The organism is Tropicibacter sp. S64, from assembly GCF_049803835.1.
GTDB lineage: Bacteria > Pseudomonadota > Alphaproteobacteria > Rhodobacterales > Rhodobacteraceae > Pacificoceanicola.
Window position 1 is genome coordinate 1 of the sequence record NZ_JBNAGK010000005.1, and the last position, 82,092, is coordinate 82,092.

The 82,092-nt window shown below is 66.2% G+C and carries 82 protein-coding genes and 1 pseudogene; 36 read left to right on the forward strand and 47 right to left on the reverse strand.

Going from position 1 to position 82,092, the window contains the following annotated elements:
• Positions 1-720: 720 nt before the first annotated feature.
• The 11 genes from ACP159_RS09130 to ACP159_RS09180 all read right to left on the reverse strand — a co-directional run bounded on the left by ACP159_RS09130 (position 721) and on the right by ACP159_RS09180 (position 11,097).
• Positions 721-1,236: a DUF488 family protein gene (locus ACP159_RS09130; RefSeq protein WP_425099368.1), complete on the reverse strand. Its 516-nt coding sequence runs from the start codon at positions 1,234-1,236 to the stop codon at positions 721-723.
• A 198-nt stretch (positions 1,237-1,434) separates the two neighbouring features.
• Complete coding sequence (locus tag ACP159_RS09135; protein WP_425099369.1) at positions 1,435-1,845, reverse strand: hypothetical protein; 411 nt, start codon at positions 1,843-1,845, stop codon at positions 1,435-1,437.
• A gap of 470 nt (positions 1,846-2,315) precedes the next feature.
• Positions 2,316-3,941 carry a hypothetical protein gene (locus ACP159_RS09140; protein WP_425099370.1) on the reverse strand — a complete coding sequence of 542 codons (1,626 nt, stop codon included), beginning with the start codon at positions 3,939-3,941 and terminating at the stop codon, positions 2,316-2,318.
• The gene (locus ACP159_RS09145) at positions 3,938-5,041 is read right to left on the reverse strand and encodes a protein-glutamate methylesterase/protein-glutamine glutaminase (protein WP_425099371.1); all 1,104 of its coding nucleotides are present in this window, start codon (positions 5,039-5,041) and stop codon (positions 3,938-3,940) included. The genes ACP159_RS09140 and ACP159_RS09145 overlap by 4 nt, the downstream gene beginning before the upstream one ends.
• Positions 5,041-5,895, reverse strand: a complete 855-nt coding sequence (locus ACP159_RS09150) for a CheR family methyltransferase (RefSeq protein ID WP_425099372.1) — start codon at positions 5,893-5,895, stop codon at positions 5,041-5,043. Before ACP159_RS09150 ends, ACP159_RS09145 begins: the two co-directional genes overlap by 1 nt.
• A 1-nt stretch (position 5,896) precedes the next feature.
• Positions 5,897-6,367, reverse strand: a complete 471-nt coding sequence (locus tag ACP159_RS09155) for a chemotaxis protein CheW (RefSeq protein WP_425099373.1) — start codon at positions 6,365-6,367, stop codon at positions 5,897-5,899.
• Positions 6,368-6,402: 35 nt separating this feature from the next.
• Positions 6,403-8,046 (reverse strand): methyl-accepting chemotaxis protein, encoded by a 1,644-nt coding sequence (locus tag ACP159_RS09160; RefSeq protein WP_425099374.1) that lies wholly within the window; start codon positions 8,044-8,046, stop codon positions 6,403-6,405.
• Positions 8,037-8,579 (reverse strand): chemotaxis protein CheW, encoded by a 543-nt coding sequence (locus tag ACP159_RS09165; protein WP_425099375.1) that lies wholly within the window; start codon positions 8,577-8,579, stop codon positions 8,037-8,039. Before ACP159_RS09165 ends, ACP159_RS09160 begins: the two co-directional genes overlap by 10 nt.
• Complete coding sequence (locus tag ACP159_RS09170) at positions 8,576-10,465, reverse strand: chemotaxis protein CheA (RefSeq protein ID WP_425099376.1); 1,890 nt, start codon at positions 10,463-10,465, stop codon at positions 8,576-8,578. Before ACP159_RS09170 ends, ACP159_RS09165 begins: the two co-directional genes overlap by 4 nt.
• The gene (locus ACP159_RS09175) at positions 10,462-10,830 is read right to left on the reverse strand and encodes a response regulator (RefSeq protein ID WP_425099377.1); all 369 of its coding nucleotides are present in this window, start codon (positions 10,828-10,830) and stop codon (positions 10,462-10,464) included. The genes ACP159_RS09170 and ACP159_RS09175 overlap by 4 nt, the downstream gene beginning before the upstream one ends.
• 24 nt (positions 10,831-10,854) lie before the next feature.
• Entirely contained in the window at positions 10,855-11,097 is a 243-nt protein-coding gene (locus ACP159_RS09180; protein WP_425099378.1) for a hypothetical protein, read from the reverse strand.
• A 410-nt stretch (positions 11,098-11,507) separates the two neighbouring features.
• Here ACP159_RS09180 and ACP159_RS09185 point away from each other — a divergent pair, with 410 nt between their 5' ends.
• The 4 genes and pseudogenes from ACP159_RS09185 to ACP159_RS09200 all read left to right on the forward strand — a co-directional run bounded on the left by ACP159_RS09185 (position 11,508) and on the right by ACP159_RS09200 (position 12,787).
• Positions 11,508-11,705 (forward strand): transposase, encoded by a 198-nt coding sequence (locus ACP159_RS09185; RefSeq protein WP_425099379.1) that lies wholly within the window; start codon positions 11,508-11,510, stop codon positions 11,703-11,705.
• 59 nt (positions 11,706-11,764) lie between these two features.
• Positions 11,765-11,965 (forward strand): annotated as a pseudogene (locus ACP159_RS09190) (ABC transporter permease); the annotation flags it as partial.
• Between the two features lie 64 nt (positions 11,966-12,029).
• On the forward strand, positions 12,030-12,323 hold the full coding sequence (locus ACP159_RS09195; RefSeq protein WP_425099380.1) for a hypothetical protein: 294 nt from the start codon (positions 12,030-12,032) through the stop codon (positions 12,321-12,323).
• A gap of 83 nt (positions 12,324-12,406) precedes the next feature.
• Entirely contained in the window at positions 12,407-12,787 is a 381-nt protein-coding gene (locus ACP159_RS09200; protein WP_425099381.1) for a hypothetical protein, read from the forward strand.
• A gap of 6 nt (positions 12,788-12,793) precedes the next feature.
• Here the strand turns inward: ACP159_RS09200 and ACP159_RS09205 are convergent, their stop codons facing one another.
• The 5 genes from ACP159_RS09205 to ACP159_RS09225 form a co-directional block, all read right to left on the reverse strand.
• Positions 12,794-13,972 carry a geranylgeranyl diphosphate reductase gene (locus ACP159_RS09205; RefSeq protein ID WP_425099673.1) on the reverse strand — a complete coding sequence of 393 codons (1,179 nt, stop codon included), beginning with the start codon at positions 13,970-13,972 and terminating at the stop codon, positions 12,794-12,796.
• 9 nt (positions 13,973-13,981) lie between these two features.
• Positions 13,982-15,280, reverse strand: coding sequence for a BCD family MFS transporter (locus ACP159_RS09210; protein ID WP_425099382.1), 1,299 nt, complete (start codon positions 15,278-15,280; stop codon positions 13,982-13,984).
• Positions 15,277-16,188 carry a chlorophyll synthase ChlG gene (gene chlG / locus ACP159_RS09215; protein WP_425099383.1) on the reverse strand — a complete coding sequence of 304 codons (912 nt, stop codon included), beginning with the start codon at positions 16,186-16,188 and terminating at the stop codon, positions 15,277-15,279. Before chlG ends, ACP159_RS09210 begins: the two co-directional genes overlap by 4 nt.
• Positions 16,189-16,256: 68 nt before the next feature.
• Positions 16,257-17,687 carry a transcriptional regulator PpsR gene (gene ppsR, locus ACP159_RS09220; protein ID WP_425099384.1) on the reverse strand — a complete coding sequence of 477 codons (1,431 nt, stop codon included), beginning with the start codon at positions 17,685-17,687 and terminating at the stop codon, positions 16,257-16,259.
• Between the two features lie 23 nt (positions 17,688-17,710).
• Positions 17,711-18,433, reverse strand: a complete 723-nt coding sequence (locus ACP159_RS09225; RefSeq protein WP_425099385.1) for a cobalamin B12-binding domain-containing protein — start codon at positions 18,431-18,433, stop codon at positions 17,711-17,713.
• A 410-nt stretch (positions 18,434-18,843) separates the two neighbouring features.
• Here ACP159_RS09225 and bchF point away from each other — a divergent pair, with 410 nt between their 5' ends.
• The 15 genes from bchF (at position 18,844) to ACP159_RS09300 (ending at position 34,696) form a co-directional block, all read left to right on the forward strand.
• Complete coding sequence (gene bchF, locus ACP159_RS09230) at positions 18,844-19,332, forward strand: 2-vinyl bacteriochlorophyllide hydratase (RefSeq protein WP_425099386.1); 489 nt, start codon at positions 18,844-18,846, stop codon at positions 19,330-19,332.
• Positions 19,329-20,606, forward strand: coding sequence for a ferredoxin:protochlorophyllide reductase (ATP-dependent) subunit N (locus ACP159_RS09235; protein WP_425099387.1), 1,278 nt, complete (start codon positions 19,329-19,331; stop codon positions 20,604-20,606). Before bchF ends, ACP159_RS09235 begins: the two co-directional genes overlap by 4 nt.
• On the forward strand, positions 20,603-22,108 hold the full coding sequence (gene bchB / locus ACP159_RS09240; protein ID WP_425099388.1) for a ferredoxin:protochlorophyllide reductase (ATP-dependent) subunit B: 1,506 nt from the start codon (positions 20,603-20,605) through the stop codon (positions 22,106-22,108). The genes ACP159_RS09235 and bchB overlap by 4 nt, the downstream gene beginning before the upstream one ends.
• The gene (locus ACP159_RS09245) at positions 22,098-25,655 is read left to right on the forward strand and encodes a magnesium chelatase subunit H (protein WP_425099389.1); all 3,558 of its coding nucleotides are present in this window, start codon (positions 22,098-22,100) and stop codon (positions 25,653-25,655) included. The genes bchB and ACP159_RS09245 overlap by 11 nt, the downstream gene beginning before the upstream one ends.
• A 28-nt stretch (positions 25,656-25,683) precedes the next feature.
• Entirely contained in the window at positions 25,684-26,580 is an 897-nt protein-coding gene (bchL, locus tag ACP159_RS09250) for a ferredoxin:protochlorophyllide reductase (ATP-dependent) iron-sulfur ATP-binding protein (RefSeq protein ID WP_425099390.1), read from the forward strand.
• A gap of 79 nt (positions 26,581-26,659) precedes the next feature.
• Positions 26,660-27,331 carry a magnesium protoporphyrin IX methyltransferase gene (gene bchM / locus ACP159_RS09255; RefSeq protein WP_425099391.1) on the forward strand — a complete coding sequence of 224 codons (672 nt, stop codon included), beginning with the start codon at positions 26,660-26,662 and terminating at the stop codon, positions 27,329-27,331.
• Positions 27,328-28,752, forward strand: a complete 1,425-nt coding sequence (locus ACP159_RS09260; RefSeq protein ID WP_425099392.1) for a PucC family protein — start codon at positions 27,328-27,330, stop codon at positions 28,750-28,752. Before bchM ends, ACP159_RS09260 begins: the two co-directional genes overlap by 4 nt.
• Positions 28,753-28,780: 28 nt before the next feature.
• Positions 28,781-29,554 (forward strand): photosynthetic reaction center subunit H, encoded by a 774-nt coding sequence (gene puhA / locus ACP159_RS09265; protein ID WP_425099393.1) that lies wholly within the window; start codon positions 28,781-28,783, stop codon positions 29,552-29,554.
• A 22-nt stretch (positions 29,555-29,576) separates the two neighbouring features.
• Positions 29,577-30,203, forward strand: a complete 627-nt coding sequence (puhB, locus tag ACP159_RS09270; protein WP_425099395.1) for a photosynthetic complex putative assembly protein PuhB — start codon at positions 29,577-29,579, stop codon at positions 30,201-30,203.
• 13 nt (positions 30,204-30,216) lie between these two features.
• On the forward strand, positions 30,217-30,675 hold the full coding sequence (puhC, locus tag ACP159_RS09275; RefSeq protein WP_425099396.1) for a photosynthetic complex assembly protein PuhC: 459 nt from the start codon (positions 30,217-30,219) through the stop codon (positions 30,673-30,675).
• 13 nt (positions 30,676-30,688) lie between these two features.
• Positions 30,689-30,985: a hypothetical protein gene (locus ACP159_RS09280; protein WP_425099397.1), complete on the forward strand. Its 297-nt coding sequence runs from the start codon at positions 30,689-30,691 to the stop codon at positions 30,983-30,985.
• The gene (gene acsF / locus ACP159_RS09285; protein ID WP_425099398.1) at positions 30,982-32,106 is read left to right on the forward strand and encodes a magnesium-protoporphyrin IX monomethyl ester (oxidative) cyclase; all 1,125 of its coding nucleotides are present in this window, start codon (positions 30,982-30,984) and stop codon (positions 32,104-32,106) included. Before ACP159_RS09280 ends, acsF begins: the two co-directional genes overlap by 4 nt.
• A gap of 70 nt (positions 32,107-32,176) precedes the next feature.
• Positions 32,177-32,995 (forward strand): putative photosynthetic complex assembly protein PuhE, encoded by an 819-nt coding sequence (gene puhE, locus ACP159_RS09290; protein WP_425099674.1) that lies wholly within the window; start codon positions 32,177-32,179, stop codon positions 32,993-32,995.
• Complete coding sequence (gene hemA / locus ACP159_RS09295; protein WP_425099399.1) at positions 32,985-34,199, forward strand: 5-aminolevulinate synthase; 1,215 nt, start codon at positions 32,985-32,987, stop codon at positions 34,197-34,199. The genes puhE and hemA overlap by 11 nt, the downstream gene beginning before the upstream one ends.
• A gap of 53 nt (positions 34,200-34,252) precedes the next feature.
• Positions 34,253-34,696, forward strand: a complete 444-nt coding sequence (locus tag ACP159_RS09300; RefSeq protein ID WP_425099401.1) for a c-type cytochrome — start codon at positions 34,253-34,255, stop codon at positions 34,694-34,696.
• 72 nt (positions 34,697-34,768) lie between these two features.
• Here the strand turns inward: ACP159_RS09300 and dxs are convergent, their stop codons facing one another.
• The 13 genes from dxs to ACP159_RS09365 all read right to left on the reverse strand — a co-directional run bounded on the left by dxs (position 34,769) and on the right by ACP159_RS09365 (position 47,860).
• The gene (gene dxs, locus ACP159_RS09305) at positions 34,769-36,700 is read right to left on the reverse strand and encodes a 1-deoxy-D-xylulose-5-phosphate synthase (protein WP_425099402.1); all 1,932 of its coding nucleotides are present in this window, start codon (positions 36,698-36,700) and stop codon (positions 34,769-34,771) included.
• 188 nt (positions 36,701-36,888) lie between these two features.
• Positions 36,889-37,971: a photosynthetic reaction center cytochrome PufC gene (gene pufC / locus ACP159_RS09310; protein ID WP_425099403.1), complete on the reverse strand. Its 1,083-nt coding sequence runs from the start codon at positions 37,969-37,971 to the stop codon at positions 36,889-36,891.
• 3 nt (positions 37,972-37,974) lie between these two features.
• The gene (pufM, locus tag ACP159_RS09315) at positions 37,975-38,961 is read right to left on the reverse strand and encodes a photosynthetic reaction center subunit M (RefSeq protein WP_425099404.1); all 987 of its coding nucleotides are present in this window, start codon (positions 38,959-38,961) and stop codon (positions 37,975-37,977) included.
• A gap of 2 nt (positions 38,962-38,963) precedes the next feature.
• Positions 38,964-39,818: a photosynthetic reaction center subunit L gene (pufL, locus tag ACP159_RS09320; protein ID WP_425099405.1), complete on the reverse strand. Its 855-nt coding sequence runs from the start codon at positions 39,816-39,818 to the stop codon at positions 38,964-38,966.
• Positions 39,819-39,941: 123 nt separating this feature from the next.
• The gene (gene pufA / locus ACP159_RS09325) at positions 39,942-40,106 is read right to left on the reverse strand and encodes a light-harvesting antenna LH1, alpha subunit (protein WP_121633972.1); all 165 of its coding nucleotides are present in this window, start codon (positions 40,104-40,106) and stop codon (positions 39,942-39,944) included.
• 13 nt (positions 40,107-40,119) lie between these two features.
• A complete protein-coding gene (gene pufB / locus ACP159_RS09330) occupies positions 40,120-40,269 on the reverse strand; it encodes a light-harvesting antenna LH1, beta subunit (RefSeq protein ID WP_020042494.1) in 150 nt (49 codons plus the stop codon).
• Between the two features lie 139 nt (positions 40,270-40,408).
• Positions 40,409-40,633: a cytochrome PufQ gene (gene pufQ / locus ACP159_RS09335; protein ID WP_425099406.1), complete on the reverse strand. Its 225-nt coding sequence runs from the start codon at positions 40,631-40,633 to the stop codon at positions 40,409-40,411.
• Complete coding sequence (gene bchZ / locus ACP159_RS09340) at positions 40,630-42,114, reverse strand: chlorophyllide a reductase subunit Z (RefSeq protein WP_425099407.1); 1,485 nt, start codon at positions 42,112-42,114, stop codon at positions 40,630-40,632. Before bchZ ends, pufQ begins: the two co-directional genes overlap by 4 nt.
• A 118-nt stretch (positions 42,115-42,232) precedes the next feature.
• Entirely contained in the window at positions 42,233-43,792 is a 1,560-nt protein-coding gene (gene bchY, locus ACP159_RS09345) for a chlorophyllide a reductase subunit Y (protein ID WP_425099408.1), read from the reverse strand.
• Positions 43,793-43,798: 6 nt separating this feature from the next.
• Positions 43,799-44,800: a chlorophyllide a reductase iron protein subunit X gene (locus ACP159_RS09350; RefSeq protein ID WP_425099409.1), complete on the reverse strand. Its 1,002-nt coding sequence runs from the start codon at positions 44,798-44,800 to the stop codon at positions 43,799-43,801.
• Positions 44,797-45,738, reverse strand: coding sequence for a chlorophyll synthesis pathway protein BchC (bchC, locus tag ACP159_RS09355; RefSeq protein WP_425099410.1), 942 nt, complete (start codon positions 45,736-45,738; stop codon positions 44,797-44,799). Before bchC ends, ACP159_RS09350 begins: the two co-directional genes overlap by 4 nt.
• 122 nt (positions 45,739-45,860) lie before the next feature.
• Entirely contained in the window at positions 45,861-46,967 is a 1,107-nt protein-coding gene (locus ACP159_RS09360) for a methyltransferase (RefSeq protein ID WP_425099411.1), read from the reverse strand.
• Between the two features lie 23 nt (positions 46,968-46,990).
• Positions 46,991-47,860 (reverse strand): polyprenyl synthetase family protein, encoded by an 870-nt coding sequence (locus ACP159_RS09365; RefSeq protein ID WP_425099412.1) that lies wholly within the window; start codon positions 47,858-47,860, stop codon positions 46,991-46,993.
• A gap of 94 nt (positions 47,861-47,954) precedes the next feature.
• On the opposite strand from ACP159_RS09365, the gene crtD reads away from it, so the two are divergent.
• Together crtD and crtC are read left to right on the forward strand one after the other, a co-directional pair.
• Positions 47,955-49,493 (forward strand): 1-hydroxycarotenoid 3,4-desaturase CrtD, encoded by a 1,539-nt coding sequence (crtD, locus tag ACP159_RS09370; RefSeq protein ID WP_425099413.1) that lies wholly within the window; start codon positions 47,955-47,957, stop codon positions 49,491-49,493.
• The gene (gene crtC, locus ACP159_RS09375) at positions 49,490-50,371 is read left to right on the forward strand and encodes a carotenoid 1,2-hydratase (protein ID WP_425099675.1); all 882 of its coding nucleotides are present in this window, start codon (positions 49,490-49,492) and stop codon (positions 50,369-50,371) included. The genes crtD and crtC overlap by 4 nt, the downstream gene beginning before the upstream one ends.
• Here crtC and tspO read toward each other — a convergent pair.
• Genes tspO through ACP159_RS09390 form a run of 3 tightly spaced genes read right to left on the reverse strand, consistent with a single transcriptional unit; the run spans position 50,356 to position 53,425 of the window.
• A complete protein-coding gene (gene tspO / locus ACP159_RS09380; protein WP_425099414.1) occupies positions 50,356-50,829 on the reverse strand; it encodes a tryptophan-rich sensory protein TspO in 474 nt (157 codons plus the stop codon). The two genes, crtC and tspO, sit on opposite strands and share 16 nt — an antisense overlap.
• 2 nt (positions 50,830-50,831) lie before the next feature.
• Complete coding sequence (gene crtB / locus ACP159_RS09385; protein WP_425099415.1) at positions 50,832-51,875, reverse strand: 15-cis-phytoene synthase; 1,044 nt, start codon at positions 51,873-51,875, stop codon at positions 50,832-50,834.
• Positions 51,872-53,425: a phytoene desaturase gene (locus ACP159_RS09390; RefSeq protein WP_425099416.1), complete on the reverse strand. Its 1,554-nt coding sequence runs from the start codon at positions 53,423-53,425 to the stop codon at positions 51,872-51,874. Before ACP159_RS09390 ends, crtB begins: the two co-directional genes overlap by 4 nt.
• Before the next feature lie 103 nt (positions 53,426-53,528).
• Here ACP159_RS09390 and crtA point away from each other — a divergent pair, with 103 nt between their 5' ends.
• From crtA to bchO, 4 genes are read left to right on the forward strand one after another with little or no spacing between them, the layout of a single operon-like run.
• Positions 53,529-54,248 (forward strand): spheroidene monooxygenase, encoded by a 720-nt coding sequence (gene crtA / locus ACP159_RS09395; RefSeq protein ID WP_425099417.1) that lies wholly within the window; start codon positions 53,529-53,531, stop codon positions 54,246-54,248.
• A complete protein-coding gene (gene bchI, locus ACP159_RS09400; RefSeq protein ID WP_425099418.1) occupies positions 54,245-55,294 on the forward strand; it encodes a magnesium chelatase ATPase subunit I in 1,050 nt (349 codons plus the stop codon). The genes crtA and bchI overlap by 4 nt, the downstream gene beginning before the upstream one ends.
• Positions 55,291-56,961 (forward strand): magnesium chelatase subunit D, encoded by a 1,671-nt coding sequence (locus tag ACP159_RS09405; RefSeq protein ID WP_425099419.1) that lies wholly within the window; start codon positions 55,291-55,293, stop codon positions 56,959-56,961. Before bchI ends, ACP159_RS09405 begins: the two co-directional genes overlap by 4 nt.
• A gap of 4 nt (positions 56,962-56,965) precedes the next feature.
• Positions 56,966-57,865, forward strand: a complete 900-nt coding sequence (gene bchO / locus ACP159_RS09410; RefSeq protein WP_425099676.1) for an alpha/beta fold hydrolase BchO — start codon at positions 56,966-56,968, stop codon at positions 57,863-57,865.
• A 222-nt stretch (positions 57,866-58,087) separates the two neighbouring features.
• On the opposite strand, the gene ACP159_RS09415 is transcribed toward bchO, so the two are convergent.
• From ACP159_RS09415 to iolG, 6 genes are all read right to left on the reverse strand, one after another.
• Positions 58,088-58,318, reverse strand: a complete 231-nt coding sequence (locus tag ACP159_RS09415) for a hypothetical protein (RefSeq protein ID WP_425099420.1) — start codon at positions 58,316-58,318, stop codon at positions 58,088-58,090.
• Positions 58,319-58,560: 242 nt separating this feature from the next.
• A complete protein-coding gene (katG, locus tag ACP159_RS09420; protein WP_425099421.1) occupies positions 58,561-60,771 on the reverse strand; it encodes a catalase/peroxidase HPI in 2,211 nt (736 codons plus the stop codon).
• Positions 60,772-61,016: 245 nt separating this feature from the next.
• Complete coding sequence (locus ACP159_RS09425) at positions 61,017-62,141, reverse strand: Gfo/Idh/MocA family protein (protein WP_425099423.1); 1,125 nt, start codon at positions 62,139-62,141, stop codon at positions 61,017-61,019.
• Positions 62,125-63,096, reverse strand: coding sequence for a hydroxyacid dehydrogenase (locus ACP159_RS09430; protein WP_425099424.1), 972 nt, complete (start codon positions 63,094-63,096; stop codon positions 62,125-62,127). The genes ACP159_RS09425 and ACP159_RS09430 overlap by 17 nt, the downstream gene beginning before the upstream one ends.
• On the reverse strand, positions 63,096-63,905 hold the full coding sequence (locus ACP159_RS09435; protein WP_425099425.1) for an HpcH/HpaI aldolase family protein: 810 nt from the start codon (positions 63,903-63,905) through the stop codon (positions 63,096-63,098). Before ACP159_RS09435 ends, ACP159_RS09430 begins: the two co-directional genes overlap by 1 nt.
• Before the next feature lie 3 nt (positions 63,906-63,908).
• Complete coding sequence (iolG, locus tag ACP159_RS09440; protein ID WP_425099426.1) at positions 63,909-64,910, reverse strand: inositol 2-dehydrogenase; 1,002 nt, start codon at positions 64,908-64,910, stop codon at positions 63,909-63,911.
• Positions 64,911-65,165: 255 nt separating this feature from the next.
• Here iolG and iolE point away from each other — a divergent pair, with 255 nt between their 5' ends.
• The 8 genes from iolE (at position 65,166) to ACP159_RS09480 (ending at position 71,283) form a co-directional block, all read left to right on the forward strand.
• Positions 65,166-66,071, forward strand: a complete 906-nt coding sequence (iolE, locus tag ACP159_RS09445; RefSeq protein WP_425099427.1) for a myo-inosose-2 dehydratase — start codon at positions 65,166-65,168, stop codon at positions 66,069-66,071.
• Positions 66,068-66,883 carry an SDR family oxidoreductase gene (locus ACP159_RS09450; protein ID WP_425099428.1) on the forward strand — a complete coding sequence of 272 codons (816 nt, stop codon included), beginning with the start codon at positions 66,068-66,070 and terminating at the stop codon, positions 66,881-66,883. Before iolE ends, ACP159_RS09450 begins: the two co-directional genes overlap by 4 nt.
• 159 nt (positions 66,884-67,042) lie before the next feature.
• Positions 67,043-67,534 (forward strand): hypothetical protein, encoded by a 492-nt coding sequence (locus ACP159_RS09455; RefSeq protein WP_425099429.1) that lies wholly within the window; start codon positions 67,043-67,045, stop codon positions 67,532-67,534.
• Entirely contained in the window at positions 67,531-67,944 is a 414-nt protein-coding gene (locus tag ACP159_RS09460) for a phage holin family protein (RefSeq protein ID WP_425099430.1), read from the forward strand. The genes ACP159_RS09455 and ACP159_RS09460 overlap by 4 nt, the downstream gene beginning before the upstream one ends.
• On the forward strand, positions 67,937-68,617 hold the full coding sequence (locus tag ACP159_RS09465; protein ID WP_425099431.1) for a glycine zipper domain-containing protein: 681 nt from the start codon (positions 67,937-67,939) through the stop codon (positions 68,615-68,617). The genes ACP159_RS09460 and ACP159_RS09465 overlap by 8 nt, the downstream gene beginning before the upstream one ends.
• Entirely contained in the window at positions 68,610-69,626 is a 1,017-nt protein-coding gene (locus tag ACP159_RS09470) for an AI-2E family transporter (protein ID WP_425099432.1), read from the forward strand. The genes ACP159_RS09465 and ACP159_RS09470 overlap by 8 nt, the downstream gene beginning before the upstream one ends.
• A gap of 2 nt (positions 69,627-69,628) precedes the next feature.
• Complete coding sequence (locus tag ACP159_RS09475) at positions 69,629-70,579, forward strand: amidoligase family protein (protein ID WP_425099434.1); 951 nt, start codon at positions 69,629-69,631, stop codon at positions 70,577-70,579.
• Positions 70,576-71,283, forward strand: coding sequence for a gamma-glutamyl-gamma-aminobutyrate hydrolase family protein (locus ACP159_RS09480; protein ID WP_425099435.1), 708 nt, complete (start codon positions 70,576-70,578; stop codon positions 71,281-71,283). Before ACP159_RS09475 ends, ACP159_RS09480 begins: the two co-directional genes overlap by 4 nt.
• Positions 71,284-71,368: 85 nt before the next feature.
• Here the strand turns inward: ACP159_RS09480 and ACP159_RS09485 are convergent, their stop codons facing one another.
• From ACP159_RS09485 to ACP159_RS09495, 3 genes are all read right to left on the reverse strand, one after another.
• Positions 71,369-73,057, reverse strand: a complete 1,689-nt coding sequence (locus tag ACP159_RS09485) for a sensor histidine kinase (protein ID WP_425099436.1) — start codon at positions 73,055-73,057, stop codon at positions 71,369-71,371.
• 103 nt (positions 73,058-73,160) lie between these two features.
• Positions 73,161-73,712: an RNA polymerase sigma factor gene (locus ACP159_RS09490; protein WP_425099437.1), complete on the reverse strand. Its 552-nt coding sequence runs from the start codon at positions 73,710-73,712 to the stop codon at positions 73,161-73,163.
• Positions 73,702-73,878: a NepR family anti-sigma factor gene (locus tag ACP159_RS09495; protein ID WP_425099438.1), complete on the reverse strand. Its 177-nt coding sequence runs from the start codon at positions 73,876-73,878 to the stop codon at positions 73,702-73,704. The genes ACP159_RS09490 and ACP159_RS09495 overlap by 11 nt, the downstream gene beginning before the upstream one ends.
• A 101-nt stretch (positions 73,879-73,979) precedes the next feature.
• On the opposite strand from ACP159_RS09495, the gene ACP159_RS09500 reads away from it, so the two are divergent.
• A complete protein-coding gene (locus tag ACP159_RS09500; protein ID WP_425099439.1) occupies positions 73,980-74,789 on the forward strand; it encodes a response regulator in 810 nt (269 codons plus the stop codon).
• A gap of 61 nt (positions 74,790-74,850) precedes the next feature.
• On the opposite strand, the gene ACP159_RS09505 is transcribed toward ACP159_RS09500, so the two are convergent.
• Positions 74,851-75,351, reverse strand: coding sequence for a Dps family protein (locus ACP159_RS09505; RefSeq protein WP_425099440.1), 501 nt, complete (start codon positions 75,349-75,351; stop codon positions 74,851-74,853).
• Positions 75,352-75,521: 170 nt separating this feature from the next.
• Complete coding sequence (locus tag ACP159_RS09510) at positions 75,522-75,692, reverse strand: DUF1328 domain-containing protein (RefSeq protein ID WP_425099441.1); 171 nt, start codon at positions 75,690-75,692, stop codon at positions 75,522-75,524.
• Positions 75,693-75,856: 164 nt separating this feature from the next.
• Between ACP159_RS09510 and ACP159_RS09515 the strand changes: the two genes are divergently transcribed.
• Entirely contained in the window at positions 75,857-76,219 is a 363-nt protein-coding gene (locus ACP159_RS09515; RefSeq protein WP_425099442.1) for a DUF883 family protein, read from the forward strand.
• 175 nt (positions 76,220-76,394) lie between these two features.
• On the opposite strand, the gene ACP159_RS09520 is transcribed toward ACP159_RS09515, so the two are convergent.
• The 4 genes from ACP159_RS09520 to ACP159_RS09535 form a co-directional block, all read right to left on the reverse strand.
• The gene (locus ACP159_RS09520) at positions 76,395-77,345 is read right to left on the reverse strand and encodes a sensor histidine kinase (RefSeq protein ID WP_425099443.1); all 951 of its coding nucleotides are present in this window, start codon (positions 77,343-77,345) and stop codon (positions 76,395-76,397) included.
• On the reverse strand, positions 77,342-78,013 hold the full coding sequence (locus ACP159_RS09525) for a response regulator transcription factor (RefSeq protein WP_425099677.1): 672 nt from the start codon (positions 78,011-78,013) through the stop codon (positions 77,342-77,344). Before ACP159_RS09525 ends, ACP159_RS09520 begins: the two co-directional genes overlap by 4 nt.
• Before the next feature lie 21 nt (positions 78,014-78,034).
• Positions 78,035-79,549 (reverse strand): DUF4173 domain-containing protein, encoded by a 1,515-nt coding sequence (locus ACP159_RS09530; protein WP_425099444.1) that lies wholly within the window; start codon positions 79,547-79,549, stop codon positions 78,035-78,037.
• A gap of 96 nt (positions 79,550-79,645) precedes the next feature.
• On the reverse strand, positions 79,646-80,341 hold the full coding sequence (locus tag ACP159_RS09535) for a DUF1028 domain-containing protein (protein WP_425099445.1): 696 nt from the start codon (positions 80,339-80,341) through the stop codon (positions 79,646-79,648).
• A gap of 104 nt (positions 80,342-80,445) precedes the next feature.
• Here ACP159_RS09535 and ACP159_RS09540 point away from each other — a divergent pair, with 104 nt between their 5' ends.
• Positions 80,446-82,023 carry an ABC transporter substrate-binding protein gene (locus ACP159_RS09540; RefSeq protein WP_425099446.1) on the forward strand — a complete coding sequence of 526 codons (1,578 nt, stop codon included), beginning with the start codon at positions 80,446-80,448 and terminating at the stop codon, positions 82,021-82,023.
• Positions 82,024-82,092 lie beyond the last annotated feature (69 nt).

An 82,092-nucleotide genomic window follows, 5' to 3' on the forward strand; every position in this document is an offset into this window, starting at 1 on the left:
ACCAGCGGCCTCACGCCGCCCATGGCGGACAGCCGCCCGCCGTGGTCTACTTCAACCAGATCGAAACCGACCAGCAGGGGCAGAGAGTAGCTTAAACCACCCCGGAAACTGGCCAAAAGATGGGGAGGAGCTCAGTCCTCGCAATACGTTCTTTCCAAGTGCCGCAGTATATCGGTTTCCTCCATACTCCTACGATACTTGAAGAACGTCGCTGAAGTTTCCCAATCTGCGCAAGTCTTCTTGTGCAACCCTCCGCCGTCTCGATAGTGCAAAGTAAAACGATACGGACAAGGCTCATATACGGCCAATTCTTCTTCCAGCATCGATAGCTGCTGGGCTTGTTTCTCGAATAAGCTTCGGTCGTGTTCCAACTCACTGTTAGTTAGTTTTTGCCAAGTTAAGGAAACTTGTTCTGGTCGTATCACAGCGAGTGAGTGCCCAGCGGCCAGTGCCTCATTTTCCGAGTCAACCAATGCACGTTGAACCAAGCTGCTTTTCTCGGACTGCCGCTGAACTCTGCCTTTGACATCAATTGTATCTTCGTGCACACGGCAGCTTTCTTTCCGTGTGTCATCCCGAGGAGTTTCGTATTGAAACTCGACGATATCCCACCTGCTGAAAGCTTTTTCGCCTGATAGCCTCCGGAACCGGATCGGGAACAAGCGCTTCCAAGTACCGTCTTCTTGCAATCCCGCGCAGCAAACAGTCTCTTGGTGAGACTTACTCGGCTGCGGCGAGGCTTTCACGAGGATGGTAACGCGGGATTTTCCGATCATTCACAAGGTACTTTTCGGGCCTATCAGCAACAAGGTGATAAATCTCAAAACCTTCGGCGGCAGCAGAATCCGCGATATAAGAGCGATGGCAAACATGTGCACAGCGCTCAAAACACAGTATGCAAGTTTTCTTCTTTTGCGCAACCTTCAGCAGATCACGGAACGCAGCCTGAGCGCCATCTCCATTGAAGTGATCCAAGAACACTTTCTCAAACGTGGCCATATCACCGCTCTTGGCAGCATCGCGTCCCGTCTTGGGGTCGCCGAGCTCTCTGTAATGAAGGTACTGGATTTCCCGATCTGCGAGCGCGTCGGATAGCCCACGTTTTGAAAGGCCTTTCTTTCTGGAGAGCGGAAGCTCTCTGACATCCGCAAGCACTTCGATGCCAACGTTCGACAGCGTGTCCAACAGTTGCGAGACGTCCGCGCCTTCGTATCCGATCATATAAAGGTCTGCCATTTTTCCGCCTCGTATGCTTTGCGACTAGAATCACATGCATGTACCTTGCCGCTCAAGTCCTTTCCCGCGTCTTGAGATCATGTGCGACTTATTGGCGTCATTTTGCCTATCGTTTTGCCTCATGCCACCCGGGGCTCCGCCCGTTCGTAGCTTGAAGGCTCCCCCGGAGCCTTCATTCGCCTCCGGCGAAACCGCTACTCACCCCTTCCCCCACCGCAAATCCGGCCGATACCCTCCCGGCACGATCAGCACCGGATCGTCCCGCCAAGGGTCGCGCCCCTGTTCCAGCATCTTCCGCTTCTTCGCCGTCTCCGCCTCGCCGCCGACGCCTTTTCCGTCGAGCAGCCGCTGCGTCTCCTCCGCCGCCTGCACCGCCTTCGCCCTCCGCCAGCGGTGATAGTCGCGCTCCATCTTCATCGCGTGGTTCGTCATGTCCTCGTCGAGGATCGATTCCAGCACCCGCAGTTGGTAAAACGGGATCACCGCACCGACGAATTTGCCATGCCGCGTCAGCCATAGGTGGCCGCCGAATTTCTCGACATATTGCATGGATTTCCCGGCCTCCTCACGAAAGCGTGAGACCGGCATCTTGCGAAAGAAGTACTTCATCTGTCTGGCTCGTGACCCGCGTGGCAAATCTGTACGAAACTCGGCCAGAATCGTACCAAAGCCCAAATCCGGGGCCCCAAGGGGCGATTTCGGAGGGGGCAATCTGTACGAAAAAAGCGTGGTTTTGTACTGACTTTCTGCGTCGAAGCCTGCGCGGGCCAGCATTCGAAGCGGTCAACGCACCGTTCGGTCGTGAAAAACCGCGCCCGGGGCACCCCCTGCGCGGTGTCGCAGCTGTTCGCCCCAAGCACCCTTAACCCTCCGGCGAGCGCGGTCATCTCCGGCGCGGTGAGCGTCGGAAGCTGCGCCCCGTCGGGCATGAGCCTCGACCACGCGCCTGAAATCGGGGGAATTAAGCCCCTTCATGGGCTGAGGAGGATCAGCAAACAATCCGGGGACTGCTTCCCCGTCTTGCATATCGAGGCCGTCCCGCGGTCACCTTGTCCAAACCGGAACGCTGGCACGGTCTGTCAGAAGAAAATATCTTCGACGTCGGCAAGCTCTCTCGGTGCAATGGGACGTCGTGCACCAGACAGTTGGTCGTGCAGCGTACGCTCGTCTTCCATGGTGTAGGAGTCGCGGATTTCGTCGAGGATTGCCAGCGCGGCCGGACTGACAGGCCCGGAAACCAAGGATTGCGCCCCCCGCGCCTTGCCCACGGGTCCGATCTGTCGGACCAGACGGGACAAGTGCTGCCGGATCGGCCCGAGACCGGCAGTCTTGCTGAGTTGGGTCGTGGACTGGGTCTGCGCCAGCGAGGTCATGATCTCTTCGCACTCGACCCGCATGGCTTCCAGCCCGGCGCTGGTCTGCGGATCGGTGGCCTGTGCTGTCGGTGCGGAGAACAGGATCGCGTTCAGTTCCTGAAGCTGAGCAGCCCGCACGATGTCCGTGCTCAGATTCCCGATGGCTCCGGTACTGTCCCGCAGGTGATTTGCCACCTGGGTCATGGCCGCGCCATCGGTGCCGATCTTGCTGGATACCAGCATGGCATTTACCCCGAGAAGGTGCATGCGAGGTTGGAGGTCACCCATGGCGCGCGTCGTTTCCGCCGTCTCCGCATAGGCCTCAGACAGGCTCTCCATCGCAGGTATGATGTGTGTGCGGCGCGCGTCGAGATCTTCGAGACCGGCCATCATGCGGTGCGCCAGCTGCGCGAGGTCGTGGAACACCGCCGTTTCCCGCTGACCCGCAAGAGCATTGATTTCCACGAAGGCAGTCTGACTGGCGGTCGCGATTCTGTCGAGATGGGGCCGGACGCCGTCCAGTCCCGATTTGAGGGCGTCGAAGGCGGCCTGCATCTGCCTCTCTGCCAATGTGGCAATGATCCTGCCGGTCTCGGGTTCCCGGCTCGCCGGATGGTCCAGCATCGCAACCACATGGTCCAGGCGTTGCCGCACCGCGTCGCCACACTGCAGTTGCAGGATGGCGGCTTGCATGGCCTCGTCGAGTGTTCGACACGCCTGGTGCGAGCGGAAGATCGCGCTCTGAAGGTTTGGCAGGCTCGCCAGCAAGTCCAGCAGTTTCGGCAGTTCGGCGCGTTCCTTGTTCAACCGGTGGGCGGCTTCGGTCATGCCCCGGATGCGTCCCGAAACTCCACCGAGTGCCGTTTCCGCACGTGCCAGATCCGCAGCCACTAGTTCTGCGGACTCCTGCGCCTCCGAAATGATGCTCTTGACCCGCGACGCGAACCCGGAAAGCGATTCCGCCCGATTGGCGAGATTCTCGCTCACAACCTTGGCATTCGTGGCGACCATGCTAGCCATGAGCATATTCTGCTTTTGTTGCCGGGTCATGCTGCGCAGGGCGAGTGCATTCTTCTCCAGACGATGGGCCACCTTGTCCAGAAATCCAAACTGGCCTGCGACCGCATCCAGATGTTGCGAGGCCGCGGCGATTGCGGTGTTCAGCCGGGTTCGGCCTTCCGAACCGACCGCCGCCGCAAGGCGTGACATCAACGCCTCGATCCCGTGCACATGCTCCTGTTGGGCAAAGAGCAAAAGGATCGCCGGTTCGAGCACCTGTTCGATGGACAGCGATGCGTGCTGGCATCGCCGCCGCAATTCGGCGCGATCTGTCCGTGGATCCCGGGTCATGCGGGGCGCACCCTGCTCGCAAACCGCGCGATTTCCGATGGCAGCTTGTCCAGCGGCACCTGGCGTTGGGCGCCGCCAAGACGCACGGCTTCACCGGGCATCCCCCAGACGACGGAGCTGGTCTGATCCTGCGCCAGAGTCTCGGCCCCGGCGGTCCTCATCTCGAGCAGGCCCCGTGCGCCATCATCTCCCATCCCGGTCATGATGATCCCGAGCGCAGCCGGCCCCGCCGCCACGGCGGCGGAGCGGAACAGCACATCGACGGAAGGCCGGTGCCGGGCCACGTAGGGGCCGTCGACGATGGAAATGGAATAGCCGGACCCCTGCCGCCGGAGCACTGTGTGGTGATTGCCGGGCGCGATATACACAACGCCGGGCCGTGGCTTGTCGCCGTCGGCGGCCTCGACGACCTTGACAGCGCAGGACTGGTCCAGCCGCCGGGCGAAGGCAGCGGTGAACCGTTCCGGCATATGCTGAACGATCACGACGGGAGGCCCGTCGGCAGGTAGGCGCATCAGCACGGAGGCCAGCGCCTCTGTCCCGCCGGTCGATGCGCCGATCACGACTAGCGACATCAGATTCGGTGGGTAGACGCGTGATTTGCCGGGTGGCGGCAGGATTTCGTCGGCAGTGAATTTCGGCCCCGGGCTGATGGGGGCCGGCTTTGTCCGCGTGGCCATGCGGGACTTGGCAGGCCCCCTCACCTGCGCGGCCGCCCGCACGGCATCGCACAGCAGCATCTGCGCCTCCTGCCGTTCCTGCACCGTCGACAATCTCGGCTTGGCGATCACTTCCGCGGCTCCGATTTCCAGCGCCTTCATCGCGGACTGCGAGCCGGCTTCGGTATGGCTCGAACAAATGACGACCGGAACCGGATGTTGCGCCATGATCTTTGCCAGGAAGGTCAGCCCGTCCATGCGGGGCAACTCAAGATCGAGCAGGATTACGTCGGGGAGTTCCGCGCGCATCTTGGCCGCGGCCTCGAACGGATCCCCGGCTGTACCCATGATCGCGATCCCGTCATCTTCAAGCAGCAGGCGGGAAAAGGCTTGCCTGGCCGACACACTGTCATCGACGATAAGGACTTTGATCTTGGGCATCAGGATTCTCCCTGCTTTTGGAACACGCCCGGCGCCACCTGGTGCAGTCCGCCATGGCGCACCGTCATGGATTCCGAGTGTCCCACGATCAGATATCCGCCGGGGCGAAGATGCGCCGCCGTGGCGCGGATGACGCTTGCCTGCACAGGAGGATCGAAATAGATCAGCACGTTGCGCAAGAATACGGCATCCAGACCCGTTTCTACGGGGTACGGGGTTTCCATCAGGTTGAGATTTCCGAACCGTACACGGGCCCGCAATTCCGGTACGATGCGTCCGACCGGACGGCCATTGCGCTCGCCCGTCATGATGTAACGCTCGCGCAGCTCCTGCGGCACCGGGCGCAATTCCTCCATAGGGTAGACAGCCAGCGTGGCGCGCTCCACGACTCCGTGGGAAATGTCGGTGCCCAGAATCGCCCAATCCAGTTCGGGACGGGTCAGGGCGATGCGGGCCATCAACATGGCGGCTGTCCAGGCCTCCGCACCGGTTGAAGACGCGGCGCTCCACAAGCGGAACCGCGTCTGACGTCCGCGTGCGGCCCGCGCGAGGGCATCGGGCACGATCCGGTTCATCAAAAAGTCGAAATGCGCAGGCTCGCGGAAGAAATCCGTCTTGTTGGTGGTCAGCAGGTCGATGATCGGCACTGTTTCCTGTTCGAGGCCGCCATCCTCGAACAGCCAATGAAGGTAGCTGCGGAAGTCCGCGGCTCCGGCAGCGAGAACGCGCCGGCGCAGCCGCGATTCGATCATGAGATCCTTGGTGGCGGGCAGCTTTATCCCGGTGACGTCGTGCACGAACCGGCGCAACATCACCCGATGGCTGTCGCCGGGCCTTTGCGGTGCCGCATACATCTCAGGCGGCAGCGCGCGCTCGGACCAGCGCTGCCAGGTCTTCCGCGAAGAGACCGTCAACGTCGATCACTGTGACGAACGACTCGTGGCGGCGACCTATCCCCGCAACCATGCGTTCGTTCCAGTGTACCAGGTCGGCCTCCCGCAACGGTCCCTTGTCGGTCCGGTCAAGTTCGGTGACTTCGGTCACGTGATCCACCCGCAGACCCACCGTACGCGGCTCGCCCTCGTGGCTGAGGGCGAGAACGATCAGCCGGGTGTCCGGGCAATCGTCGCGCGCCGGTTGGCCGAGCAGCAGACGAAAATCGACGACCGGCACGGAAACACCCCGCCGGTCGATCAACCCAAGCAGATAGTCCGGAGAACGGGGCAACGGAGCCGCGTCCTGCGCTTCAAGGATTTCCACCACCGGGGCAACCGGCAAGGCAAAGAGAGCTCCGCCAATGCCGAAGGTTACGAAGGTTCCCTGCATGATCGTACCTTTCCGTATTTCCCCGCTGTCCAGCCTCAGGCTGCACCACGCGATTTACGCGAGAATTGGGCGTCCAGCTCGTCTTCGGACACGCTCATGTCGAAGTCGAAGCCAACCGGATTGCGCGGCTTTGTTGCTGGTCGCCTGGCCTGCGCGGACGGACGGTGCGTCGGCATGTCCAGAACAGTATCACCGGTGCGGAAGAACGCGATGGCGCCGCGCAGGGTTTCGGCTTGCGCTGCAAGCTCTTCGGCTGTCGAGGACAATTCTTCGGACGCCGAGGTGTTTTCCTGCGTGACCTTGTCAAGCTGCTGGATCGCGGTGTTCACCTGTGCCGCGCCGGTAGCCAGCTCCTGGCTGGCATTGCTGATCTGGGTGACCAGTTGCGCCGTGCGTTCGATATCCGGAACCAGCCCGTCGAGCATGCGACCCGCATCCTCGGCGGATTTCACTGTCTTGGTCGACAGGCCGGAAATTTCGCCCGCAGCAGTCTGGCTGCGTTCCGCCAGTTTCCTGACTTCAGAGGCGACCACGGCAAAACCGCGACCATGTTCGCCGGCCCGGGCGGCCTCGACTGCCGCATTGAGTGCGAGCAGGTCCGTTTGACGGGCGATTTCCTGAACCACCATGATGCGCTCCGCGATGATCTTCATCGCGTCGACGGCCTCGGTCACCGCCTTGCCACTGGTGCGGGCGTCTTCTGCGGATTTCTGCGCCATGCGTTCCGTTTCGGTCGCGTTTTCGGCGGTTTGACGGATGTTCGCGGTCATTTGCTCCATCGAACTGGAGGCCTCCTCCGTAGAGGAGGCCTGTTCGGTCGCGCCTTGGCTCAGTTGCTCGGATGTCGACGCCATTTCGCCGGCTCCGGCCGCCACGTTGGTCGCGCCTGTTGTAACCTCGCCGACGACACCGCGGAGTTTCTCGACCATGGTGTTGAGATTTCGGATGAGGTCCGTGACTTCGTCGTTTCCGCGAAGGACCTCGGCCTGGCTGACATCCCCTTCCGCGACGCGACGGGCAAGCGCAATCCCGCGGTTCAGCCCGCGCGAAATGCTGATCACGATCCAGGAAGCCGAGATGATTCCAACGAGCAACATGGTGCCGATCAGTGCGATCATCAGGTTTCGGGATGACGCGTAGTTCTCGTTCGAGCGGGCATCAGCGGCTTCCAGACTGTCCTGATTCAGTCTGGACAGGGCTTCGAGGTCTGCGTCCATGCCGGTCCAAATGTCCTGACCTTCCCTGCTGACCAGGCGGTATGCGGCCAGAGTGTCACCGCTATCAGCGATATTGGAGGCGCGATCGTTAATGTCGGAAATCTTGGTCCAGGCTCCATCAATCTCGTCAAGCAACGTTTTGCCCTGCTGTTCGGCCAGCGCGTAGAGCTCATCGTAGGTCTTGCAGGCATCACGCCGCTGCGTTTCCAGTCGTTGGCGGACCAATGTGCGCTGCGTGTCGCTTTGGGCCAGCAGCAATTCACGGATGTCTCGTTGAATGCGCAGCTGCGCTGCGGCGAAATTCTCGGCGAGGCGCACCTTGACCGCTTCGTTCCGGGCAATACCGGTCAGATTGTCGCTCATCGTCCGGAGCGAGGACAGACCCGTGAACATGCCGCCCATGGCAAGGGCGATCAGGACGATGAAGACCCCCGCCAGTTTGAGTTTTATGGTCAGTCGCATGTCTTGGCCTCCGTTTCGGTGGGCTTGCCGGCAATGCCGGGTGTTTCGGTATGGCCGTGTTGGCCTGAAAGGTAATCCGCGAAGATGACCGGCAGGTCCGGGATCGTGACAAACCCATCGCCCCATCTGCCGACCGCGGACACGAAACGCGGAGGCCAGCGGGTACCGACCGGCGGAATGTCCTCCAGCGCGTCGAGTTCGATCCGGGTCACCGCGTAAACGCTGTCGGCGAGGATGCCTACGATGGTGTCCTGCCCGGCCAAGGGCAGTTCGAGCACAAGGATGCGCGGGTCCTCAGCCGCCACGTCACGCGGCATGCGCAGAGGCACCCGGAGATCGGCCAGGGGCACCACGGCACCGCGGACGTTGAGAAGACCCGACACGAATTCGTCAGCTCCAGGCACGCGGGTAATGCGGCTGGGCTCGAGAACCTCGCGCAATTGCGCCGTCGGGACGGCCAGCACCTCGTTGCTGAGTTCGAAGGTCACCAGTTCCCCGTCCGCGATACTTGTTTGGCGAAGAGTTTGCGTCATGCGGCCTCCTTGCCGGTTTCGACGACGGTGCGGCCACGGGTGACCAGTTGCGGCACGTCGAGAATCAACGCAACCGAGCCGTCCCCGAGGATCGTCGCCCCGGAAAAGATCTTGAGGCCCGCATGCAGCGGGGACAGTTGCTTGATGACCGTCTGGTTCGAGCCGATGATCCGGTCGACCACCAGCCCGACGCGGCCATCGCTGCTCGTGACGACGATGACTTTCTGGTGGGGATCGGGCGCATTCTCGCTTTGCAGAAGCGTGCGCAACCGCAGAACCGGAACCAGGTTCTCGCGAATGTCAAGGAAGGCGTTGCCGCTGCGAACCGCCGCGTGGGCTGCGGGCAGTTCGACGATTTCATCGACGGCTGCCAGCGGAATGACGAACCGTTCGCCGCCCACCTCGATCAACAGCCCGTCAATGATTGCCAGCGTCAGCGGCAGGCGCAGGGTAACCGTCGTGCCGTGACCCGGCTCGCTTGCGACCTCGAGAGAGCCGCGCAGTGCCTCGATCGTGCGGTGAACGACATCCATGCCGACGCCCCGACCCGACAGTTCGGTTACGGCCTCAGCGGTCGAAAAGCCGGGCTCGAAGATCAGACGGGCGATCTCTTCCTCGGGGACGTCGGCCGCCGCTGCAATCAGTCCACGTTCCACCGCGCGCTTCAGGATTGCGTCGCGATTCAGGCCGCGGCCGTCGTCGGCAAGCGAAATCAGCACCTCGGCGCCCGAATAGCGTGCGGACAGTCGGATCTGGCCCTTGGCCGCCTTGCCCATGGCGACGCGGTCCTCCTCCGCCTCCAGACCGTGATCCACAACGTTTCGAATGATGTGCATGAGCGGGTCGGTCAGCTGTTCGACCACCGTCTTGTCCAACTCGGTTTCTTCGCCTTCGGTGATGAATTCGATCGGTTTGCCCAACTTGGTGGTCAGGTCGTGCACGAGCCTGCGGAACCGCCCGGTGATGGCTCCGATGGGGGTCATGCGGATCGACATCGTTGTGTCGCGCATGGCGGTGGTCAGGCGCTGGATGTCTTCGGCTACCGTGACGAGGTTCGGGTCTCCCGAATTCGCCGCCAGTTCCAGGAGGCGGGCCTCGGCAATGACCAGTTCACCGACACGGTTCATCATGTCATCCAGCCTCTCCGCCGGGACCCGCATCAACTGACGCTGCGTGTCCGCGGTGCGGCCGGGTACAGGCGTGTCGACTGACTCCGGATCCGCTTCGTGCTGTGCCGGGGGAGAAGCGCACTCGAGTTCCAGCCGCAAACCGTCCTCGTGGAACAGGAAAACTGCCCGGATCTGATCCTCGCTGATCTTCGGGTCGATCTCGCCCTCCCAGCCAAGGTAAAGCCGCATCGGGTCCATCTCGGACAGGGGCGGCAGCTCGTCCAGAACAGGCCGGATGTTGGTAGCGCCCAGTTTGCGAAGCTCGTCGAGGATAAACTCGGGTTTGCCACCCAGATCGAGAGTCCGGGGGTCCATCCAGAACCGGAACCGCAGCGGCACGCGGGCGGGTTCGGTGCCAGCCGTCTGCAACATCTCGGCCAGACGGCCCAGGAGCGCGTCGCCCGGCGCGGTCCCGCCCCCGGCGAGAAGGGCCGCAACGTGATCGGATGCCTCGAGGCTAAGGCCGATCAACGCCGCGTCCAGTTTCACGGAGCCCGCCCGAACCTGTTCGAACGCCGTTTCGAAATCATGCAGGAAGCTGGCGATGTCGTCGCGGCCGAACATCGCGCCGGACCCTTTGAGGGTGTGCAGGTCCCGAAAGACCTTGTTGATGAGCTCCGCGTTCCGAGGCGCATCGCGCAGGGCCAGCAGACCCGCCTCGAGGCTTTCGACCAGGCCCTCGGCCTCAACCCTGAAGACGGTTTCTTCTTCCATCATGCGCCAACGATCCTGCCGACCACGGACAGCAGCTGTTGCTGGTTGAACGGTTTGATGATCCAACCGATCGCCCCTGCCGAGCGGGCTTTCTCCTTGACGGCAGCCTCGCTTTCCGTGGACAGGAACACCACCGGCACCCCCCGGTTCTCCGGTCTGGCCCGGAAAGCCCTGCAAAAGCTGATCCCGTCCATGCGCGGCATGTTCTGATCCGTGATGACCGCGTTGAAACTTGCCCTCTGGCTGGCATCGAGCGCGCTTTGGCCGTCTTCGGCCGTGTCTACCTGATAACCGGCGGCCTTCAGCGTGTTGGAAACCATGAGACGAACTGAAGTCGAGTCGTCCACGACAAGGATGCGATGGGCCATTTGATGTATCCTGTTGGCTTGAAATCAGTTCGAAAGGGGCATGACGGTGTCGAGAGCCAGTGCCGCCCAAAGCCGGGCGACCTCCGGATCGTCGAGGAGCGGCTTCGGAGGGGTCTGACCGGCACGCATGGCTGCCAGCAGCAGCTGAGCTCCGATTACATCTGCCGCGCCTGGCTCCGGCCAGATGGGAGGCTGCGACAGCAGTCCGTCCCTGACCTTTTCGATGTCGGATATCGTCAAATGGAGCGATTGCTCGATCTCTGACATTTCGGTCCCCACAGTTCCGGAAGCGATAGCGACTCTGTCATAGGGGATCGCATTAACGGTGACCTAACAGAGCTCTCAAATATACAGGTGCGCAGCTTGCATGCGGGCTGTCCGCCGGTGCTGAGGATCTCGAATCATGTCCGCGTGACCGGACCACAGTCCGGAGCAACCCTGCGCTGACTGCATTGGAGTGGCGTGTCAGAATCATCAAAGCCTGCGACGACAGAGACGGCGGTGACGGCGCCGACACGTGGTGCCATCATTATAAGACATGGGGTCTCATTTATCTTGGCAACGGCCCCGATGCGGCTGACCAAAGCCGCTATTGCTGTCAGGATGTCTCGCCTTGCGCCTGCCGCGGTTTGATGCCGCTCCTCTGATGGCATTTACTGCAGCAAAGAAAACGCACTATGGGCGAGACGAAAACGTATGAATTCCGCAAACATGCGGTGCGAATGGCACTGACCAGCAGGCCAAAACGGCGGCAGGTTGCGGATGATTTGGGCGTCGAGCCGTCGCCTCTGACCAATTGGGAGAAAGCGCTGCGCCACAGGGATTTGGTATCATCCGACGATCGCGCGCTTGCGCGGAAAACCGAACGGCTTTGACGTGAGAACCACATTCTCCAGAAGGAGCGAGACATCCACCAATTCCGTACAGGGCTGCAGCCCACCTGTCCGCGGTGGTCTTCTCCCCGGAATCCGGTTCGGTGACCCCCGACGACCGCCAGCAGAACGCGCTTAGGGTCATCACGGCGTTGGTTCAGCGCGGGACGAAGATCACCGGCGGCGCCGGCGACGTGATCGGCACCTTCGGCAGCGTCATCACGATCCAGCTCCTGCGCAAGGCTCTGGGCCACATCGGGGCACGGGCAAAACCGCCGGGACAACATGACACTACCGCAGGTTGACGACCCGACCGGCGGACCTTGCATGGCAGAGAGCGCCAAAGTGGCGATCTTCGATCAGTACCGCGACCGGCTGGACATCCGCACGCCGGGCTGGAAGCAGAAGGTCGGCACCCTGTCGGGCGGCAAAAGGCAGAAGATCGTCATCGGCAAATGGCTGCCCACGCACCCCGAGGGACTGATCGTGGCGGAACCGACGCGCGGCACGGACGTGGGCTCGAAATCCGAGATCCTCAAACTGCCGCGGGACCAAGTGGCGGCCGGGCGGCCTGACATATGGGCCGCCCCACCTGATCGCGCACCCGTCATCGTGCCCTGATCCGCGAATCCGGGGAAGACCCATAGGTCGAAATCTGCTACGCTCCGGTTTCGTCTGCGACAGGAAACAGGGGGACTAGAACGATGTCCGGAACCAAGGGGCACAGCGGTTGCCAGGCCGTTTGCTGGATTTTGAGCGGGATGGTGGGGGTCGGACTGGCTGTCGTGGCCGGTCCGTTCATCGGCGGACTGTTTGCGGCGGCGCTTGGCGTGATCGTCGTCATCGCCTGCGGCGCATTCCTGCAGCGGCATATCTGCGGGCTGGCGCTGGATGACTGGGGACCGTTCGAGGGACTCAAGGGTGTACCCGGTTGGGACGCCAACCCGCCATTTGATCCTCCCGCCCGACGACCGGAACCGACGCCGACCAAAGAGCCGGAACCGTCGGTTGGCATCTCGTCCACCCTGCTGGCCGGAGAAGAGGCGCTGGCGGCAACGAAAGGCAGTTGGCGCTACGAGGGATAGACCGCCTCACACCCGCTCGGCAGAGACCAACCCGGTCAGATGCGCGAGGTTCTTCAGCCCGATGCGCAGATGCGCCATCGGGCGGGCGTGAACCAGCTTCTTGTTCATGTAGGCTTCGAAGGTCAGGCGCTGCACGTCGATGTCATGACAGAGCGAGACGAACCGTTCGCGGCGGTCGTCGGAGCGGTAATAGGCGTTCTGCATGGAGGCCAGCACCCGGAACACCGTCTTGTGCTCCCGCATGAACAACCGGCGGGCCAGCCGCAGGTCGCGCACCCGGCCCGAGGCAAGGCAGGCCGCCGCCGCCGTTGCCGCCACGCGGCCCCCGACCATGGCGTAATAGATGCCTTCGCCTGAACTCGGCGCAACCACCCCCGCCGCATCCCCGGCCAGCACCACGTCGCGACCATTGTCCCAACGGTCCAGCGGTTTCAGGGGGATGGGTGCCCCCTCGCGCCGGAACGTCTCGCACTCCGCCATGCCGCTGGACTGCCGCAGCGCCGCGGTGGCCTGTTTCAGATCGACCGCCCGGACCATGGAGCCCATGCCGACACTGGCGTGCCTGCCGTGGGGGAAGACCCAGCCGTAGAAATCCGGCGAAATGCGCCCGTCGTAAACCACATCGCAGCGGTCCGGATCATATGCGCCCCCCGCAGGCGGCGCGGCGACGATCTCGTGGTAGGCCATGACATAGGGAATGGTATCGCCACCCGGCACCTCGGCCCGGGCGACACCGGAACGGGCCCCGTCGGCACCGATGATGAGCCGTGTGCTTAGTGGGGTCTCGTCACCTGTTGCCTTGTCGCGGTAGATCACCCGTCTCCCGCTTCGACCCCGCTCCACCCGCAGGAAGGTGCCGGTCAGCCGCGTGGCCCCGGCGCTTTCGGCGCGCTCCCGCAGGAAAGCATCGAAAACCTCCCGGTCCACCATGCCGACGAAACCGTTCTCGATGGGGATGTCCACCTTGCGCCCGGTCGGCGAGATCATCCGTGCGGTGGTGATCCGCGCCACCAGCAGATCATCGGGAATGGCGAAATCCGCGATCAGCCGGGGCGGGATGGCCCCGCCGCAGGGCTTGATCCGGCCTTCCCGGTCGAGCAGCGCGACCTTGTGCCCGGACCGTGCCAGATCCTCTGCGGCCGTCGCTCCGGACGGCCCTCCCCCGACAACGACAACATCAAACATCCGCATTGCTCACTCCCCCGCCACCATGACTGACTGCGGCGCGATGCGGCGTGCACCGATCACGCGCAGCGCCATCAGTCCGGCCAAACCGAACAATCCCGCCTCGGCAACGAAGACCACCCCGAAGGCGGTCGCATCCGCCGCCACCACATGTCGCATCAGATCGACCGAGGCCGCGCCGAGGAGGCCGCCGAATCCCGCCGCCAAAGCCTGCGCAGCGCCCCAGAGCCCCATGCGCGTGCCTTCCCTGCGGGCCTGCCCCTCTCCGGCCAGCGCCATCATCGCACCGATGGCAGCGACGGCGAACATGCCGTTGCAGAACCCGAGCACGACCACGGCAGGCGTCAGCGCTTGCGGCGCGGTGCCGCTGAGCGCGGGCAGGCCGGCAATCATCATCAACGCGGCCGCCGAACCAAGACATCCGGCCACGACCCAACCCCGCAGGCTGCCGATCCGAAGCCCGGTCGCCGCACTGCCCACCGTCAGCATGCCAAGGAACACGCCGCCATTCTGCGCCCCGCTGAGCGCGGTCGACTGGCCCGGCGTCAGGCCGAAGACCAGGCCGGCGTAGGGTTCGAGGATCAATTCCTGCATGAAATAGGCGACCATCGAGAGCAGCACGAAAATCGTGAAATGCCGCGCATCCGCATCGGCCCAGACCTCGCGCAGCCCGTCGCGGAACCTCTGGCGCGTATCCGGCACGGCGACCGGTGACAGGCGGCGTTCGATGCCGAAAACCGCCAGCACCGTCAACAGTACCGCCCCGAGGCAGACCAACGCCACGATCCGCAGCAGGAGCGCCGGACTGTACGGGTCCAGCATCGCGCCGACGACACCGGCGGTTACCGCAATCCCGGCGATCATCATCAGCCAGGTGATCGTCGCCGCCGCCGCCCTCCGGCGCGGTTCGGTGGCGCTGGCCAGCAAGGCAAGCAGCGAGGTGCCAGACGCGCCCACCCCCAGACCGATCAGGGCGTAGGACAAGACGGACAGGAGCAGCGCCCCGGTCGCATGGCCCGGAAACAACGCGACGCCGACCGCCGCTCCCATCGCGCCCAGCCCCAGCATCACCATTCCGCCGATGATCCAGCGCGTGCGGTGCCCTCCGGTATCCGACAGGAAGCCCCACTTCGGGCGGCTGATCTGGATGCCGTAGTGCAGCGCTACCAGAAAGCCGGGCAGCACCGCGGGCAAGGCCAGTTCCACCACCATCAGCCGGTTCAGCGTCGAGGTGGTCAGCACGACAATCGCGCCAAGCGCCATCTGCACCAACCCCAGCCGGACAATCGAAACCCATCCCAACGTCATGGCAGTCCTCCCATCGTCCGCAGGGCGAAAGCCGTGACCATCATCCCTGCGACATACATCGTGACCCCGGTGGCGTTGTACCACGGGGCCCTGTCCTTCGGATTGCGCAGCAGCACCTGCATGGCCTTCACCTGTCCGGCCAGCAGCACGGCCACCGCAAGCGCATGAAACGGACGGTCCCAGAGGGCGAGGCAGCCGATCACCGCCACCTGCGGCACTGCCATCACAATACAGGCCACCCGCGCCGCGCGGTCCGGACCGAGGGTGACGGGCAACGAGTTCACGCCCGTCAGGCGATCCCCGTGCAATGCCTTGAAATCGTTGAGGGTCATGATCCCGTGCGCGCCCAGCGCATAGAGCAGGCCCAGCGCGATCACCGGCCAGGACGGCAGGCCGCCACTCAGCACCGCCGCGCCGGTGAACCAGGGCAGGCCCTCATAACACAGTCCGACCAGTCCCGGCCCCCAGATCCCGGAGCGTTTCAGCCGCACCGGCTCGGCGGAATAGGCCCAGGCGGCCAAGATGCCCACAACCGTCGCGCCAAAGCCCCAAGGTCCGAGCAACGCACCGAAGGCCAGCGCAAGCGCGCTCATGGCCAGTGCGATCCACAGGCCCCAGTAACCGGGAACCTGCCCGGAAGGGATCGGGCGGTGGGGTTCGTTGATGGCGTCGACGTGCCGGTCGCACCAGTCGTTGGCGGCCTGGCTCATGGCGCAGACGATCGGCCCCGCCAGAACCATGCCCGCAAGGACCAGCCACGGCGCCTCGGCAAACGATTCCCCGGACGCCACAGCACCGCAGAGATAGGCCCAGACCGGCGGAAACCATGTGATCGGTTTCAGCAGGGTCAACACGGCACGGGGGCGCGGCGTGCGTCGGGCAGACTGTATGTCTAACGTGACACTCATGATGTCAATTAAACTATACAATCATCCTTGCGCATAGTGCTATTTTCGGGAAACCGCCGTGTGGCGGGTCAATCGCTGTCGGACTCTTCGATGAACCCATGCTTGCGCAGCTTCACGTAAAGGCTCTGGCGGGACAGGCCGAGCATCTCCGCCGTCGCGACCCGGTTGTTCCCGGTCAGTTGCAGCGCGGTTTCGATGCACATCTTCTCGACCACATCGGATGTTGCCGAGACCAGTTCCTTGAGGGAGGTGGTTCCGACAAGGTCCATCATGTGCTTCATCGCGTCTTCGCTGATGACCACCGGACCGCCCTCCGCGTCCAGCGCCTCTCGCCGGGTCACGTCGCGGATGATCATGCCGTAGCCCTGCACGCCGCTGCCCTGCCGCAGACGCACGGCGGAGATGTCCACCGTTGTGCGGGTACCCACCGGGCTGATCATATTGGTGCCATAGCTGCGCAGGCGCGTGTCCTGATCGGCGGCTTCGCAGATCAGCTTCAGGTCGATAGCGCCGCGGGTCAGGAAGTCGGCGAAAGGCCGGTCCCGCACGTTGCGCAGCTGTGCCGCGTCCACCATGATCAGGAAGGCCTCGTTGGCCTCGCGGATCACGCCCTTCGTATCGGTCATGACGATGGCATCGGTGCTCTTGGCAAAGAGCTCCCCCATGAACCAGGTGGCGGCATCTTCCTCGCCGCCGGCCTCATCGTCGATGATGCGGCAAATGATGACCAATTCGCTGGCGGCCCTGAAGTATCGCGGGAACAGGGTCAGGCTGCGGCCATTGCGCCGACAGATGACGGCAACGCCGCGCCCGGCTTCGCTTGCTGCAGCGGCCTGCAGCGCATCGCCCAGTTCCTCGCGGCGCCGGCCTTCGAAACACTGTGCGAACACCGTCCCGCTCAGCGATTGCGCCAGCGTACCCAGAAGGGTCGAGGCCGCGCCGTTCAATTCGCGAATACGGCCCTGCTTGGGGTCGATCAGCACCAACGGCGTTTCCGAAGTGTCGAGGACAACGCGGAAATAGGCCTCCTCGGCCCGCAGTTTCTGATAATCCCGCTCTCGCGCCAATTGCTCGCTGACGAGGCTGCGCTGCAGTTCTGCAATCGCCTGCATGTCGCGCCCGAGAAGCAGGAAACCCCCATCCGGCAGCTTGTGCACCGAATAGGCCACGGGAAAGTCCCAGGTCGCATTGTCGACGTGATTGAGTTCCATGCGGGCCGGAAGACCGCTCGTGTCCTCACGCAGCACCGCAATTCGATCCTGGAACTTCTGACGGCTTTCATCGGCGAGAAACCCGGCAAACGGCCGCCCGGCCCAATGGTCGAGGCACCCGAGCGATCCTGCAGCGGGATTGACGGCGATGGCAAGGATCGTCAGATCCGTATCAAGCGACAGCGTAATGTCCGCCGCATGCTCGATGAGATCGGGCAGAACGGATGTGTCCGGGAAATTCCCCGTCCTGAGCCAGGCCGAATTTTCACCTTGCCTTGTCAATACCATCTCCTCGGCGGGCCAGGGGTTCCCTAGCAGATCTCAGGAGAACCCACCCGAGTTGAAAGGGTTGCAAGACCGCAATAGGAAACTGCCTCACGCGCCGTCGTGACGGCATAGTCCGCTCCGCACCGCTGCGCAACATTATTTGCAACGCTGACGATCCGGCCACCGACGACGATGGGCGGTAGAACCTCGATCGTTTCCCTCAAAGCGGCGATCAGTTCCGACGCCTTGTCCAGCGACTCGGCTGTCGCGATCGACAGTCCGATCATCGAAAACGGTGCGGCATGGATCGCCGCGCGCAACTCTTGCGCGTTGAGGCCGATGGCCATATGGACCCAGACCCCGTGCCGCCGAAGCTGATCCGCCGCAGCAAAGCCGCCGAGGGAATGGGTCTCGAAACTGGGCACGATCATGAGCGCCGACTGCCCCAGCGGAATGGAGCGCGTCGGCCATCCCTGCCCGCCGATCCCGGCATGATCGCGGTACAGACGTTGCAGCCGCGCAGCACCGACGGTGACGCCGACAAAACTCGCGCTATCGTTGAGCCAGAATTCACCAAGACGCTGCGCCGCTTCCGGGATGTAGGATTGCAGGATATCGTCCTGACGGATGCCATTGGAAACCATGGCGCTGATGACGGACTGGTGCGACGTCTCGGATTCCGAGACCAGCGCATCACAGAGCCGCCCGATCCATTCGTCCCGTGTACGGGGCTGCTGGCGGTTGCGGTCAGACGCAACTTTCCGCACGGCAGACTCCACCAACAGCCGAAGGGACAAATCCCGACCCCGCCCATTGGTGTTTGATAGTGGTCGCGTAGACATCTCCATGCTCCCCTCCCTCGGACGCGATGGATGCGGTCCTTGCTTGGACCAGATAGCTGACCGGCTCGATCCGTCCAGCCTGCGCCCACCATGGACCAATGTCAATTTTTATTGACATTCAAAGTCAAGAGTATGTCGCAACGCCATGATGTCGTTCACAAAGAATTTTGAAATAGAAGCATTAATTCAATCATGCTTTTCCGAGGCGGCTCACGCGGCCGCAAGGACAACATGAAGAAGCTGACACCCCTGACGGTCAAAGTGTAAATTATAGTTGACAGTTCAGCGAGCCGCGCCTTAGCATTTCCGGTATACACAGCGAATGCGAGGGGCTCATGATGCCCGCTGCAACCCAGTCTCAACCCGGTTTCAGGCTCTATACGGAAGACCAACGCGCCCGCCGCGATGCCACCGTGTGGACCCTGGTCCAGGGCGTCCTCGCACCGCTGCAATTTGCGGTGTTCCTGGTGTCTCTGGGGCTTGTCCTGCGCTACCTGACCACGGGTCTGGGGTATGATGCGGCCACGCTGTCGATCCTGGTCAAGACCGCGTTTCTGTTGCTCATCATGGTCACTGGCGCGATCTGGGAAAAGGTGGTTTTCGGCCAGTACCTGTTCGCGCCAGCCTTCTTCTGGGAAGATGTGTTCAGCTTCGCGGTCATCGCACTTCACACGGCATACGTGTGGGCTCTCGTCACCGCAAGTCTTGCACCCGGCGCGTTGATGGCGCTGGCCCTGACGGCTTATCTCGCCTACGTCATCAACGCCGGGCAATTCCTGCTCAAGCTGCGCATGGCGCGGTTGCAGGCCGTGGCCGAGACATGACCGCCGCCGCCCCCATGTCCGGCTGCGCGGGTCAGCCGATCCTGCGGGAGCGCGGCCAGCACGAGGTCTTCTGCGGGCTGACAGGCATCCTCTGGCTGCACCGCAAGATGCAGGACGCCTTCTTCCTCGTGGTTGGCAGCCGCACCTGCGCCCACCTTCTGCAAAGCGCTGCCGGAGTGATGATTTTCGCCGAACCGCGCTTCGGCACGGCGATTCTCGAAGAATCGGATCTGGCGGGCATGGCCGATCTGCACGAGGAACTCGACCGCGAAGTCGCTCGGTTGCTGGCCCGTCGCGCCGACATCCGGCAGATCTTCCTTGTCGGCAGCTGCCCGTCCGAGGTCATAAAGCTCGACCTCTCCCGCGCCGCCGAGCGCCTGACCGCCCGTCACGCACCGCACGTCCGGGTGCTCAGCTACTCGGGTTCGGGCATCGAGACCACCTTTACCGAAGGCGAGGATGCCTGCCTTGCGGCCATGGTGCCGGTCCTGCCCGAAACCGACGCGCGGCAGTTGATCGTCGCCGGGGCGCTACCGGACGTGGCGGAGGACCAGATGCGCGGCCTGCTGGCCGATCTCGGCATCGGACCCGTGCATGTCCTGCCCGCCCCCCGAAGCGCGAGCGAACTGGCGGTCGGGCCGAATACCCTGTTTGCCCTGACCCAGCCTTTCCTCGGGGCCACCCATGCGGCCCTCGAACGACGGGGTGCGACACACATCCCGGCCCCCCTGCCGTTCGGAACGGAGGGCACGACTCTCTGGCTCAAGGCGATTGCCGACGCCTTCGGGATCAGTGCCGCGCGTCTCGACGCCGTGACCGCTGCCCCGCGAGACCGCGCCCGCCGCGCGGTGGCAAAGGCGGCAGAGACGCTCAACGGCAAGTCGGTCTTCTTTTTCCCTGACAGCCAGCTGGAGATCCCGCTGGCTCGCTTCCTCACCCGCGAGTGCGGCATGACTGCCCTGGAAGTTGGCACGCCCTACCTGCATCGCGGCATCCTCGGTCCCGATCTGGCCCTTCTGCCTGCGGACACGGTGCTTTCCGAAGGCCAGGACGTGGAGCGCCAGCTGGACCGCTGCCGGCGCCTGATGCCCGATCTGACGGTTTGCGGCCTTGGCCTTGCCAACCCGCTGGAAGCCGAGGGCCTGCGCAGCAAGTGGTCCATCGAACTGGTGTTCTCGCCCGTGCATTTCTACGAACAGGCCGGGGACCTCGCCGCGCTCTTCGCCCGTCCGCTCCGCCGCAAGGCAGCCCTGCGTCTGGAGGCGGCGGAATGAAGCTGTCGGTCTGGACATACGAAGGGCCACCGCATGTGGGTGCCATGCGCGTCGCCACCGCCATGAAAGGACTGCATTACGTCCTGCACGCGCCCCAGGGCGACACCTACGCGGACCTTCTGTTTACCATGATCGAGCGGCGCAACCACCGCCCGCCCGTCACCTACACCACCTTTCAGGCGCGCGACCTCGGCTCCGACACCGCGCAACTGTTCAAGACTGCCTGTCTCGAAGCCTACGACCGTTTCCAGCCCGAAGCGCTGATCGTCGGTGCGTCCTGCACCGCCGAACTGATCCAGGACGACCCCGGAGGCATTGCCGAGGCGATGGGCCTTCCGGTGCCGGTGATCGGGCTGGAACTGCCGAGCTACCAGCGCAAGGAAAACTTCGGTGCCGACGAGACCTTCTTTCAGATCGTCCGAACGCTGGCCCGCCCCTGCGACCGGACGGCGCGTCCCTCCTGCAACCTGATCGGGCCGACCGCGCTCGGCTTTCGCCACCGCGACGACATCACCGAATTGACCGCCCTGCTGACCGACATGGGGATCGACGTCACCGTGACCGCTCCCTACGGCGCCCGTCCCTCGGACATCGCCCGGCTGGGGGCGGCCTGGGTCAATGTACTGATGTACCCGGAAACCGGAGAGAGCGCCTGCCGCTGGATGGAGCGGGAACTCGGCCTGCCGTTCACCAGGACCGTGCCGATCGGCGTCGGCGCGACCCGGGATTTCGTCGAGGAGATCGCGTCACTGACCGGCGTCCCGCCGCATCTCGACACGGGCCGTCTGCGCCTGCCGTGGTATTCCGCCTCCGTCGACAGCACCTACCTCACCGGCAAGCGCGTCTTCCTGTTCGGCGATGGCACGCATGTCTGCGCCGCCGCCCGCATCGCCCGGGACGAGATGGGCTTCGAGGTTGTCGGCCTTGGCTGCTACAACCGCGAGATGGCGCGCCCCGTGCGGGCCCTGGCCCGGGATTACGGCGTCGAGGCGCTTGTCACCGACGATTATCTCGACGTCGAGACACGCATCGCGGACCTCGCCCCCGAACTGATCCTCGGCACGCAGATGGAGCGTCACATCGGCAAGCGCCTCGGCATCCCCTGCGCCGTGATCAGCGCGCCGGTGCATGTACAGGACTTCCCCGCCCGCTACTCGCCCCAGATGGGAATCGAGGGTGCCAACGTGATCTTCGACACCTGGGTGCATCCGCTGGTGATGGGGCTGGAGGAGCATCTCCTCGCCATGTTCCGCGAGGACTTCGAGTTTCACGACGCCGCCGGGCCGAGCCATCACGGCAGCCACGCCGCCCTCCTGGAACAGGCTCCGCCTGTCTCTGCCGAGGTCATCTGGCTCGACGAGGCGGAGCGCGAGTTGCGCAAGGTGCCGTTTTTCGTCCGGGGCAAGGCGCGGCGCAACACCGAGACCTATGCCACGGACCGAGGCCTGCGGGAGATCGGCGTCGACACGCTTTACGAAGCGAAGGCTCATTATGCGCGATGACGGCTTCATATCCCGAGGCCCCGCGCCCTATCGCATCGTCATCCTGACGCTGGATTCGCACGCCTGCGGCCCATGTGCCCGAGTCGCCACGCGCCTGGCCGCCGAGTTTCCGGGGCTGGAGCTGACGCTTCTCGCCGCCGCCGAATGGGGCGAGTGTCCCGAGCAACTGGAACGCGCCAAGGCAGAGATCGCACAGGGCGACATCGTCGTGACCAGCCTGTTGTTCCTCGAGGAGCATATCCGCGCCATCCTGCCCGCCCTCGCCGCACGCCGCGATCACTGCGATGCCATGGCGGGCATCATCGCCGATACGCAGATCGTCAGGCTGACCCGCATGGGCACGCTCGACATGGCCGCGCCCGAAAGCAGCACGATGCGGTTCCTCAAGACCCTGCGCGGCTCCGGCAAACCCTCGGTCGAGAACGGCGCGCGCAAGATGCGGATGCTGCGCCGACTGCCGAAGATTCTCAAGCTGATCCCGGGCAAGGCGCAGGACCTGCGCGCGTGGTTCCTGACCATGCAATACTGGCTCGGCGCGTCGGACGACAACATCGAGGCGATGGTCCGTTTCCTGATCTCGCGCTACTGCCGCCGACCGGAATGGCGTGGCATCGCGGCAGCGGCGCCGCAGAAATATCCGGACTGCGGCCTGTATCACCCGGACCTGCCGGAGCGGATCACCACCGATCCCCGCGACCTGCCGCAAACCGTCGACACAGGCACCGTGGGCCTTCTGATGATGCGCAGCTATGTCCTCTCCGGCGACACCGCGCATTATGACGCCGTCATCCGGACGCTGGAGGCAAGGGGGCTGCGGGTGCTGCCCGCCTTTGCCGGGGGGCTCGACGGCCGGCCGGCGATTGACGGGTTCTTCCGGGACGAAACCGGGACGAAGATCGACGCGCTGGTGTCCCTCACCGGTTTTTCCCTCGTCGGCGGTCCGGCCTACAACGACAACGCCGCCGCCATCGGGGTTCTGAAGGACCTCGACATTCCCTACATCGCCGCGCATCCGCTGGAGTTCCAGACGCTGGGCCAATGGGCCGCCTCGCCGCAGGGTCTCGGGCCGATCGAGACGACCATGCTCATCGCCCTGCCGGAACTCGATGGCGCGACCAATCCCATGGTCTTTGCCGGGCGGCATGGCGAGGATAGCTGCACGGGCTGCGCGCATCGCTGCACCGCCGGGGAGCAGCCGAGGGCCATGGCCCCCTGCCCCGACCGCATCGCGGCGCTGGCGGATCGCGTGGTCCGGCAGGTGGCTTTGCGCCGCTCGCAGGTCGCCGAGCGCCGGGTCGGCATCGTGATCTTCGGCTTTCCGCCGAACGCGGGCGCGGCGGGAACGGCGGCCTATCTCGACGTGTTCCAGTCGCTCTACAACACTCTTCACACCATGGCCGCCCGCGGCTACGATCTGACCCCGCCCGAGAGCGTCGAGGCGCTGCGCGAGGCCGTGCTCAAGGGCAATGCCGAACGTTACGGGCAGGAGGCCAACGTCGCCGCCCGGGTGGACAGCGACACCATTGTGGCGCAAACCCCGTGGCTGCGCGAGGTCGAGGCGCAATGGGGACCGGCCCCGGGCAAGGTCCAGTCGGACGGGCGAAGCGTGTTTGTCCTTGGAGCCCGGTTCGGCAAGGTCTTCGTCGGGTTGCAGCCCGCTTTCGGCTACGAGGGCGATCCGATGCGCCTGCTTTTCGAGGGCAGCTTTGCCCCGACCCATGCCTTCACACAGTTCTATCTTTATCTGCGTCAGACCTTCCGCGCCGATGTGCTGCTGCATTTCGGCATGCACGGCGCGCTGGAATTCATGCCCGGAAAGCAGACCGGCCCCGGCCCGGATTGCTGGCCCGACCGGCTGATCGGCGATCTGCCGAACGTCTACCTCTACGCGGCAAACAACCCCTCCGAGGCGACGCTGGCCAAGCGGCGCAGCGGCGCGGTGACGGTCTCGCACCTGACGCCGCCGCTGGCTTCGGCGGGGCTGTATCGCGGCCTTCTGGAACTCAAGGACAGCCTGACCCGCTGGCGGGCGATGCCCCTTGACGCGCCGGAGCGCCCGGAACTGGAAACCCTGATCGCGGAACAGGCCGAGGCGGTTGACCTTGGCGGTCACGCCCCGGACGCGCTCTGGCTGCGCCTTCTGGAAACCGAGGACGCGCTGATCCCTGACGGGCTGCACATCGTCGGCCAGCGCATGAGCGATGCCGCCCGCGCCGGTCTGCTGGACCTTCTGCCCGAAGGCCAGCGCGCCGACGCCGACCGCCTGCTGCAACAGGACAACGAACTCCCGGCCCTGATGCGGGCCCTCGAAGGCCGCTTCACCCCGCCCGTCCCCGGCGGCGACCTGATCCGCTCGCCCGACATCCTGCCCACCGGGCGCAACATCCATGCCTTCGACCCGTTCCGCATGCCCTCCGCCTTTGCCTGCCGTGAAGGCGCGAAACAGGCGCAACTGCTGCTCGACACCCACAGGACCCTGCCGCGCAGCGTGGCGCTTGTGCTCTGGGGGTCCGACAACATCAAGTCCGACGGCTGCGCCATCGCGCAGGCCCTTGCCCTGATCGGGGCGAAACCGCGTTTCGACAATTTCGGACGGCTGAGCGGCGCCGACCTTGTGCCGCTCAAGGACCTCGGCCGCCCCCGGATCGACGTCATCATGACCCTCTCGGGCATCTTCCGTGACCTGCTGCCGCTGCAAACGAAGCTGCTCGCGGACGCCGCGCTGCAAGCCGCCCGTGCGGACGAGCCTTTGCACCTCAACCACATCCGCGCCCATGCGCTCGCACATGCCGAGGCCATCGGCTGCGATCTCGACACAGCCGCGCTGCGCGTCTTCTCCAATGCCGAGGGCGCCTACGGCTCCAACGTCAACCAGATGGTGGATGCCTCGGTGTTTGGCGAAGAGGACGAACTCGCGGACGCCTATCAGGCCCGCAAGAGCTTTGCCTACGGCACGAACGGCAAGCCCGTGCAGCAGGCGGACCTGCTGCAACAGGCGCTGACCACGGTGGACCTCGCGTATCAGAACCTCGAGTCCGTGGAACTCGGTGTCACCACCGTCGACCATTACTTCGACACGCTTGGCGGGATTTCCCGGGCCGTGCGCCGCGCCCGGCGCGGGCAGGAGGCGGCGGTCTACATCTCCGACACCACGCGCGGCACCGGCAAGGTGCGCACCTTGTCCGATCAGGTGGCGCTGGAAACCCGCTCCCGCTCGCTCAACCCGAAGTTCCACGAGGCGCTCCTGCGCCACGGTGCCGAGGGCGTGCGGCAGATCGAGAGCCATGTGACCAATACACTCGGCTGGTCCGCCACCACCGGACAGGTGCAGCCCTGGGTTTATCAACGGCTGTCGGAGACCTTTGTGCTCGACCCGGCGATGCGCGAGCGGATCTCGAAACTCAATCCCGCCGCCTCCCTGCGCATGGCGAACCGCCTCATCGAAGCCTCCGCCCGCGCCTATTGGGCCCCGGACGCAGACACCCTCGCGGCGCTGCAAAACGCCGCGATGGACATCGAAGACCGGCTCGAAGGAGTCGGCGAATGACACGCAACACCGAAAGGACAGGCCCGGCATGAGCCCCAGAGACGACATCCCACAACTGCGCGGACAGGATGGCGAAGGCTCTGTCCAGGTGCATCAGGACGCTGCGCTGAAGATCGAGGGCGCCAAGGTGTTCTCCGTCTATGGCAAGGGTGGCATCGGCAAGTCGACCACCTCCTCCAACCTCTCCGCCGCCTTTGCCAAGATGGGCAAGCGGGTGCTGCAGATCGGCTGCGATCCGAAGCACGACAGCACCTTCACCCTGACCGGGCGGCTGCAACCCACGGTGATCGACATCCTCAAGGAGGTCGATTTCCACCCCGAGGAACTGCGCCCCGAGGACTATGTCACGGAAGGCTGGGGAGGGGTGCGCTGTGTCGAGGCGGGCGGCCCGCCTGCGGGCACCGGCTGTGGCGGCTATGTGGTTGGCCAGACGGTCAAGCTTTTGAAACAGCATCACCTGCTGGAAGACACCGACGTGGTGATCTTCGACGTGCTGGGCGATGTGGTCTGCGGCGGCTTCGCCGCGCCGCTGCAACATGCCGACCGGGCGGTGATCGTCACCGCCAACGATTTCGACAGCATCTACGCGATGAACCGGATCATCGCCGCCGTTCAGGCCAAGTCCGCCAATTACAAGGTACGGCTGGCGGGTTGCGTCGCCAATCGCTCGAAGGACACCGACGAGGTGGACCGCTACTGCGCCAAGGTCGGCTTCAAGCGCATCGCGCATATGCCGGACGTCGACGCGATCCGCCGCTCGCGCTTGAAGAAGAAGACGCTGTTCGAGATGGACGGGGACGAAGACATCCTCGCCTGCCGGGCGGAATACCTGCGGCTGGCGCAAACGCTGCTTGCCGGAACCGATCCGCTGGCCCCCGCCCCGATGGAAGACCGCGACATCTTCGAGCTGCTGGGGTTCGATTGATGAGCAGGCTGTCACGATATCTCGCCGCAGTCCCGGGCTTGACCCGGGACCTCACCGCCCATCAGGTCAGGAGGCAGGATTGACCTACGCCCGCACCCTCGCCCGGGTCGAGACCTACTTCGATCAGACCGCCCATCGCACCTGGGAGCGGCTGACCAGCGACGCGCCGGTGAGCCGCATCCGCGAGACCGTGCGGCGCGGACGCGATGCGATGCGGGCGCAGCTGATCTCACGCCTGCCGCAGGATCTGCACGGCATGCGGGTTCTGGACGCGGGCTGCGGCACCGGACAACTCAGCGCCGACCTGGCGGCGCGGGGCGCGGAGGTGGTCGGCGTCGACGTCTCGCCCCGGTTGATCGACATCGCGCAGGCGCGGCTACCCGGGCACCTGTCGGGGCGGGTGACCTTCCGCGCCGGGGACATGCTGCACGCGGACATCGGCCCCGTCGATTTCACCATCGCCATGGACAGCCTGATCTATTACACGCGCCCCGATCTCGCCGACGCCCTGCACCGGCTTCAGGACCGCACCCGCCACGCGGTCGTCTTCACCCTCGCCCCGCGCACGCCGCTGCTGATGGCCATGTGGCGCGTCGGCAAGCTGTTCCCGCGTTCGGACCGCTCGCCGGTCATGGTCCCGCACGCCCATGCACCGCTGGCCCGCGCCTTGCAGGGCCGGGGCACGCTGACCGCGCTGGACCGCGTGACCTCCGGATTCTACATCTCCCAGGCGCTGGAGCTGCGGCCATGATCCTCGGCCGCCGTCATATCCGCCAGTTGGCCACGCGCTACCTGCCGTTTGCCGATGCGGCCAGCGAGGGCCTGCCGCTCGGCCAGCTGCTGCGGCTGTCGCTGTTTCAGGTCTCCGTCGGCATGGCGAGCGTCATGCTGCTTGGCACACTGAACCGCGTGATGATCGTCGAGCTGTCCGTGCCCGCCATCGTCGTGGCCCTGATGATCGCCTTGCCGGTGCTGATCGCACCGTTCCGGGCCTTGCTGGGCTTCCGCTCCGACACCCACCGCAGCGCGCTCGGCTGGAAGCGCATTCCCTACCTATGGTTCGGGTCGCTCTGGCAGATGGGCGGGCTGGCGGTGATGCCCTTCGCGCTGATCGTGCTGAGCGGCCAGCAGACCGTCGGCCCCGCTTGGGCGGGCGAGGTCCTTGCCGCGCTGGCGTTCCTCATGACCGGCCTCGGCCTGCACATGACCCAGACCGCCGGTCTGGCGCTTGCCTCCGACCGGGCCGACGACGACACCCGCCCGCGCGTCGTGGCGCTGCTCTATGTCATGCTGCTCCTTGGCATGGGGCTGTCCTCTGTCATCATCGGCTGGCTGCTGCGGGACTTTTCCGAGATCCGCCTGATCCGCGTGGTTCAGGGGGCCGCCGTCGCCGGGATCGCGCTGAACCTGATCGCCCTGTGGAAACAGGAGGCGCTACGTCCGATGAGCCGCGAGGAGCGCGAGACCCCGCGCCCGCGCTTCCGCGACGCATGGCGCGACCTGATGCAAGGCGGACAGGCGGGACGGCTGCTCGCCGTGGCCTTTGTCGGGACCATGGCGTTCAACATGCAGGATGTGTTGCTCGAACCCTACGGCGGCGAGATCCTCGGGCTTTCGGTTGGTGCCACCACGCTGCTCACCGCGCTCTGGGCCACCGGGGCACTGACCGGATTTGCCTTGGCCGGACGGCTGCTCGGCAAGGGGCAGGACCCCATGCGCCTCGCCGCTTATGGCGTCCTTGCCGGCGTCGCGGCGTTTTCCACGGTGATCTTCGCGGCCCCGATGCAGGCGGCACCGATCTTCTACGCCGGGGCCACGCTGATCGGGTTCGGCGGCGGGCTCTTCGCCGTCTCCACCCTGATCGCGGCCATGACCCTTCCCAGCCAGAGCACCGGCAGCGGCCTTGCCCTTGGCGCCTGGGGTGCGGCGCAGGCCACCGCCGCAGGCCTTGCCGTCGCGCTTGGCGGCGGGCTGCGTGACGGCGTCAACGTCCTGACCCGGTCCGGCGACTGGGGTGCGGCGCTCGCCACCCCCGCCACCGGCTATTCCTTCGTCTACCACCTCGAAATCGGCCTCTTGTTCCTGACCCTCGTTCTGCTCGGCCCGCTGACCCGGCGCAGGATGCCGCGCGGCGCGCCGCAGCGACTCGGGCTGGCCGATTTCCCAACATGACAGACCGTCCCTGAGAGGAGACCACCCCATGACACAGACATTCTTTGCACAGGTCGATCTTGCCAGCGTGGCGCTCTGGTTGTTCTGGATCTTCTTCGCCCTGCTGATCTTCTACATTCAGCGCGAGAACATGCGCGAAGGCTATCCGCTCGAAGACGATCATGGCAATCCGGCGGGCAATCAGGGCATGTTCCCGTTGCCTGACGACAAGACCTTCCGCCTGCCCTACGGGCGCGGCGTTGTCACCGTGCCGTCCGGTCAGAACCCGGAACGGGCGAACCTCGCCCTGTCGCGCGATCCGGCGGGCGGCGGCTTCCCGTTCACGCCGACCGGCGATCCGATGGCCGACGGCGTCGGCCCCGCCTCCTGGGCGGCGCGGCGCGACATGCCGGAACTCGACGGCAAGGGTCATCCGAAGATCGTGCCGATGGCGGGCAACACGCAATTCACCGTTTCCGCCGGACGCGACCCGCGCGGCCTGCCGGTTCAGGCCGGGGATGGGACCATCGTCGGAACCATCAGCGATATGTGGATCGACGAGCCGGAGCAGCTGGTGCGTTACCTGGAGATCAAGCTCGACGCCGCCCATGGCACAGGCACGCGGCTGGTGCCGCTGCCGATGGCGAAGATCAAGGCGGACCGGGTGAAGATCAAGGCGATCTTCGGCAAGCATTTCAACGGCGTGCCGCGCCATGCCTCGCCGCATCAGGTGACGCTGCTCGAGGAGGACAAGATCGCCGGCTACTACGCGGGCGGTCTGCTCTACGCCAGCGAGGCGCGTCTGGAGCCGCAGCTCGGCTGACCGCGCAAAGGGGGGAGAGACCATGAACCACGACGATTTCGCCACCGAGCCGGTCCGCGGCCTGCCGGAGCGCCCGCCCGAGGGGGAGCACATCCTCTGGCAGGGCCGCCCGGACGCCTGGGCTCTGTCGAAACAGGCACTGAGCCTGCCCTGGGTCATGGGATACTTTGCCGTGCTGGCGCTCTGGCGCTTTGGCGCGGTGGCCGATGCGCTGCCCTTCGGGGCGGCCCTTGCCGCCGCAAGCCCGTTCCTGATCCTCGGTGGCGCGGTCTGCGCGCTGCTTACCCTCGTCGGCTTCGTGCAGGCGCGGGCGACGGTCTACACCCTCACCAACCGCCGCGTGGCGATGCGCATCGGGGCGGCGCTGACGGTCACGCTGAACCTGCCGTTCAGCCAGATCCGCAATGCAGAGCTGGACCTGCGCGCGGATGGCACCGGGACGATTGCGTTCGACCTGATGGGCGAGACCCGCCTCTCCTACCTGGTCTGCTGGCCGCACGTCCGGCCTTGGCACATGCGCCGCACGGAGCCTGCGCTGCGCTGCATTCCGGATGCCGCCCGGGTCGCGCAAATCCTCTCCGACGCTGCGGAGGCCCGGGTGAGCACGCCACAGGTCGCCCGCACCGCCACCGCGCTGGCCGCCGAATAACCGGGAGAGAGCCATGACCAGCCAGACACAAAGCCACCTGCCCGACAAGGAAATGATCCCCCGCACCCTCGTGCGCGCGGTCGGGGCGCTGATGCTGACGGTGCTGGTGCTGGTCTCGCTGGCGCGGCTGACGGACCGCCCGCTGATCGCCACGCCACCGGACGATCCGGTGGTGGCCGAGCGGGAGCTCCGGCTCTCCGGCGACCTGTCCGGCGCCGCAACCGTGCGCGCGGCGAACGGAGACCTGATTGCCGACCTGACCCCGGAAGAGGGCGGCTTCGTCTCTGGCGTCTGGCGCGTCATCCTGCGCGAGCGCATCAAGGCCCGCGCCGCAGCGGACGGATCGGTGATCCTGCGCCGGGACGCGGGCGGACGGCTTTCCATTCACGACCCCAGCACCGGCTGGAGCGCCGACCTCATGGGGTTCGGCAAGGACAACGCCCGGGCCTTTGCCCGGCTTCTGACACAGTAGGGAGGAGACAATCATGGGATGGCTGACACGGGACATCGAACGCGCACCCTGCACGGTCGAGATTTCCCACAGGTTCGAAAGCCTGCACGCGCATCTGCGCTTCAACAACGGCGCGGTGATCTGGCCGGGTGACGAGGTGCAGGTCAAGGGCCCCGAGATCATGGCGCCCTTCGGCGAGATCGTCACCGAGGACCGCGAGGCGATCATCGTGCGGGCGTCGAAACTGGAACGGCTCTGGACCCGCCTCACCGGCGATTTCGAGGTCATGGAGCTCTGCGAATTCTCGTTCTCGGAGGAGGTCACGCTATGAACATGGCACTCAAGCACACCGCCGATGCCACCACCGTCGAAGAGGGGCTGGCGATCCAGGAAGAACAGGCGAAACTCGACAGTCAGTTCGCCACGAATGTCGCGATGCAGAACACGCTGCTGACGCCGCGCTTTTACACCACCGATTTCGACGAGCTCGACGCCATCGACGTCAGTTCCGTGCGCGGTGACTGGGACGCGCTGATTGCAGAGATGGAAAGCGACCCGAACAGGGGGCATTTTCGCAAGAACGAGGACTGGGATCACGTCGACTGGGACCGGATGGAGTCGAAGCTCAGGAAGGAGTTCATCGACTTCCTGATTTCCTCCTGCACCGCGGAATTCTCTGGCTGCGTGCTCTACAAGGAGATGAAGCGGCGCGGCGCAAACCGGGATGTCACCCAGCTGTTCCAGCTGATGGCCCGCGACGAGGCCCGCCACGCCGGGTTCATCAACGACGCCCTGCGTGAGGCGGGTGTTGCCGTCAACCTCGGCTTCCTGACGCAGAAGAAGAAGTACACCTACTTCCGGCCGAAGTTCATCTACTACGCCACCTATCTGTCGGAGAAGATCGGTTACGCCCGCTACATCACCATATTCCGCCATCTTCAGGCCAACCCGGACCATCGGTTCCACCCGATCTTCAAATGGTTCGAGGAATGGTGCAACGACGAGTTCCGCCATGGCGAGGCCTTCGCCCTGCTGATGAAGACCGACCCGAAGCTGACGGCGGGCGGCAATGTCTACTGGATCAAGTTTTTCCTCACGGCGGTCTATGCCACCATGTACGTCCGCGATCACCAGCGGCCCGCCTTCCACGAGGCGCTCGGGGTGGATACGGACTGGTACGGCCAGGAGGTGTTCCGCAAGACCTCCGAACTGTCGAAGCAGATCTTCCCGATCACCCTCGACATCGACCACCCGCGCTGGATGCCGGGGCTGAAGCGGTTGCAAAAGGCCAACGCCGATCTGGCCGCCGCGATGGAGCGCACCGGGCCTGCCGCTGTGGCCGCGCGTCTGTCGGCGCGGGCCCGGGCGGCCAGCGCCTTTGCCGGTCTCCTGACAATCCCGGCGGTGAAGCACCGGGTGCCCGCGAACACCCGGATGGAGCCGTGCTACTGATGCCCTGCCCCGCCGGATCGTCAAGCCATGAGGTCCCGGGTCAGGCCCGGGACTGCGGGCGGGCGGCATGATGGCCAGCCCGTGGATCGCCGCGCTTCTCGCGCTCTTTGCCTGGTGGTTCTCCACCGGGGTGATCCTCATGGTCGTCCGTCTGGCGGACCGTTTCGGCCCACGCGGGCGGCGCATCACGACGCTCTGCGGCCTGCCGCTGCTGGTCGCCGGAATCTTCGGCTACGAAGCCTCACTGAGCGCACACGGCACCGCTGCCGCCTATGCCGCCTTCGCCTCGGCGCTGGCGGTCTGGGGCTGGATCGAACTGTCCTTCCTGACCGGCGCAATCACCGGCCCGAACCACCACGACTGCCCGAAGGACGTGCCGGAATGGGAACGGTTCCTGCGGGCCTGGGGCACCGTCGCCTATCACGAGATGCTGCTCACCGCCGTGCTGATCCTGATGTGGCTCTACGGCGCAGGCGCGTTGAATACGGTCGGCCTCTGGACCTTCACGATCCTCTATTTCGCCCGCATTTCCGCCAAGCTGAACCTCTATTTCGGCGTACCCCGGATCAATGTCGAATTCCTGCCCCGCGCGCTGAGCCACCTTGCCAGCCATTTCCGCATTGCCGCGCTGAACTGGGTGTTCCCGGTTTCCGTCACCGCGCTCAGCTTTGCCACCGCCTGCTGGCTCGACCGGCTCGCCACCTCGGACGATCCGGCGGCCCGTATCGGCTTTGCCCTGGTCGCCTCGATCACCGCGCTGGCGCTGCTCGAACATTGGGTGATGGTCCTGCCCCTGCCCGATGCCAAACTCTGGCGCTGGATGCTGCCCGCGCCGAAACACCAAACCACGAGAAACAGAAGACGACCGGAGGGATTCCATGGACTTTGACGCGACATTCACCGCACAGCTGGACAACCTCAGGTCCGAGGGCAATTACCGTGTGTTCGCCGAACTCGAACGCCAGTGCGGCGCCTTCCCCCGGGCCCGCAGCCATGGCTCGGATGCCCCGGACGAAGTCACCGTCTGGTGCTCCAACGACTACCTCGGCATGGGCCAACACCCGGCGGTGCGGCAGGCCATGAAGGACGCCATCGACAGCTGCGGCACCGGTGCGGGCGGCACGCGAAACATCTCCGGCACCACCCGGCAGCATGTGGAACTGGAGGCGGAACTCGCCGACCTGCACGGCAAGGAGGCGGCGCTGCTGTTCACCTCTGGCTATGTCTCCAACTGGGCCGCGCTCTCGACGCTGGGCGGCCGCCTGCCCGACGCGGTCATTCTCTCGGACGCGGGCAATCATGCGTCGATGATCGAAGGCATCCGCCACTCCCGCGCCCACAAGGTGATCTGGAAACACAACGATCCCGAGGATCTGGACCGCAAGCTCTCCGCCCTGCCCGCCAACGCGCCCAAGATCGTGGCCTTTGAATCCGTCTACTCCATGGACGGCGACATCTGCCCCATGGCGGAGATCGTCGAGGTTGCGGAAAGACACGGTGCCATGACCTACCTCGACGAGGTGCACGCCGTCGGCCTCTACGGTCCGCGCGGCGGCGGCATTTCCGAACAGGAAGGATTGGCCGACCGGATCACCGTGATCGAGGGCACGTTGGGCAAGGCCTATGGCTGCATGGGCGGGTACATCACCGGCTCTGCGCCACTGTGCGATTTCATCCGCAGCTTTGCCAGCGGTTTCATCTTCACCACCGCCCTTCCACCGGCTGTCGCCGCTGGCGCCCGGGCGGCCATTTCCCATCTCAAGACATCGCAGATCGAGCGCATGCGCCAGCGCCGCCAGGTCGCCCGCCTGCGAGCCGGGCTCGATGCGCGCGGCATTCCGCATATGGACAACCCCAGCCACATCGTGCCGGTGATGATCAAGGATCCGGTGAAGTGCCGGATGCTCGCCGACATCCTGATGCGCGAGCATGGAATTTATGTCCAGCCGATCAACTACCCGACGGTGCCCAAGGGTACGGAAAGACTGCGCTTTACGCCCGGTCCGCTGCACTCCGACGCGGACATCGACAGGTTGATCACGGCATTGGGAGTGCTTTGGAAGCAATGCGCCCTATCTCACGCCGTAGCGTGACGCGGCAACGGCGCCGCGCAACCTTTGCAATACCAAGTTCCGGGAGGACGGACATGAAACTGCAAGCACTCAATACTCTGGCGGCCCTTGCCCTGCTGGCCGCATCCCCGCTGGCGGCGCAGGATGCGCCAACCGGTGACGCGGCCAAGGGCGAGAAGGAATTCAACAAGTGCAAGGCCTGCCACATGATCGAGGGCCCGGACGGCGCCATCGCGCGCGGCGGAAAGGTCGGCCCGAACCTCTATGGCGTCGTCGGACGGCAGGCGGGCACGATGGAAGGCTTCAGCTATTCCGACCTGATGGTCGCGGCGGGCGAGAAGGGCCTGATGTGGAACGAAGGCGACTTCAAGACCTACGTCAAGGACGCCACCGCCTTCCTGCGCGAGTACACCGGCGAAAGCTCAGGACGGGGCAAGATGACGTTCAAGCTGAACAACGAGGAAGCGGCGGCCGATATCTGGGCCTACCTCGCCTCGGTCGGTCCGGCAACCAACTGACGGTGTGACAGAACGGAAAGGCCCGGCAGGGGAGAGCTTGCCGGGCCTTTTTTCATGCTCTGTGACGCCGGTTCAGTGCCCGACTGCAAAAGGCACGACGCGCCCTTCACGGGCACCCAGCGCGGCCCGGGCCGTTGCAGCAATGTCGGCGGCACTCATACCCGCATCGGCATACATCTCGTCCGGGCTGGCCTGCTGGATGTAGCGATCCGGCAGCGTCACGGCACGCAGGGCCAGGCCCCGGTCGAACACCCCGTGTCTGGCCAGCAGGTGCATGACAGCCGCGCCAAAGCCACCGGCACAGCCCTGCTCCACCGTGACCAGCGCCGCGTGGCCTCGCGCCAGCCGAAGGATCAGGTCGCTGTCCAGCGGCTTGGCAAAGCGGGCATCGGCGAGTGTCACGCTGTGCCCCTCCGCTTCGAGCAGGGCCGCCGCGGCATTGCATTCAGCCAGATGCGCACCAAAGCACAGGAGCGCCACGTCCTCGCCTTCCTGCACCACGCGCCCCTTGCCGATGTCGAGCACCTGACCGCGCTCGGGCAGCGCCACGCCGGTCCCCGCGCCACGCGGATAGCGGAAGGCGATCGGTCCGGCGTCATGCGCGGCGGCGGTGGCCACCATGTGGACAAGCTCCGCCTCGTCACTCGCAGCCATGACCACCATGCCCGGCAAAGCGCCAAGATAGGCAATGTCGAAGGCTCCCGCGTGCGTCGGCCCATCAGCACCCACAAGCCCCGCCCGGTCGATGGCAAAGCGCACGGGCAACCCCTGCAAGGCGACGTCATGCACCACCTGATCATAAGCGCGTTGCAGGAAGGTCGAGTAGATCGCGCAGAACGGCTTGAGCCCCGCCGCCGCCATCCCGGCAGCAAAGGTCACACCGTGCTGTTCGGCAATGCCCACGTCGAACACCCGGTTGGGAAAGCGGTCCGCCATGATGTTGACCCCGGTCCCCGAAGGCATGGCGGCGGTCACGGCGACGATGTCGGGATCGCGGGCGGCCTCCTCGGTCAGGGCCTTGCCGAAGACGGAGGTGTAGCTGGGTGCGCTCGCCGCCTTCTTCGCCTGCGTGCCGGTCAGCACGTCGAATTTCGCCACGCCATGGCCCCGGTCCGCACTGCCCTCCGCCGGCGCATAGCCCTTGCCCTTCACCGTGCAACAATGGATCACGATAGGCCTTGTCGCCCGCGCCCGCGCGGCGCGCAGCACGGGCAGAAGCTGCGCCATGTCGTGGCCGTCGATGGGGCCAATGTAGTCGAAGCCCAGTTGCTCGAACAGCGTGCCGGTGCCGGTCATGCCCGTCACCAGCTGCCGTGCGCGGCGGGCACCGTCACGCATCGGGGGTGGCAAGGCGGCCTCGAACCCCTCGGCCAGCGCCTGCATCCCGGCAAAGGGTTTGCCCGCATAAAGCCCGCTCAGGTAACGCGACATCGCCCCCACCGGCGGTGCGATGCTCATCTCATTGTCGTTGAGGATCACGAACAGCCGCCGCCCCTCGGACCCGGCATTGTTCAGCGCCTCATAGGCCATGCCCGCGCTGATGCTGCCGTCGCCAATGACGGCGATGGCATCGCCCACCGGATGCCCCATGTCCCGCGCCACGGCAAAACCGAGCGCCGCGCTGATGGATGTGGAGGAATGTGCCGCGCCAAACGGATCGAACCGGCTCTCGCTGCGCTTGGTGAAGCCGGAAAGCCCGTCCTTCTGGCGCAAGGTACGGATGCGGTCGCGGCGTCCGGTCAGGATCTTGTGCGGGTAACACTGGTGCCCGACGTCCCAGATCAGCTTGTCCACCGGCGTATTGAACACCGCGTGGATCGCCACGCTGAGTTCGACCACGCCAAGCCCGGAGCCGAGATGGCCGCCAGTCTGCGAGACCGCGTCGATGGTCTCGGCCCTGAGCTCGTCCGCAAGCCGGGCGAGATCGCGGTCGCTCATCTGCCGCAGGTCGGACGGAGCGGAAACCCGGTCCAGAAGCGGTGTGTGTGGTGAAGACTTGTCCATGGCGCGCCTCCCTTCGGCGACTGGCGCCGACGGCAGGATGCGCGGTCGGCGCGGTCAGACGTTTCGGGAATCAGACCGGAGATGGATTGCAACTGTCCCGGGAACGCCGCAGGCGTGGCAGGGTATTTGCAATGCACCGGCTTTCCGAAACGGTCGTAACCCCGGACGCGGAGCGCCCGGGGCCTGGATCACTCGTACTGCACCTCGCCGCTGGTCGCGAGTTCCGGCCAGTCAGCGATCACGTTCAACCCTTGCAAGGGGCGCTGATAGCCCTTGTGGCAGGTCGCACAGGCGGCCTTCGGACCATCGCCCATCGGACCCATCCTTTCCGCAGGCAGCAGCCCTTCGAGCGAGACGAGGTAGTCGTTGTTCAGTTCCTGCACCATGGCAATGCCAAGCGAGGCCGTGGCCCACTGAGGCGTCACCTGCCCGCCGTCGTAGAAGGCCCGCGTGTTGTGACACAGAGTGCAGTTCACGTTCAGCGAGTTGGCGAAGTAGTTCATCAGGGCATAGGTCCGCTCGGCGTTCTGGATGCCCGGATAGCCATCCTGCCCCGGCACCCCGGCAACCCGGCTTTCGAGGTCATGCACGGCGATGGTGCCGTAATCGACCAGATAGGCGCGCAGCGCATCGGTGGGCAGGGAGGTGTAGGAGGTCAGCGGCGTCACATGGTTCTGCGTCGCCGCCCAGCCTTGCGCGGCCTTCAGCGGAGCGGCGTCGAACCAGACGTCGCTCGGCACCGGCTCACCGCGGTGGCAGGTGTAACAGGTCACACCCGCCGCGCCGTTGGCGTTGACATGGCCGTCCCAGTTCTCGTTGAGGTTCCGGGTCATGCCGATCATGATGGTGCCGACGGTGGTCTGGTAGCTGTCCGGGTTCTCGAAGAGATCGGGAATGCCGGTCCAGGCCCGCATCGCGGTCAGAAGGCGGTCATAGTTCTCCACCGTCAGCCCTTCGAGACCGGCGGGCACGGTCTCCCGCGCATCCCCGGCCAGCTGCGCCCCCGCCGCCGGCACGACCGGCGCTGAGGTGCTTTCCAGAAAGCCGGCAATGGTCGGGTCCGGCGTCGTTGCACTGGCGGCGAACTTCGTCACCATCATGCCGGTGCCGCGCGGCCCGGTTTGCAGGCTCTCCGTCCGGTAGGGTTGCCCCAGCATCACCAGCGCGACGACTGCGATCACCGCCACGCCGATGGTGCCGAAGATTATGGCGGGACGTTCGACATCGGTCGGATTGTCCCGGTTCCATTGGTTGAACCACTTGGGAAGCATGGCTTAGTCCCCCTGTCCGGTGAAGGCTTCGTAACTGCCGAAGCTGTCGTAGCCATAAGAGCCGTCATACATCGGTGCGAAGTGATGCTCCTGTGCCCAGATGAACCAGTTGTCGACCACCGTGCCGGTCAGCAGGATTCCGATGCCGCCGGTGATCGGCGTCAGGACGGCGAACCACCAGGCCCAGCGATGGATGCCCTCCATCGTGGCGTTGAACCCCATGGTCCAGCGCCAGAACAGCGCCGCGCGTTCACTCGCCGTGCCCCGGTCGACGATCTGTTCGAGTTCGCGGTCGCCGCCGAAACGCGTCACCGCGAGGATCGTTGCCCCATGCATGGCGAACAGCAGGACCGAGCCATAGAGGAAGACGATCGAGAGACAGTGGAACGGGTTGTAGTAGAGATTGCCGTAGCGAATGCTGAATGCCGTCGTCCAGTCGAGGTGCGGGAAGATGCCGTAGGGCACCGCCTCCGACCACGATCCCATCAGGATCGGACGGAACAAGCCGAGCACGAGGAACAGCCAGATCGCGGAAGCAAAGGCCCAGGCGACATGCTTGCCCATCTTGTGCTGCTCGGCGAGCAGGTACGTCCGGAGCCACCAGGTGCAGACACTGACCAGCAGCAGGAAACTGGCGATGATGTACCAGCCGCCTTCCTGCAAGGGCGGCATCTTGAGCCCGTACTCCGGGCTGGGCGGCTCCAGCGCCAGCCAGAACCCCTGCCGCAGGAACTCCGGAATGGACCAGTTGACCTGCGCCAGCATGTTGAGCCCGATGATGTTCAGGCACAGGATGAAGGTCGCCGCGCTGACCATCCCGGTCCAGCCGAGGTAGATCGGACCCAGCTGCGCATTGCCCACCCAGCCGATCAGGCGGCTGTAGAAGGGCGCACCGATGCGCTCGTCCATCATGTTGTTTTCATTGTCCATGCCCCACTCGGGCGGACCCTGAACTTGCACTTGCGTGAAAATGTTCTGATAGCTCGGCATGATCACATACCCCCCGTCGAAACCATCTGGGACTCGGGCCAGAAGGGCAGTTCGAGCCACCAGTTCCACCATTCCGGCCAGCCCTCGGTCCAGACCGGACCGGAGATGATGATGCAGACCGCCGAGAAGAAGACCGCGTTGATCGCCAGCAGGAAGCCCAGCCGGTGAATGCCCAGCGTGCCCACCGAATAGCCGATGAAGTCACGGAAGAACGTGTCCTCGTGATCGGGCGATTTCATCTCCTCGCCCTTTTCCGGATTGGCCGCCGACAGGATCAGACCGCCATGCAGCGCCAGCGCGAAGCAGGTCGCGAAGAACAGCGAAACCGCCAGCATGTGCGCCGGGTTGTAATGGAAATGCAGGTAAGCGTAGCCGGTGTTGCTGACCCAGTCGAGATGGCTGAAGATGCCATAGGGAAAGCCGTAACCCCACGCGCCCATGAGCAGCGGGCGGAATATCACCAGCGTCATGTAGGCGAGGATCGCGAAGCTGAAGGCGAAGGGCACATGATAGCCCATGCCCAGCTTGCGGCAGATTTCCACCTCGCGCAGCGCCCAGCTGATGAAGGCGCCGGTGGCGCACATGGTGATGATCTGCCACAGCCCGCCCTCCATCAGTGGCGCCATGCCGAGACCGTAGCGGATGTCAGGGGGTGCGATGTTGATCAGCCAGGGGTTCCATGTCCCCTGATGCGCCGCGCCCCACAGGATGAGGATCGTGCCGAGCGCCGCGAAGAAGATCGTCGTGACGCCGAAGAAGCCCACGTAGAACGGACCCACCCAGAAATCGAAGAGATCGCCTCCGATGAGCGTGCCGCCGCGGACCCGGTATTTTCTTTCAAAGCTGAGCAATGCCATGTGCGTCCTCCGCATTCAGGTGGCCGGTTCCGTCGGATGTCGCGGCGGGCCGTCGCTTGCCGATCGTTGGTCGCGGGCGGCGAACCGCCCGCAACCGGAAGCGTGAAGGTGAGCGGGGTGCGCTCACTCGCTCGCGGCACGGGACGCGGCAGCATTCTCGAACCAGTTGACGCCATTGGACAGAACCACCAGGTGGATCATCACGGCCAAAAGGAACAGGAAAACGCCTTGCGCCACGAACACGCGGCGGGGATCGAAAATGAGCCAGATCTTGTAGAACTTCGACATGATCGATCCTTCCTCAGAACCAGGGAGCCCAGATGTAGGTCGCCAGATGGGCGACCACTGCAACAGCCACGAACAGCCAGAGGCCGCTCATATAGACCGAATGCAGCTCCTGGGCCTGCTCGTCGGTGAGACCTGTGAATGACAGGTCGGTGTTATCAGCCATGAACTTTCCTCCGGAACGTTGCTGCTGACGCCGCATACCCTGCGGCCGGGACCCGAGGCCCCTTGCGGGGCCGGGGGACCTGTCCGCCCGTGTCCGGGCGGCCAGTGGCGGAACTCGGATCGGACGCGCCCCTCGCGCGTCAGACCGAGAAGATCAGGGGTGTCGTGCTCTCCGCCTCGACCCAGGCCCGGGCCAGCGGCCCTTGCACGTTGAGCGACTGCCGCCGCCCGACATCGCGCATCCAGCCAAGCATGCAGCCGGGCAGCGCGATCAGGAAGATTGCGGTGAAGTAGACATAGAATTCGGTGGTGCGGCGGCGGCCCGTGCGGTGCGCGCGCTGCGGGATGGAGGTGGCGTCGGTCATGGCTCTGTCTCCTCGGTTTTCTGTTTGGTGGCGTCTCCGGGGGCCAGCGCCCGCACGGTTTCCAGCACGACGCGCTCGGCGCCGCCGCGAAGCGCGGCCTCCTCCGCCGCGTCCCGCAAGGTCTTGGCCGCCGAGATCCGGGTCAGCACCGGATGGCTGGCAACGATCCTGTCCAGCTCTGCGCTGGCATCCGCATCCCAAGGGAAGTCGCGCCGCAGCGGCGTCGGCGTCGCCGCGCCCGCGTCCATCTCGCTGCCCAGCGGCAGGATGTGGAACAGCGCGTCGAAGAGCCCGTTGCAGACCTCCTGCAAAAGGTATGTCGCGCCCGCGTAGCCCATGAACGGTGTACCCGTGGCGCGGCGGATCGCGGCGCCCGGAAAGCTCGCCGGCAAGAACGCCGGACTTGGCCCATGCCCGCCTTTCAGCTCGGCGAGGTAGATCTTCTCGTTGATCGACCCCATCAGGATCAGCGGCCGGTGCCGGGCGATCAGCCCGCGCACTTGGTCGTTGTCCGTCTTCGTCCCCGCCTTGCGCGCCACCGCAAAGGCACAGGGCAACCCGAGATCGCCCTCCAGATAATGCCGCACGCCCCGCGCGTAGGTCTCGGACGCCACGATGCCGAAACTGGCGGTGGCGAAGAAATCCTGCGTTACGGACCGCCACAGGTCCCAGACCGGCTTGATCGTCGAATGCTTCTCGCGCGTGATGAACGGCTCCGGGTCCAGCCCGAGCAGGTCGCCCAGCGTGCGCAGGAACTTCGTCGTGCTCTCGACGCCGATGGGGGCTTGCAGGTAGGGCTTGTCCAGCACCTCCGCCAGACCCCGCCCGAATTCGCGGTAGAGGCAGATGTTGACATCGGCATTCACCAGATCGCGCATCTCGGCCAGATGTGCGCCCAGCGGCATCACCATGTTGACCTCCGCGCCGATCCCCTCGACCAGCCTGCGGATCTCCGCCAGATCGGACGGAATGTTGAACGTGCCGTACATCGGCCCGAGGATGTTGACGCGCGGCTTCGCGCCCGCCTCGCGCTTGCGTTCCTTCGGCATCCGGCCCTTGGTCATGCCGAACTCTGTGAACAGCCAGGTCATTGCGCGGTCGGCGGCCTGCCACTGGTCCTCGTCGATGGTGCGCGGCAGAAAGCGCTGGATGTTGGTGCCCTGCGGCGTGACCCCGCCGCCGATCATCTCGGCAATCGAGCCGGTGACGACCACCGCGGGCAAAGCCGGATCGAGCGTGCCCCAGGCCCGGCTCATCGCCTCCTCGGTGCCCTTGCGGCCCAGTTCCTCCTCGCCCAGACCCGTCACCACGATGGGCAACTCATGCGGCGGCAAGGCGTCGGTGTAGTGCAGCACGGAGGTCACCGGCAGGTTCTCGCAGCCCACGGGTCCGTCGATCACCACCTGAAGGCCCTTCACGGCACAGAAGGCATAGACAGCCCCCCAATATCCCCCGGCGCGGTCATGATCCTGAATCAGCATGCGCGCCCCCTCCCCGGCAGAGCCACCCGGTCCCGGGCCTGACCCGGGACCTCCTGGTTTGCGGTGAGGCCCCGGATCAGGTCCGGGGCTGCGTCGGCAAAGGGAGACGAACGGCGCATCAGATCATCTCCTCCGCCTTCGCCGCCCGTGCGCGTTTCTCCAGCTTCTTCAAATTCAGCGCCCGGTACTCAGGCCGCAGGTTCGGATCACCTTCCCAGATGCCCGCCGTCTCGCCGGTGCCCACCCCCTCGAAGAAGCCGCGCATCCGTTCCATGCGGTCCTTGCCCGCAATGGCGGCCCGCACCACCTCTGCGAGCGATCCCGCTCCGGCCACGCCCATCAGCGGACGCGCCGAAATCAGGTTGGTGAAATAGAGCGCGGGTATGGCCAGCGCCTTGGCCTTCTGCACAACCGGAGTCGTGCCGATGGAGAGGTCGGGACGGATCGCCTCCATCGCCGCGCAGTCGTCTTCCAGGGAGGCCCGGAACACGACCTTGGTGCCCTTTGCCGCCAGCCAGTCGGCATCGGCGGCGGACCACGGGGTTTTCGGACAGGCGGTGCCGACGTAAGGCACATCCGCGCCACTCTCGATCAGCAACCGCGCGACCAGGAGTTCGCTGCCCTCGTAGCCCGAGAGCGTGATGGTCCCGTCGATCCTTGCGCCGGACAAGGCGCCGGTGATCGCGGGCAACACCGCGTTCTGCGCCTCGGCCACCTTTCCGGCGGCAATCCCGAACGCATCCCCAATCGCCGCCAGCCAATTCGCCGTGCCGTCGCGGCCCACCGGCGCGGAGCCGATCACCGGACGGCCCGCCGCCTGAAACTCCCGGATGGCAGAGGTATAGAACGGATGGATCGCCGCCACCGCGCCACAGTCAAGCGCGGCGTACAGCTCCCGCCACTCCCGGCACGGCACGACCGGACCGGCGGCCAGCCCCATCGGCGCCAGCATCCGACCGATCATCACCGGATCGGCGGGAAACATCTCGCCCAGCAGCGTCACCGTCGGCCGGTCGGACACGCCGCCCACCGGAGCGGGCACCGGTCCGGCAGACGCTTCCGCCCGGGCATAGGCCAGCATCGCGCCGGCCAGCACGTCCTTTGCTTCCGCATGGGTCGGCACGCCAAACCCCGGCACGTCGATCCCGACGATCCGCACCCCGTTGATTTCCTTCGGCAACAGCCGCAGCGGCACACCCGAGGCAGTCGGCACGCACAGGTTCGTCACCACCACCGCGTCATAGCGGTCCGGGTCGGCGATCTCATGCACCGCGTCGCGGATGTCCTCGAACAGCTTGCCCGTCACCAGCGTTTCCGAGTTGAAAGGCACATAGCCCACGGACCGCCGCGCACCGTAGAAATGGCTGACGAAGGAGAGGCCATAGACGCAGCAGGCCGATCCGGAGAGCACCGTCGCCACCCGCTTCATCCGCAGACCAACGCGCAGCGAGCCGAACGCCGGACACATGCTCTGCGGCTTGTCATGTGGTCCCTGCGGGTAATCGCGGGCGAACTGGTCGAGCAGCTCCGATTGCCCTGCCGCCTCCGCCGCCTTGCGCAGGTCGCTCCCGGAATGACAGCCGAGCCCCGGATCGCCGGTCAGCTGCGGCGCGTCGGAGGCTGTGCCCGCCGTCACCGTCACCTCTGCGGCGCCGTCATATGTGACCTCGCCCGTCATGCCCGCTCACGCTTCGTCATAGATCACCTCCAGCGAGGCTTTCGGCGCGGCATTCTTGCCCCGCATGTCGGCGTCGGTGGCAGGTTCCAGCACGAAACCCGCGCCGGTCTCCGACCCGTCGAACAGCGCCAGCAGCGCGTCCTGCGACAAGGGGGTTGGCCGCACGGGCGGCGCCTCGGCCACGTTCAGGCCCAACTCCGCAAACAGCGGCCCCCAGACCGAGGCCTCCGTCCCGACGATCTGGTAACTGGCCGACTTCCTGCGCAGGTCGTCATCCTGCGGGATCGAGGCCAGCACCGGGATACCGGCGGCCTTGGCGAAGGCCTGCGCCTCGCCGGAATCATCGTCCTTGTTGACCACAAGCCCCGCGACCCCGACATTGCCACCGAGCTTGCGGAAATACTCCACCGCCGAACAGACGTTGTTGGCCACGTAGAGCGATTGCAAATCGTTCGAGCCGACGAGGATCACCTTCTGCGCCATGTCCCGCGCAATCGGCAGGCCGAAACCGCCGCAGACCACATCCCCGAGGAAATCCAGCAGCACGAAATCGAAGTCCCAATCGTGGAACCCCAGCTTTTCCAGCAGCTCGAAGCCATGGATGATGCCGCGCCCGCCGCAGCCGCGCCCGACCTCCGGCCCGCCAAGCTCCATGGCAAACACACCGCCCCGTTTGAAGCAGACATCGCCGATGGCGACCTGTTCACCCGCAAGGCTCTTGCGGGTCGAGGTCTCGATGATCGTCGGGCAGGCCTTTCCGCCAAACAGCAAGGAGGTCGTGTCGGACTTCGGATCGCAGCCGATCAGCAGCACGCGCTTGCCCTGCTCGGCCATCATGTGGCTGAGGTTGGCGAGGGTGAAGGACTTGCCGATTCCGCCCTTGCCGTAGATCGCGATGATCTGGGTCTTCTTCGTCGGCTCCGCCGTGGCGATGTCGGCCAGGTCTTCGCCAGCCTCGTCGCGCAGACGGGTCTGGAAATCCTTCAGGTTGGGAACATCATCCTTCACGCTGCGTCCTTCCAGTTCAGTATGGTTTTCAGGCAGGCCGGGTCCTCGAAGGCCCGGGCATAGGCATGCGGTGCGTCCTGGGCGGGCGCATGGTGCGTGATGAGCCCATCGAGAGAGAGCACCCCCGCATCGAGCAGCGCCCGAACCGCCGTCAGGTCCCCGCGCGTCCATTCGGCAGCCACGCGCAGCCGCGCCTCGCGCAGGAAGGCGGGCACGAAGGCCAGCCGCAAGTCGGTCGCATAGAACCCCGCCAGCACCAGTTCGCCACCTTTGGCCAGCCGTGCGATCAGGTCATTCAGCACCACGGCATTGCCGGAGGCGTCGTAGATGCTGTGATAATCCCGGCGCGGATCGTCTTCGGGCGTCACAACCGCATATCCCTCAGCCCCGGCCTGCCGGACCGGTTCGGTTTCCCAGACCACCGGCGCGGGCGCCCCTGCGGCGATGGTCAGCCGTGCCAACAACCGCCCCAGCACCCCGTGCCCGACGATCAGTTCGGGCGGCATTGCATCCAGCCCTGCCATTGCATGGCGCGCCGTTGCGGCAAGCGCCAGAAGCGCGCCTTCCGGGCCCATGCCGCCGTCTATGCGGCAGACCCGGGCCGGGTCCGTCACCAGCCGGGACGCCGCCCCGCCGAACAGCCCGTATGCGCCCTCGAAGCAGTTCGCGCCGGGCACAAAGACCGACTCGCCAATGCGAAAGCCGCTGTCCGGTCCCGCCTCGACGACGCGACCCGCCGCCTCGTAGCCCGGAACAAGCGGATACCCCATGCCGGGAAACGGCGGCATCTCCCCGGTCCAGAAGAGCTTTTCCGTGCCGGTGGAAATGCCGGACCAGTCGATGTCCACGACGATCTGGCCGTGTTCCGGCATATTGAGCGCCAGCGTCTCGACGTGCAGATCGCGCGGACCCGTCAGGAAAACAGCATTTGCTTGCATGGTTGCCTCCCTCCCCGCGCGGGGAAGCGGATCGCTTCACTTCGTCGCAGGCGGCTCACCATGTCAGTCTAAATTGACACACATCAATGTCAATGTTTATTTACACATTGGCAAGGATCCTGTCAGGCCAACCTGACGGCCACCACCGCGCGCGTGATGAACGGGCGGGGGGCACGCGGGACGCGGATCTGGCCAAAACCGGCCTCCTCGCAGAGCGCCGCGATCCGCGCGGGCGCACGCACACGCCCGGTGCCCATCGCCATGGTATAAAAGGCGAAATAGACATCTGTGGCGGGGTCCGGACGGGGTCCTCCGGACATCGGCTCGGAGACGATCAGCCGCCCGCCAACCGGCAGCGCCTCGCGCACCCGCGCCAGCAGGCCACGCACCGTGTCGTCGTCATGGTCATACAGCACCCGGACCAGCGAGACCGCATCGGCCCCTTGCGGCAACGCATCGGTTCGGAAATCGCCGGGGGCCAGCGTTACCCTGCCGCCGAGTCCCTGCCCGGCAAGCCGCGCCTTCGCCGATGGCATGACCTCCGGCAAATCGACCAGCGTCGCCCGCAATCTGCCCTGCGCGCGCAAGGCCGCGGCAAGGAACACGCCGGATCCGCCACCCACATCCATCAGATGCGACACGCCCCGCAGCGACACCATGCGCAAGGTGTCCCGCGCCACCAGCACCTGGCTTTGCGCCATCAGGTCGGAATAACTCTCCGCCTCCTCCGCCCCGATGGCCACCCCGGCGCCGAACACATAGGGCCAGAACCGTTGCAGATGCGTGTCGCCCTCGCCGCGCAGCACGGCGACCGGATCGGCCATATCCGCATAGAAGGCGCGGTTGTGGCGGATCATCGCGGGCAGACCCGGCACCCCGAGAATCGCCGCGCCCCGGCGTGCCAGCCCGTACCGCCCGCCCCGCCGCTGCCGCAGCAGCCCGAGCGCCACGCCCGCCTGCAACAGCTGCGCCATGCGATCCGGTGCGATACCCCGCGACAGGGCCAGCCCGTCGGCAGTCATCTCCTGCTCCAGCAGACGCTCGAGGATATGCAACTCGATCAACGCGGCGAGCACCTGCGCCGCGACGAAGCCTTGCATGAGGTCAAAGATCGCCGCCCCGTCACGCCGCGCCATGGCAGAGGCAATTGGCAGGCGTTCCGCGAGTGCCTGCAGCGACGGCCGCGCCACGAGACGGGCGAGCCAATGCGCGGGACGGGACAGAGCCATGCGCATGTCCCCGCCTCCGCCGCCTAAACGGTGAACCGGGCCGGAACGTCGGGCATGATCGCCTGCGCTTGCGCCCTGACAGCGCGTGCCAGCATCGCTTCGCCCGGACAGGACGGGATCGAGGCAATGGCCCCGGCAAGAATGTCCGAGAGCCGCGCCATCGCGCCCTTTATTCCCCATTCCGCCACCGCGCTCGGACGTCCGTGCCGGTCGTCCTGCCCTGCCGGTTTGCCCAGCGTGTCGATGTCCATCAACTCGTCCCGCAGATCGTCCGCCACCTGAAACGCTTCGCCGATCAGCGCACCCAGATCATGCCAGGCCTCCGGATCATGCCCGGCGGCAATCGCGCCCATCTCCGTCGCGGCGATGAACAGCGCGGCGGTCTTGGAGCGGTGATAGGCGACGAGGTCGATCTGCGCCTCGCTTTCCCAGCCCTGCCCGGCACAGATGCCATGCGGCATGCCGGTCCGCTTCGCCAGCGACAGGACCAGTTGCGCCGCGCGGTCCTTGTCCTGCGCCGCGCTGCGGCCAAGCACCTCGAAGGCCAGAATGATGAGGCTGTCTCCGGTCAGCACGGCCAGCGGTTCCGAATAGGCCACATGCACCGACGGTTTCCCCCGGCGCAGCGCCGCATCGTCGAAACACGGAAGATCGTCATGCACGAGGCTGGCGCAATGGATCAGCTCCAGCGCCACCGCCGCCGCCTCCGTGACCTCCGGCGCATCGTCGCCGCAGGCGGTGGCCACCGACATCAGGATGGTGGGACGGATGCGGGCGCCGCCGGGAAAGGTGGCGTAATGCAGGGCACTGGCCAGACGGGCCGGAGCAGGCTGGCCCTGCGCCGCCTCCAGCGCCCGCAGCATGGCGGCGTCAATTCTCGGCGCGAAAGTCATGGAAGCCTCCCGAATGGCGGACTGTCATCCCGTCATGACGGTCCATGTGTACATTATTCTGGACACTTCGCCTGTACGAGTCAACACTGGGACCATGCCGGACCCAATCTCCCTCCCAGAAAAGGCGGCCCCTGTTGTCATCATCGGCGCCGGGATCGGCGGGCTTGTGGCGGCGGCCTTGCTGGCCGGGGCGGGCAGGCGGGTGCGCGTGCTCGAGCGCCATGCCGGACCCGGCGGCAAGATGCGCACCCTGCCCTCCTCCGCCGGTCCGGTGGATGCGGGGCCGACGGTGCTAACCCTGCGCCGGGTCTTCGACGCGGTTTTCGAGGCGCTTGGGGAACGGCTGGACGATCACCTCACGCTGGTGCGCCAACCGCGTCTTGCGCGGCACTTCTGGCCGGACGGCGCAACGCTGGACCTGTTCGAGGACACGGACCGCAGCGCCGAGGCCATCCACGCCTTCGCCGGGTCCCGCGCCGCACGGCAGTTCCGCGCCTTCGACCGCCGCACCCGCGCGCTCTTTGACGCCTTTGATGCTCCGGTCATGTCGGCGGCCCGCCCCTCCCTTCCGCAGGTGATCCGCAAACTGCTCGCCGCGCCCCGCCTGATGCGTGACATGGCGCCGGGGCGCACCCTCGCCGGTCTGCTGGACGACGCCTTTGACGATCCCCGCCTCGCGCAGGTGTTCGGACGCTATGCCACCTATGTCGGCGGCTCGCCGTATCACAGTCCCGCCTTGCTTGCCCTGATCTGGCAGGCCGAGGCCAGCGGGGTCTGGGCCGTGCGGGGCGGCATGCATCGGCTCGCGCGGGCACTGGAAGCGCTGGCCAGGGCACGGGGGGCGCAGTTCGACTACGGCACCGAAGCCCGACGGATCGAAGTCCGGGAAAACCGCGTCACGGGCCTGACCTTTGACGGCGGAACCCGGATCGCTGCGGAGACCGTGCTCTTCAACGGCGATCCACGCGCCCTTGCAAGCGGGTTGCTCGGGCCGGACGTGGCATTGGTCGCGGCACGGACCAAAACCGCCCCGCGCAGCCTGTCCGCGGATGTCTGGACCTTCGCCGCCGCGCCGCAGGGTCCGGACCTTGCCTACCACAACGTCTTTTTCCGCGCTGACCCGAAGCCGGAATTCGACGCGCTCGACAGGGGCAGCCGCCTGCCTGACCCGACGCTATACGTCTGCGCCATGGACCGCGCGAGCGGCGCGGCGCCGCCGCTGGAACGCTTCGAAATCATCGCCAATGCGCCGCCGCTGACCCTCATGCCGCAGGAGCCTTCCCAATGTCCCGACCGCTGCTTCCCGACCCTGAGTCGCTTCGGCCTGCGCTTCGATCCACAGCAAGGCCCGGCGCGACCGACGACACCGCAGGGCTTCGAGACCCTCTTCCCGGGATCGGCCGGCTCCCTCTACGGGCAGAGCCCGCACGGGATGATGGCGGCGTTCCACCGTCCGACGGCGCACACGGCGATCAAGGGCCTGTTCCTCGCGGGGGGCGGCACGCATCCGGGAGCGGGGGTGCCGATGGCGGCACTCTCCGGACGGCACGCGGCCGAGGCGATCTTGCAGCGCCGAATTTCAACCTCGCCGTCCCGCCGGATGGCTACGCATGGTGGTACGTCGACGGCCTGAGCGAAGACGGCACACGCGCGGTCAGCGTCATCGCCTTCATCGGATCGGTGTTCTCGCCCTGGTACGCGTGGTCCGGACGCCGCGACCCGGAGAACCACGTCTGCATCAACGTCGCCACCTACGGCCCCGGCGGACGCTTTGCCATGACCGACCGGGGCCGCGCCGCCCTGCGCCAGAGCGCGGAGCGGTTCACCGTCGGCCCCTCGTCCCTGCACTGGCGCGGTGACCGGCTGGTGATCGACCTTGACGAGCGCGGCGCGGCACCGTTGTTCGGGCGGCTGCGCGGGCGGATCACCCTGACGCCGCAGGCACTGACGCACGTGGAACTGCCCCTGACCCCCGATGGCGCCCATGTCTGGCGACCCTTCGCGCCGTCCTGCACCATCGCGGTGGACCTCGACGCGCCGGGATGGCGCTGGCAGGGGCACGGCTATTTCGACGCGAATTTCGGCACGCGGGCGCTGGAGGCGGATTTCGCACAGTGGAGCTGGGGCCGGTTTCCCCTGCGCCAGGGCACCACCTGTTTTTACGACGCCATCCGACGAGACGGCAGCGTGATCGGCGCGGCGGTCCATGTTGACGGGAGAGGCCACGCCGAACCCATCCCCGCGCCGCCCGCCGCCGCCCTGCCCCGCTCGCTCTGGGCGGTTCGCCGGACGACCCGCGCCGACAGCGGCCACCGGCCAAGGCAGGACCTGCCAATGCTGGATGCGCCGTTCTACTGCCGGTCGGCGGTGGAGACCCGCATCCACGGCGAGGTGACGACCGGCGTGCATGAAGCCTTGGACCTGACGCGTTTCCGCCAGCCCTGGATGAAACCGATGCTGGCGCTCAGGGTGCCGCGCCGGGCGGGTTGGGATTTTCAGGCCGGGTCCTGAACAGCCACGTCCGGGTTCAGCCGGATCACCGACCAATTCAAAGCCCCGGCGATGCTGACCCAGACGAGGTACGGCACGAACAGCGCCCCCGCGCGCCAGTCGAGTGCCCAGAGCGCAACCACCGAGACCGCCACCGACAGCCACAGCAGGGCGAGTACCAAGAGCCCCAGCCGCATCTTCCGCAACCCGAAGAACACCGGCGTCCAGAGCCCGTTCAGGGCGATCTGCACCGACCAGAGCGCCATGGCGATGCCGTTCCCCGGCACCATTGCGGCGAGCGCCCCGGCGTAGGCCATGCAGAAGTACAACGTGGTCCAGACCACCGGGAACGCCCAGTTCGGCGGGGTGAACCCGGGTTTGCGCAGGCTCTTGTACCAGTCGCCCGGCGGAAACAGTCCGCCCGTGGCTCCGGCAGCGAAGCAGGCGGCGAGGAAGAGGGCGAAGCAGATCCAGAACATGATCAGGATCTAGCGCGGGCCGGTGCCCCGATCAATGCCGCGCGGCGATCCATGTCGCGGGCCTTGAGCCGGGAGAGAAGGGCGAGCATCTGGTCACTCCAGTCCGTGGCATCCGCCGGCCGATCAGCGGCGGCTTCCACGAGAAAAGCGGTTTCGGGCAAAGGCGGCGCATGCACCAGCGCCGAACGCGGCAGCACCGCGCTGCTCCCTGCGCGCAGCGTCGAGAGCATCAGCCAGGCCAGCTTGCGGGCCTTCCCGGTGCGGGCGCGGTGATGGATCGAATCGTGCCTGTTGCGCCGCACCGCACCGCCGATCCCGGCATAGACATGCCGCGCGGCAAAGATGCCGGGACGGCAGGAGAGCGGCAGCAGGGCAATCCCGGTCTCCGCCTTGGCATAAAGATGGGACGCCTCGCGCAGGAGCCTTTGCACCAGCCCCGCCAGCGCAGGGGTGAAGCGCGGATCGTCAAGGAAGGCCTCCGGACAAAGCCCCGCTGCCGCCATCCAGTCCGCGGGCAGGTAAAGCCGCCCCTCGCGCGCGTCCTCCCCCACATCGCGGGCGATGTTCGTCAGCTGCATCGCAACCCCGAGGTCACAGGCCCGCGCCAGTGCGTCCCGGTCGCGCACCCGCATCAGCACGCACATCATCGCGCCGACGGCAGAGGCCACCCGCGCGGCGTAGGCGTGAAGGTCGGACAAGGTGTCCGGCCTGCGACCCAGCGCGTCCCAGGCCAACCCTTCGAGCAGGGCCTCCGGCAAGGCGCGGGGCATCTCGTAGTCAGCGATCAACGCGGCAAATGCCCGGTCGGCGGGCATGTTGCGCGGCCTGCCTGCATAGGCCAGATCGAGCCGCTCGGACAGCCGCAAGACCGCGTCCTGCTTGGCGTCGTGCAGGTCCACCGCGTCGTCCGCCAGACGGCAGAAGGCATAGAGCACCAGCGCAGGGTCCCGCACATGACGGGGCAGCAGGCGCGAGGCGGCATGGAAGGAGAGCGAGCCGTGCCGGATGGCCTCGGCGCAATGACGGATATCGGCCTCGGCGGTCATGGCGTCCTCCGGGTGACTGCCGCGGGCACCAGCTTGTCCAGCACCTCGGCGCTGGAAATCACCCCCGGCAGACCGGCGCCGGGATGGGTGCCCGCGCCGACGAGGAACAATCCTTCGGCCTCTTCGCTGACGTTATGCGGGCGGAACCATGCGCTTTGCAGGATGCGCGGCTCGATGGAGAATCCGGTGCCATGGGGGCTGAGATACCGGTCGCGGAAGGTTTCGGGCGTGAAGACAACGGATTCGGTGAGATGACCGCCCAGCCCCGGCAGCAACTCCTTTTCCAGAACCGCCTGCACCCTTCGCCGGTAAGGCTCGGCTTCGGCGGCCCAGTCCACCGGATCGGCATGACCCAGATGCGGCACCGGGCTGAGCGCATAGAAGGTATCGCCCCCCTCCGGCGCAACCGAGGGATCGGTGACGGAGGGGCGATGGACGTAGAGACTCATGTCCTCCGCCAGCCTGCCCTTGATGAAGATGTCGTCGATCAGCCCCTTGTACCGCGGCCCGTTCAGGATCGTGTGATGGCCGACATCCCGCCACAGGTCCCGCGTCCCGCGCGTGCCGAAATGCCAGACGAACAACCCCATGGACCAGCGCGCCCGGCTCAGCCGCCGCCCGGTCCAGCGCCGCTTCGGCGCGTTGCGCAGCAGATGGTCATAGGTATGCCCCGCATCGGCATTGGAAACCACGATATCGGCGCTCACCTGCGGACCGCCGACCAACCGCACGCCCCGCGCCCGGCCCTTGTCCATCATGATCTCGTCCACCTCGGCGCCCTGTACCACATGGCCGCCCTGCGACTCGACGATCTCCGTCATCCGCCGCGCGATCGCATCGACGCCGCCCATGGCGTAATGGACGCCAAAGGCCGTCTCCAGATGGCTCACCAGCGCATAGATCGACGTCACCCGGAACGGATCGCCACCGATGAACAGCGGATGGAAGGAGAGCGCCATGCGCAGGCGCGGGTCCCGCACCCGCCGCGCCGCGTGGGCATGGATGGAGCGGTCCGCCCGGAACAGCGCGAAGGTCGGCAACACCGCGATCAGGTCCCAAAGCCTGTGCATCGGCCGCCGCCCGAGGTTTTCGAACCCGAAGGCATAGCGGGCGGCGCTGTCCTTCAGAAAGCGCTCGTATCCCACCACATCTCCCGGCGACAGCCGCGCCACCGCCTCGCGCATTGCGGCGGTATCGCCGTTCACCGGCAACCGTGTGCCATCGGGCCAGCGGATTTCATAGAACGGATCGAGCGCCCGCAGGTCCACGTCCCTGTCGAAGTCGCGTCCGCAGGCCTGCCAAAGGTCCCGGAACACCTGCGGCACGGTCACGATCGTCGGGCCGAGGTCGAAGCGGTGGCCGCCCTGCGTGATGCTGGAGCCGCGCCCGCCCGGCCCCTCCAACCGGTCGAAGACCGTCACCCGATACCCCTTCGCCCCAAGCCGCATGGCCGCCGCGAGCCCGCCCAGCCCGGCACCTATCACAACCGCGTGCGGCACGTCCGCCGGGACCGCCGCCGCCCATTGCCTGGGATCGAAATGTGTCAACATGGATTAACTCTACATGTGTCCATTTTACTTTACAACGACGCTGTAAGGGTTTTTCATGGACACACGGCTCCCGCCACGTCCGGCGGGAAGTCTCCGGGGGAGGGTGTCTGCCATTCAGACCGTCAGCCTCAGTTTCTACCGCTTTGCCCGGTTTCGGGACCGGCTCTGGGCCTTTGCCATGATGGGACTGGCCCGTCCTGCCCTTGTGCGCATTCCCGGCCTGCGGTTCTGGAAGCTCTGCGGCTCGGGCACCGGCGAGGGGTTTACCCCGGTGCCGAACACCGCCGTCTATGCCATCCTCGCCGTCTGGGACTCCGCCGAACAGGCCCGGACCGTGTTCGCGCGCGAAACATTGTTCCGACGCTACCACGCCCGCGCCGCAGAGGCCTTCACCGTCTTCATGACCCCGATTTCAGCGCGCGGCGTCTGGTCGGGGCGCAGCCCGTTCACCCCCGCAAGCCCGCCGGAGACGGGCCCCATCGCCGCGCTCACCCGCGCCACGCTGCGTCCGCGCGCCGCGCTGCGCTTCTGGCGGCGGGTACCGGGGGTCAGCGCGGTCATCGGCGACAACCGCGACGTCGCCTTCAAGATCGGCATCGGCGAGGTGCCGTGGCTGCATCAGGTGACCTTTTCCATTTGGCCCGACGCGGATGCCATGGCCCGCTTTGCCCGCGTCGACGGCCCTCATGCCCGGGCGATCCGGGCGGTCCGGGAGGGCGGTTGGTTCCGCGAGGAACTCTATGCGCGGTTCCGGGTGCTGGGCGCCGAGGGCACCTGGCACGGCACAGACCCGCTGAGCAAGATGATCGGAGATCAGACATGAACGCACACTCCCATAGCCTTTCCACGACATCCTGCACCGGCACACCTGCCCCCTTCCCCTTCTCCGCCATCGTCGGACAGGACCAGATGAAGCTGGCGATGATCCTCACGGCCGTCGACCCCGGTATCGGCGGGGTGCTGGTGTTCGGCGACCGGGGCACCGGAAAATCCACCGCCGTGCGGGCGCTCGCCGCTCTGCTGCCCCCCATCGACGTGGCGGAGGGATGCCCGGTCAACGCACCCACGCCCGCCGAAAGCCCCGACTGGGCCGGGCCGCTCTCCGGCCGGGTGGTGCGCCGCCCGACGCCGGTGGTCGACCTGCCGCTCGGTGTGACCGAGGACCGGGTGACCGGGGCACTGGACATCGAACGGGCGCTGAGCCTCGGGGAGAAGCATTTTGAACCCGGCCTGCTGGCCCGCGCCAATCGCGGCTATCTCTATATCGACGAGGTCAACCTGCTCGAAGATCACATCGTCGACCTGCTGCTCGACGTGGCGCAATCCGGCGTCAACGCCGTGGAACGCGAGGGGCTGTCGATCCGGCATCCGGCCCGCTTCGTGCTGGTCGGGTCCGGCAATCCGGAGGAGGGCGAGCTGCGCCCGCAGCTGCTGGACCGCTTCGGCCTTTCGGTGGAAGTCCGCTCGCCCGCCGACATCGCCGAACGGGTGGAGGTTCTGCGTCGGCGGGACGCCTACGAGACGGACCGGATTTCTTTCCTCGATCGCTGGCAGGCGGAGGACGCCAAGGTGCGCGCCGCGATCCTCGCGGCACGCGCCGTCCTGCCGGGGATCGCGGCGGACACTGCCATCCTCGAACTCTGTGCGCGGCTCAGCGTGGCGCTCGGCACCGATGGGCTGCGCGGCGAGCTGACCCTTTTGCGGGCGGCACGGGCACAGGCCGCCTACGCGGGCAGCGCAGCGGTCACTCCCGACCACATTCGCAGCCTCGCGCCGCTGGCTCTCAGCCACCGTCTGCGCCGCGACCCGCTGGACGAGGCGGGCACCGCCACCCGGGTGATGCGGGCGCTGGACGAGGTCCTCGGATGACACCCCTCTGGCCCCAGGCCATGCGCGCGCTTGCCGCGCTGGCGGTGGACCCGTCCGGGCAGGGCGGCATCACGCTGCGCGCCCGTGCCGGTCCCGTCCGACAGCGCTTCGAAGATGCCTGCGCGGCGCTGTTGCCGCAACCTCGGCACCGCCTGCACCCCTCCGATCCGGACGCGCGGCTGTTCGGCGGACTCGACCTGTCCGCCACCCTGATGTCCCGCCGCATGGTCCGGACCGAAGGACTGGCTGCACGGGGGGCGGTTCTGGTGCTGACCATGGCCGAACGGGCCGGGCCGGGGTACGCCGCGCGACTGGCGCAACTCATGGATTCGGGCGCGGGACACACACTGATCCTGCTCGACGAGGGCGCCGAGCCGGAGGAACAGGCCCCCGCCTGCCTCCGCGACCGGCTTGCCTTCGGCCTCGACCTGGACGGACTGTCGTGGAGTGACGCATCGAAGGGCGCGCCCGCACCGGAGGCCATCGCCGCCGCGCGCGCTCTCCTCGGGAGGATTGACGCAACGGGCGATCAGCGCCACGCGGTGGCCGCCGCAGCCGTGCGTTTCGGTATCGACAGCCTGCGTGCGCCGCTTCTGGCGCTCCGCGCCGCGCGGGCCCTGGCCGCGCTCGATGGGGCCACAGCCATCACCGACGACCACCTCGCCGAAGCCGCCGCTCTGGTCTTTGCGTCCCGCGCAACCGCTCTGCCCCGTGAACCGGACCCTGACCGGGCGCCGCCACCGCCCGAAACCGGCGAGCCGAGCGGGACCGAGAGCACACCGGGCACCATGCCCCCCGAAGACATGGTCGTCGCCGCCGTGGCCGCCGCCATGCCGGCTGGCCTGCTCGATCGGCTCGACCCCGACAAGGCGCCCCGCACTGGCCCGAGCGGTCACGGCGCGGGCAGCACGCGCAAGGGCAACCGGCGCGGCCGCCCCCTGCCCTCGCGTCCTGGACGGGCGGACGGACGGGCCCGGATCGACCCGATCGCCACCCTGCGCGCAGCCGTCCCGTTCCAGAGCCTGCGGCGTGCCGCGCGTCCCGAGACCGCCACCCGGATCATCGTCACCCCCGCAGACATCCGGCTGCACCGGTTCGAGGAGCGCTCCGACCGGCTGCTGATCTTTGCCGTCGATGCCTCCGGCTCCGCCGCGCTCGCCCGGATGAACGAGGCGAAGGGCGCCATCGAGTTGTTCCTTGCGCGGGCCTATGCCCAGCGGGATCACGTGGCGCTGATTTCCTTTCGCGGGACGGCGGCGGATGTGCTTCTGCCGCCCACGCGCGCGCTTGCCCGGGCAAAGCGCCAACTCACCGCCCTGCCCGGTGGCGGCGGGACGCCGCTGGCCTCGGGTCTGCAAGCGGCGCTTGGACTTGCCACGACGGCCCGGCATCAGGGCTTGTCTCCGGCACTGATCGTGCTGACCGACGGACGCGGCAACATCACGCTCAATGGCCAGCCGGGGCGCGAGGCGGCACGCAAGGACGCGGCGGCGCTGGCCTCTGCCCTTTGTGCCCAGGGCGTGCCCGGCGTGGTCATCGACACGGCAGCCAGGCCGAGTGACGAGGGCAAAGCCCTCGCGCTGGGACTGAGGGCGCAATACCTCGCCCTGCCCCGCGCCGATGCCAACGCCCTGTGCCGGAGCGCCGAAGCGGCGCTCGCCGGGTGAGACCGTGGACTGGGCCCGGGATCTGCCGGACTGGCCAAGTCACGCGCTGTCCCGCCGGGTCTCCTGCCCGCCGCACGCCTGGCACGTGCAGGAGACCGGCCGCGGACCGACTCTCCTTCTCCTGCACGGCGCAGGATCATCGACCCACACCTGGCGCGGGATCGTTCCGCTGCTGGCGAATCGGGTCCACCTCGTGGCGCTCGATCTTCCGGGACAGGGGTTCACGCAGGCCGGCACACGCCATCGGCTGGGGCTGAACGGAATGACCGAGGATATTGCCAGCCTGTGCAACCGTGAAGGCTGGCGGCCCACCGCGATCGTCGGACACTCCGCAGGCGCCTGTCTTGCGCTGACCCTCAGCCGGATCCTTGTCACGCCCGAAGGCACGCCACCCGCCGTCATCGGCATCAACGCGGCCCTCGGACATTTCGACGGGATCGCGGGCTGGCTGTTTCCGGTCCTCGCCAAGCTCATGGCCCTGAACCCGCTCACCGCCCTCGCCTTCAGCGCGGGTCCGGGACCCTTGCGGCGGGCAGAGCGGTTGATTGCGGGCACCGGCTCACATCTCGATGCCGAAGGTTTGCGCCTCTACGCGCGGCTGATCTCGGACCGCGCCCACGTCGACGGGACCCTGCGGATGATGGCAAGTTGGACCATCGACCCGCTGCTCGACTCCTTGCCGGAGATTGCGGCGCGCTGCCTGCTGATAACCGCGTCCGGCGACCGCGCCGTTCCCCCGCAGATTTCCGCTCAGGCCGCCCGACGATTACGCCACGCGCAGCTTTGCAAGATCGACGGGTTTGGACATCTGGTACATGAAGAGGCACCCGAAAGGATCGCACCGCTCCTGTGCGACTGGATCTGTGCCGCCAACCCGGATCGCTCGCTCCGATCCGGCGTGTGACCCGCGTGCAGACATCGACCTGTGTTGTAGTCTCGCCGAGACTCCATCTTTCCGGACGCATCGGCAAGGCTCATGAACCGAAGGCGCCCAATGGCGCGCTCACCGGTCCAAACGCGCCCGCGACTGTGCGTGAACGGGTGGATCGGCGGCTGATGCTGAAAGACCACCTCGCCGGTGAAGTGCTGAAAACACGGATTGTCCGCTTACCGTGCTACCACCGCGTCATCCGCCAGGCGGTATACATGCGGCAGGCAAGATCATCCCAAGGACCAGCCTTGGATGCGTCGCGGCCTGCCCCTCCCTCGGTAGGAAAAACACCGCCCATTCCCGCTCAAACCACTCCCAGTCACGCAACTCGGACAGTTTCAGCGACACCAGGCGCATGTCGATCAGGTCGACCAGACGAGACCGCAACGGATCGTCCGGTTCCGTTGCGCGGTCGCGGTGCTTCATGAGAGCAGTCCAAACGGCAGGACCTCGGCCGGAAACCTGGGAAACCCAGCACCGCAACGCCCATGAAATGGCACTTTTCTCAAGCAAATTCTGCAGCTTGCATGCTTCTCACAGCCGACGACTGACTTTCTGGTTCGGTGCCTGCGTAGGCGACCGTTCAAAGCGGTCATCGCTCCAAACGCTCACGCAAAAACCGCGCCCGGGGCACCCCGGACGCGGCTGAAAGGGTGGAGGACTCCGCTTCAGGCGAGATCGAAGCGGTCCGCGTTCATCACCTTGACCCAGGCTTTCACGAAGTCGCGGACGAACTTCTCACCCGCGTCGTCCTGCGCGTAAACCTCTGCAATCGCACGCAATTGCGAGTTCGAGCCGAACACGAGATCACAGCGCGTGCCGGTCCCGATTGTCTCGCCGGTCTTCCGGTCGCGGCCCTCGTAGATGCCATCCCCAAGCGGCTTCCATTCCGTCTTCATGTCCATGAGGTTGCGGAAAAAGTCATTTGAAAGCGCACCCTTGCGGTCCGTGAGCACCCCGTGCGGGACGTCACAGCAGTTCGCGCCGAGCACCCTCAACCCTCCGACGAGCACCGTCATCTCCGGCGCGGTGAGCGTCAGAAGCTGCGCCCGGTCGAGCATAAGCTCTTCTGCGGCAACGGAAAACTCGCCTGCGAGGTAGTTTCGGAATCCATCGGCCTTCGGCTCCAGTGGCTCGAAGCTCTCCGCATCCGTCTGCTCCTCCGACGCATCCATCCGCCCCGGCGCAAACGGCACCTCGATATTGTAACCGCCCGCTTTTGCGGCCTTTTCCACAGCAGCGGAGCCACCAAGCACGATCAAGTCCGCCAACGACACCTTTTTGCCGCCAGCCGCGGAGGCGTTGAAGCTCGCCTGGATGTCCTCCAACGTCTTCAAAACCTTGGCCAGCATCTCAGGTTCGTTGACCGCCCAATCCTTCTGCGGCGCCAACCGAATGCGCGCCCCATTGGCTCCCCCGCGACGATCCGATCCCCGGAAAGTCGACGCCGAGGCCCAGGCGGTCTTTATCAGTTCCGCCTCGGTCAGCCCGGACGACAGGATTTTCGCTTTCAGTTCAGCCACATCGGAGGCATCCACCAGCGGGTGATCGCAGGCCGGAATGGGGTCCTGCCAGATCAGGTCCTCCGCCGGAACCTCCTTGCCGAGATAACAGACCTTCGGCCCCATGTCGCGGTGCGTCAGCTTGAACCAGGCGCGGGCGAAGGCTTCGGCGAACTCCTCGGGGTTCTCATGGAACCGCTTGGAAATCTTTCCATAAATCGGGTCCATGCGCATCGCCATATCGGCGGTCGTCATCATCGGCGTGACCTTCGCGCCCGAGCCGTCGACCTGCGGCGCGTGATCCTCTTCCTTGAGATCCTTCGGATGCCACTGCCACGCCCCCGCCGGCGACTTCACCAGCTCCCACTCGTAGCCGAACAGCAGGTCGAAATACCCGTTGTCCCACTTGATGGGGTTCGCGGTCCACGGCCCTTCGATCCCGGAGGTTGTCGTATGCACGCCGCGCCCCGATTCAAAGGCGTTTTTCCAGCCGAAGCCCATGTCTTCCATGGCGCCCGCCTCGGGTTCGGCACCGACGAGACCGGCATCACCCGCCCCGTGCGCCTTGCCGAAGGTGTGGCCGCCCGCGGTCAGGGCAACGGTTTCTTCATCGTTCATGGCCATACGGGCAAAGGTCTCCCGGATGTCCTTGGCCGATGCCAGCGGGTCGGGGTTGCCGTCCGGACCTTCGGGGTTGACGTAAATCAGGCCCATCTGCACGGCAGCCAGCGGGTTTTCCAGCTCGCGGTCCCCGGAATAGCGGCTGCCTTCCGCGTCGGAGGTGGCCAGCCATTCGGCTTCGGAGCCCCAGTAGATATCTTCCTCCGGCTCGAAGATGTCCGCCCGGCCGCCGCCAAAGCCGAAGGTCCGGCCGCCCATCGACTCGATGGCGCAGTTGCCGGCGAGGATGAACAGGTCGGCCCAGCTCAGGGCGTTGCCGTACTTCTGCTTGACCGGCCAGAGCAGACGCCGCGCCTTGTCGAGGTTGCCGTTGTCCGGCCAGCTGTTCAGCGGGGCGAAGCGCTGGTTGCCGGTAGAGCCGCCGCCGCGTCCGTCGGCGGTGCGATAGGTCCCGGCGCTGTGCCAGGCCATGCGGATGAAGAACGGGCCGTAATGACCGTAATCGGCGGGCCACCAGTCCTGGCTGTCGGTCATCAGCGCGTAGAGGTCCGCCTTGACCGCATCGAGATCGAGCGTCTTGAACGCCTCGGCATAGTTGAAATCCTCGCCCAACGGCGTGGTCGCCGGGCTGTTCTGCGCCAGGATCTTGAGGTTCAGCTGGTTCGGCCACCAGTCACGATTGCCGCGCACTCCGAAATGGGTCGCGAGCGGTTTGCCGTGCATGACCGGGCATTTGCCGTTGTCGTTTCCGTCCATGGTTCTCTCCGTTCCTCTCTGGTGCGGGTCCCGGAGCAGACCGGGATCCGTCGCATGCGCCAGCCGCAAACTGCGTCGCGGCCGCTTCGTACTTGTCTGGCAAGGCATTGAGAACGCTTCCGTTTCGGAAACATCCCTACCCTGCCTCGAATCTGCTGTTTAGAACGTATCAAAACAAGATGATCAGGTAAAATTGCATTACCTGATCATCGCAATAACCCAGTCCTATCAAAATGCCGGGATAATCAGTCCGGAACCGATCGCCACGCCCGCTCGGACGAGGACTGGTGGATCGCCTCGACCAGCATCTGGATGCGCAGCCCGGCACGAAAACCGTAGGGTTCCGGCGCACCTGACGTGATAGCTTCAAGAAACCGGGCCACTTCGATTGCCTTGAGATCGTTGAAACCGATTTGATGCCCGGCAGCGACGCAGAACCGGCCGTAAGGCGCATGATCCGGTCCGGCTTCGATCCGGCGGAAGCCCTGGCGCCCCTTGGCATCCCGCGTGTCGAAGAAATGCAGTTCGTTGAACCGCTCCTGGCTGAAGGTCAGAGCGCCCTTCGAGCCCCAGACCTCGAAATCGTGCTGCATCTTGCGCCCCGTCGCGATCCAGTTCGCTTCGAGACTGCCGTTCGCACCGCTGGCAAAGCGCAGGAAGGCGCGTGCGACGTCGTCGACCGTCACCGCCTTCACACCGCCATAGCCATCCGGACGCTCCGGGATCATGGTCACACAATCGCCCATGACCTCGGTGACCGGACCCAAAAGATATTCTGCGGTGGCAAGGACATGGCTGCCCAGATCCGCCAGCGCCCCGCCCCCCGCCGGATCGTGCCGGAAGGTGTAGGGACCCGTGGCATCCGCCATGTAGTCCTCCGCATGCAGGCCACGAAACCCCCGGATCTCGCCAAGTTCACCGGCCTCGATCATCTCCCTGGCCAGTTTCAGCATCGGGTTGCAGAGGTAGTTGAACCCGACTTGGGTCTTGACCCCCGCCGCCTCGGCGGCTTCCGCCATCTCGCGGGCATCGGCGACAAGGGGAGCGAGCGGTTTTTCGCAATAGACGTGTTTGCCCGCCGCGATGGCCGCAAGGGCCATGTCCTTGTGCAGGGCGTTCGGGGCGGTGATGTTGACCACGTGAATCGCCGGATCGTCCACCATCTTGCGCCAGTCGGAGGTGGCATGGGCGAAGCCGAGCGCCGAGGCGGCTTTCGACGCCGCCGCGTCCGAGATGTCGGCGAGCGTGTGCAGCACCGGGTTCACGGCGAGATCGAACACCTTGGCGGCGCTGGCATAGCCGAAGGTATGCGCCTTGCCCATGAAGCCCGAGCCGATAAGACCGACGTTGAAATCAGGCTTTGTAGTCATGCAGATGGGTCCTGTTGACGATGAGCGCCGGATCGAGCCGGCCATGAAAGAAGTCGATGACGTTCTGGGCGGAACCGATGGCCATGCGCTCTGCCGCACCTGCCGTGACTCCGGCGATATGAGGGCTGAGGAGGACCTGATCGAAGGACTTGAGCGGGTGATCGGCAGGCAGCGGCTCCTGTTCGAACACGTCGAGTCCCGCCGCGCCGATGGTGCCATCCTTGAGGGCCTCGACCAGCGCCGCCTCGTCGACGATGCCGCCGCGTGCAGTGTTGACCAGCACGGTGCCGGGTTTCATCGCAGCGAATTCCTCCGGCCCGATCAGGGGTTTGTCCGCGCGGGGTGCGCTGACGGAAATCACGTCGGCCCAGGCCAGGGCGTCCCGCAGGTTCGACGCCGGAGTGACAGGCCCCTCTGGCCAGCCCTGTTTCAACAGATAGGGGTCATAGGCCCGGATGTGCAGGCCGAAGCCCGCCGCCATCACCGCCGTGTGCCGCCCGATCCGGCCATAGCCAAGCAGCAGCAGGTTGCGCCCGCGCAGATCCTGCGATTCCAGCCGGTTGCGCCAGGCCCACGGTCCCTTGCGCACCGCCGCATCCGCCCGCAGCACGCGTTTGGTTGCCGCGAGGATCATCATCATCGCGTGTTCCGCCACCGACGTCGAATTGACATCCCCGCAGACCGCCAGCGGAATGCCCTGCGCGGTCAGGGCCGCCACGTCCACCGCGTCATAGCCCACACCATGGCGGGAGACGAGCCGCAGGCGCTTCGCCCTGGCCACCGTCGCGGCGCTCATCGGTTGGGTTCGGATCAGCAGCGCGTCCGCCTCGCCGATCAGCGGCGCATAGCTTTCCTCCGAGATGTCGTCCACGTAGGTCGGCTCGATTCCCTTGCAGTCATCGAGCAACGCGCGGCCCGACGGGTGCAACATCCCGGCGACCAGCACCCTGTACATCAGTATGCCCCGCCGTCCGGCTCCGTGCTCCCGGACCCGACAGCCTCCCGGAACGCTTTCACATGCGCCGCCGCGCCTGCCGCGAGGATACGGGCATCGCCCGAGACGGTGGTCATGTGATAGCCCCAGCTCACCGCCCGCGCCGCATACTCTGGCGTCCCGCAATGCAACGCCGCCTTGATCCCGTGCCGGGCGCAGGTGTCGGCGATCTTGCGCAGCGCTGCGATCATCTCCGGCTCCTCCCGGTCGAAACCGGGGTTCAGCGTGCCGTCCGAAAGCGAGAACGCCAGGTCCGCCGGCCCCACGTAGATGCCGTCCAGACCCGGCGTCGCGGCGATGGCGTCGAGGTTCTCCATCGCCTGCTTCGTCTCCACCATGGCCCAGCCGATGACCTCGTCATTGGCCTCCTGCGCGATGCCGCCGCCCTGCGGATAGCTGGCCCGGGTCGGCCCGAAACTGCGCTGGCCCAGAGGCGGATAACGCATGTAGCTGACGAACTCCGCAGCCTGTTCGGGCGTGTTGATCATCGGACAGATCACCTGATAGGCGCCCGCGTCGAGCATCTTCATGATCGCCGCCGGATCGAGCCAGGGCACCCGGGCGCCAATCGTCACGCCACTGGCCCGCATCGCCTGGAACATCGGCAGGATATGGGAGTAATCGACCGCGCCGTGCTGACCGTCGATGCTGATCGCGTCATAGCCCTGCTCGGCCATGATTTCGGCGACGAAGGGCGATCCGATGGAGAGCCAGCCATGCAGGACCGGACGCCCCTCGGCCCAGATTTGCCTGAGCGGGTTCTTCTTCATGACTCAGACCTCCGAAAGCTGGATCGTGCGGGCTTCCGCGATGGATTTGAAACAGGCCTCCGCCAGCGCCAGCGCTTTCACCCCGTCGTCGAACGTCACCTCCGGCGCGGCCTTGCCCTCCACCGCGTCAACGAAGTTGTCGATCTCCGCGACAAAGGCGGCGTGATAGCGCTCGATGAAGAAGTGCTGCAGCGGCGCGGCGTGGTTCGTGAAGCCCTGCCCGTAGACCACCGCATTGTGCTCCCGGTGATTGTCCGACAGCGCCATGCCGCCCGATCCGAACAGTTCGACCCGCTGGTCATAGCCATAGACCGCCTGCCGCGAGTTTGTGATGATCGCCTGCTTGCCCGAAGCGGTGCTCAGCACCGCCGTGACGGTGTCATAATCGCCGCATTCTTCCATCAGCGCCGGATTGACCAGCCGTGCGCCCGTGGCGCTGACCGCAATGACTTCCTCGCCCAGCATGTAGCGCGCAAGGTCGAGATCGTGGATCGTCATGTCGCGAAAGATGCCGCCGGAGGTGCGGATGTAGCCGTCCGGCGCCATGCCGGGATCGCGGGAAGTGATCACCACCTGATGCAGATCGCCCAATCGCCCGTCAAGCAGAGCCGCCCGCGCGGCACGGTGTCCGGGATCGAAGCGGCGGCAGAAGCCGATCATCACCGGCACGTCCGATCCGGCCAGCGCCGCGCCGCAATCCCGCGCCCGGCCCAGATCGAGGTCGATCGGTTTCTCGCACAGCACCGCCTTGCCCGCCGCAACGCCGGCCTTGATGAACTCCACATGCGTCGACGTGGGCGTGGCGATCAGCACCGCGTCGGCATCCGAGGCAAAGGCCGCCTCCGGGCTGTCATACACCGCGCAGCCATGCCGGGCCGCCGCGGCCTGCGCCGCCGGGCCGTGGGTGTCGAACACCCCGGCCAGTGACGCACGCGGGTGAGCGGCGATGATGTCGGCGTGCATCTGTCCGATCCGGCCGCAGCCGAGCAGGGCGATTCTGGTCATGATTTCCTCCCGGGTCGTTTCCTGCAATATTCATTGCAAAAGCGTTGCATTGTCAATCCACGTTCCTTAGAGAGGAGAAAAGCACCACCGGAGCACGCCCGCCAGCCCGCAATCGGGCTCGCTGCGCGATCCTCTCACGGCTGCAAGAAACGCGCGGGTATCGCCGGTCCGAGCCATGCCAAGGCCGGCGGTTGCGGGTATAGCGTCGGCGGAACGAAGACCACACGCGGTGCGCCGCGACAGGGAGGACTTGAAATGCTGAAGGCGAAACTGGGCATGTCGCCCATCGCATGGTGGAACGACGATCTGCCGGAACTCTCCGACGATGTGAGCCTGGAGGAATGCCTGCGCCAGTCGCGCAGCGCGGGCTTCACCGGCATGGAAATGGGCCGCCGTTTTCCCTCCGACCCGGACGAGATGCTGCCGATCCTGAAGGCCGCAGACGTGACGCTCTGCGGCGGCTGGTTCTCCGGCACGCTGGCGGCGGATGGCGATCTCGCGGCGAACAAGGCCCGCATTTTGCCGATGATCGACCTGTTCAAGGCGGTTGGCGCACCCTGCATCGTCTATGGCGAGGTGGGCCTCTCGATTCAGGGCGACCGGAGCATTCCCCTTGCCCGCAAGGCGGTGCTGAGCGCCGACCAGATGAGGGCCTACGCCCGGCAGGTCACAGAATTCGGCGAATGGTGCGCGGATCAGGGCATGCCGCTCTCCTACCACCACCACATGGGCGCGGTGGTGCAGTTCGAGGAAGAACTCGACGCCTTCATGGCCGCATCCGGAGTCGGCATCCCGCTGCTGCTCGACGCCGGGCATCTCGCTTTTGCCGGGGGCGACCCGCTGGCCGCCATCGACAAGCACCACGCGCGGATCAGCCATGTCCACGTCAAGGACATCCGCCGCAGCGTGACCGACACGCTCGACCGCGAAAAGGAAAGCTTCCTCGACGCGGTCATCAAGGGCGCCTTCACCGTCCCCGGCGACGGCAGCCTCGATTTCGGAGCCATCGTGCAGAAATGTGCGGACCACGGCTACGAAGGCTGGTTCGTGGTGGAGGCCGAGCAGGACCCGGTCGCCAACCCGCCATTGAAGATGGCGCAGGTCGGTCATGCGGAACTGATGCGGGTGATGACAGCAGCAGGATACGAGGTGATCTCATGAACAGAATTGACGGAAAGATCGCGGTCGTCACCGGCGGCACGCAGGGTCTGGGCGCGGCGATTGCCACGCTCTTTGCCAAGGCCGGGGCCGCGGGGATCGTGATCGTCGGGCGCGGGCTGGAGAAGGGGCAAGCGAAGGCGGCGGCCATCACCGGGGAAACCGGTGTGCCGGTGGAGATGGTCGCGGCGGATCTGGGCAACATCGACGACGTGCGGGCCATCATCCCCGCGACGGAGGCCCGCTTCGGCCGCGTGGACATCCTGGTGAACGCCGCCGGGCTGACCGACCGGGGGAACCTGCTGAACACCACGCCTGAGCTGTTCGACCGGATGTTCGCGGTGAACACCCGAGCGCCGTTCTTCCTCATGCAGGACGCGGTGAAGCTGATGGAGAAGACCGGCGTGCAAGGCACCATGGTCAACATCGGCTCTACCTCCGAACGTGCGGGCCAGCCCTTCATCGCGCCCTATTGCGCCTCGAAGGCGGCGCTGGCCACGCTCACCCGCAACTCCGGCTATGCCCTCATGCGCAATCGCATCCGGGTCAACCAGTTGGACATCGGCTGGATGAACTCCGACAACGAACGCGCCTTGCAGGAGGCAGAGAGCGGCGATGCCGGGTTCATCGACCGGGTGGCGGCGACGATGCCCTTCGGGCGGCTGCTGGACCCGGCGGAGGTGGCGAAGGCCGTGCTCTGGATGGCCTCCGACGACAGCGGCATGATGACGGGCGCGGTGATCCACTTCGACCAGTCGGTCTGGGGCGGCTATGACGGGCAGGCCCCGGCCCCGGCGGAGAAGCTCACCGAATGACCTGACAGGCCCGGCCCCGCGCCGGGCCTTTGCGTTCCGGACTGTTCCTGACTGTCCGGCACGGAACCAAAGCGCCGCATCGGCGTTCTCCCTTGGACTGTCGCGCAAACGTGATTGCGCCGCCAACGACAGACCGAAACAACACAGGGGAACACTCCGATGACCGCCGTCGATCGCACCGCGACCCATATCAAGGACGCCGCCGAAACCACCGCCGCCGACCTCCGCCAAGCCGCGGAGGACGCGGCGGACCACGTCCGCGACACCGCCGAAACCAAACTCGACGACGGGGCCCACGCCCTGACCGATGGCGTGACCGACCGGGGCGACGCCTACGCCGATGCCGCCCGCCGCGCGGGCAGCCAGTTTCCGGCCGGCTCGCTCGAAGAGCGCGCCATGCAGGAGATCGCCAACCGCATCGACGGGGCGCTGAGCCATGTCCGCGACAAGGGCTTCGACGAGTTGAGCCGCGATGTGGCGACCTTCGCCCGACGCAACCCGCTGCTGTTCCTCGGCGGCGCCGTGCTCGCCGGGTTCGCCGCCGCCCGGGTACTCAAGGCCGAGACACCCCGCGCCGCCCCGGCCTACTCCGACGATCCTTGGGCCGGGCACCTGTCCGCGCCTGCCGTCGCCACCGGAGACGCGCAATGATGGAGCCGGGCCGCCAGCCACAGGACGACATCCGCGCCCTGCCCGACCTGCTCGCCGACCTCGCCACGCAGATGCGCAAGCTGTTCGTGACGGAGGTGAAGCTGGCAAAGGCGGAACTCTCCGAGAGCGCCCGCAGCGCCGCTACGGGGCTGGGTTTCGTCGTCGCCGCCGCGCTGATCGCCTTGGTCGCGGTGCAGGCGCTCGTCGCCGCCGCTGTCATCGGCCTCGCCGAAGCGGGCCTGAGCTGGCTTGCCGCGACGCTGATCGTCGGCGGTCTGCTGGCCCTGGCCGCACTCATCCTGGCCCTTCTGGCGCGGTCGAAACTGTCGAGCCGCGCCCTGACACCGAACAGAACCGTTAACCAGGTCCGCAAGGACCTGACCCTGACCGAGGAGATGACCCATGGCTAATGCACGCATCGAAGAGCTCGAACGGGAAGCCGAAACCCAACGCTCCCGCGTCTCCGACATTGCCCACCGCCTGAAGGACAGCGCCAATCCGGTGCGCGCCGGGCAGGAGGCGATCCGCACCAGCGCCGACTGGGCGCAGGAGGCGGCCTCCTCGCTGGGCGAGATGGCCAAGAAGAACCCCGCCGCGCTTGCCCTGATCGGCACCGGCGCCGCGCTGCTGATCGCACAATCGACGCGCGCGCCGCAGCCGGAACAGCCGCAACCGCAGCCGGACCCGCTGCGCAGCGGCCCGTCCTCGCGGTCGCTCGAACTGTCTCTGGATCGCGGTCTGGAGAAGCTGCCGGAAAGCGCCCGCCGCCGGGTGATCGCCGCCCGCGAACATGCGCTCGACGCCCAGCGCAAGCTGGAGCGCCACGCGGCAAGGCTGGGCGAGACCGCCACCCGCACGCATCAGGAGCACCCCTTCACCACCGCCGCAATCGCCATCGGCGTCGGCGCCATCGCGGGAGCGCTGCTACCCTCGACGAAACAGGAAGGGGCCCTGCTCGGCGCCCGCCGCGACGCGGCGCTGCGCAAGGCCGAAGCCCTGCTGCACGAGGAAATCGACGCGCTTCAGGCCCGCGCCAGCGCGGCGCTGAAGGACGGTGTGGAGGCGACGCGCTCAAATGTTTGACGGCGCCCTGAGGCCCTCCGGTCTGCGTCTGGCGCAGACCTGGAGCCTCGTCATCATCGCGGCGCTGCTCGTCGTCACCAGCCTGCGGCTGGCAGAGAGCTTCGTCGCTCCCATTGCCCTCGGGCTCGTCCTGTCCCTTGTCCTCGCCCCCTCGGTCAGCATCCTGCACCGCCTCGGGGTGCCCCGGGCCGTCAGCGCCACGGCTGCCCTGCTCTTCGCCGCGTTTTTCTTCTTCATCCTTGTCGTGCTGCTCGGGCCGGTGCTAATCGACGCCACGCAGCAGCTGCCGCTTGTGCTGCAGGAGGTGCATTACTACCTGCAGCGCCTTACCTACTCCATCCGCGGCCTTGAAGACCTCGGCGACGAACTGGAGCGGTCGCTGACGCAGGGCGGCGAAGAGGCCATGCCGACGATGATCGACATGATGTGGATGGCGCCGAATTTCCTCGGCCAGTCGCTGATCTTCGCGGGCACCGTGTTCTTCTTTCTGATGACGCGGGACGAGATATACGCCACCTTCACCCGCATGGCCCCTGCCCTGCGCAAGGCTGACCGCGCGGTGTCGCATTACTTTGTGACCATCACCATGATCAACGCGGGGCTTGGCGTGGCCACCGCCGCGGTCATGATGGCCATCGGGGTCAGCTACCCGATGATCTGGGGGGTTGCGGCGTTCCTGCTGAACTTCCTGCTCTATCTCGGCCCCATCGCCCTCATCGGCGCATTGACCGTCGCCGGCATCACCCAGTTCAACGGCGTCTACTCCTTCCTTCCCGCGCTCGGCTATTTCGCGCTGAACATGACCGAAGCACAGTTCGTCACGCCTTTTCTCGTCGGGCAGCGCCTGCAGATGAACCCGCTGGGCATCTTTCTTGGCATTCTCTTCGGTCTGTGGCTCTGGGGGCCGATCGGCGGGATCGTGGCAATTCCCACGATGATCTGGCTCACTACGTTCTGGATTTCGTCGCCCCGGTTCACCACGCCGCAAGAGGACGCGCAGGCACTATGAGCATGGACTTCGCCCCCCTGCCCGGTGCGGCCCCGGACGCGCCGCGCAAGACCGGCATCGAGATCGAATTCTCCGGCCTGACCGAAGAGGCGGTTGCCGGGATCGTCGCCCGGACGCTCGGGGGCGAGGTGCACTCCGATGGCGCCCATGCCTACCGGGTCAGCGGCACCGAGCTGGGCGAAGTCCGGATCGAGCTGGACATCTTCCTGCGCAAGAAACAGGGCGGCAAGCTGCTGGAAAACGGTCTCGATCTCGCGCGCGCGGTGATTCCGGTGGAGATCGTGACCGACCCGCTGACACCGGAGCAGATCGGCGAGCTGGACGCCCTGCGCGCGGTGCTGCGCCGCGAAGGCGCGGAAGGCTCCTCGCAGGGCGTCTTCCTCGGCTTCGGCGTACACCTCAACCCGGCGCTGTCCGGAACGCCGGAGCATGACGGCGCAGTGATCCTCGCCTTTGGCCTGCTGGAGGATCACCTGCGCGCGGCCTTTCCGCTCGACACCACCCGCCGCCTGCTGCCCTTCGTCGATCCCTGGCCCCGGGCGCTGGTGGACGATCTGGCGGAGGCGCGGAGCCCTTCAATATCGGACATCATGGACCTCTACGCCACGCACACCACGAGCCGGAACCACGGGCTCGACCTGCTGCCGGTGTTCAAGGACGCCGCGCCGGACCGCTTTGCCCGCCTCTTTCGCCATACCGACGGCCACGTCTCCGGCCGCCCCGCCTTTCACGTCCGCCTGCCGGATTGCCGCATCGATGAGGCGGACTGGTCGCTTCACGAAGCCTGGGACATGTGGCAGCTGGTGGAGCGTGTCGCGCAGGAGGACGCGCTTCTGGACCGGCTGTGCGAGGACAGGCTGGCGCAAAGAGGCCGCCTGCTGACTACCCGGAGCGGCTGGGCCCGGCAGGTCGATGCGCGCCTCGCGGAGTCCGGCCTCGGAGCGACGGCATGACCCGACCGCTTATCGGAGTGACGACCTCGCGCCGCTCGGGGTGGCGGGTGTATCCGCTGGTCAACCTGAACCTCTGGCTCGCGGGCGGGCGTGGCATTCGCTGGGGCGCGGGACGGCCTGCGGACCTCGGCACCGTGGACGGCATCATCATCGGCGGTGGCGACGACATCGCGCCGGAACTCTACGGCGGACGGCTCGGGATTTCGGCCCGGCTCGACCGCGCCCGCGACGATTTCGAACGCACTCTGGCCGAGCAGGCCATCGCGCGGGGCATCCCGGTACTCGGCATCTGCCGCGGGGCACAGATGCTCAACGTCGCGCTCGGCGGCACGCTCGACCAGACCGCCTGGCAGACCTACGGCCAGCAGGAGGTCATTCGCACCGTCCTGCCCCGCCGCGCCATCGACATCATCCCGGGCAGCGTGCTGGAGCGCATCGCCGGGCCGGAGGAAATGACCGTCAACGCCCTGCACACGCAGGCCATCGACCGCACGGGCCACGGCCTGCACGTGGTGGCGCGGGACAAGTCGGGCATGCCGCAGGCTGTGGAACGGCAGGGCGATCCGTTTGCGCTCGGCGTCCAATGGCACCCGGAACACCTGTTCTATGCCCGGCGGCAGCGGGCGATCTTCCGCGCCCTTGTCGAGGCGGCGCGGGGCCACGCGGAATCCCGCGCGGCGGTGCCGAAAGCGGCAGAGGCCTGACCGGGCAGGCCTCCTCCAGGCCAGGTGCGCCGATTTCCTGCGAGGAAATCGGACCGAACTCTTTGAAAGAGTTCGGCCGCGATACTCAGGCGTCCGGATTGAAATCGCCCGCCACGAAGCTCACCGAATAGACGTGGTGCGACTCGCCAGAGTCGACATTTTCCGTGCCTTCCAACTGCGTCACGAACGCCCGCATCAGCGTACTCCCGAGCCCGGTGCTCTCCGTCGCGTCCGCATCCGGTGGCGTTACCGGCGTGCCGACCGTGTTGCGGATCGAGAAACGCACAAGGCGGCTCGGCTCGTCGAACGTCAGGTCGATGCGGATCTCCGCCGGTCCGTCCGGCGGGATGCCGACGTATTTCAGCGCATTCGTCAACGCCTCCGCCAGCAGCATGGACAGCGGTACCGCCTGGTCCGGGAACAGCATCACGTCCTGCAGTTCCGTACGCACGCGCACGCCGCTCTCACCGGGCATCCCGGAGAGATCCTTGACCATGGCCTCGATCATCTCGGCGGCATTGACGGCGCTGGTGTCGGGCTTGGTGTAGAGCGTGCGATGCAGCGTCGCGAGGCCGCGTACACGGCGCTGCAGACCGGCGAGCATCCGCCGCGCCTCCGGGGTCTTTGCAGTGCGGGCCTGCATGTTCATGATCGAGGCGATGAGCTGCAGGTTGTTCTTCACCCGGTGGTGCACCTCGCGCAGCAGGACCTCCTTGTCGCGCAGGTCCTGCTCCTGCTGGGCCTCCGCCTGGGCGAGAAACAGCACCATCCGGTTGAACGCCCGCGCGGTGTCGGCCAATTCCTCCGGCGGGTTGTGCAGTTCCACCCGCCCGCCGTGCAACTCGCCGAGCGCATACTTGCGCATCGCCGAACGCAGCTCCGAAATGTGCCGGATCACCAGCCGCTGCACCCCGAAATAGGCCACCGTCACGCCCACCCCCCACATCAGGATGGGGAACAGAATCGACAGGATGAAACTGAACTGTGCGGCGTTTTCCGCGCCGCTGCTCTGCGGCCAGCTGCCGACGAGCACGACACTACCCGGAATCATCTCCGAAATCGCGAAGACCCGCTCCTCGCCGTTGCCCGCCATCGCGTCGAAGGTCTCGCCGACCCGCTCGGCCAGCGTGGCCCAGACCTGCGTGCTCTGCGGCATGAACTGTGGCGCCGCCTCGACCCCGCCGGTGGCCGAGATCACCTCGCCCTCGATGTTGATCGTCGCCAGCCGGAGGCCTTCGTCCTCGGTGCTGTCCGACATCAGCGCATTGGCCAGCCGGTGCGGGATCGAGATGCTCACGTAGCCGACCATCTCACCCGACATCCAGACCGGGTGGCTGACCACGATGACCTGCTGCCCGGTGACCGAGCCACGCTTGCTGATCTCGATCGTCGGCTTCTTGCCTTCCATGATGTTCTTGAACACCAGGTTGTCGGAAAAGTCCCGGGTGACCCGGGCCGAACTGCAGGTCATGATGCCGGTGCTGCGCACGAAACCGGCAAAGATGAACTGCGGGTGGTTGCGGATGAACTGCGCCATGACCTCGGTGCAGGTGCCCGCGGGTGCGGCAAGCACCGTCGCTCCCAGACCCTGCGCCGCGCCGAGCGCCTCCTGGATCAACTCGCGCTCCGCCAGCGCCGCCTCCACCGTGCGCCCCTTCAGCGACGCGCGGTTGAGCGAGCGGGCCTCGTCCAGCACTGCCTGTGTCTGGTAAAGGGAAATCACCCCGAGCGGCAACAGCGCCAGGGAGAGCATCGCCACAAGGCGTGCGGACAAGCTGCGAAGCTTTGCTATTCGTCGCCTCAAGCGCGTGGGCCTCCTGTCAAACCCTGTCCGGCGCCCGCAAACCGGGCGCCGTCCCGTCGTTGTTCAGCAAACCTCAGGCTGCGCTCGGGTTCTCGGCGACGATACCGGACGTGACGATGTCCGTCGCCTCCAGCCGGTCGTCCTCGTCCAGCCCCATCAGCTCCGCCAGCCGCGCCCGCGCCCGGTTGACCCGGCTCTTGATGGTGCCGACCTTGACGCCGCAGGTCTCGGCCGCCTCCTCGTAGGAGAAGCCCCCCGCGCCGACCAGCACCAGCGCTTCCTTCTGCTCCGCATTGAGCTGCGCGAAGGCCGTGTTGAAATCCCGCATCTGCAGGCGTCCGTCATGGTCCGGTTTCTGCGCCAGATTGGCGGACAAGACGCCGTCGCCATCCTCCACCTCGCGCCGCGCCTTGCGGAAGTGCGAGTAATAGGTGTTTCGCAGGATGGTAAAGAGCCAGGCCCGCATGTTGGTGCCTGCCTCGAAACTCTCGATCTTGGTCCAGGCCTTGACCAGCGCATCCTGCACCATGTCGTCGGCGAGGGCCGAATTGCGCGTCAGGCTCATCGCGAACGCGCGCATGGCCGGAATGTGCTCGACCAGTTCCTCGCGGGGATCAAGCGTCATTCTGCCGGTCCTTGTCCGACATCGTCCCGGCCCCGGCCTGCTGCAACTGGGCCAGCAACTGCGTGAACCGATCCGGAACATCCTGGTTCAGGACATCGTCGTAGGCGCGCTTGAGGTTCGCCTCGATCTCCTGTTGCAGGCGGGAATTGTTATTGTCTGCCGTCATGCATCACACGTCATTTTTTGGGTTTTTCCATGGTTTGCTTGGAACCGAACGCGTGCTTCGGCGTTTGGTTCCCAGAAACGTGAAAAAAAAGGACGTTAACAATGACCGAAGTTACCGGCGGGGATCTGGCAACACGCGTGGGCAGCAGTCTCCCCTATCTGCGCCGTTATGCGCGGGCGCTGACCGGCTCGCAGCAACGCGGCGACCAGTACGCCATGGCCGCGCTCGAGGCCATCCTCAGCGATCCGGCCAGTTTCGACACCTCCCTGACGTCCCGGTGTGCCTTGTTCAAGGTGTTCCACTCGATCTGGATCACCACCGGTGCGCCGCTCAGCGACGAGGAAACCGGGCTGGCAAGCAAGGCCCAGAGCCACCTGGCGCGGCTCACCTCCGGCACGCGCGAGGCGCTGCTCCTGCACACCATCGAGGAACTCACCTTTGCCGAGGTCGGACAAGTCATGGACATACCGGCCTCCGAGGCCGAACAGCTTGTCAGCATCGCCTATACCGAGATGGCCGAGAGTGTCTCGGGCCGCGTGATGATCATCGAGGACGAGGCGATCATCGCCGTCGATCTCGAAGCCATCACCTCCGAAATGGGCCACAAGGTGACGGGCGTGGCGCGCACGGAATCCGGCGCGGTCGAGCTTGCCGGCCGCGAGACGCCCGACCTGATCCTGTCGGACATCCAGCTGGCGGACAATTCCTCGGGCATCGACGCCGTCAACCGCATCCTGAAGTCGCATCCGGATGTCCCGGTGATCTTCATCACCGCCTATCCGGAACGCCTGCTCACCGGCGAAGGCCCCGAACCTGCCTTCCTCATCTCCAAACCCTACACCGAGGAGCAGGTCCGCTCGGCAATCAGCCAGGCGATGTTCTTCTCCTCGACCGAAACCCTCAAGGCCTGACCGTTCCTCTCATGGCCAAAGGCGGAACCCCCGGCGCGCGTGCCGGGGGTTTTTTCGTGTCTCAGCCGGTCTTGGCGGTGGCACGGAGCATCCAGGCCGCCTGTTCGTGAAACGCGCTTCGGGCGGTTGCAAGATCTTCCGTCACCGGGTCCGCCAGCCCGCCGACAAGCCGGATCAGCGCGTGCAGGCGATGCGCCACCCGCTCGTGGTCCGACGCCAGGTCCTCGACCATCTCAGCCGCACTCGGCGTGCCCGCCTTGTCCTCGATCTGCGAGCGTTCGACGATCTCCCCCATCGTCATCGGCGCGAGATGCCCCAGCGCCCGAATGCGCTCGGCCAGTTCGTCCGCCGCGGCGAACATGTCCTCGTACTGCCCCTCGGTCAGCTTGTGCAGCGGAAAGAACAGCGGCCCCTCGACGTTCCAGTGATAGGCGTGGGTCTTGAAGGTCAGGCGGTAGGTGTCCGCGAGCACATCCGCCAGCGCCTGGGAAATGCGCTCCGCCTCCTTCACACCTGTGGCGATCTCGTCGGTGCTCGGGGTGACATTCAGTGCGTCTTTCATCTCGGTCTCCATCCTGTGTTGGTGTTCGGTAAGATTCACCGAAACAACGCGGGCACCGCCCGAATGTTCCGCATCACGCGACCGAACCCTGCTCACAACCATATGATAATAAAGAAAAAGGCGGGGCCGATAAGCCCCGCCTCATGTCGTTACCCGTCTTGTCTGCCGGATCAGGGCGTCCGGCCCCGCAGGGCGCGGGCCACCATGGCGACCACGAACAGGATGAGGAACAGGACGAACAGAACCTGCGCCACACCGGCGGATGCAGAAGCGATGCCACCAAAACCAAAAACCCCGGCGATGATGGCAACGACGAAGAAGAGAAGAGCCCAATACAGCATGGGAAGTCCTTTCAGGTTGCCTTGTTTGCTATCTGCCCTGTCAACCCCCGGTCGGCCGAAAAGGTTCCCGCAGATTTTCGGGTCATCGAATCGTGACCGTCCGGAACTTAATCCCGGCGCGGCGGTTTCTCTCACAACACGCACACCGTGAAAGGAGACTTCTCATGACGACCGTTCACCCGATGGAAGCCGATACCCGCATCACCAGCGAAAGCGAAACCGAGAGCCTTGCGGACCGCGCCCGCCGCAGCGTGCACGACGCCCGCGACAAGGCGTCCCAAACCGCCGCCGACCTGCGCGAGCGGGCCGAAAAGGCGGGTCACGACCTGCGCGACCGCGCGGACCGGGCGAGCCATGACCTGCGCGAGCGGGCCGAGTTCGAATACGAGCTTGGCAAGGAGCGCCTCGGCAAGGCCGGAAGCGAGGCCGAGCGCCTCGTGAAGGACAACCCCGCCCTCGCCATCGCCGGCGCGGTTGGTGTCGGTGTCCTCTTGGGTCTTGCCCTTGGAAACAGCCGTCGCGGCTGACCTTTTTGTCTTGCGAGTTGACAGGGTTACCCTGACGAGTGGCAGGCAGCGTCCTTGGACGCTGCCTGTTATCGTTCCGGCCTGTGGGATCGCGCTTCCCTCCCCCGTGGGGAGGGTCAGGGTGGGGGAAAGGTCTGCGTGGGGGACAGCAGGGCCTGGCTATCCGGGCCATAGGTCAAGCCGCGAACCGGATCTCGAACACCGCGCCGCCTGCAGCTTCGATCAGCACGATATCCGCCCCGTGCGCCCGGAGCAGGGTGCGCACGATGAACAGCCCCATCCCTGTCCCGTCCCTGCCCCGCCGTGTCGTGAAGAAGGGTTCGAAGATGCGCTCCCGGTTGCCCGGCGAAATCCCCGGCCCGTCATCCGCTACCGTCAGAACCCCCGGCCCGGCCCGCAGCGTGACCCGGCTCGCCCCGTGCCGCGCGGCGTTGCCGGTCAGCTGTTCGAGCACCACCGCCAGCCCCTCGGCGGCCATCGGCAGCACGGCGTCGCCGTTGACGACCACCGGCAGGCCCGGTGTCTGCATCACCGCCAGCGCCTCCGCCACTGTCGCCCGCCCGGGATACCGCACCTCCCGCGCCCGCGCCGCCCGGCGCAGCGCCTCCAGTTGCTCCTCGATCTGCCGCCGTGCGCCGTCGATCTGCGCCAGCAGGACCCGGTCCTCGGCCTCGAGCCCGCCGTCCTCCAGCAGTTCCACCGCCGCCCGGATCGCCGAGACCGGCGTCTTGATCTCATGCGTGACGTGATCGGAATAACTGCGCAGGCTGCTCTCGCGGTCCCGCAGAACCTCCGCCATCTCCATCACGCTCTTCGCCGTCGCGTGCAGTTCCTTCGTGCCGAAATGCGCGGGCGGCGCGGTGCCCTCGCGCGGCGCGGCCATCACCTGTGCCGCGTAGACCTGCAGCGCATGGATCGGCCGCAGCAGCAGCCGCACCAGCAGCCAGCCGAGGAACGCCGTTGCCGCCGCGATGCACAGCCCGAGCAGGACCGCCGCCTGCCGGTAGCCGATCTCCGGCCCGAGGTAGCGGAACACCACCAGCCCGGCCAGCGAGATGATGAGCGTCCCCGCCAGCCCGCCGCCCAGCACGAACCCCAGCGACGGCCGCCACCGCCGTTTGCTCATGCCGCGCCCAGCCGCATGCCGACGCCGTGCACCGTCTCCAGCGCCTCCGGTGCGCCCGCCTCCGCCAGCTTGCGCCGAAGGTTGCGCAGGTGGCTGTCCAGCGTCCGGTCCGAGACCGGGCTGTGCGCGCCCCATTGCGCCTCGATCATCTGCCGCCGCGAGCGCACCTGCCCAGGATGCCGCATCAGATGGTCCAGCAGGGCAAATTCGGTGGACGTCAGTGCAATCTCGCGCTCCCCCACCCAGGCCCGATGCGCCGCCCGGTCGAGCCGCAGATCGCCATGCCGCGCCTCGCTGCGGTTGCCCGTGCCGTGCGTCCGCTTGAGGATCGCCCGCACCCGCGCCACCAGCTCACGCGGGCTGAACGGCTTGGTGACGTAGTCATCCGCCCCCAGTTCCAGCCCGACGATCCGGTCCACCTCGTCGTCCCGCGCTGTCAGGAACAGGATCGGCACCTCCGAATGCGCCCTTATCCGGCGGCAGACTTCGAAGCCGTCCATCTCCGGCAGGCCGACATCCAGCACGATCAGGTCCGGTGCCTCGCGCCCGGCGTGCGTCAGCGCCGTCTGCCCGTCGCCCGCCGTCACCACGGCATATTCCGCCCGCTCCAGCGCCATCCGCACCAGCTCCCGCAGCCGGGGATCGTCATCGACCAGAAGGATCTTCATCATCGTCACTCCTCCCCGGATTTATTGCAGGACCCGCCATGCGCGGAAAGTCCAATCGCGCCAGCCGTCGATTTCCGGGGCATGCCGCGCCTCGCAGTAGAGATAGCTGATCTCGCTGTCGATCGCGTCGTCGCGCATCCGGATTTCCGTCACCACCCGGCTCGCCATCTCGCCCAGATCGCAGACATAGCGGATGTCGATCTGCTCGACCGAAGCCACCTCCCGCGTCAGCTGCTGCCGTGCCACGATTTCCGCGAAGTTCACGAAACAGGCTCCGTAGAGCGTCGCAAGGCCAAGAACCAGCAACCGGACCCGCAGCCACGCATTGTCCCGCCTATTCACGATCTGCCAGCCGATCAACCCAAGCCCCACCGCGACCAGCGCCATCCAGATCATCGCGTGCAGCCGCAGGTAGGTCAGCCCGTATGCCTCCACATAGAGTTCCAGCCGCAGCGCCGACGACGCACACAGGGCCACGTTCTGCGCCAGCCAGAGCATCAGCAGCGGCATCAGCGCCTTGTGTTCCCGGGCAAAGGGCCGCGCCATCAGGGCAAAGACTCCGGCGAGCATCGCCGTCAAAACCAGCGGATAGGCGCCGCGATGGGCGTATTCGGCATAACTCATCCCCTCCGGCAGGCTGCCGCCGCCGACGAGGATGTTCAGGTCCATCACCGTCTGGACGCCGAGCAACCCGTTGAACACCCACAGCGCCCGCAGCACCGAGCCGGGATTGACGCCGAGGTTCAGGCCAGCGCCCTGCCAGCGCGGCAGGGTCACGGTCTTCGGCCCCGCCGTCAGCAAGGGCCAGACGAACAGCGCAACGCCGGTCCAGAAGACCAGCCGGACGATAACCTCCTCCGACGGCTCGAACGTCAGCACCTGCGACAGGCGCAACTCCAGCACCGGGTTCGCCTCGATCATCAGGCTGAGCAGGATCAGCCCGCCGCCCACCGGCATCGCCCAGTTGCGGAAGAGCGCCTTGAGAACACCCCGGTCAGGGCGCGGGATCATCCCGGCGTCGATCTGTCCAACCCTGGCCAGCGCCATGAAGCCCGCCACCAGTGGCGCGAAAGGTGCTCCCATCAAGCCGAGGTACAGCCGCACCCCCTGCCCGGCCAGCACACCCGCCGCCGTGCCCAGAGGCCAGCGCAGCAGCGCCAGAGCGGCCAGCAGGCCCGCCATCAAGAAGGCGATGGAGAGCATCTGTACATGCTCGATCACCGGCAATGCGCCCAGAAAACACAGGAAAACCGGCAGCTTCCAATCCCGCCGCGCCTGCCCCAGCGCCAGAAACCCCGCCAGCACCGCAAAGGCAAAGAGCGCCAGCGACAGCCCGGCGTTCTCCTGCCAGAACAGGAAGTCCGCCAGCACCACCAGCGCCAGCAGGACAAGCACCAGCCGCCTCGGCACCCGCTCCAGCATCGCCTTAGCCGGGGACCCGGCCGCGCCGCCGTCCTCCGCCGTCGTCTCGCTCATCAGCCACCAGCCGTCACGCGCCAGGGCACGCGGCACGCCGCGCAGGGTCAGGATGTCCATGGGTGTCCCTCTTTTTCACCGTTTCATTGCGGAACGGTGTGTCAGAAGGTCAGGTCATACCGGGTGCACCGGATGTGCAGAAATTCCGCAGACGCGTCAGTCGGCCTTGGAGTCATGGAAGAAACGCGGCGGCAGTACGCGCTCCCGGTCATTCTCGCAAGGCACCTGCGCCGCCCAGTCGGCATAGAAGCCGGTACTCGCGCGGTCGAACAGCGCTTCCAGGGCAGCGATCGGATCGCGCTCGTGGTAATCCACCCGCAGCGTCAACGGCGCGTGCTCCGGATGCAGGATCAGCAGCGCGGCGGACATAAGCCCCCGGCTGTCGCTCCCCGCGGTCTCGCCCTCGCGCAGCGCCGCGATCAGCCGGTGCCCGAGGCTCCCCTGCGTGGTCCTGTACCCCTCCGCCACCGCATGCAGGACATCCTGCGAGGCCAGCAGGTTGCCCGCGACGATGCCGCCCTGGGTAAAGCAATGCCCCATCGCAGGCGTGTTATCGGCACCGGTGAAGGCCGCCGCGCCGCCGTGCAGGTCCAGCGCCGAGAGTTGCCGCTGCGCCCGGCCGCTGTCCGGCGCGGTGACCGCCTCGACCGCCGCCTCGGCGCTTGCGCCCGCGGCCATGCGGTCCAGCACGGCCTCGCCCCAGAAGGTCGATGGCGCCGCGCCCTGGCTGGCGGACAGGCCAACCCCGACCCGCCCCCGCAGGACCCACCCCCCGACGCACAGCGACCCGGTCGTTGCCGCGCCCCCAAGCGCGCCGGTTTCGGGGTCGTGAACGAGGATCGAGTAAGTCATGGGCAGTCTTCCTTCCGTGCCCCTCAAAATTATCATGAAAAATTGACCGATGCAATTTATCATGATAATTTTGAGAAAACATAACCGACAGGGAGTCGCCAACAATGAACCTTCTGACACTGACGCGCCGGACCTTGCTGGCCGCCGCAACCTCCACGCTGGCCCTCGGGGCGCTGACCCTCTCGGCGCAGGCGCAAACGCCCGAAGGCGTGTTGATCGTCGGCCAGATTGCCGAGCCGAAATCGCTCGACCCGGCAGCGGTGACGGCGGTGAACGACTTCCGCATCCTCGTGAACCTCTACGAGGGTCTGGTGCGCTACAAGCCGGGCACGCTGGAGGTGGAGCCGGGGTTGGCGGAAAGCTGGGAGATCTCCGAGGACGGCACGGAATATACCTTCAAGCTGCGCGAAGGGGTGATGTTCCACGACGGCACGCCCTTCAACGCCGAAGCGGTGAAGTTCAACTTCGACCGGATGCTGAAGGAGGATCACCCCTATCACGACACCGGCCCCTTCCCGCTTGCCTTCTTCTTCGGCTCGGTCGAGGAAACCTCGGTGGTCGACGATTACACGGTGAAATTCAAGCTGAACGGCCCGTATGCGCCTTTCCTGTCGAACCTCGCCTACCCGACCGGCCTCCTGGTCTCCCCCGCCGCCGTCGAGGCGAACGGGGCCGACTTCGGCCGCAGCCCGGCGGGCACCGGGCCGTTCAAATTCGCCGAATGGCGCTCCAACGAGGCGGTGGTGATCGAGAAGAACCCGGACTACTGGGGCGACCCGGCAGGCACCGAGGCGGTTGTCTTCCGCCCGATCACCGACGCCAACACCCGAGTGGCGGAAATGCTCGCGGGCGGCATCGACATGATGGTCGAGGTGCCGCCGACCGCGCTCTCGCAATTCGAGGGCGACGGCTTCAAGGTGGTCGAACAGGCCGGCCCGCACGTCTGGTTCCTGATCCTGAACGCCAAGGAAGGCCCCTTTGCGGACAAGAAGGTGCGGCAGGCGGCGAATTACGCGATCAACAAGGAAGCGCTGGTGAACGACGTGCTGGAAGGCACGGCGGATGTGGCCGCGGGCCCGACCCCGCCCGCCTTCGCATGGGCCTACAACGAGGCGCTGGACCCCTATCCCTATGATCCGGAGAAGGCCAAGGCGCTGCTGGCCGAGGCCGGGGCGGAGGGGGCCGAGCTGACCTTCTTCGTGACCGAAGGCGGCTCCGGCATGCTCGATCCCGTCGCCATGGGCACCGCCATTCAGGCCGACCTCGCCGCCGTGGGTTTCGACGTGAAGATCGAGACCTACGAGTGGAACACCTTCCTCGGCGAGGTGAACCCGGGGCTGGAGGGCAAGGCGGACATGGCCGAAATGGCCTGGATGACCAACGATCCCGACACCCTGCCCTACCTCGCCCTGCGCAGCGAAGCCTGGCCGGACAAGGGCGGGTTCAACTCCGGATACTATTCGAACCCGGAAGTCGACAAACTGCTGGAAGAGGCGCGGGTCGCCACCGATCAGGACATGCGGGCCGATCTCTACAAGAAGATGCAGACGATCGTGCAGGAGGATGCGCCCTGGGTGTTCGTCGCCAACTGGAAGCAGAACGCGGTGACGTCCGACCGGGTGGAGAACTTCTCGCTCGAGCCGTCCTTCCTGCTGCAATTGCAGGATGTCGTGAAGAACTGAGCGGTTTCGGGCGCTGACGCGCCCGACCGTGGGGGGGGGGGGGGGCCCCCCCGCCCCCCCCCACAGGGA

Coding starts and splice junctions, on each gene's coding strand:
- ACP159_RS09150 (WP_425099372.1), bottom strand. CDS start 5,895: ATGTATGCGGCACCGCAAAGGCCCGGCGACAGCCATCGGGTGATGTTG.
- bchL (WP_425099390.1), top strand. CDS start 25,684: ATGAGCCCCAGAGACGACATCCCACAACTGCGCGGACAGGATGGCGAA.
- ACP159_RS09525 (WP_425099677.1), bottom strand. CDS start 78,013: ATGAAGATCCTTCTGGTCGATGACGATCCCCGGCTGCGGGAGCTGGTG.
- ACP159_RS09530 (WP_425099444.1), bottom strand. CDS start 79,549: ATGGACATCCTGACCCTGCGCGGCGTGCCGCGTGCCCTGGCGCGTGAC.
- ACP159_RS09205 (WP_425099673.1), bottom strand. CDS start 13,972: ATGTTTGATGTTGTCGTTGTCGGGGGAGGGCCGTCCGGAGCGACGGCC.
- ACP159_RS09510 (WP_425099441.1), bottom strand. CDS start 75,692: ATGCTGTATTGGGCTCTTCTCTTCTTCGTCGTTGCCATCATCGCCGGG.
- ACP159_RS09160 (WP_425099374.1), bottom strand. CDS start 8,046: ATGCGACTGACCATAAAACTCAAACTGGCGGGGGTCTTCATCGTCCTG.
- ACP159_RS09450 (WP_425099428.1), top strand. CDS start 66,068: ATGAACAGAATTGACGGAAAGATCGCGGTCGTCACCGGCGGCACGCAG.
- ACP159_RS09500 (WP_425099439.1), top strand. CDS start 73,980: ATGACCGAAGTTACCGGCGGGGATCTGGCAACACGCGTGGGCAGCAGT.
- puhB (WP_425099395.1), top strand. CDS start 29,577: ATGAACCACGACGATTTCGCCACCGAGCCGGTCCGCGGCCTGCCGGAG.
- ACP159_RS09135 (WP_425099369.1), bottom strand. CDS start 1,845: ATGAAGTACTTCTTTCGCAAGATGCCGGTCTCACGCTTTCGTGAGGAG.
- ppsR (WP_425099384.1), bottom strand. CDS start 17,687: ATGGTATTGACAAGGCAAGGTGAAAATTCGGCCTGGCTCAGGACGGGG.
- ACP159_RS09280 (WP_425099397.1), top strand. CDS start 30,689: ATGGGATGGCTGACACGGGACATCGAACGCGCACCCTGCACGGTCGAG.
- ACP159_RS09145 (WP_425099371.1), bottom strand. CDS start 5,041: ATGCCCAAGATCAAAGTCCTTATCGTCGATGACAGTGTGTCGGCCAGG.
- ACP159_RS09520 (WP_425099443.1), bottom strand. CDS start 77,345: ATGAGCAAACGGCGGTGGCGGCCGTCGCTGGGGTTCGTGCTGGGCGGC.
- tspO (WP_425099414.1), bottom strand. CDS start 50,829: ATGTTCTGGATCTGCTTCGCCCTCTTCCTCGCCGCCTGCTTCGCTGCC.
- ACP159_RS09200 (WP_425099381.1), top strand. CDS start 12,407: ATGTCCGGAACCAAGGGGCACAGCGGTTGCCAGGCCGTTTGCTGGATT.
- ACP159_RS09210 (WP_425099382.1), bottom strand. CDS start 15,280: ATGACGTTGGGATGGGTTTCGATTGTCCGGCTGGGGTTGGTGCAGATG.
- pufB (WP_020042494.1), bottom strand. CDS start 40,269: ATGGCTGATAACACCGACCTGTCATTCACAGGTCTCACCGACGAGCAG.
- ACP159_RS09465 (WP_425099431.1), top strand. CDS start 67,937: ATGGCTAATGCACGCATCGAAGAGCTCGAACGGGAAGCCGAAACCCAA.
- katG (WP_425099421.1), bottom strand. CDS start 60,771: ATGGACGGAAACGACAACGGCAAATGCCCGGTCATGCACGGCAAACCG.
- ACP159_RS09540 (WP_425099446.1), top strand. CDS start 80,446: ATGAACCTTCTGACACTGACGCGCCGGACCTTGCTGGCCGCCGCAACC.
- pufA (WP_121633972.1), bottom strand. CDS start 40,106: ATGTCGAAGTTCTACAAGATCTGGCTCATTTTCGATCCCCGCCGCGTG.
- ACP159_RS09365 (WP_425099412.1), bottom strand. CDS start 47,860: ATGACTTTCGCGCCGAGAATTGACGCCGCCATGCTGCGGGCGCTGGAG.
- pufL (WP_425099405.1), bottom strand. CDS start 39,818: ATGGCATTGCTCAGCTTTGAAAGAAAATACCGGGTCCGCGGCGGCACG.
- ACP159_RS09235 (WP_425099387.1), top strand. CDS start 19,329: ATGACCGCCGCCGCCCCCATGTCCGGCTGCGCGGGTCAGCCGATCCTG.
- crtD (WP_425099413.1), top strand. CDS start 47,955: ATGCCGGACCCAATCTCCCTCCCAGAAAAGGCGGCCCCTGTTGTCATC.
- ACP159_RS09430 (WP_425099424.1), bottom strand. CDS start 63,096: ATGTACAGGGTGCTGGTCGCCGGGATGTTGCACCCGTCGGGCCGCGCG.
- ACP159_RS09360 (WP_425099411.1), bottom strand. CDS start 46,967: ATGGCTCTGTCCCGTCCCGCGCATTGGCTCGCCCGTCTCGTGGCGCGG.
- bchF (WP_425099386.1), top strand. CDS start 18,844: ATGATGCCCGCTGCAACCCAGTCTCAACCCGGTTTCAGGCTCTATACG.
- bchB (WP_425099388.1), top strand. CDS start 20,603: ATGAAGCTGTCGGTCTGGACATACGAAGGGCCACCGCATGTGGGTGCC.
- ACP159_RS09435 (WP_425099425.1), bottom strand. CDS start 63,905: ATGAAGAAGAACCCGCTCAGGCAAATCTGGGCCGAGGGGCGTCCGGTC.
- puhA (WP_425099393.1), top strand. CDS start 28,781: ATGACACAGACATTCTTTGCACAGGTCGATCTTGCCAGCGTGGCGCTC.
- pufC (WP_425099403.1), bottom strand. CDS start 37,971: ATGCTTCCCAAGTGGTTCAACCAATGGAACCGGGACAATCCGACCGAT.
- ACP159_RS09535 (WP_425099445.1), bottom strand. CDS start 80,341: ATGACTTACTCGATCCTCGTTCACGACCCCGAAACCGGCGCGCTTGGG.
- hemA (WP_425099399.1), top strand. CDS start 32,985: ATGGACTTTGACGCGACATTCACCGCACAGCTGGACAACCTCAGGTCC.
- ACP159_RS09175 (WP_425099377.1), bottom strand. CDS start 10,830: ATGGCCCATCGCATCCTTGTCGTGGACGACTCGACTTCAGTTCGTCTC.
- bchC (WP_425099410.1), bottom strand. CDS start 45,738: ATGCAAGCAAATGCTGTTTTCCTGACGGGTCCGCGCGATCTGCACGTC.
- pufQ (WP_425099406.1), bottom strand. CDS start 40,633: ATGACCGACGCCACCTCCATCCCGCAGCGCGCGCACCGCACGGGCCGC.
- iolE (WP_425099427.1), top strand. CDS start 65,166: ATGCTGAAGGCGAAACTGGGCATGTCGCCCATCGCATGGTGGAACGAC.
- bchI (WP_425099418.1), top strand. CDS start 54,245: ATGAACGCACACTCCCATAGCCTTTCCACGACATCCTGCACCGGCACA.
- iolG (WP_425099426.1), bottom strand. CDS start 64,910: ATGACCAGAATCGCCCTGCTCGGCTGCGGCCGGATCGGACAGATGCAC.
- ACP159_RS09260 (WP_425099392.1), top strand. CDS start 27,328: ATGATCCTCGGCCGCCGTCATATCCGCCAGTTGGCCACGCGCTACCTG.
- dxs (WP_425099402.1), bottom strand. CDS start 36,700: ATGGACAAGTCTTCACCACACACACCGCTTCTGGACCGGGTTTCCGCT.
- ACP159_RS09425 (WP_425099423.1), bottom strand. CDS start 62,141: ATGACTACAAAGCCTGATTTCAACGTCGGTCTTATCGGCTCGGGCTTC.
- ACP159_RS09245 (WP_425099389.1), top strand. CDS start 22,098: ATGCGCGATGACGGCTTCATATCCCGAGGCCCCGCGCCCTATCGCATC.
- bchY (WP_425099408.1), bottom strand. CDS start 43,792: ATGACGGGCGAGGTCACATATGACGGCGCCGCAGAGGTGACGGTGACG.
- ACP159_RS09165 (WP_425099375.1), bottom strand. CDS start 8,579: ATGACGCAAACTCTTCGCCAAACAAGTATCGCGGACGGGGAACTGGTG.
- ACP159_RS09480 (WP_425099435.1), top strand. CDS start 70,576: ATGACCCGACCGCTTATCGGAGTGACGACCTCGCGCCGCTCGGGGTGG.
- puhC (WP_425099396.1), top strand. CDS start 30,217: ATGACCAGCCAGACACAAAGCCACCTGCCCGACAAGGAAATGATCCCC.
- ACP159_RS09390 (WP_425099416.1), bottom strand. CDS start 53,425: ATGTTGACACATTTCGATCCCAGGCAATGGGCGGCGGCGGTCCCGGCG.
- ACP159_RS09455 (WP_425099429.1), top strand. CDS start 67,043: ATGACCGCCGTCGATCGCACCGCGACCCATATCAAGGACGCCGCCGAA.
- ACP159_RS09490 (WP_425099437.1), bottom strand. CDS start 73,712: ATGACGCTTGATCCCCGCGAGGAACTGGTCGAGCACATTCCGGCCATG.
- ACP159_RS09180 (WP_425099378.1), bottom strand. CDS start 11,097: ATGTCAGAGATCGAGCAATCGCTCCATTTGACGATATCCGACATCGAA.
- ACP159_RS09475 (WP_425099434.1), top strand. CDS start 69,629: ATGGACTTCGCCCCCCTGCCCGGTGCGGCCCCGGACGCGCCGCGCAAG.
- ACP159_RS09170 (WP_425099376.1), bottom strand. CDS start 10,465: ATGATGGAAGAAGAAACCGTCTTCAGGGTTGAGGCCGAGGGCCTGGTC.
- ACP159_RS09185 (WP_425099379.1), top strand. CDS start 11,508: ATGGGCGAGACGAAAACGTATGAATTCCGCAAACATGCGGTGCGAATG.
- ACP159_RS09405 (WP_425099419.1), top strand. CDS start 55,291: ATGACACCCCTCTGGCCCCAGGCCATGCGCGCGCTTGCCGCGCTGGCG.
- pufM (WP_425099404.1), bottom strand. CDS start 38,961: ATGCCGAGCTATCAGAACATTTTCACGCAAGTGCAAGTTCAGGGTCCG.
- ACP159_RS09140 (WP_425099370.1), bottom strand. CDS start 3,941: ATGACCCGGGATCCACGGACAGATCGCGCCGAATTGCGGCGGCGATGC.
- ACP159_RS09505 (WP_425099440.1), bottom strand. CDS start 75,351: ATGAAAGACGCACTGAATGTCACCCCGAGCACCGACGAGATCGCCACA.
- puhE (WP_425099674.1), top strand. CDS start 32,177: ATGGCCAGCCCGTGGATCGCCGCGCTTCTCGCGCTCTTTGCCTGGTGG.
- ACP159_RS09470 (WP_425099432.1), top strand. CDS start 68,610: ATGTTTGACGGCGCCCTGAGGCCCTCCGGTCTGCGTCTGGCGCAGACC.
- ACP159_RS09300 (WP_425099401.1), top strand. CDS start 34,253: ATGAAACTGCAAGCACTCAATACTCTGGCGGCCCTTGCCCTGCTGGCC.
- ACP159_RS09495 (WP_425099438.1), bottom strand. CDS start 73,878: ATGACGGCAGACAATAACAATTCCCGCCTGCAACAGGAGATCGAGGCG.
- ACP159_RS09515 (WP_425099442.1), top strand. CDS start 75,857: ATGACGACCGTTCACCCGATGGAAGCCGATACCCGCATCACCAGCGAA.
- acsF (WP_425099398.1), top strand. CDS start 30,982: ATGAACATGGCACTCAAGCACACCGCCGATGCCACCACCGTCGAAGAG.
- crtB (WP_425099415.1), bottom strand. CDS start 51,875: ATGACCGCCGAGGCCGATATCCGTCATTGCGCCGAGGCCATCCGGCAC.
- ACP159_RS09155 (WP_425099373.1), bottom strand. CDS start 6,367: ATGCAGGGAACCTTCGTAACCTTCGGCATTGGCGGAGCTCTCTTTGCC.
- ACP159_RS09130 (WP_425099368.1), bottom strand. CDS start 1,236: ATGGCAGACCTTTATATGATCGGATACGAAGGCGCGGACGTCTCGCAA.
- ACP159_RS09415 (WP_425099420.1), bottom strand. CDS start 58,318: ATGAAGCACCGCGACCGCGCAACGGAACCGGACGATCCGTTGCGGTCT.
- chlG (WP_425099383.1), bottom strand. CDS start 16,188: ATGAGTGTCACGTTAGACATACAGTCTGCCCGACGCACGCCGCGCCCC.
- ACP159_RS09460 (WP_425099430.1), top strand. CDS start 67,531: ATGATGGAGCCGGGCCGCCAGCCACAGGACGACATCCGCGCCCTGCCC.
- bchZ (WP_425099407.1), bottom strand. CDS start 42,114: ATGCTGATTCAGGATCATGACCGCGCCGGGGGATATTGGGGGGCTGTC.
- ACP159_RS09195 (WP_425099380.1), top strand. CDS start 12,030: ATGGCAGAGAGCGCCAAAGTGGCGATCTTCGATCAGTACCGCGACCGG.